Origin of the sequence: Pseudoalteromonas sp. SG45-1 (assembly GCF_014164135.1) — a bacterium.
In the GTDB taxonomy this organism is placed as follows: domain Bacteria; phylum Pseudomonadota; class Gammaproteobacteria; order Enterobacterales; family Alteromonadaceae; genus Pseudoalteromonas; species Pseudoalteromonas distincta.
In genome coordinates this window covers 373,443-488,785 of sequence record NZ_JACJEP010000001.1, presented here as the reverse complement: position 1 = coordinate 488,785, position 115,343 = coordinate 373,443, and the positions used below count along the sequence as shown (strand labels likewise).

The window sequence follows — 115,343 nt, the reverse complement described above, 5'->3', positions numbered from 1 at the left end:
ACAGCTATCATTTAAATTCCCTTGTAAGGAGTTAAACTGTTGATTATAGTCTGTGTTAAATACAATTACGCTTAAGCCAATGCCAACTAAGATCTATTCAAAAGCCAAAATACTTATAGTAGAGGAGCAGCCACTTGCTCAAAGCTATATGAAACAATCGTTAGAAAGGCTTGGCTTTCGGCAGTTGCGCTTTGCTGATCATGCAAACTCTGCAAAAGAGCAGTGTTTAAGTGAAGAATTTGATCTAATAGTTTGCTCATTCAACTTAAACAAACACCAAGATGGCTACCAGCTTTATGAAGAGCTACGTGTAAAGCAGCTCATAAAAAGTTCGACTGGCTTTATTTTTATCTCAGCAGAAACAAGTGGCTCACTCGTTCATAGTGTTCTTGAGCTGCAGCCAGATGACTTTTTAGTTAAGCCTTTTACAGTACAAGAGCTTAAAACACGCATTGAACGAATCTTAAAGCGTAAACACGACTTACAAACAGTGTATTCATTAATTGATGATGGTAACGATTCAAAAGCTATTAAATTTATTGATACCGCTCTGGATAAAAAAAATAATAATTACAGTCCTATCCTACTTCGCTTAAAAGGCGATGCCCTACTTCGCTTAAAGCGTGCTCAAGATGCAAAAGACTTTTTTAAGTCTGTTCTCGATATTCAAAAATTTGCTTGGGCAAAAGTAGGTTTAGTAGAGGCACTTATAGCGAATAACGAACATATTTTGGCGCAGCGAATGCTCAAGACAATGTTAGAGCGCCAAGAAACTCGTTTAGTAGCCCTTGATTTGTTGGGCAGATTAGAAATAAAGCTAAATCAGTTTGAACTAGCACAAAGCTTTTTAAGTCAAGCAGCAGACATTGCACCGCGAAACATCACACGCCAAAAATCGTTAAGTAATGTGTCGCTAATTAATCACGACTACGAAAAAAGCTATTTAACTCAAAAAGATATAGCCACCTTTGCAAAGCACTCAATACACGACCACCCCGATGTATATTTAAATGCAGCACGTGCCGGTATCGACTTTGCGTTAACGACTGATCAAACTGATCAAATTCAACGAATTTCTAGACAAACAAATCAGTACATTAATGATTTAAAAAAACAGTTTCCTAATAATGCAAATCAAGCTCAAATTGATGTACTTAATGCACGACTTCATTACTTAAAAGACGAGCATCAAAAAGCGAAAAAGCTAATTGAGCAGCTTGATGACGACGATACTCATATCCGATCGGTTGATGGAGCACTTGATAAAGCAAAAGCATTTCATGAACTGGGGTTTCATCAGAAGGCGCAAACCTTATTCACACAAATAATTAGCCACTGTGAAAGACACCCTGCAGTTAGCGACACAACTTACTTGCGTTATATTCAGCAGCAACAAAGTGAGCGACGCGATATTAAAATGGGTCCAAAAGAGCTTAATAACCATGCCGTTAATCAATTTAATAAAGGGCAGTTAAATACTGCGCTGGAAGCTTTTACGCAAGCATTTAGAGTAATGCCTCGCAATCAGAGTATTGCACTTAATTTATTACAGTGCCTATTTGATTCAACCAAGCAATCTGGCAGCTCATTTAATATGGATCTTGCTAGAAGATGCTACGCCCTTCTTGATAAAACTAAATTACAAGCAGATCAGACGCAGCGTTTAGATAAGATTTTACATATAGCAAAAGAAATGAATTTAGATATTCAAAGCGCTAGTAAATAAAATATTAGATCTTTTTCATTGCTGCGGCATTAACGCAATAACGTAAACCTGTTGGTAATGGGCCATCTGGAAAAATATGGCCTAAGTGCGAATCGCACACATTACAAACCACCTCTATGCGCTCCATACCATGACTTGTATCGTTTACATAACCAATCGCTTCAATTGTCGCAGGTTGCGTAAATGACGGCCAACCAGTGCCACTATCAAACTTTTCATCGGCATCAAACAATAGGTTATCACAGCAAATACACACATACTTGCCAGGTTCGAGTAATGTACAACTACCCGAGCTATCTGGGCGCTCTGTTCCTTTCTTACGTGTTACGTAATATTCATCTTCTGATAGTTGCATCCGCCACTGCTCGTCAGTTTTGACTACTTTTTTACTTGGGGTAGGATTGCCGTTGGTGGCAAAGTTAATAACATCATTCCACTTCAACATAATAGCCTCATTGAATAGTTGATTAACCGTACTTAATAAATTTATAAGAAGTACGGTCAATTATTACGTTATTTAATACACTAAAGATCAGCTAAAGAGTGTTGATCGTTTAAAACTAAAACTCGTTCAATTTTAAAGGTAATCTCCTCAGCTAAAGGTAATATTTTGTTTTTCTGAGTCGGTAAGTATTCGTTTAATAAAACTATCTAGCTCTGCTTTTTTTACAGGTAAACTAACACTCATTTGGCGCTCGTTATTACTGTAAATAATTAGCTCATCATCCTTTGTTGTTATGCGTTCAATACTCTCAATAACTAACCAATTTGGACCATGCTTTTTATCAAAAAATCCCATCAAACTAAAAAGTAGTAAATGTTGGGCATCTCGCTGAATAAAATCCTCTAGCCTATTTCTTGATTTAAATAAGGGCGTTAGCCTATAAACGCTTGAGCAAAAAACAAATACCCACAACCCAAATAGCGCTTTAAACCACATAGACTCTAAAAGCTCAGTGCTAATCATTAAAATAACAAGCACTAAGCCTATTAACGCTATAGCTATCGCTATTTTTTTATTTACAGCGTCCACAACTAATCCCTTTTAAGTCGCTTTTTTTCTTCTGATGCTTTTTCTGTCGGCTCAGGCCAATCATTAAAAAAAACGGTTAAATAACGGCTTTTCACCAAATACCACAATACCCATAAAACAATCATCATTTGTACTGCTAAAAATGATGAAAATCGATAATGGCTATGCGCGGCTTGAATACTTAACCATGTTAAATCAACAACAGCACATACAATAAGGGGCCAGCGCATATGCCGCCATATTTTTGCTAACTTATCGCTCGCACTGTGTGAATCTCGTGGTCTGCGTAAACAAAATAAAATAGTCGGTATTATTGCAATACTTCCAATTGCTATTGCGATAAAAAAATCATTTTTATTTTTAAAAAATAACGACATTAAATCCAGTTCAGGCCTGCGGCTTAAAGCCGCAATCACCCAAATAAAATAGCCACGTAAAAGCACCAGCAAACTTAAATGAAATGCTATAGGTGTACGGTAACTTCCGTACTTATCCCAGTATTCTGGCCCATATCGGCTCATTGTCGCTTTCCTAGCCATTATGCTTTTTAAGCAGCTCAATTAATTCATCTTCCGTGAGTATGTCGATACCTAAATCTTGCGCTTTAGTTAGTTTTGAACCTGCTTTTTCACCTGCGACTAACGCATCAGTTTTCGCTGATACGCTACCAGATACTTTAGCACCTAATTGCTGCAAGCGAGCTTTAGCATCATTGCGGTTAAGTGTATTAAGCGTGCCGGTAAGTACATATGTAAGTCCTGCGAGTGGTTGCTCTTCCTCAGAAGGCGCACTCAACGCTGGCCAGTTTACGCCTTGCTCTATAAGCGCATTAACAACTGCTAAATTATGCTCTTCATCAAAAAAGCCACGAACATGCGTTGCAACTATTTCGCCTACATCACTTACCTGCGTTAAACTATCAATGCTGGCATTTATTATATTTTCAAGGGTAAGGAAGTGATTAGCTAAATTTTGTGCTGTTGCCTCACCTGCTTCGCGAATACCTAATGAATATAAAAACTTAGCAAGCGTAGTGCCTTTCGCCTCTTCAAGGGCTGTTACTAAATTTTTGGCTGACTTAGGTCCCATTCGTTCAAGTGACTCAAAATGTCCTTGTTTTAAAACAAACAAATCAGCGGGTGTTTTTATAAGCTCTCTGTCTACCAGCTGATCAACAATTTTATCGCCAAGGCCGTCTATATCCAGCGCTTTGCGTGACGCAAAGTGTTTAATTGCTTGTTTGCGTTGTGCAGGACATACAAGCCCACCCGTACAACGAGCGACAGCTTCGCCTTCAACCTTTTCAACATGAGAGTCACAAATAGGACAAGTTACTGGAAATTCGATATCTCTGGCATCATCAGGGCGGCGCTCAAGTACAACTTGCGTTATTTGTGGGATTACATCTCCAGCACGGCGAATAATAACTGTATCACCTACTTTTACGCCTAAACGTGCAACTTCATGACTGTTATGAAGCGTTGCATTTGATACGGTAACGCCACCCACAAAAACAGGCTTCAAACGTGCAACCGGTGTAATGGCGCCAGTACGACCGACTTGAAAATCAACATCAAGTAGTTGGGTTATTTCCTCTTGCGCCGGAAATTTATACGCAATAGCCCAGCGGGGAGCTCGTGCCACAAAGCCTAAACGCTCTTGTAAGGCCTTTTGGTTTATTTTTATTACTACGCCATCAATTTCATATTTAAGCTCGCCACGGCGCGTTAAAATATCGCTGTAGTACTCAAGCGCGGCTTTAGGACCTTCAACTAATTTTGTTTCTGGGCACAGTGGCAACCCCCAGTCAGTTAACTTTTCTAATTGCTGATAGTGATCCTCAGGAATACTGCCATCAGCTACAAGCCCGGTACTATAGGCATAAAACATGAGTGGGCGTTTAGCTGTAATTTTAGAATCGAGTTGACGCAAACTCCCCGCGGCTGCATTACGCGGGTTAACAAATACTTTTTCACCGCGTTTTTGCGCTTCAGTATTTAATTTATCAAAGCCAGCGCTGTCCATAAATACTTCGCCGCGCACTTCAAGCTCTTTTGGGTAATCACCACGTAACTTAAGCGGTACATTACGAATGGTTTTAACATTTTGAGTAATGTTTTCACCGGTAAAACCATCACCTCGCGTAGCCGCTTGTACAAGCACACCATCACGATAAATAATTGATACGGCTAATCCATCAAGTTTTGGCTCACAACAAAAAGTAAGCTCATCAGTACTCATTAAGCGCTCTTTTATACGACGATTAAACGCAGTGAATTCTTCTTCACTAAACGCGTTATCAAGCGATAACATGGGTACTTGGTGCGCTACTTGCTCAAATTTACTCAGTGCGGCACCGCCTACTTTTTGTGTCGGAGAGTCGGCGGTTAAAAATTCAGGGTGCTGCATCTCTAGTGCGCTTAATTCGCGTAATAACCTATCGTATTCAGAATCAGGAATACTGGGGGTGTCGAGCACATAATAGTTATAGTTGTGTTGCTCTAATGTAGTACGAAGATGATTAATTTGCTCACTAATGCTGCTAGACATTTAAACCTCAATAAACATAAAAAAAGCCACTTTGACGATTCACCGTCCAGTGGCTTATAAAAATATAATGTATGCGTTATTTACGCTGAAAAAGAACGAACCTGTTCAACATATTGCCTGATGCGCTCTACTGTCATTTCATTTCGCTCAGCATCTAAAATTTGTGCACCAAATTCATCCGCTAACTTTTTAGCTGCGCTGTGCAACATATTAAATGCCGCTAGACCATCGCCGTCGCACGGTAACGTCATAAATAAGCTTACTCCAGCGGTACTAAATTGTTCCATATTATCAATATCAAACGTACCTGGGTTGTACATATTTACTAATCTAAATAAAACAGGGCCTTGGCCAGCAGGATCTAAGTGGCGATTAAAAAAGCCTTCCTCAGAATATTTAAAACCTAAAGTATTAACTGCTGGCAATAATTTACTACCCTGCATGCTAAGCTCTTCTGGCATTTGAATATGCACAATAACAAAGTCAGACATTTGAGCAGGCGCTTCTTCAGCACTTTGATCTTTTGTTTCAAGATCATCAACTATTTCTAAGTCATCTTCAATCGGTGTTTCTGGCACGCTTGTATCAATTTGCGGCTCATTTGCATCAAAGTTAAGCTCGCCAAATTGTGGCTCATCACGTTCGTCTTGCATTGGCTCTTTTGGCTCAGCCTCAGTACGAAACGGTTTAGATGAAGCTGGTGTGCTTTGTTGTAATGGCTCAACCCGTTCATTATCCGATACTTCTGGGCGGTCTTTTTTTCTAACTGACCACAATCCATGTATTAATAAACCACCAATGACAATTACACTGATAACGATTAAAACCCATCTTAATTGTTCGGCCATCCCCTCACCTTTTATTATTTGATATGCCTAAAACCTGTATATTAATGAAAAACTAATACACTTGTTATAAAAATTTATGCGTGTGCAAGTTGCACAGCTTGCTCTATATCTACAGCAACCATACGCGATACGCCAGGTTCTGCCATAGTAACACCTGTTAATCTACCTGCCATTTCCATCGCAATTTTATTATGACTAATATAAATAAACTGCACTGATTGTGACATTTCTTCAACCAAACGGCAAAAACGCAAAACGTTGGCATCATCTAGTGGTGCATCTACTTCGTCCAGCATACAGAAAGGAGCTGGATTGAGCCTGAATATAGAAAACACTAATGATAATGCGGTCAGCGCTTTTTCTCCACCACTTAACAAATGAATTGTTGAATTTTTCTTACCCGGTGGTCGTGCCATTATACTAACACCACTTTCGAGTAAATCGTCACTGGTTAATTCTAAATACGCACTACCACCACCAAAAACTTTAGGAAATAGCTCAGCAAAGTCTTCGTTAACTTGATCGAACGTCGCTTTAAAGCGTGTTTTGGTCTCACTATCAATTTTACGAATTGCACCTTCAAGGGTGCTTAACGCTTTTGTTAAATCATCTAATTGATTATCAAGATAATCACTACGTGCTTTGGCTAAATCAAACTCTTCTATTGCCGCCAAGTTTACTGCACCTAATTTATCTAACTGATTAGTAAATCCTGTTAACTGATTTTGTGCTGCACTTAAATTTAATGAATCTGGTAATTCATCAAGTATTGCTTTTAAGCTTTGTTTTAATTCTTCTAATGGCTCAAGCGCAACTTGCGCTTTTATTACTAAACTTTGTTCTTCAATTGTTAGCTTTTGGTGCTGCTCTTGCAAGCCCACCAGCTCACCTTGTGAATTTTTAAGGCTTATTTGCTTAGTGTTTAAGCTCTCTTTCGCCTGAGCTAATTCTTTTTGTAGCAATACTAATGCCTGCTCACCTTTTTGATGCTGTGCTAAGAGCTGCGTAATTTTATCGCTAAGTTCTTGCTCTGGTATTAGCAGCTCTTCTATTTCACTAAGTAGTTCTTGCGCACCTTCTGATGCACTAACGTGCTCTTGCTCTGCATGGCTCAATTTGGTTTGGCTTAACTGCCATTCACTGCGTGCCTTTTGCTCTGAGAGCGTTGCCTTATGTGCTTGTGTTTTATATTGCTCAAGCATGCTTAATGCTTCGCTATAACTTTTATTACTTTGTGAGCGCAAGCTATTTGCAGCGTCTATTTCATCCGCTAAGTTAAGTTGCTGCTCATTTAACACTTCAAATTGCGCTACTTGCTCATCAAGCACGGTATTTAATTGTAAAAGCGCAGTGGTGAATTGCTGTTTTTGTTGCTGTAGCTTTTCTAGTTGTAACTTAAATTGTGCTACTTGCTGTTTGAGCATATCGCTGCGCGTACTGGCTACCGCTATATTTTGCGCAAGCTCATGTATGGCTTCTTTTAGCTCGCTTTGCTCGTTAACTAACTTTATTTGCTCAGCTGTATGTACGTCACGCGTGTGTGTTACTTGTTGTAACTCGTCCTCGGTATTATTTAATTGCTGCGCTTTATCTTGCAATTGCTTATGCTTTAACAGTAATGAGTTTTCTGCATTACATTCGGCACTTACATGCCAGTTACGACCATATAAAGCACCGTTTTTATCCATAATGGCTGTATAAAAACTATCTTTTAGTATTTCTAAATCACCGCTTTCACTATAAGCAATACGTGCTAAATGCTCTGGATAAACACCGCTTGTTATATATGTAGCTAAGCTATTTGTTGGCATGCTTTTATCACTATTTGGCCACACACTGTTATCAGCTTGCTGCTCACTTACATTTAAATGCTCTAAAGATTTAAGTGCTTGCTCTATTAGAAGCTCAAAGCCTTCTTTAACACCTAGCTGATTAAACAAACCATTAGTACGTTCACTTTTCTCATCAAGCCCTAATGTACTTTTAAGCCCCGTTATACTGGCTTTTAACTCGTTTATTGTTTGAGTGAGCGTCGAATATTGTTTTTGTGAGTTATTAACAAGCTCATTTTGCACTTCAAGCTTAGCAGTGCACTTCGTATGTGCTGTTTGTTTAGCGGCAAGTTCTTGAGTTAAGGTTTGTGTTTGCTGTGTTTGCTGTATTAACTGCTGCTCTACATCACTACTTTGTAGCTCACTAAGCTGAACAGTTAACTGATCAATTTGCTCGTTAACGTGGCTTATTTGCTGCTGAGTTTGTTTAATGTGACTACTATGTAGTTGCACGTTATTATTAAGCTGTTGCTGTTGCTCACACAAAGCTTGCCAATGAGTATGGTGGCGCTGCTTAAGTGCTAATAATTCCTCAAGTTCATGCGTTAACCCACTAACTTGCTCTTCACATATTAAGGCGTTTTCATTTGCCTCTTGCAGGGCTTCATTAAGTTGCTCGCACACAATTTGCTGCTGCGATTTTACCTCAGCACTTTGAATTTGGCGTTGCTGTAATTTAATTAAACTTTGTTTAAGCGTTTGGGTTTGCTGCTTTACATTGATTTGTTGTTGCTCAGCGCGAGTAAGCTCGGTGTGTATTACATGTTGCTGATGCTGTGCATCGCTTAGTTTATCTTGCTGGGCTTGTACTTGCCCCTCTAGGCTTGCAAGTACATCGTCATGCCCTGAGTTAGCGGTTTTAAAAAACAAAATTTGATCATTAAGTTTTTTAATTTGGGCACTTTTTTCAAGTTGCTGCTGATGTAACTTTTGCCATTTTAAAACGGCAATTTGGCCTTTTAGCGTACGTTCTTGTACTTTTAATTCGCGGTATTTTTTTGCATCAACCGACTGCACAGCCAATTTATCGAGCTGACTTTGCAACTCTTTACGCACATCTAACAAACGTTCAAGATTTTCGCGAGTGCTCTTTATACGAGTTTGTGTTTCACGGCGGCGCTCTTTGTATTTAGAAACGCCAGCGGCTTCTTCTAAAAATACGCGCAGCTCTTGTGGTTTACTTTCTATTAAGCGCGAGATCATCCCTTGCTCAATAATTGCGTAACTACGTGGACCAAGACCGGTGCCTAAAAATATATCGGTAATATCACGCTTACGGCATTTACTGCCATTTAAAAAATACAGTGACTGTCCGTCGCGCGTTACTAAACGCTTAATAGCAATTTGGTTTCGATCGGCAAATGTGTTTGAAGGACTTCCTTTATCGTTATCAAAAACAAGTTCTACAGAGGCTTGTGATATGGCTTTTCGATTAGTTGAGCCATTAAAAATAACGTCGGTCATGGCGTCGCCACGCAGGTTTTTAGCAGAGCTTTCACCTAGCACCCATCGTACTGCATCAATAACGTTAGATTTGCCACAGCCATTGGGGCCAACAACACACGTCATTTGATCAGGAAATGGAATTTTAGTGGGCTCTACAAAGGATTTAAAGCCCGCTAATTTAATAGTGCTTAAGCGCATCTTATTGTTATTACCGATTATTATTGTTATTGATTACAAACAATTTAACTCATTAACAGTTAAATTGTTAAGCTTGTCGTTTAAAATTATCTAAAATAATACCGGTCGCCATTGCAACATTAAGCGATTCTGCACCACCAAAAGCGGGGATGGTGATTTTATTAGTTACTAATTTTGCACATGTCTCGCGTATTCCATGCGACTCACTGCCCATTAGTAAAACGCCTGAGCCCGTAAATTGGGTTTTATGCACGCTTTGCCCATCTAAAAAAGCACCGTAAACAGGTAAATTTAAAGACTGTAGGTAATCAGGTAAATCTATTTGGCTTACCGATACCCTTACAAATGAGCCCATCGTGGCGCTAATTGTTTTTGGGTTGTAAGCGTCTGCGCTGTCGGTGCTAGTTACTATTTGTTTAATACCGTACCAGTCTGCCACTCTTATTATTGTGCCTAAATTACCAGGGTCTGATACGCCATCAAGTGCGAGTATTAAGCCACTTGCTTGTGGTAAAGCTGCCTTTGGCATATCAACAATAGCAATGGCTGCATTATTGCTAACTAGCGTGCTGGCTTTGGTGAGGACTTCTTCATCAGCTTCAATAAAATTAGCGTGCTGATACTTACCTTGGTACGCATTTATAAATTCGTTTGTAGCAAAAATATTAACCACATTTAATGGGCTGTTTAATAACTCAAGTACGTTTTTCTCACCCTGTACAAGGTATTGATTATATTGCTTTCGGTACTTTTTTTGGCCAAGTTGGCGAATAAGTTTGAGTTGGTTTTTTGAAATCATAACAGCCCCATAAAATTATCCAGCAAGTATAACAGATTTCGCTATAACATCTGAACTCGAAAAGCAGCGAATGGGGCTAATTTATCTTACTCGCACTTCTTTCAAAGGTCAGATTAATGCGAATAAACATGCCTTTTATTGCTTCTAATTGATTTGAATCGTCAACCGTCTGAGCCAATTCTCCATAAAGATTATCTGACGCTTGCTTAAACTTATTATTAAATTTGCCCTTGGTTGCCAACATAAATGCATCGGCTAATGTACGCTGCCACTCATTTAAATACTTTAGCTTTGTATTACCAGCCAAATTTTCACAAATTGAGTTTAATCGAACCGACGCATGCCCTAAATTTAGAGCGGTTAGTGCAAGATCAGTAATTACGCGTGAGTGTGAACCTTGATCGTAATTAGTTAGGCGAATTAACCTATCGGCCATGCGGCGGTTATACCAAATACTTGGGGTTGGATGGTTATTTATTTCGAGTAAATCTTTATAAGTGGCCTTAAAAACACGATGAACAAGTAATTGCACACTCGGGCCTGTGAATAACTGAAAAATCCAAAATAAAATACTCACCCCCGCAAAAATTGCCATGGCAGAGCTAAGTGTGTAATCGATTGAAAACGCAAGGCTCATATCGGTACTGGGTCTTACCAAAATCGTAAATGGGATACAAAACCCCAAGCCATATGGCAATGTTTGTTGATCAGCTAGCAGCAGTAAACCCAGAAAATAAGGTCCTGCTAATACAAGTAGCAATATTTCTAATTGCCCACCACTTTGTGATAATAAATTGAGTGCGTAAAAAATAGTTACAATAGCAGCAACCACCACGCCTACCAATAAACGCTTTATTACCACCTGTAAAATAGCTAACGGTATTCTCGCCAACATTATCGAAAATATGACCGGTAAAATCATAATTAATAATGCAGCAGAAGAGCCTGTATTAATCCAAATAAATGCGCCGATAGAAAATACCAAAGCAGTTCTAAATCCAACAATAATGCCAGCTAATGGGTCGCGATATGTAAGCATACTGGGTGCATTTAATAATGTTTTATCACGCTCTTCTAACGCTCTGTATGCGCGTAGTAAAATTGTTAAGTCGGCTGCTACTTCTAAGCTCACATTGAGCATGTGAGATTCAAATGGCGAATCACACACCGTATTTGCTCTATAGTCGGTTAGCTCTTTACGCAGCGTTTTAACTTGTTCGGCGCAGTAATCAAAATCGTCAGACTCTTTAATTTGCGCAAATACGTGCTTAAGTTTACTTATTAATTTATCTAAAGTAGGTGTAATAAGGTCTTCGTGGTTTCGCTGTAGACGGCCAATTATTTGAATTAAGGCCAATAAAGAAAGTACTTTTTGCGACAACTGATTTGCAGCACGCGAGCGTCCTGGACCTTTTGGTCCTTCGTACCTTACTGCGCTGGAATCTTCGTTTATTGATCCCAATGTTGCCATAATGCCATCTATTTGCTGATGACGGTTTTCGTGCGAGCCCTTAGAATCAAGCTCAATAACTAAATAATGTAACGTTTGATTTATAACCGACCGCGCTTGTGTTTGCAGTAAATGTTTAACCTTTACAGGCCAAAATAGATGACTCACAAGCCCAGCACATACAGAACCTATTATTATTTCGCTTACTCGCGCTTGTGCAATATCAAATATACTTTGGCTGCTCACCATTGCCGGAGTAACCATGACTAAAAGTACAATAATAGCGGCTGTTACACCTGCCATAGCAAACGCATAAACAAAGTTTGCTTGGCGTACCATTGCCGATAACGCAGAGTTTACCCCCAACCATAATGCCAGTGCACCGAGCGCTAAATAAGGGTAAAGAATTAGCTGAGTTAAAAGCAATATGCCAAATAAACCACCCACTATGGTGCCTATTATTTGGCAAATTGCTTTTTCAATAACTAATCCGCTTTGCGGGCGTAATTGCAAAAATATAGCCGAGACTAGCGCCCAATAAGGCCTTTCAAGATTAAGCGACATAGCAATAGTCAGCGCCATCACCATGGCTATAACACCCTTAGTCGCAAAAATAATTGCCTGTTTTTTAGGAAAAAACAAATTTTGGAATACTACGCCCACTGTATTCCCCTTAGCGCGTAGCGAGATGTATAGTGGCGGTCATTCCTGCGCTAAGCTGTGTATTTTCGGGCAATGAATCTAACTTAATATCAACAGGAATACGTTGCGATAAACGTACCCAATTAAATGTTTGTTGCACTTGCGGTAAAAGTTGTCCGTTACTTTGTGTATTCGTATTTGCAATGGCTTTACCTACACTCACTACATGCCCTGTTAATTGCTTACCACCACTTAAAAGGGCTATTTTAGCTTTTTGATCAGGATAAATAAGCGGTATTTTACTCTCTTCAAAGTAACCCGTTACATAAAATGAATCTGACTGAACAATAGCAAAGACAGGCGTGCCTTGAGCTACATAGTTGCCTTGGCGTAAATTCAAATTAATTATTTGCCCTGATGCAGGCGCAACAATTTTAGTTCTATCAACATTTAACTGCGCAATTGTTTGCTCTGTCTTGGCTAGGTTATAATTTGCCTCAGCAATTTTAGTATTGATACGTGTTGATTCTAAAGTTTCTTCACTTATTGCCTGTTGAGTGTTTAGCTCAACACGTCTTTCGTATTTATGTTTAGCAAGTTCCCATGTATACAATGCGTTTTCTGTGTTTGCTTTACTTTTATCAAGCGCTGCTTGATAACGCTTTTTATCAACATTAAAAAGTACTTCGCCTTTTTGTACGTTTTGACCATCTTTAATATTTAAAGCAGTTACCCAACCCGACACGTCTGGAGCAACCGTGACAATATCGGCTCGAATACGCCCATCACGCGTCCAAGGAGTATGCATGTAGTCAGTCCATACCCAACGCCCAGCAAAAACCGCAGCTATAACAACCAAGATAGTAAAAGTAATACGCAGATATTTAATCATTCAATTTATCTTCCACTTAGTAATACCAACCCGCAATAATACTTGAGTAATTTGAGGGCTTAAACCTGACGCTAACTGTGTTAAAAATTTCTGATATAGAACAACTAAATAACGAAATTTTTGCCTTGTTATCGACACGGTTTTCTTGCCTCAAAATAGCTCAATTAATTAAACAGATTGGTATAAATAGACGGCGAGTGCCAAGTAACAAACAAATAATGACACTTCAAACCAAGCCACTTTCCAAATACGGTCATGCCAATCTAGTCGATGCAAAACAAAACGAGTCAACGCCGTTAAAATAAATGCTATTGGGAAGTAAACAATCAGCGGGCTAAACTCTAATCCCCCTAACACGACTGCTTGGAACATAATAAATATCCTAATGTTATTTAAAGCGGTGATAAAAGCTGTAAAACCTAAATAAATTTACATCCGCACTACTCTTACAATCTATTATTTTGGCATATAAATCAATTAGCTTAATTGTACGCAGGTGTGCTTAATACATAATTAATGCCATTACATTTAAGCAGCACTAAGTATGTATAGTAGCTAAATCGCATATTAATAAGCTAAAGACCCCAGTTACCAGCCAAATAAATAAACCAGCGAGGTTTATTTATAAAAAAGTATTAGAGTATTTAACTCAATATTTAAAACGCCTATTTATAGCTGTTTGCAGAAGGGTTGGATAATTATAAACATTGAATTTTGCACTAAAAATGGGTAAATTAACAAAAAAACAACATGGATATAATTTAATGGAATCAATACACCCTACCCCATCTAAAACAACCCCACCAATAAATGAACCTGCTGAACCAATTTTTAGCGGAAAAGTGCAATTTAGTGGTAAAGGTGGTGAGTTTTTTGGAATTTGGATTGTAAATATATTACTTAGCGTTATTACGCTTGGCATATATTCGGCGTGGGCTAAAGTACGTACGCATCGCTATTTTTACGGCCACACCCGTATAGATGGCCATAGTTTTGACTACCTAGCAACACCAATACAAATTTTAAAAGGTCGGATTTTAGCGGTTGTTGTATTTTTTATTTACACATTCTCAATTAGCTTTATGCCTATTTTAGGCCTATTTATTGCTCTTGGTTTTATCTTTTTAATGCCATGGATTATTAACCAAGGCTTACGTTTTAATCTGCGTATGACCCGCCATCGTAATGTTCGCTTTGCTTTTAAAGGCAGTTATGGCGAAGCCTTTGTTAACTTTATACTTTTACCTATTGCAAGCATATTTACGCTTTATTTATTAATGCCTTACGTTATAAAACGTATTGATAGTTATATCCATAGCAATATTAGTTATGGCGATAAACCACTTACTGTAAATCTTAAAGGCGAAACCTATTACCTAACAGCGCTTATTTGCTTTGTAGTGAGCTCTATCACCATGGTGGTATTTATGGGGATTTTAGGATTATTTGGCCTCAACTTAGTAGATATTGAAAACCAACAAAATTTAGAAAACTCTGCAGCGATGGTTATGCTTCCTATCTTTATGATGATTGCCTATGTGCTAATGATTGCCATTGTTTCTGCTGTATGGCACGCCGCTATTAGAAATCACATTTTTGATAACAGCCATTTTGAAGGCGTTGCTACATTTAAATCAGAGCTAAAACCAATTCCTTTCGCTGTTTTACTATTAACTAATATGTTGGCTATTGTATTTTCTTTAGGGCTTGCATACCCATGGACAAAAGTACGTACATCAAAAATGCTCGCTGATGTAACTAACGTCACTATTTATCCTGGTGCATTAAACCTAATCGATACCGCGCAAGAACAGCAATCATCATTTGCTGAAGAAGCTGCAAACGTATTTGATATTGACCTTTCTCTAACTTAAGAGCTCACCATGCATGTAAAGGGACATTTTTTCCCCATCGCATCGAGTAACTATCAAGTGTGTGTTGCCACTATTAGCGACACACACATTGAGGTTATCAACGATGAACACGTTATCGCTTGCCACGTAATCTCAAGTCTAACATTAAGTTCAGGGATGGCAGGACTTGCCGACGAATTAAACTTTGAAGATGGCAGTCGTTTTATCCCTCAAGATGTAAGTTACAGATGGCCATTTAAAGAAAATAACCATCACATAATGGAGCGCCTTGAAAAAAGTAAATGGGTAATTTTAGCCGCAGTCATATTTACACCACTTTTTATGTGGTTAGTACTTTATAAAGCGGTACCGGCCATTGCTGTTTATAGTGTTGATACCCTGCCACGTAATGTTGTGGAACAGATGGGGGAGCAAAGTTTTACACTAATTAAAAAGATTGCGCTTGACCCAAGTGAGCTGCCCGCAGAGCAGCAAACTAAAGTACAAGCACATTTTACAAGTATGCTTAATGCGTTATCGCTTGATCAATCGGTTTATAGGTTATCGTTTTATAAATCAGACAGCTTTGGTGCTAACGCGTTTGCACTACCCCATGGCCGTATCGTGGTAACCGATGATTTAGCAAATTTACTTGCCGATAAACCCAATGCACTAAAAGCGGTATTGCTACACGAAATGGGCCATGTAGTCCACCAGCATAGCGTACGTATTACAGCACAATCTGCCGCAAGTACGATTGTACTAGCAGTTGTATTTGGTGATTTAGAGGGAGTTGCAGAGGTTGCATTAGGTACGGGTGCATCGTTTGCTCAGCAAGGGTTTTCACGAGATATGGAACGCGAGGCAGATAGCTTTGCACTCACTCAATTAGAGTCACTTGGGTATTCGAGTAATGATTTTGCTGATGCAATAGAAGCGCTGCAAGAAAGCCATACCAGCGAAAACGAGCACCTCGAAAAAGTAAATAACTTATTAGAGTACTTATCTAGCCACCCAAGTGCACAAGAGCGTATTGACAATGCTAGGAAATAATCGCGGTTATATTCAACTTGCTCGCTACATAGTGAGTTTAAGTTGGATATACTAATTCAATTAACTATGGGGGCTATTTTAACGTTAAATAAATCATTTAGTAACTAGGCAAAAAACTTTGTGTTTAGTGGTTCTAAATAAAAGTTTTTTAACGACGTTAGTAATTGATTTAGATCGTTAAATTGTTCAAATAGTTATTTGGGTTAGTATCATTCACGGCTTTTTCCCAAAGCTTTATCACGTAGCACCACTTGAAAAATTAATGACTGGCAGTGCTGGTTTTTCAGCCGAAGTGTCTGATTTAATTACACGTTCGGCGGGTGTTGGCGAAATTATATTTGGCTTGTGTTTATTTGTGTTTTATAAACATAAGCATTTGGTAGCTTTAAATATATTGGCGCTTATGGGGCTTTTACTTGCTGTAGTTGTAATGCAGCCACAATTGCTTATTGAAGCATTTAACCCTGTAACTACTAACCTGCCGCTTATTGGGCTAAGCGTTATTTGGTTAAAAGAAATTGAGCAGTTGAATAATCGATACCTCTAAATAAAAAAGGGTAAGCAAATGCATACCCTTTTTTGTAGTACAAAATTTATAAAATTAGTACTTATTTTTATGCGTCCACAAATGCAGTAATTCGCTCGCAATGGTTGCTGCAGCAATTGCGGTAAGCTCACTTTGGTCGTACGAAGGTGATACTTCTACCACATCCATACCCACCATGTTTATGCCTTTTAGCGCACGCAGTACTTTAAGTACTTTATCTGACGTTAAACCACCACACACAGGAGTGCCTGTACCAGGCGCAAACGCAGGGTCTAAACAATCTATATCAAACGTTAAGTAAACAGGTAGGTCACCTACTCGCTCAAGTATTTGCGCTGCAATATCATTAGCATGTAAATCGTTGGCTTGCATTGCATCAATCACAGCAAACTCATGTTTACTTTGATCAAAGTCGGTACGGATACCTATTTGTATACTGTGCTCAACATCAATCAGCCCTTCCATTGGTGCATGATAAAACATAGTGCCGTGATCAAAACGCGAGCCATTGCTATAGGTATCGGTGTGCGCATCAAAATGCACTAACGCCATTTTGCCATGTATTTTTGCATGAGCACGTAATAGCGGGAGCGTTACAAAGTGATCGCCCCCTAAACCTAATAGTGTTTTACCTTGGCGAAGTATTTGATCAGCAGCCATTTCTAGTTGCGCAGTAAAATACTCAGGATCGCCAACAGGGTAAGTAAAGTCCCCTGCGTCTGCCACTTTTAAGCGCTCAAACAGCGGGAAAGTCCACGGGTATTTAGTGTCTTCCCATGCTAAATGAACCGATGCACGACGAATTGCATCAGGGCCTAAGCGCGCACCAGGGCGGCCCGAGGTCGCTAAATCAAATGGTAAGCCTAAAACCACTACGTCTGCATCAATTGCATTAATGTTTTGCACCATAGGACGGCGTAAAAACGTCATCCCATTTGAGTACAATGAGTGATCTGCGTGACCAAACAAAGTTGACATTGCTTATAACTCTTCTAAATAAGTGTAGCCATCAAGGCCGCTTTGCAACTCGTCTAAAACGCTTTGCTGTTCGTGTTTTTCAATTTTAGTGCTTACTAACTGCTCGTATGATTGCTGAAAACTTTCAACATCTAAATGTACATAGCGCATCATATCGGCAACAGTGTCACCTTGGTTTATCTCGGTAATACTTGCAACGCCTTGCTCATCCATATTAACAATTGCGCTGTGCGTATCACCAAACAAGTTATGCATATCACCTAAAATTTCTTGATAAGCACCCACTAAGAAAAAGCCCATTAAATAAGGTTTATCAGCACTAAACTCTGGCACTGGTAGTGTGCTTTCAATACCTTGTCCATCTACGTAATGCTCAAGTGCGCCATCTGAATCACAGGTTATATCAAGTAATACAGCACGTTTTTTTGGTGCTTCAGTTAAGCCACTTAATGGCAATACCGGAAACACTTGATCAATGCCCCATGCATCTGGAAGGGATTGAAATAACGAGAAGTTTACAAAAAACTTATCGGCTAAACGTACGTTTAACTCGTCAATAATCGGACGATGAAAACGGTTTTTATTATCCATGTGCTTGTTGAGTTCATAACAAATACGAATATTAATTTGCTCAGCCCATGCACGTTGCGATAAATCAAGTAACCCGAGTGCAAATTGGTTATGCGCTTCAGCTAAATCACCTTGGCTGTCGTGATAAATCTCAATTAATGCACGGTCATCCGTTAAATCAGTTAACTGTACAAACGATGCCCACATGTTTTTTAATAACAGGGGTGCATCTGCCGCTGGCGCTACTAACTCTTCTGGCGTGTAACTTTCAGTACCAATAACATTAGAAATAAGTACAGCATGATGCGCCGTAAGCGCACGACCCGACTCAGAAATAATAGTCGGCATTGGTTGCTCATATTGCTTACATGTATCACCAATGGTGTACACAATGTTATTCGCATATTCAGCTAAACTATAATTCATAGAGTTATGCGACTGACTACGCGTGCCGTCGTAATCAACAGCTAAACCACCGCCTACATCAAGACAATCAATTTCTGCGCCTAATTTACGTAGCTCACAGTAAAAACGCGCAGCTTCGCTTACACCTAAACGTACGTCACGAATGTTCGCCATTTGTGACCCTAAGTGAAAATGCACAAGCTGCAATAAATCAAGCTGGTTTGCGCCTTTTAAACGATTAACTACATGTAAAACTTGCGATGCAGATAAACCAAATTTTGATTTTTCTCCGCCACTCGCTTGCCACTTACCTTTACCTTGCGACGCTAAACGTACGCGAATACCAATGCGTGGTTTTACGTTAAGCTCTTTTGCTTGGCTAAGGACCATGTCTAGCTCAGAAAGCTTTTCAAGTACGATATACACTTTATGACCTAGCTTTTCGCCAATAAGTGCTAAACGTACGTATTCTTTATCTTTGTAGCCATTACATACAATAACAGCGCTGGTTTTTTCAGCCAGTGCTAGTACCGTTAGTAATTCAGGCTTGCTGCCGGCTTCTAAACCAAGTTGTTTTTTTTCTACTTGTGCTTGGCTTGCTACTATTTCTTCAACCACTTCACGTTGTTGGTTTACTTTTATTGGGTAAACTAATAGGTAGTCTTTAGGGTAACCATAGTTTTCAATCGCAGTATTAAATGCGCCGCATAAGCTGTGTACACGATGGTGTAAAATTTGCGGAAAACGAACTAAAGCAGGTAAGCTTAAACCTTTATCTTGTAGTTGCTTTGCGATATCAGTTAATGCAATGGTTTGCTCTGGGGCATGAGCCTTGGGCGCAACATACACATCACCTTGATCATTAATACCAAAAAAACCTTGGCTCCAATGACGAACATTGTAGCTCGTACGAGCTTGTTCTAGTGATGTTGTCTCTTTCATTTATCTTTCTCTTTTATTTAATTAATGCCGACTCGGCTAGTGCCGCGCATTAAAAGAAAAATAGAGATTCAAGTCCAACAAGTATTTTTACTCGTAACGAGTGATTTTTGATGTTAAAAAAATAACCAAACAACTATTGCCCGCTAGCATATATAAAACAGGACTTTGATGATTTTTAAAGATAAGAAAAGTTATAAAAAATGGCTGTTTTTAAATGTCTCATTATAAATTTTATTAGCAAAAATGAGTTAGCTCATTCAATAAAGTTCATCTTGAGTTACTTTGTTTATAAAATTTACTTTTGATGGATTAGAGCAAGGCGTTCTCAACACCTCAATTACTCACAGTTGAGGCTGCGTGTTGTGCCCAAGTAATACCCATGTATTCTACAAAGTGAATAAAAACTGCACGTCAAAAATGCTTAGCCTACATCCACCAGCACCAATAACCGCTCACAACTACTTATGAGTACTGTATAACTGACTCTTTATTTAATTATTATTGGCTTTTTATCTATCGCTGTCATATTTTCAACCGTAGCTAAACCATACCCACCAAATAGTAGAGGTGTAGTGTTTAAGTTCAACTTATAAGTGCATTGCATTGTAGATAATTTATGTGGGCTAACTTCCCAGAGTTTTTTATAGTCATTTGCACTTACATAAAATGCCGTATCATTATCAGCTAAAGTAACTACTTTATTTCTTAAAATAACAGTTTCAAAAAAGTGTCTAAAACATGTATTTTTATCAATAAAAACAAATACAATTTCACCTTCAATACATTTTTGCTGCTGGGATTTTGGTAGTCTATAAATTAAAAATGCAAAAAATAGGAGGCTAGCTGCTATAAATATAAAAATAATCACAAGGTATAATATATTCAATCTTTTATTCCATTAAAATATGAGTGCTGGTTTGGTATTACAATTTGCGATGTTTTAATAAGGGTAAGGTAGCCATTCCTGCCAATTAAAACTTTCGCTATACATTTCATCAACTATATCCATATACTCAGATTTTGTAGCTAGGAGGTACGCTTGCCTCTCTTTTGGGCTCATATAGGCAAGCCAATAAGGGAGATAACCTGGGTAGTCTACCCCAAACATATCTTCAAAAAATCGGCTTTCAGGAAGCTCAAGGATGATTTCATTATGAGTAAGCTTTGGCATGCATTTGAATTAAATAGACTTTGGGGCGAACATAATTATTGCCATACCTAGCAGTGCTACTAAACCACCGATAATATCCCACATAGTAAGCTTTACGCCATCTACAACCCATAACCATAATAGCGCAACGCAAATATATACGCCGCCATAAGCTGCATATACACGTCCGGCAGCAGTAGGGTGTAAAGAGAGCAACCATGCAAATAGTGCCAAACTTAAAGCCGCAGGAATTAAAAGTAAAATGCTTTTATCTTGTTTTAGCCAAAGGTAGGGCAAATAGCACCCCACTATTTCAGCTAAGGCTGTAATAATAAAAAGTGCGATTGTTTTTAATTCAAACATAATGCTCCGCGCAAAAATAACAAGCATAACAATCAATACAAATTGTTATGCTTAGTATTCGTTATGAATCTGCGTTTTTATTCGCTAAGCGCCATAGTGGCAAGTTTCATTGTGCTTTCAAACGACTTAGTGCCCGCTATAAATAAACCATTATGGCAAAACACTGCATCATCAATACCGGTTTCATCTACAAACGCTTGATCAGATAAACCAGACCATGCTTTAGGAAGCGGTTTTCTATCTTCAAACGAGCCAGGCTCAACGGGTACTGTTTGTAATATCCATTGCCCAGAATGTGATGGGTAAACCATGTATAGCGCCTCACTTGATAAAATATGCACTGTTTTTTTCCACGGTGTGTACTTTTCAAGCACGATTACTCTGGCATCGTCTGCATTTTCAATTGCTTTGGCGACAATCTCTTTTGCATTAACACTACCGTGAGCTGAGGCGATAAAACGAATGAGCATACGTGCTGCAAATTCAACGGCTTCATCAAAGCAGGTATCAAAGTTACTTTCTTCTTCCCATGTAGGGTTGAACATTGAAATTGTTTGGCTCAAGCTTATCCCTTTCGATACACCTTCAACATGACCACAATCAATGGCGTCAATAGTTGAAACTAAGCCTGAATCCACTCTATCAGCAACGGCCTGGTTATCATCACACAGTGCTAAGCCGTATTTTTTCCACACTAAACCAAATGATGAAAAAGGAATGCCATTTTCTCGCTCGCCTGCACCACCACGTTGATGATGATCAAAGCGATTAGTTTCAGGGTCGTATTCCCCACCTACATCTATTACGTAGTCGGCACTTTCTATAAGCGCTTTATCGCGTGTGCGTACCAATTTAAACGTTGGCAAAACATGTTTAAGTACCGCAATACTAAAAACGTCATCTGCATGAAAATTACCATTGTGGGTTACTACTGTTATTTCGCTCATTTGTTTATTGCTACTTTTAGAAAAGATAAAAATTCTCGCTTTGTAAGTTAGTCACTAATTATCGAGGCAGATTTTATACGAAGACAGGTGTTAAAAACAGTGAAGTATTTTTGCATCACTATAAAAGCTGCTTTTATAGTTACTAGTTTGAGTATGACTTTTATTACAAGATAATAATGAAGGCAGATATTTACGACACATTAAGCTTTAACATGTCGCAGCGTTAATGAACTTATTTACTAAGCCCTAATTCCATAAAAACACTTTGTGGATTATCTACATATGAGCCAAAACTGCTACAGCGTTTAAAGCCTAAATTTTCATATAAATTGATTGATTTTATTTGTTTTGGGCCTGTTTCTAAGCGTATTAACGGGATTTGTTTTTCGCCAGCTTGATGCAATAAAATCTGCATAATACGTCTTGATAGCCCTTTACCACGATGACTTGGTTTTACATATAAACGTCTTATTTCGCCGTAAGGCTGGGTATCAAATTTCTCTACAATCGCACCGCAGGCAATAATACCTTCTTCAGTTTTTAAACCAATAGCGTACACATTAGGTAAGGTTAATTCGTTTAACTCCAGAGACTGTGCGGTAGCAACAGGATATAAAGAGTTTATAAGCCGGTCTATATCATCAAATACATTTACCACGTCGGGATCATTCGGGTTCAAATCGACTAACTGCATAAAGCTTCCATTCATTGTTATAAGTTTATTAAGCTTTAAATAATATATTTAAGCGGTCATAGCTTAGCATTGTTTAATTAAAAAATCTTTACTCCTTATTTAGCATATGGCTTAGGACATTTCTCCAGCTAAAAGAGCAAAAGTGGCCTAGCAAGTGTGTAAATTTTGCTAAACTATTACTAATTAATAAATAGTAATGTTCAAGTATTATTGCGCATTAGTATTAGCGCTATGCCATTTTGAATAGCCTTCTTTATCCATCGGCCTTGCAATTAAGTAGCCTTGCATGGCGTCAATATTCATTTTTTTAAGTAAGTCATATTGTTCTGTTGTTTCTACGCCCTCAGCAACTACCTCTAAGTTTAAGCTTTTTCCTAGGCTGATAATTGTTTGCGCAATATTAAAGCCAACCGTGCTATCTAAAATTTTATCAATAAAGCTTTTATCTATTTTTAATTCTTTAACAGGAAACGCACTTAAGTACGCTAAGCAGGAGTAACCGGTTCCGAAATCATCAATCGAAAATAAAAAGCCAGCGGCAATGAGTTCTTTCATTTGCCTAATTGTATAATCTATATCGCTTGAGAGCATTGACTCAGTTATTTCTAACTTAATTTGCTGTGCCCGAATATCAAATTTATTGATAGTGCTAAACAGCTCTCCTTTTAAATTTGATGAATTAAACTGGCTTTGACTAATATTAATTGAAACACTAAACGAGTCGTCTATTATGTTATCTGCTTTAAGTTCGTTTATTAAAATACATATATCATGTAAAACAATATTTTGTAGTTTTTGAATAAGCCCGTATTGCTCTGCAATTGGTATAAATTCGTTTGCCGCTATTAACCCTTTTTGAGGATGGTTCCACCTAATGAGTGCTTCAGCACCAATAACATCACCATACGTATTTACCTGAGGCTGAAAATAAGCACAAAACTCATCAGATGCAATCGCCCTGACTATATCGGTTTCTAGTTCAGTTTGTTTTTCAAGCAGTGTTTGTAAGGCTGGATCGTAAAAGCTACTGCTATTCCCCCCTTTATTTTTAGAACGATACATAGCCGTGTCTGCAAATTTTAATATATTGCCTGCCTGCGCATTTACGCTATCAATTAGACAAATACCTATGCTGCAGCTTACTTGAAATGCAAGGTTGCCCACTTCAAATTTATCATGAAAAGCTCTTTGAATCTCTTTGGCTACTATTTTGCACTCGATGCTCGCCTGCTGTGTATTTTCTCCAACGTGTTTTAGTAAAATAATAAACTCATCGCCACCCGCTCTGGCCAACGTATCAGAGCCTTTTATTATTGCGCTTAACCTTTTTGATAATTCCACAAGTACTTCATCACCCGCACTGTGCCCAAGTGAATCATTAATACGCTTAAAATTATCTAGGTCTAAAAATAATAACGCCCCTATATTTTTATCACGCTTAACACTCTCCACACACATGCTTAATTTGTCGCTAAGCATTCTTCTATTTGGAAGATTCGTTAATGGGTCGTAAAAAGCAAGCTTATGTACTTCTTGTTCGGCCTTTTTCTTTATTGAAATATCTCTGGCCATCCATACTACGTGCCTTTTTGTAGGACTATTGGGGTGGTAATGATCTAATGCAGCAGCCCTGCCTTCAAAAACTATATTCCCCTTTGGTACAGCTAATTCATATTCAAAAATTTGCGTCTCGTTAGTCGAGAGTGTTTTTTTAATAACGTCCATTATCATTTGTGCATCGTCTTGGGAGAGCAGATCCTTAACACTTTGACCAATAAGGTCCTTGCTTGAATCAAGCAGTAACTCATTAGAGGTACCATACACATCGGTATAAATTCCCTCTTCACTTAAAATAAGAATGAGATCAGGCATTACCTTAGTGAAGGCTTTAAACTTTTCATTACTTTGCTGTAAATTCGCGAGCAGCTGTTTTGCTTTGTTAAATTCGTTACTTTTTTCAAGAGCGATACTAGAAAAGTGTACAAAAAAATCGATTAACTCTAAGTCTTGCTTTGATGGTGATTTAGGAGTGCTGTGATAGATAGCAAAGGTGCCTAATAAATCGGCTTGAGTTGAAAAAATAGGCGTTGACCAACATGACTTAAGACCAAACTTTAGTGCTAAGTCTTTAAAGTCCTCCCACAGCGGTGAAGTTTCGATATTTTCAACAATAGTGCGCGATTTCGAAAATGCAGTAGTACCACATGAGCCCACTTTTGGCCCTATATAGACTCCATTAAGCAAACTACAGTACTCTGGATGAATATTAGGAGCTGCGCAATGAAAAAGCTGCTGGCCTTTAACTGATAAGATTGAACACCTAGCGGATTCATCATCAATAATCTGCTCGATTGATGAACAAATTTCAGTAAGCACCTCAGTTAAAGGTACCCCTAATGCAATTTTAGATAAAATGCCTTGCTGGTGAGATAATAACTTTTTTAACCTATCCGTACCCATTTTCCTTTACCCGTATTATTTATACACATTGAAACAACAAAAGCTTTAATCAAGCGCTTTTTTCTTACGCAGTAAAGTTCAGTATAGTCATGATTAGTAAGTTTTTTATTTTATTGGCAAAAAATAATCGGGCCTGTCTTAAATAATCATAGTTGCATATTACTGAACACCTATTGTTACTATATAAACAAAACCACAATATTAAAGCTAACACTTTGTTACTTAAAAGTACTGTTCAAAATTTTTAAGCTATTTATACTATAAGTAATGGTAAATATTTTTTGAGGTTACAGTGCAGATCACACAAGGTATGGAATACTTTTTTTCGGGGTTTAAATTAATTAGCCAAAAAGGGCTAAAGCGTTTTGTCCTTATTCCGCTATTAATTAATATTTTGCTGTTTGGTAGCTCGCTGTTTTTTTTAGTTGGCTGGTTAAGTGATAGTTTTAGCTACATAAACAACATGCTCCCCGAGTGGTTAAGCTGGTTAGAGTGGCTAATGTGGCCTATTGCCGTATTAGTTGTTTTGTTTAGCTATAGTATGCTCTTTACAGTTATCACTAATTTTATTGCAGCCCCTTTCAATGCGCTCTTGAGTGAAAAAGTTGAGCTTTACCTAACAGGTCAAAAAATTAACGATGACGGCTTTGCCGAACTAGTTAAAGATATACCTCGCATGCTTGCCCGTGAGTGGACAAAACTATGCTACTACCTTCCTCGCGCAATTGGCTTTTTTATATTGTTATGGGTTTTACCGGTCATTGGTCAAATACTATGGGTGTTATTTACTTGTTGGATGTACGCAGTTCAATACGAAGACTATGCGTTTGATAATCATAAAATTGACTTTAAGCAAATGAAAGACGATTTAAAATCTAAGCAAGGTTTGTCATACGGATTTGGTTTTGCTGTTATGTTGTTAACTGCTATCCCTTTTATAAACTTAATAGTTATGCCAGTCGCAGTGTGCGGTGCAACACGTTTATGGGTAGATAACTATCGTCCAAAATATCGCAGTTAATTAAAAGGTTGCTGACTTTTCAATATTCGAAGGACACCGCATTCTAGATTAAAAAGCACCTAAGGTGCTTTTTTTAATCTATTTTTAAAGCAATAAACTCAAGCGATGCACGCCTTGGTAATGCATCGCTTTGTTTATCTACTTCTTCAAATTTTTTAATCAAAATACTAAAGCGCTGATTATTAATATTAACGGCTGTAACTTCACCAATTTTTATACTGTAGTTTTGCTGCTGATCAAACAGCTTTAGTATTTGACCTTTTACACGCTCTACGTATAAATAAGGTGTTTGGTCTGGCATCTTTAAACGAATGACATTGATTTTACTTAGTTCATGTACCGCGACCCAATTCTGACTCTGCATTAACGTATTATAACGACTAATACCTTCAGGCTGATAAACAACATCTTGGCTTATAACGCATGTATTACAGTCCTTTACTGATTCAATTCGCCAGTCAACAGCTGTATTTTTATAATACAAATTATCATTTTTTAGTAACCACTCACGTGCATTGTTAGTATCGCTACACGCTATTAGTAAGCTAAAAAAACTACTCAAGATAATAAACTTAGTGCTTAGCATTGGCTTCATACTATTGCTCTTTAATTGCTTTTAACTCAGCAATAATTGCACTACTTGGCTGTGCTTCTTTTATATAACTGGGCAGCGTTTCAATATTAGTAGGCGAGCTTTGTAAATTATGCACCTTACTGTTATTTGTATTTGGCACGCCAAATCGATTACCTGCACTTTGCATATAAAACTGTAAATTAAGCATGCTCCACTCATCTACATCACTCAGTATTGATATTGTATTATCTTGGTTAGTATCAAAGCTGGTTAAGCTTTCGGTGTTAATTGCATTACAATTAAAATCAACTGGTAGTGAGCTATTTCTATTTAACCCCTGTATTTCAAGTATGGTGCTTTCATTTAAATCTGCTGAACTACCATTTGAATAATCAATAATAAAATCATCCGTAGAGCCTAAATGACTATTAGTATTTGGTGCAATATCGCAACTAGCATTGCCTGGGTAAAAACGCTCATAGTAGCGATCGCCTTCGTTATTACCTATTGTTGATAAACCCGCTAATTGATATAAATAGTTCATAGAGCTTAAATGATTAGGCTTAAAATTAACTTCTTCATCACCGCCATGGTACAAACCTAAGTTATGACCTAACTCATGAAATATTGTTGATGCTTGATAATTATAAGTTACATTGGTTGCTACTTGCGTATCAAGCGTTAAACCCCAGCCCCCCATAGTTACCATTAAATCATTACCGCTTATCTCAGCAATACCCGAACCACTAATACTACCGTCTTCGTTACCACTACTTGCCATTAATAAATAATGGAAAATGGGCCTGCGAGTTATATCGCTATATTCCATTTTATAAGCAAATAAATTAGGGCTACTTAAATCGTATTCAAACGGGGTATAGCTATTAAAAGGGACAAGATTTCCGCCACCTAAATCAAAGTTTTGCGGTGCTGTATTTGTATTTTGATCAAACAAATCACCTACGTCAAAGTGGACTGTATAGCCTTTTTCTGCAAAAACAGTGGCTACTTTTTCAAGTGCGATTCGATGTGGAGTAATACCTACATCAGTGCTGTCCATATAATCAACTTCAATAAATATATCTTTTTGTGAGGTACGCGCCCCCCACTCATAAAGTGGTAAACCCGCGAATGTTGTACCCTGTTGCTCAGCGCAATCAGGAATACCATCCTCATCATCATCTATTGTGCAATTTATATTGTTTGGCCCAGCGGGTGTGTTAAACACAGAATAACTCCAATCAGTACTTTGATTAGTGTCTGTCGCATTAAGCTCGCGCTTTAAGCTGCCTCCTTGCTCGGAGATGATTTGCTCTGCGTTACCACCTTGCCATTGTGATGGCGTTACTGGTTCTTGTACTGAGTTACCAAATTTTACAAAGTCGATTGTTTGTGTACCTGCACTATTAAGTAATTCTACAAAACCGTTTATGTACCAATAAGGTCTAATTTCATCACTAGCATTACCCACAAGCGCTATTTTAGGGTTGTTAACTGATGCACTGACTAAAAAATCATCTCCAAACTTGCTTTGTAAAATAAGGTACTCACCATTTTCAAGCTCTTTATTGGGCAGTGAAAAAGTTGTCTCTGCACTAGTCGAGCTATTAATCATATTAATACTGCGGGTTTTAAGCGAATAACTCTGTAAGTTTACATCAGCCCCTGTGCCGTTATAAATTTCAATCCAAGGTAAGTCGTTACTAAATTGCACAGAAGAAACTTCAGTTATTTTTATATCTTGGCTAGAGGTAGTAAAAGAAGTAGCGGTTTGCGTTTCAATGGCCGTATCATCAAAATTAGTTAAATCAGCTGTAACACGGACAATATATTGGGTATCTTCATTAAAGCTTGCGCTTACATTTACAGTATGAAAATAAGTACTTGTGTCACTAGTAGTACCCGACAAACTTTCAATATTTAAGGCCAAGCAAGTAGTAAAATTATCTGCCGACACTTGTACGCTTCCTGTACAAACACCACTACTAGAATTAACTGCTAAAGTGCTCGTTAGCATAATATCTGAAAATGTAATACTAACAGGGCTATCTACAAGAACTGGGTCATTATTACTTTGGGGTGTTACATTACTAATTGTAGCGGGCGTTGAATCAACCACCGTAATATTCAGGGTAAATTCGGTTGTGTCTTTTGAATCAGACGCAGTTAACGTATAGCTTTGTGAAGTAATACTGTTTGCAGGAGGCGTGTAGCTAAAAAGTAAGGCTTGTGCATCAATAACACTAATTTGTGCACCATTTAAATCATCACCAAAATCAATCTGAACCGTATCGTTATCAGCATCGCTAACTACTAAACTAAATTCTGTGGCTTGATTATATTGCACGCTAATACTTACATCATCTGCAGTTGGTGGATTGTTTGGTGCTAATACTACAACTGTTTTTTGAGCGCTATTTGTAGCGTTATCGTCATCGGTTACAGTAACCACAAATGTAACATTGGTATTTTGTGCAACAGTGGGCGCATTAAAACTAATGCTTGTTTGTGTTTGAGTAAGTTCAACTACAGGACCACTTATTTGCTGCCAAGTTATGCTATTAATACTACCATCGCTGTCTTGTGCATCTGCAACTAAGGTTACACTGTCACCTTTTTCAGCTTCTTCAGGGCCTGTAACAATGACTGTTGGCGCGCTATTTACTTGATTAATTAAAACCGTTTTACTCGCTTGAGCGCTTTTACCTGCATTGTCAGTTACGGTTACGCTAAAACCTAGTGTTGTATTTTCAGATACATTAGGGGCGGTAAAACTAAGGACTCCATCAGTTTGTGAAAACTCAACATTGTCCCCAGCAGACTGAATCCAATTAATATTACTTATAGTGCCATCTGTATCTTGAGCGTTAGCAACTAAACTAACTTGTGTGCTGGCAAGTGCACTACTTGGGCCTGTTATATTAACTGTAGGAGCATTATTTTGAGAGGTGATAGTGCCTGAAAAAACTTGTTGTGCAGTAGCACCTGAGTTGTCAGTAACTGTAACCGAAAAGCTAAAGGTCGTATCGGTTGTTACACTAGGTGCAGTGGCTGTAAGCGTGTTACCGTTAGAGGTAAACGTAAACTCAGGCCCGCTAAGTTGTTGCCATTGATAGCTGGCAATTTGTCCGTCGCTATCACTTGCAAGCGCTGTAATAGTAAATGATTGATTAGAAGTAATAACGTTACTGCTAACCGAAAGCGTAACACTGGGCGCAGCGTTACCAGGGGCCGTAGTTGTATCACTACTTTCGCCTCCCCCGCCACAGCCTGTGATTAAAAGTGATAAAAAAAGTAAACTTAGCCATTTATTAATATTGTTTTTTACCACTTTTAGCCTCTACATATTAACTATACAAATTTTGTGGCACCTTAGTAACGTTTAAATGAACGGTTATTTCCTCACGATCATGATATAGATGTTTAGCTTGCAACTCGTAATTGATACCTTGTTTCTCAAGCTCTTTTCTGATCATCGAAAGACATTCATAAACACTATCAAAGCGTTTTTTCATAGGCAGCTTTAAGTTAAATATAAACTCTTTTGCGTATGCATTTACTGCCCAGTCAATCATTAGCGTAGTCACTTTGGTCGGTTTTTCCACCATATCGCACACTAACCAAGTAATATTTCTTTTTTCTGGGCGATATTTAAAACCGTCGGCTCTAAAATGTTTAACTTGCCCAGTTTGCATTAAATCGTCATTCATTGGGCCGTTATCAACCGCACTTACAAACATACCACGGCGTACAAGCTGATAAGTCCAACCACCTGGGCATGCACCTAAATCAACACTGCGCATACCAGCAGCTACGCGTGACTCGCGTTGTTGCTCAGGTATAAATACGTTAAATGCTTCATCGAGTTTTAACGTTGAGCGACTCGGTGCATCGCTTGGCATACGAAGGCGCAAAATACCCATGAAAAATGGAGAATTATTAAAGCTATACGAGTAACCAACATAAGCCGTATTGTTTGTTAAAAACATGACATGCATTACTGGGCGATTTGCTTTTGGCTCACGTAGTACAGTATTTTGTTTTTCGAGGGCTTTTTTAAGCGGTGTTGAGATTTTTTTACAGAACGTTAAAAGCTCTTTGCCTTCGTTTGTGTCTGGCGTTTCAACGCGCAGTTCTGAGCACAATGTAAAACCTTTAGCAGCTTCAACTACTGCGCTCACACGGTCCTCTACTGGCATGTTTTCAAGTAATGTGCCGGCAAACCATTGACGTGCAAACACCATGTTTTTAAAATCAACTTTTTTGATTATTTCATCGCTGTGATGCGCTTCAAAACATTCGTAAACAACATAACCTGTATTTGGTTTTGCTTTTACATACCCTGCAAAACCTTGCTCTGCAGCATGAAACGTTATTTCAGCAGCGGCATCGTTTTCAAAACCACTACGACAAAAAATCACAACACTAGACATATTAACCCTTAAACTCTTTAAAACTTAAATCGTGCAACTTGCACTAAAATAACAATCCAACCAATAATAAAGCACAACCCACCAAGCGGTGTTATAGGCCCAAGCCACTTCATTCCTGTTAGAGCGAGTAAATATAAACTACCACTAAAAAGTAGTGTGCCCATTATAAAAAAGCCACCAGCCCAACTCAGGTTTATGCCCCATTTAATTAAAATAGCCACTGCAATAAGTGCAAGTCCATATACCATTTGATACTCAGCAGCCGTTTTAAAAACGCCTAATGAATACTCCGATAAGCGGCTTTTTAAACCATGGGCAGCAAATGCACCTAACATCACCGAAAGCATACAAAAAATACTACCGGTCATTAAAAATAATTTAATCATCTAACCCCCTGCTCGAGTCTTAACGTATCTCAATTTGTTGCTTAATAAATTCAACAGCACTTAACGCTGCTGTTTCTCTATTTTGCAGTTCAGTTACGCCACTTTTTTTACGTGGTTTTAATGAGTGATCGCCATCACTCAGCCAAGTAAACAAAGGCTGCTTTGGCATTTTCATAGTAAGAAGTTCTTCACGTGTACCAAATGTATCTCGCTCGCCCTGTAATACTAAAAAAGGGCAAACAATATCAGCAAAATGATCGGTGCGTAATTTTTCTGGCTTACCCGGCGGATGAAATGGATAACCAAATGCTATAACACCTGAAAGGCTTTGCTCTGTACTACATGCAAGCATTGATGCCATGCGACCGCCCATCGATTTACCGCCTATAAACAACGGCAAATCTGGCTGCGCACTCGTTAGCACTTGTTCATAATAAATAAGTAGCTTTGGTGCTCGCTCAGGAGGCCTGCGTTTATTAGTTTTTTTAGCGATTTGCATATATTCAAAATCAAATAAACCAACATCAACACCCTGCTCGCTTATTAATTTTGCCATGTGCTGCATAAAGTCAGAATCGCTACCAGCACCTGCGCCATGTGCAAATATAAACTGTGCTATTGCAGGTTGCTCCGTGCTTTTAAACCATTCAATCATTATTAATACTCATGTTCTTGCTCATGCTCTACTAAGCTCAGCATCCACTCTTTAAACGAAACTATTTTACCAAGCTCTGTTTGCGACTCACGAAGCACTAAGTAATACGCATTTTTACTCTCTAGGCTATGATTAAACGGAATTACCAAACGCCCTGCGTCTATGTCGGGTTTAGCTAATACACTATTGCCAATTGCCACACCTTGTCCATGTACAGCTGCTTGTAACACCATAGAGGAGTGGCTAAATATAGGCCCTTGATTTACCTGAATGTTACGCACGCCTGCGGTTTTCATCCACGTTTTCCAGTTTTTACGTGTAGTGTCGTGTAATAGTGTGTGATGCGCTAAATCACTAGGTTGATCAAGCGGCTTTAACCCGCTTAATAACATAGGACTACAAAGTGGTACTAAATATTCGGTATGAAGCTTGTACGCTTGTACGCCATTCCAATGACCCCTTCCATAATAAATAGCAATATCTACGTCATCCGTGAGTGAGTTTTCATCTTGGTCTTGTGCTTTTATTCGCACATCTATCTCTGGATGTAACTCATTAAACAAACTCAAACGAGGCACTAACCACTGAATAGCAAAACTAGGGGTTAGGCTTACCGTTAGTGAGCCCTTAGCGCCACGAGCTAATAGCTTTTCAGTTGCATCAATAAGCTGAGTAAAAATCTCTTTAATATCTAAAAAATAGCCTTGGCCTTCTTCAGTTAACAATAAAGAGCGGTTTTTACGTAAAAACAACTTCAGCCCTAAATGCTCTTCAAGTGTTTTTATTTGATGACTTACTGCCGCCTGCGTTACATAAAGCTCTTCTGCAGCTTTTGTAAAACTTAAATGGCGTGCAGCCGCTTCAAAGGCTTTTAATGCGTTTAATGGAGGTACCCGTCTTGACATAATAACCAAGCTTAGAATTAGTTTTTCTTATGCGTGAGATTATATACATCATATAAGTTTGTGTATATTAAAGGCATAAAAAAAGCGACCTGAGTCGCTTTTTAATAAACATCATGCTTAATTATAAATCGCTTGCACTTGTATCAAGTGGAGCAAAACTTTTAATTAAATCATCAACCGCTTTCATTTGCGTTAAGTAGCCTTCTAACTTGCTAAGCGCTAGCGCACATGGGCCATCACATTTAGCTTCGTTAGGATTTGGATGCGCTTCGATAAATAAACCAGCAATACCCAATGCCATACCGCTGCGCGCAAGCTCTGCAGCTTGTGCACGACGACCATCAGCAGAGTCAGCTCGTCCACCAGGGCGTTGTAGCGCATGTGTTGCATCAAAAATAACAGGTGCCATTGCCTTCATGTCATCCATACCCAGCATATCAACCACAAGGTTGTTGTAACCAAAGCTAGAACCACGCTCACAAAGAGCTACGTTGTTATTACCAGCTTCATTAAATTTAGTAATGATATGACGCATTTCATGTGGCGCTAAAAACTGTGGTTTTTTCACATTAATAATTGCACCTGTTTTAGCCATCGCCACAACTAAATCTGTTTGACGCGCTAAAAAAGCAGGTAACTGAATTACATCAACAACTTCTGCAACAGGTGCAGCCTGATGCGGTTCATGTACGTCAGTAATTAGTGGAATTTTAAACGTGTTTTTAATTTCTTCGAATATTTTTAAACCTTCTTCCATACCTGGACCACGGTACGAATTGATTGAAGAGCGATTAGCTTTATCAAATGAGGCCTTAAATACATAAGGAATATTTAGTTTCGTCGTAACTTCTACGTAATGCTCTGCAACACGCATTGCTAAATCGCGAGATTCTAATACGTTAATACCACCAAACAATACAAACGGTTTGTTGTTTGCAAGTTCAATTTCATTAATTTTAATAATTTGGTCTTTCATTTAAATTCCTTAAGGTGCAACTGCTTGCATCATTAATCCACAAATATAAGCCATATAAGTACCCACACCGTAGCCTAGTACAGCTAACAAGACACCAACAGGCGCTAATGACGGATGAAACGCTGATGCTACAACAGGTGCTGACGCTGCGCCGCCCACATTAGCCTGAGAACCCACTGCCATATAAAATAACGGTGCTTTAATCAGTTTAGCCACAATTAACATAATGCTTGCATGCACTAACATCCAAATTGCACCCACTAAAAATAGCCCAGGGTTATTGAAAATAGCGGTTACATTCATGTGTAAGCCAATCGATGCAACCAAAATATATAAAAAGCTAGAAGCTACTTTTGAAGCGCCAAACGCTTCTATTTGCCTCACTTTAGTAAACGATAAGCCTATACCAATCGTTGTTGATATAACAATTAGCCAAAAGAATTTACTGTTTAAGCTGTATTCTTTTGCCCACTCATAAGTAGTGCCAAAGTATGGTCCTAAAAAGTCAGCGCAAAAGTGCGCTAAACCAGTTATACCAAATGCAATTGCAATCAGCGTCATGTAATCATTAAGAGTTGGAATGCGTGCATGTTCTGCATGATATTCTTCCACACGCTTTTTCAAGTCTTCAATTGCGCTTGTATCAGCACCCGTCGCTGCATCAATCTTTTTATGATTTGCTGCCATTAACAATAAAACAGCCATCCAAATATTAGCGACAATTACATCGACTGTAATCATTACAGAAAATATATCACCACCAACTTCAAACATTTCTTTCATTGATGCTTGGTTAGCACCGCCGCCAATCCAGCTACCTGCAACAGTTGTCATACCGCGCCATACGGCATCTGGGCCATGCCCACCAACAATACTTGGGTCAAATGCGCTCACCACTAAAATAGCTAATGGCCCACCAATAACAATGCCTAAAGTACCCACTAAAAACATAATAAGTGCTTTAGGGCCTAAGTTAATAATCGCTTTTAAATCAATACTAATGGTAAGTAGTATTAAACAGGCAGGTAGTAAGTAGCGCGAAGCCACATAATAAACATTAGATTTATTACCATCTACAATACCAAAGGTATTTAATAACGAAGGTAAAAAGTAACACAGCAATAAAGCAGGTACGTATTTATAAAATCGTTTTAAAGCTGGACGCTCACTGTTTGAGGTTTTAAAAATAAACCCCAAAATAATAGCAAGCAAACCAAGCACAACGGCATCATTTGTAATTAATGCGCTTTGAGTTTCAACCATAATTATTCCTATTCTTAATGGTGCGTTTTATTATTATCTTCTAGTTCTTCTATTTGGTGTTGAATAATCTCTATTGCAGGATCGTCCGGACACTCATCTACAAAAAACTGTAAATCATCACGTGCCATTTTAGGGCAACCGAGCTGATTTAATAAGTAACCTCTGTCGCGTCTCTCATACGGGTCGTCGCCTATTAACTCCATTAGCATCTCTACACAGGTTAAAGCATGACCAAATTTATTTTCGCTAATGAAAGACCATTTTTGCTGAGCTAAAAATAACTTATATACTTCGTCATCAAAAATCAGTTCTAGTGGCTCTTGCTCTTGACCATCATCTTCATCTGCGTTTTCAGGGATAATATACCAACTTTGTTGTCCACTGCTTGGCTCTATTATGTAGCCTTCTTCATCACTAATCGCCACATGTATACCAACATCACCTTGGGTAAGACTAAGGTTCGCGTCACAGTTAGCTTGTTGTAAAAAATGACAAAGTATAATTGCCAGTGTTGTAGGTGAACCACTGCGCATAGAAAGCGTATAGCTTAATGTATTTAATTTATATTCAGGCACTTTTAAACCTGATGCACTAAATAGCCAATCACTGTAAAACATATCTAATAATTTTTCGAGGCGATCGTGCTCATCACTCACTTTTAAACACAGCGCTGAAATTTGCTGTTCAAAGTCAGTTAAAGTTTCATAACATGGTGTTAAATCTATCTGAGGGTCCCACTTTGACTCTGCTTTAATACAGCGGTAAATCGCTGGAGGTGTAAATTCATCGTAAGCATCATCAAGATAAGATTCATCGTGTTCGTCAAACCCGAGGGTAGTCATTAATACTGCAACATTTTAGAAAACGAAGGCGTAGTTTACCTAACTTTAAAGCTATATACCAATATAGAGGTGTATTTGAATATTTTCTGAGAGGGAGTTGTATTTGAGCTTTACAAAACACTATAAAGCTCAAATAGTCAGGTATTACTTAAAGCAAAAAAGCTGATTTAGACGTCGCTAAATAACCTATCGCTAAAATAACAGCGGTATTAACTAAAACGTAAGCAACTTTAGCCGTCATTTTAGTTTGTCTGGCGCTTTTAGCCCCAATACCGATGTATATAACCACTAAAACTATTTTTTCTAATAACCAATATTGTTCAAACGGATTAATTTTAGCCATAAATATAAGCGTAAGTGCAGACACTAATAACAAAGTATCTATACTGTGACTACCAATCATTACTGCTTTATTTTTTGCTAATTTACCACTGCCCATTCGCGAAAAAGCGCGAACATAAAATAATATTACACTTAACATCGCAATTGCCATGTGCGAGTGCTTTACTGCTAAATAATCCATATGCCCCTGTACTTCTGTTTTATAAAAATTTAATCAGGAAAACGGCTAAGAACCGCCTCTAACTCATCAAGCTTTTCGTTAAATACTTCAACCATTTTTGGTTCAAAATGTGTGCCTTTTTCAGCATTAATTTCATCAACCACATTTTGTAATGTCCAAGGCTCTTTATAACACCGTTTATGGCGAAGTGCATCGTATACATCAGCAAGTGCGACTATGCGACCAAATACATTAATTGCGTTTCCGCTTAGACCTTGTGGGTAACCAGACCCATCCCATTTTTCATGATGCTCTTTTGCAATAATTGCACCTGTACTCACAATTTCATGGGGAGAGTCTTTTAAAATAGTATAGCCTTTATCAGTATGGGTTTTCATCACTTCCCATTCTTGAGGTTCTAACTTTGCTGGTTTGTTTAAAATCGCATCAGGAATACCCACTTTACCTACATCATGAAGAGGAGACGCCAACCTTACTAAATCTGCATCATGTTTAGATAAACCATAGCCCTCAGCTAAAATATGACAAATATGTGCTACACGTTTAACATGATTACCTGTCTCGGTTGAGCGCTGCTCTACTGCTTCACTTAACCTATAAACAAGCTCTTGTTGTGTCGCTTCTATTTCAGACTGAAGCTGCACATTTTCAAAGGCAAGTTGCACATTTTGAGAAAATATTTTGATTAAATGACGCTGAGTATCCGTTAAATCCTTTGGGACACCTGATATGAACAGCATTGAATTATGATTGTACTCACTACTGCAGTACGCAAATAAGTAATTATCTTTATAAATGATACTTTTATCATTAAGCGCCTGATGACACGCACTTAACTGCTCAGCTTGTAATACCTCATCAAGCTCTTTACCTTCACTTTTTTCAAAATCGCCAGTGCCAGAGCAAACTATTAGTTTTTTATTTTTTTCATGTTCTGGGTTTTGTGCAACTAAAGTGGTGGCATACATAGCTTGATCAGCAATACCCAATAAAGATGTTAATTGCTGCATAACGCCTTCAATAAAGTGCTCTATTGAATGCGCAGAAAAAATATCACGAGACGCTATAATTATTTTCTCAAGCCCTTCGCGTGATTGCTCAATCGAAATAATATCCCGATACGAGCGTAGGCTCGACATAATAACAGTAAATAATTTTTGAGCCGTTAGCTCCGTTTTCGATTTGTAATCGTTAATATCATAATTAATAATGACTTGACGTTCAGGTGCCTGGCCAGGTTGGCCTGTTCTTAAAATAATCCGTATATGATTATTTTTAGCTTCTTCACGAATAAACTTAGCAACCTGCAAACCAGCGTCGTCGGTTTCCATTACCACGTCAAGTAGCACAATAGCGGCATCTGGATGCTCTTTTATGAGCTCTTTCGCTTCAGCACCTGAGTAAGCACTAATAAACTCTAAGCGTTTATTTTGAAATTCAAAATCACTCAGTGCTAGTTTTGTAACAGCATGAACTTCAGGTTCATCATCAACGATTAATACTTTCCAGGTACCGTGTTCAATCTCATCGATTGTTTCTTCTGGTTCATCTGAAAATAAAAAATCACCCATCATAGTCGAAATTCCTTCATGGCATTATTTAACGCACTAGTAGGCAATTATTATTCTCTAGGGCCACAGTGCAAGTGTTACACGGTCATTGTTACCAAGGTCTTTCACTGTTTTAATATTAACAAACGCCATTTCTTCAAAAAAATGACGAACAGCTTCACCTTGCTCAAAACCGTGTTCTATTAAAAGATAGCCATTAGATGACAAATAGTCACGTGATTGTGTAATTATTTGTTTAATATCAGACATTCCGCAATCATCAGCCACTAATGCCGATAAAGGCTCAAAGCGCACATCACCCTGATTTAAATGTATATCACTACTTTCTATATAAGGAGGGTTAGTGACAATTAAATTGAATTTTTCGCCATGCAACTCACTAAACCAGTTACTTTGTTTAACATGTACATTATTAATCGCTAATCGCTGCTGGTTACGTGTAGCAAGTGCAACTGCATCGCTTACTCTATCTACTGCCGTAATTTGCCAATTAGGCATTTCACTACCCAGTGCCAACGCTATTGCACCAGTACCAGTGCCTAAATCAAGCACCTTTGCTGTAGCGGGTAGCGCTATTTCAAGTGCTTGCTCGACTAATGTTTCAGTATCTGGTCGAGGTATTAGGGTCGTTGCGTTAACTTCAAGCGATAAGCTCCAAAATTCACGCAGCCCAGTTATATGGGCTACGGGCTCACCTTTTAAACGTCTTTGGATAAATACATTAAACTGCGATTGTTGCTCATCACTAAGCGCATGTTCTGGCCAAGTAAAAAGGTAACTGCGAGGTTTTTGAAGTATATGAAGAAGTAAAACTTGTGCATCTAATTTAGCACTTTCGCTGCTAAGTGCTAATAAGTCAGCACCTGCAGCAATTGCTTGTTCAAGAGTGTGAGCCACAATTACTCGTCGCCCATGGCCGCAAGTAAGTCAGCTTGATGCTCTTGCATTAATGGGTCAATAATCGCACTTAAATCACCGGCTATCACTTCGTTTAAACGATAAAGTGTTAAGTTAATACGGTGATCGGTAATACGACCTTGCGGGTAGTTATAAGTACGAATACGCTCAGAACGATCGCCACTACCTACCAAGTCACGACGTTCAGAGGCTTCTGCCGCATGGCGTTTTTCATCTTCAGCTTGTTGCAGTCGAGCTGCAAGTACTGACATCGCTTTAGCGCGGTTTTTATGCTGCGAACGCTGATCCTGACACTCAACCACAACACCGGTAGGTATATGTGTAAGTCGAATAGCAGAATCAGTTTTATTTACGTGCTGACCACCTGCGCCTGATGCACGAAATGTATCAACTTTTAAATCTGCTGTATTAATTTGTATCGCTTCTGCTTCTGGTACTTCTGCCATAACCGCAACAGTACACGCTGAGGTATGAACACGACCTTGTGATTCAGTCTCTGGTACACGTTGTACGCGATGTACGCCTGATTCAAACTTTAATTGACCGTAAACGCCTTCGCCACTGATATTTGCAATAACTTCTTTGTAACCGCCATGCTCACCTTCATTGGTGCTTACAACTTCTACTTTCCATTTTTTATTTTCTGCGTAGCGGCTGTACATACGAAATAAGTCACCAGCAAAAATAGCCGCTTCATCGCCGCCCGTCCCTGCACGTACTTCAACAAACACGTTATTGTTATCTCGCGGATCTTTTGGCAACATTAATACTTGAATTTGATCTTCAATCACTAGTATTTGTGCTTTTGCTTCTTTATATTCTTCTTGCGCCATTTCACGCATTTCAGGGTCAGAATCTTTAAGCATTTCTTCTGCACTGGCTAAATCGTCTTGCGTTTCTTTATAGTTTAAAAACGTTTTTACAATCTCTTCAAGCTCAGAATACTCTTTTGAAAGCGCACGAAAACGGTTTTGATCACTAATGACCGACGGGTCGCTTAGCAGCGCTTGTACTTCTTCGTAACGCTCTACTAAGGTTTCTAATTTATTATAAACAGACTCTTTCATTTAACGGTTATTCCTGATCAATACCTAACATTTTTTTCAACTGGTTTAGCTGCGCCACTTCACCTTTTTTCGCTGCATCTTGTATTGCACGGGTAGGCGCGTGCATTAAGCGATTGGTTAATTTATTGGCGAGCTCTAATATAATTTTTTCTGCATCTTTACCTGTATTAAGCTGACTAACAGCACGCTCTACAAGTTCAGACTTAATTGTTTGTACATCGTTTCGATAATGGCGGATTAAATCTACCGAATCGAGTGAACGCATCCACATTGCAAATTCTTTGGTGCGTTCAGTAATAATTATTTGCGCTTGCTGTGCAGCTTGCTCGCGCGCTGCCATATTCTCGCTTACAATGGTTTGTAAGTCATCAACGGAATATAAATAGGCAGCATCTAGCTCCCCAACTTGGCTTTCTATATCACGCGGAACCGCTATATCTATAAATAGCATAGGTTTGTGACGTCGCTGCTTTAGCGCCTGCTCAACCACCCCTTTACCAATAATAGGCAAAGTGCTGGCTGTAGAACTAATCACTATATCGGCTTTATGCAAACGCTCAGGCAATTGCGCCAAAGCAATCACATCTGCCGACACTTCATCAGCTAAGTTACGAGCTCGCTCAATAGTTCTATTTGCAACAGTGATATTTTGAGGCTCATTTTGGTATAAATGTTTAGCAACCAATTCAATGGTTTCACCTGCGCCAATTAATAACACATTGGTCTTATCAAGCTTGCCATAAATATGCTTTGCCAAGTTAACTGCAGCAAACGCTACCGATACAGCACTTGCGCCAATATCGGTTTCAGTTCTAACTTGTTTCGCTACTGAAAATGTTTTTTGAAACAACCTATCAAACGTAACACCTACTGCATCGTGGTTTTTAGCACTAAAAAACGATTGTTTTATTTGCCCCAAAATTTGCGGTTCGCCCAACACCAAAGAATCCAACCCACACGCCACGCGCATTAAGTGATTAATAGCATCGTTATCTTCGTAGCAATAAGTGTTTTTGCTCAGTTCATGTTCATCCAAACCATGGAAACTGGCAAGCCAGCTCAACAGTGTTTGGGAATTTTGCTGAGCGAGGCTACAATAGATCTCGGTTCGATTGCAGGTAGACACAATAACCGCTTCATTAAAGTCGGCATGGCCACTTAATTGTTGCAACGCCTCTGAAATTTGCTCAGGCGAAAAAGCCACTTTTTCACGTAATTCTACGGATGCGGTTTTGTGATTTATACCTAGTGCTATTATGGTCATATTTGCCAAATATTGCTGAGCCCTACTTCAAAGGCGGTAATTTTACCAAAAATCAGCGGAATATGGAAAGTAAGGAACAACATTTGATTCGACAATATTTGATTTTATTCATGTTTTTTTTGTTTTTAGGTGGCTGTGCTCATCAAATTGATACAAAAACAACACTTTATGATGATTGGAAACCACGTTTAGCTGCTCAAAAAACTTGGCAAGTAGAAGGTAAACTTGCATTTATTAGCCCAGAAGAGCGTCAATCTGCAAACTTAAATTGGCAGCAAACAACAAATTCCAATAATTTAATACTGACTACTTTTATTGGTACTCGTATTTTGTCGCTTAAACAAACAGCTAACGGTGCTGAATTAGAGTTTGACGGTGAACAATACTTTGATACTAACGCTGCAGAGCTTTTAAAACGATTAACGGGTTTTACACTACCGGTTGATAATGCCGATAACTGGCTTAAAGGCACTATTGACGATGAAAGTTTAATTGTTGATGAGCTTGGGCGTGCAAAGCAAGTATTATGGTTTGATAATACAGGCAAAAAATGGCAAATAGATTATGGCGCCTATGTACAAAACGCAGGTTACTGGTTACCTACTAAACTGACGTTAAAGCACCAACAAATAAAAATTAAAATTCAACTATACGATTGGCAGTTTAAATAAGTATGAATAACAAAACCTCTTTTTCACTTATTGCTCCGGCAAAACTCAATTTATTTTTACATATTAATGCTCGCCGAGAAGATGGCTATCATGAACTTGAAACCTTATTTACTTTTTTAAATTTTGGTGATGAGCTGCATTTTGAGTTAACAACAGATGGGAGTATTTCTGTCGGTGGTGATACTAAAGACATCCCTCTAAATGATAATCTCATCTATAAAGCTGCTTTATTATTACAAACACACTGTAAAACCTCTTTGGGTGTAAAAATAAATTTAATTAAGCGCTTGCCGATGGGGGGCGGTGTTGGAGGAGGTTCATCTGACGCAGCGAGTACTTTATTAGCCCTAAATAAGTTATGGAAATTGGCACTAAATTTAGAAACACTAGCTCAACTAGGGCTCAAGTTAGGGGCAGATGTTCCAGTGTTCATACAAGGTCAAAGCGCCATAGCGCACGGTATTGGTGAAAAACTACACCACGTAACACTTGAACAAAAATGGTACTGCGTTGTACACCCTAACCAACATGTAAGTACCGCAAAAATATTTACACATCCAGATTTAAAACGCGACACACCAAAAATAATAGGCGACTGGAAACACCATACTTTGACCAACGATTGTGAGCCTTTAGTTAAAAAGCTTTGCCCCGAGGTTGAAAAAACCCTCCAGTGGTTGCTAAAATACGCACCGTCGAAGATGACCGGAACAGGTTCATGTTGTTTTGTCGAATTTGCTAGCCAAGTTCAAGCACAAGATGTACTTGAAAATCTCCCCCATACTTGGCAGGGTTTTGTGGCTTCAAGCGCAAATGTCTCACCTGCTCATACGGAGTTAACCGCCATATTCGATCAATGAAGTAACGTACAAGTAATCATAAGTTAACCCGCAGTGAAATTTATCATTGCCCGTTAGTCCAAATATTCAGTGCCTGAGGAACCCTACCGTGCCTGACATGAAGCTCTTCGCTGGTAACGCAACACCTGAGTTAGCTCAAAAAGTTGCAAAACGTTTATATATTGAATTAGGCGATGCTGTTGTTGGCCGTTTTAGCGACGGTGAGATCAGTGTTCAAATAAATGAAAATGTTCGTGGCTCGGACGTTTTTATCTTGCAATCAACCTGTGCCCCTACAAACGATAACCTGATGGAACTTATCGTTATGGTTGATGCTCTACGTCGTGCATCTGCAGGTCGTATTACTGCCGTCATTCCTTATTTTGGTTATGCGCGCCAAGACCGTCGTGTACGTTCTGCTCGTGTTCCAATTACCGCTAAAGTTGTTGCAGATTTCTTATCAAGTGTTGGTGTTGACCGTGTTCTTACGGTTGATTTACACGCTGAACAAATCCAAGGCTTCTTTGATGTACCTGTAGATAACGTATTTGGCAGCCCTGTATTACTTGAAGATATGAAAGAACGCGACTTTGAAGACGTCGTTGTTGTATCTCCAGATATTGGTGGTGTTGTACGTGCTCGTGCAATTGCAAAACTACTAAACGATACCGATTTAGCAATCATTGATAAACGTCGCCCTCAAGCAAATGTTTCTCAAGTAATGCACATTATTGGTGACGTTGAAGGTCGTGATTGTATTATCGTAGATGATATGATTGATACCGGTGGTACATTGTGTAAAGCCGCAGAAGCACTTAAAGAACATGGCGCTAAGCGTGTATTTGCATACGCAACACACCCTATCCTTTCAGGTAAAGCAGCCGAAAACTTACGTGACTCAATGATTGATGAAGTAATTGTAACTGACTCAATTCCGCTATCTGATGAGCTTAAAGCCCTTGATAAAGTTAAGGTACTTACGCTTGCTGACATGTTAGCAGAGACTATTCGTCGTATTAGTAACGAAGAATCTATCTCAGCGATGTTTGAACACTAAAATTAAACATTCCTGAATATAAAAGCGCCTTTTGGCGCTTTTTTTGTAAGCGATGTTTATTTTATCTGGGCGTGGTGGTATGATAGCGCGCCTTTTGGCTAGGGACCTTGGTCGCAAAGGCCCTACACATTTAAATAACTGGAGACATCATGTCTAACAAAACTTATACGTATAACGCTGAACTTCGCGTAGAAACTGGTACTGGTGCGAGCCGCCGCCTACGTCGCGAAGACAAAGTTCCTGCAATCCTTTACGGAGCTGATAAAGAAGCTTTATCTCTTACTTTTGCTCATAAAGATATGATCAAAGCTCAAGAAGACGAAGGTTTCTACACGCATATCCTTACGCTTAACGTTGATGGCGAAGCTGTTGAAGTAATCTTAAAAGATATCCAACGTCACCCATTCAAGCCTAAGCTTACTCACCTTGATTTCCAACGTGTAGATGCTACTCATAAATTTCAAACTAAAGTTCCTCTACACTTCATCGGTGAAGAGATTGTAACTAAAGCTGGCGCAACTGTTGTTCACCAGTTAACTGAAGTTGAAATTACGTGTCTTCCAAAAGCACTTCCAGAATTCATTGAAGTAGATGTTTCTAAGTTTGTTGTTGGCGATTCAGTTCACATCTCTGACCTAACTTTCCCTAAAGGCGTTAGCTCTGTAGATTTAGCTAAAGGCGAAGGCCATGATCAGTCTATCCTGACTATCAAAGCAAACAAAGCAGCTCCAGTTGAAGACGACGCTGCAGCAGCAGAATAATATTTAAGGTCTCGCAACCTTGAATTCTATTCAAATGCTTGTGGGCCTGGCTAATCCAGGCCCCGAATACGCAAACACACGCCACAATGCAGGTGCTTGGTTCATCGAGCAAATCGCTGCACGCTATAACTGCACTCTAAAACACGATCCTAAATATCACGGCCTTACAGGCAAAGTGATCATTCAAGGCCAAGAATTCAAATTATTGATCCCCACTACTTACATGAATTTAAGTGGTAAAGCGGTCAGTAGTTTAGCTAATTTTTTCAAAATCCCTGTCGAGGACATTTTAGTTGCCCATGACGAATTGGATTTAGACCCAGGCGTTGCCAAATTAAAAAAAGGTGGCGGGCATGGCGGTCATAATGGTTTAAAAGACATTATTGCAAAAATGGCAAATCAAAAAGACTTTATGCGCTTGCGCATTGGTGTAGGTCATCCGGGGCATCGTGAAATGGTAACTGGTTGGGTGCTTGGAAAAGCGGCCAAAGAAGACCAAGAAAAAATGGATGCTGCTGTTGATGAAGCAGTTCGTTGCATGGAAATACTTGCAAAAGATGGTGTGTTAAAAGCACAAAACAGACTACATTCGTTTAAACCCTAGTAACTTGGGTCCAAGTACACCGTTTAAACGAATTCTAAACAAGGTATCTTACTATGGGTTTTAAATGTGGCATCGTTGGCTTGCCTAACGTAGGTAAATCAACGCTTTTCAATGCACTAACTAAAGCGGGTATTGAAGCCGCTAACTTTCCTTTTTGTACCATTGAGCCTAATACAGGTGTGGTACCTGTGCCAGATCCTCGTCTAGACGAACTTGCTAAAATTGTTAATCCTCAACGAGTTCTTACCACTAGTATGGAATTTGTAGACATTGCTGGCTTGGTAAAGGGCGCATCTAAAGGTGAAGGCCTTGGTAACCAGTTTTTAGCTAACATTCGTGAAACCGATGCAATTGGCCACGTAGTTCGCTGTTTTGAAGATGAAAACATCATACACGTAGCAGGCACTATTGACCCTGCTGACGATATTGACGTAATCAACACTGAGTTAGTACTTGCTGATATGGATAGCGCTGAAAAAGCCCTTTTCCGTAACGCAAAAAAAGCAAAAGGTGGTGATAAAGACGCCAAAGAGCAAAATGCCGTACTTGAAAAAGTAAAAGTGCATCTTGATGAAGGCTTAACTTTACGCGCTTTAGCATTAACTAAAGAAGAAAAAGCAGCAATCAGCTCTATCAACTTCTTAACTATTAAACCAACTATGTATATTGCAAACGTTGCTGAAGATGGTTTTGAAAATAATCCATACCTTGACCGTGTACGCGCTATTGCTGCAGCAGAAGATGCGATTGTTGTTCCTGTATGTGCTGCTATCGAATCTGAGCTTTCAGAATTAGATGACGAAGACAAGCTTGAGTTTATGGCTGATCTTGGCTTAGAAGAGCCCGGCCTTAATCTTGTTATTCGTGGTGGTTATGAATTACTACAATTACAAACTTATTTCACTGCGGGTGTTAAAGAAGTGCGTGCATGGACAATCCCTGTAGGTGCAACAGCGCCACAAGCAGCGGGTAAAATCCATACCGACTTCGAGCGTGGCTTTATTCGTGCGCAAACGATTGCTTTTGACGACTTTGTTGCCTTTAAAGGTGAAAGCGGCGCAAAAGAAGCAGGTAAGATGCGTCAAGAAGGTAAAGAGTACATTGTTAAAGACGGCGATGTAATGAACTTCTTGTTCAACGTATAAGTCAAATGAAACCAAGTTAGTATTGGTAATAATTTTAAAGGCTCGTTTTTACGAGCCTTTTTTGTACCTCCAACGTTATAAACTTATAAAAGTGATTTAGCCCCAACCTAAATGCCTACATTTAATTTAAAAAAACACACTGCGCAGAAGATCAAACCTCAATAATAAGTACCTCTTAAACAAATTAATGTTAAGATTTAACCAGAGCGTAATAATTTGTCGAATAATCAAACAGCTTCAAACTATTGGTTTTTGCTTTTTTTATTTAGCGACAAATTTTGTATGTGAATTGCACTCAAAAAATCATCATTTTTATTAAAATTTAGCCGCTTAGCTTAATTTTCCTGCAAACAAACACAGTTAAGTGTTTTTTTGCAAAAAAGGTGTTGACGAATTTGGGTCATATCAGCATAATACGCCCCGCACTCAGCGATGAAGTGCTAACAAAAAAAAGATGGCTAAGTAGCTCAGCTGGTTAGAGCACATCACTCATAATGATGGGGTCACAGGTTCAAATCCCGTCTTAGCCACCATATTTTTTGTTGCTCAATGAAGAGTTTAAAATAACTACCTTGTGTGCGGGAGTGGCGGAATTGGTAGACGCGCTGGATTTAGGTTCCAGTATCTTAGGATGTGAGAGTTCAAGTCTCTCCTTCCGCACCATAATTCTTGATAAGAATTAAAACTATCAATTGTTATTGTTGGGATATCGCCAAGCGGTAAGGCACCAGGTTTTGATCCTGGCATTCCCAGGTTCAAATCCTGGTATCCCAGCCAACAATGGCTAAGTAGCTCAGCTGGTTAGAGCACATCACTCATAATGATGGGGTCACAGGTTCAAATCCCGTCTTAGCCACCATTTCTCTTTTTAGAAGTGGCTCTGCAAGAGTTAAATTGCACTCAATGAAGAGTCTAAAATAGCTACCTGTGTTTTATAACACAAACGATGCGGGAGTGGCGGAATTGGTAGACGCGCTGGATTTAGGTTCCAGTAACTTCGGTTGTGAGAGTTCAAGTCTCTCTTTCCGCACCATGTTCTTGATACGAACTAAAAATATCAATTAATTCTTTGTTGGGATATCGCCAAGCGGTAAGGCACCAGGTTTTGATCCTGGCATTCCCAGGTTCAAATCCTGGTATCCCAGCCAACTTCTTCTACCAAGGAAAGTTGGATAAAAGAATGACTCTTGCTTAGAGTTTAAATGAGCAAATTAGTGATGCGGGAGTGGCGGAATTGGTAGACGCGCTGGATTTAGGTTCCAGTATCTTAGGATGTGAGAGTTCAAGTCTCTCCTTCCGCACCATGTTCTGATAAGAACTAAAATTATAAAAGAATTCTTTGTTGGGATATCGCCAAGCGGTAAGGCACCAGGTTTTGATCCTGGCATTCCCAGGTTCAAATCCTGGTATCCCAGCCAACTTCTTCTACCAAGGAAAGTTGAATAAAAGAATTACTCTAGCTTAGAGGTTAAATGAACACATTAGTGATGCGGGAGTGGCGGAATTGGTAGACGCGCTGGATTTAGGTTCCAGTATCTTAGGATGTGAGAGTTCAAGTCTCTCCTTCCGCACCATGTTCTTATTAAGAACTAAAATTAATATCAAATTTATAGTTGGGATATCGCCAAGCGGTAAGGCACCAGGTTTTGATCCTGGCATTCCCAGGTTCAAATCCTGGTATCCCAGCCAATTTGACTTCCTTCTCTAAAACTTCTCAATATTCATTAAATTCAGCTTACTTTTTCTGTACTTAAATATACATTTATAAATTCGTCTATATTTATTGGTTTGCTATATAAATACCCTTGTAAATAATCACAGTTCATACTCAATAGCGCTTGCTCTACTTCTTTGGTTTCTATTCCTTCAGCTACTACATCGCAATTTAATCGGCTCGCCAAAAACAACGTAGATTCTACAATAGCGTAATCAGGCGGATTAATGAGCATGTCTTTGATAAACGATTGATCTATTTTTATCTGGTTTATGGGCAACTCCCTTAATAACGACAGTGACGAAAACCCCGTACCAAAATCATCAACACTAAATTTAAATCCACGCATACTTAACTGCTGCATCATTTTTCTTGCTGCGGGTATGTTTGTCATCATTGCCCCTTCTGTAATTTCAAATATTAGTGAATCACTTAAAGTCGGGTCAGTAGTAAGTAAGCTAATTATAAATTCGTAAAACTCGCTGCTTTCAATATCTTTCGTTGATAAGTTGACATGAATAGTACCGGTAAACCCAAACAGTTTAAGTTTTCTAATATGGTTAACTGCTTCTTGTACAACCCATTTCGATAAAACAAAAATAAGCCCTGTACGCTCAGCTACACTTATAAACTTTTCAGGACTAATAAAGCTACCATCAGCTTGCGGCCATCGGATCAGCGCTTCTAGGCCATGCAATTGAATATCTTTGGAGTTCATTATCGGTTGTAAATAAAGCTCGAACTCACCTTTGTGTAACGCGGCTTTAATTTTGACTGATAAATCAAAAAAGTCCTCAGCTCGTTTACCTATTTCAGATGAGTAATTTACTAAAGGTTGAAATGTCTTTTTTGCTTCATGCAGTGCCAAGTTGGCTTTTTTTAGTAACTGGTCGGGTAATCGGCTATCATCTGGGAAACGGCTTACGCCTATACTTAATTGTATTTTAACCATTTGCTCATGTGTACAAAACGGAGCTTTAACGGCTGAGTTTATAATATTTACACAGTGAGCCATGCTTTCATCAGTATCGGTATTCAGTAAAAACGCAAACTCATCCCCCCCTATTCGATATAACTTAGCAATGCCACATAGTTCTTTGCTTAACTTATTAGCAAAAGCAGCCAGTAGTTGATCACCACATTGATGACCAAACGCATCATTAATTTGTTTAAAATTATTTAAATCAATATAAAATAATGCAAATGAAGAAGGGTAATCGACTTGTTTACTCAAGGATTTAAAAAAGTTATTGCGGTTGGGTAAGGTTGTTAAGTTATCGTGCTCAGTTTGATATTTTTGATACTGCGTTGCTTGCTCTATTTTAAGGATGCTTTTCAAACTCAGTTTGACAACTAAGAAAACAAACCCTGCACCACCAAATAATATTGTGGCAACTGCATTTCTTATTATTGGTGCCGTATCGTAATTTGAAAAGTAATAAAGTATCCACCAATACCCTAAAATAAAACAGACAATAGCGCATAACAGTACACTCCACGCTCTTTGCGATGTTTTTTTACAAACTTTAAAGGTTGTTTTTAAGCTAGCAACTAGCAGTAGCGCACCTAAAATAATTATTACTGAAAAAAAATTATCCACACATAGGCTCTTTAAAATTATTAAATTGCGGTTTAGTGATATAACCCTAGTCAAATTAAAATTTTATTTAATATAACTGGGTCACTATTTGTCCACTTAAAAACAGACATAAAAAAAGGCTCATAAATGAGCCTTTTTAATCTCTACTTTAAATTTAGCCTAAATCACCGCTAATTGCGTATTTTAAAACCCAGTTTTTTATAGGGCCTGTATTATTAGCCATTTTTAAAAACTGGCTACGTGCCCATTTAAGTGGCGCAACTTGGTTAGAAAAGCCAAAGTAACAGGCATCCATCATGCTCATCATTAATAAATTAGCTTTACGGCGAGCTCGCTCGTATTCTTTAAGCGTTAACGGGCACCCTATATCCGCAGCATTATCTAAAACTTCAGCAAGTGCCACTACGTCCTGAAAACCTAAATTAACGCCCTGCCCTGCAAGCGGATTTATTGTATGTGCAGCGTCACCGACTAAAACTAAGCGCCCTTGTGAATAATTGTTAGCATGTTGGCGAGTAAGCGGAAATATTGCATGGGTTTGTACTTCAAAGTCTCCAGCAAGTTCAGGAAATTTATTAAGTATGTGCATTTTTAGCTCAGCTGGGTTTAGCCCTTTAAATGCTTGCAGTGTATTTGCATCGTCGTACCAAATTAAATTAGCGTATGGTGCATGCATTGGCAAAAATGCGAGTGGCCCACTTGGCGTAAACTGCTGCCATGTTTTTATTTGTTGCGGCGCATCGAGTTTAATTAATACCCCCATGCAATGCTGCTGATACTGCCAGCCGGTAATTCCTATATTAGCTTTAGCACGCAGCTGCGATTGTCCGCCATCGGCTGCAATCACTAAATCAGCGGTATAGGTTTGAGCTCCATACACAAGCGTAATTAAATCATCCGTTTGCTCTATTTTAGTAATAGGTGTGGCTTGCTCAATAACCTCAATTTTATAATGATCAAATTGCTGCCATAAACTTGCTTGAATTAAACTATTTTCAATTAAGTGACCTAAATGCGTGGTGTTTATATCGGCGCAGTCAAATAATAAATTATCACCACCGCGCTCAAATGCCTCTAATTGCTGATAAGGCGCTATGCGGTTTTGCCTTAAAAGCGGCATTGCTCCTAATTCATCAAGTAAATTTTCTGAAAAACGATTAATAGCCGACACTCTAATATCAACCTTATCACTACTAAGAATCTGTGATGGGTCTATTAGGTGTTTTTCGATTATGCGTACGCCAAAGCCCTGTTGAGCAAGCTTTATCGCCATAGCCGCGCCAACCATGCCACCGCCAACTACTATCACATTATTTTTAGTCATGTTTTTCATCATTTTATTATTACTTGAGTCTGTTTTGATTGTATCAAAATTAATTTGTTTTATACCAGAGGATATCCCTAACCGCTAATTAAACTCGCCTCGTATTGATTTGAGATCACAAACATGAAAACTATACTTGGATCTGGACAGGTATCCAGCTAAAATACGCCTCCTTTAAGTGAGCATGCTTGCTCCTTAATCCTGTTTCAAGCACATTTTTGTGCCACTATCGAATTGAACACGAGGCTATATTTCAATGAGCAAAAAGCTGCATATTAAAACCTGGGGTTGTCAGATGAACGAATACGACTCTCAGAAAATGGCTGAACTTTTAGATGCCACCAACGGCTACCAGCTAACTGAAGATGCAACAGATGCCGACGTAATCTTACTTAACACCTGTTCAATTCGTGAAAAAGCACAAGAAAAAGTATTTCACCAATTAGGTCGCTGGAAGTTATTAAAAGACGACAAGCCAGATTTAATCATTGGTGTAGGTGGTTGTGTTGCCTCACAAGAAGGTGACTCTATTCGCCAACGTGCACCATTTGTAGATGTTATTTTTGGTCCGCAAACGCTACACCGTTTACCAGAAATGATTAAACAAGTGCAAGGCGACAAAGGCTCATCGGTTGTTGATATTTCATTCCCAGAGATTGAAAAATTTGACCGCCTGCCAGAGCCAAAAGCAGATGGCCCATCTGCTTTCGTATCAATTATGGAAGGATGTTCTAAGTACTGTACTTTTTGTGTTGTACCTTATACTCGTGGTGAAGAAGTTAGTCGCCCAGTAGATGACGTACTACTTGAAGTTGCACAACTTGCAGAGCAAGGCGTACGTGAAGTAAATCTTTTAGGTCAAAACGTAAACGCATACCGCGGCGATACGCACGATGGCGAAATTTGTTACTTCTCTGATTTAATTCGTCTTATAGCAGCTATTGATGGTATTGACCGTATTCGTTACACCACATCGCACCCGGTAGAATTTACCCCAGATATAATCGACGTTTACGCCGATGTACCAGAGCTTGTAGATCACTTACATTTACCAGTACAAAGTGGTTCAGACCGTATATTAAACCTAATGAAACGTGGTCATACGGCAATTGAATACAAATCGACAATTCGTAAGTTACGTAAAATTCGTCCTAACTTAAGCATGTCGTCAGATTTCATTATTGGTTTTCCAGGCGAAAGCAAAGAAGACTTTGAAGCAACCATGAAGCTTATTAGCGACATAGGTTTTGATATGAGCTTTAGCTTTATTTACAGCGCACGCCCAGGTACGCCAGCGGCAGATTTGCCAGATGACGTAACAGAGCAAGAGAAAAAAGAGCGCTTATACTTACTACAAAACCGTATTACACAAATGGCGCAGCAAATTAGTCGTCAAATGTTCGATACAGAGCAACGTATACTTGTTGAAGGTCCTTCTAAGAAGAACCCTATGGAATTACGTGGCCGTACAGAAAACAACCGTGTAGTAAACTTTGTTGGCCCGCACACAGTGATCGGACAGTTTGTTGATGTACGTATTACCGAAGCACTACCTAACTCTTTACGTGGTGACTTAATTCGTACAGAATCAGAAATGAACTTACGACGTGAAGTCGCTCCTTCAGCTATTTTAACTAAAGCTGCAGCTGCAGAGCCAAAACCAGACACTGTTAACGAAATTGGCGTAGCTACTTTCGTTCCTTAGTCACACAATTAGCGCCAGTTAACGCTGGCGCAGTACTATAGGAAGCAATTTTGAGTAATCAGTTAAAAACATTAGAGATTTATTTAGAACCTGCCGATAACAAACGCCTTTCTTCTTTATGTGGCCCGTTTGACGAAAACATCAAACAAATTGAACGCCACCTGGCTGTTGAAATAATTCACCGTGACAACTTTTTTAAAGTAACCGGTAAACTACACAACTGCGCCGGCGCTGTAGAAATCTTAAAAAACCTTTATGTTGATACTCAGCCAGTTCGTGGTGTTTTAGGTGAAATAGAACCCGACGCCGTTCATTTAGCTATTACCGAATCAAAAGCCTTAGAGCAAGATGCATCCAGCAGCGCTTATGGCAAAGAAATGGTTATTAAAACCCGCCGTGGTGTTATTAAACCACGTAACGACAACCAAGGTGTTTATGTGGCTAATATTTTAAACCACGACATTACCTTTGGTATTGGCCCTGCAGGTACTGGTAAAACTTACCTTGCAGTTGCAGCCGCCGTCGACGCTCTTGAGCGCCAAGAAATACGCCGTATATTACTAACGCGCCCTGCTGTAGAAGCTGGCGAAAAGCTTGGCTTTTTACCTGGCGATTTAAGTCAAAAAATAGACCCATACCTGCGCCCTCTTTACGATGCTCTTTTTGAAATGCTAGGTTTTGAAAAAGTAGAAAAGCTCATCGAAAAAAATATCATCGAAGTCGCACCGCTTGCTTACATGCGCGGACGTACTTTAAACGATGCCTTTATTATTTTAGATGAAAGCCAAAATACCACCGCCGAGCAAATGAAAATGTTTTTAACCCGTATAGGGTTTAACTCAAAAGCGGTGATTACAGGCGATATTACACAGGTCGATTTACCTCGTGGCACACGCTCAGGCCTTCGCCATGCAATTGAAGTACTTGATGGCGTAAACGAAATTAGCTTTAACTACTTCAAAGCCCACGACGTAGTACGTCACCCTGTTGTAGCACGCATAGTTGAAGCCTACGAGCGTAACGACGAAAGCGAGCGACTTAAGCGCATTGAAAAGCAAAATGCAAAAGACGCACTCGCTGCTCTTCAACAGCCTACTACTAAAGAGTAATACTTTGACAACCGAACTTGATTTACAAATAGCCTGTGAGTTTGACAACCTCCCAAGCGAAGAACAATTTGCGCTATGGGCCGACAAAGCCCTTAGCCAATACCGTGATGAGTCCGAACTCAGTATCGTTATTAGCGACGAAGCGCAATCGCAACAACTTAATAACGACTATCGCGGTAAAAATAAACCGACCAACGTACTGTCGTTCGAATTTGAAGCACCACCAGGCATAGATATTCCCTTGGTTGGTGATTTAATTATTTGCCCAGCCATTGTATTAGCTGAAGCAATTGAGCAAGAGAAGTCATTTCATGACCACTTTGCTCACATGGTTATTCACGGATGCTTGCATTTGCTTGGATTTGACCATATAAAGAGTGAAGACGCTTTAGAGATGGAAAGCATCGAAAAGCAATTACTTGCAGAGCTAAACATAGCAGACCCATACCGGGACGATATTTAAATTAACGGAGCAATTAGACGCAATGAGCGACGGTAACTCGCAATCTAGCCAGGGTTCTTCTGGCAAAACGTGGTTGGGCAGAATAGCCCAAATGTTGCAAGGGGAACCCCAGAATAGAGAAGAGCTGGTCGAAGTTATTGCCGATGCGCAAGAACGAGACGTAATCGATCCAGAAACAAAAGAGATGATAGAAGGTGTGCTTGGCGTGTCTGAGCTTAAAGTGCGAGACATAATGGTTCCGCGCTCACAAATGATCACTCTTGAGATCGACAGCCCGCTTGAAGAACTAATTCCAATGATGGTTGACTCAACTCACTCACGTTTTCCAGTGGTGATTGAAGACAAAGATCATGTAGAAGGTTTTTTACTCGCTAAAGATTTATTGCCACTGATCTTAAATAAAGACGAGCATTTACCATCAATACGCGATTATTTACGCCCAGCAATGGTAGTACCTGAAAGCAAACGTGTTGATACATTGCTAAACGAATTCCGTCAGCAACGCTACCATATGGCTGTGGTTATTGACGAATACGGCGGCGTATCGGGCTTAGTAACGATTGAAGATATTCTTGAAATAATTGTTGGCGAAATCGAAGATGAGCACGACGAAGAAGAAGAACATCAAGATATTCGTCAACTTGCTAAACATGTCCACGTAGTGCAAGCACTCACTCCTGTAGATGACTTTAACGAGCATTTTAAAACAGGCTACAGCACAGACGAAGCCGACACTATTGGCGGAACTGTACTGCACGCATTTGGCCATATGCCAAGCCGTGGTGAAACGATTGACATAGAAGGTTACCAATTTAAAGTAACCAACGCCGACAATCGTCGTATTTTGCAACTGCAAGTCACCGTTCCTAAGGCTGATGATAACGACAGTGAAGAAACTGCTAACTAGACTTACCCTATTAGCAAAAGATAAAAAAGCATGGCTCGCACTCGTTGCGGGCCTTGTTTTAACTTTTGGCTATGCCCCTTTTGAAATTTGGCCCATCGTATTTATTAGCCTTGGCGCCATAATTTTTTGCATTAATCCCAATAATAACGGTAAAGCACACGCAAAAACCGCCGCTAAATATGGCTTTATATTTGGCCTAGGCTGGTTTGGTGCAGGTATAAGCTGGGTACATGTTTCTATTGCCACCTTTGGCGGTATGCCGCTTATAGCGTCGCTCTCGTTAATGGCTTTTTTGTGCGCCTACTTAGCATTATTTCCCGCACTTGCCTTTTGGGCAACTACACGCTTTGCTAGTGGCCCTAAAAGCTTTGGCGCATTACTAATTGCCTGCTTTGCAATTAGTGAGTATTTACGTGGCACCGTACTTACCGGTTTCCCGTGGTTAAGCTTTGGCTACACACAGACCGACGGACCTTTAAGGCTGCTCGCCCCTTATATTGGCGAGTTTGGCTTAACTCTTACCTGTGTCGCTATTGGCTTTGCACTATATAGACTTACCCAAAAAGATTTTAAAACCCCGGCGGTTACTGCGACAGCTGTTGCGCTTATTTTTACAGGTGCAAATACCACAGGCAGCATTCATTACACAGATAAAAACATGTCAGTATTGCTCGTGCAAGGCAACATACAGCAACATCTGCGCTTTGAGCCAAGTGAGTTTTGGACCACAATGAGCAAATACCAAGACCTGACCCGCCCACATTGGGATGCCGACTTAATAGTATGGCCCGAAGCCGCAGTGCCTGAAATAGAAATGCTTGCTGATTCCTACCTAGCCAATTTAGACAGTGCCGCCTCGTTTAATAAAACCGCCCTTGTAACCGGTATTGTTGACTACCAGCGAGACACCAAAAATATATTCAACACGCTTATCGTGGTTGGTAATAAAGAACGCGGCGACGAGCACGGGCATTATCATTACCTTGATAAAAACCGCTATCAAAAACACCAGCTGTTACCTATTGGCGAATTTGTACCGTTTCAAGATTTTTTGCGCCCTATTGCTCCGTTATTCGATTTACCTATGTCGTCGTTTACGCGTGGCGACAAAGTGCAAAACAACTTACGCGCCAATGGCTATAACTTACTCCCCGCTATTTGCTACGAAATTGTTTTTGCAGATTTAGTACGCGGTAATTACAAAAGCGACTCCGACCTACTCTTTACAGTAAGTAACGATGCCTGGTTTGGCGACTCTATTGGACCTTTGCAACATATGCAAATAGCCCGCATGCGCGCGCTCGAACTACAACGCCCTCTAGTACGTGTTACTAACAATGGTGTAAGCGCCGTATACGACCCAATAAGCCACACACAACAAACCATGCCTCAGTTTGAAGCTACCATATTGAAAGCCAACATTAAGCTTATAAAAGGCGACAGCGTGTACAGCCAATACGGCAATGTGTTTGTGTGGGGATTTGTGTTGTTGATAGGAGTTGTTGGGTTTGGGGTTAGGTTGAGAAAGTGAATTAAAATTAATAGCTGTCGGTGGACAGCTATTTAAAAAAGTGTTTATTGTTGGGTTTCGCTTCGCTCTACCCAACCTACGCAAATTTACTTTTTAATCTAGCCTATGCTAAAAATATAACGAGCTTTGTTCTATTTTTAATGCTTGGTGTTGCTCAATATCAGGTTTAAAAAGTTAAACTCGACTGTAATTTATAATTGGATTTTCACAGATAAACTCACCACCTTTAACGGCATACATCAGTACAATATTGAGATTGAGCCTAAATGCCGACCGACTTTAACTTTATCGGTATGCGACTTTATTTCACTTACTTGCGGGAGTTTAATTAAGTATCAAATTTAAATGAGGTTAGCATACAGCATAGTAACATTTTATCGTAACCCGACTATTGGCGTCCACGCTCCCAACTAAATAACTTTTTAGTCATAACTACTCGTTATGCTTTTTGCTTTCTATGGGGGTAGTTTACAGCAACTATCAAAACCACTTAAACTTTAGCTTTGCTGAGTGTACCCTGCTCACCTGTGGCCTCAGTAGATTACAATGAATATCAATATAGCTACTTTTATTTGGTTCTATAAAAATATCATCGCTTTTACCTAAACAATTACCAACAAACTTTCCGTTTTTATCGAATGTAGATGCTATAACACCACCTGCATATATGCTTTCATTGGTGATATTTTTTAACTCGGCAGTTATTCTTACTCGCCCATTTTCTTTAAAAATATCAGAAAGGGTAAGTTTATAATCACTATTTAAGTCGTCAGTGCCCTCCAATGCTTTATTTGATACCTGCTCTTTAAAGCCACTATCAACTTCTGCGGCTATTGTTAGCGCGTACACACTGATACCACCGAGTGTTGCTATTACAAACCCTATCCCCCAAAAAAAGCCCTTTATAGCCTCATTAAAATTATTACTCATTTAATTCCCTTTTAATTTTTCACTACTAAATTTCGTTAACAATATACCCAAAATTACTCCTTTCACTAACCTAGTATATAAATTAAGACTTATTTTTGTAATAAGCTTTTTAAACCATAGTACCAACTAAGCGCTGCCACCGTGCCATGAGTTTCTTCTTCAAAGTAACGTTGATTTATATATAAACTGTTACTCGGGTGCGCTTTTAGTTTTTTAGCAAGCTCTAAGCCCCATTTATAATTAGCCTCTCCAATTTCACCAAAAGCTGCATTATTAGCAAAAGTAAAATATACATTGCCTTTAAGCTGCTTATTTATAAGCTGTTGCTCGTCAAAATAACGATTGAGATAATTATTATCCCAAAGGTAGGTTGCATCAATAATTAAGTAATCAGTAAATAAAGAGTGATTGGTAAGTAAAACATAACTTGCGAACAAGCCGCCGAAAGATTCCCCAATTAATACCTGCTTATTTGATGTACGGTAATTTTTATTAATGAAGGGAATAAGTTCTTTTTCAAAAAAAGCGGTGTAGTTTGCGGCATTGCCAATGTTTTCAAATTTTTCGAGTAGCTTGCCGTTAAAAGTCCAATCGACATTGGTAGGGGTAAAGTCGCGCTCTCTTATCGCATTTTTACTATTAGGAACAGCGACAATAATTGCTTGTTGAATTTGTTTTTCTAGCCGCTCAGTACTGAGTGCTTCAACAAGCCCCGCTAAGGCTTTTAAATGGGTTGGGTCGCCATCAAGCAAGTAAATAACAGGATATACTAGTTCGAGGTTTTGCTTGTAGCTTGGCGGTAAATAAACACTATAACTGCGCTGCTCACCTAAAATAATAGACTTAAGCTGATGTGTTTCTGCTAACACAATATTTTCTGACGCATACGAAGCTGTAATAAAATACAGATAACTAAACGCCATTAATAAAGCTTTCATAACCATCCTTGTAATTAATAAGAGCAAACTTAACTTTTTACAGTCTCTTCTACCGTTTCCACATTTACAACCTGATTCAAGTTACCTTTAATAACCACCGTCGCTGATATTTTATCTTGAATGGCTTGCCTGTTTGGGTCCCAATATATCTGTAAAAAGCCCAATAAGCCCGTTGCAAAGCCTGCACCGTAGCCGCCGTAGCGACCAAAACAATCTAATAAACCTAATGGCTCACCGCTTAAGGCAACCACACGAATATTACATACCTTTTTACCCGGTGTTTGGCCGCGCCAAAGTAGCGAGAACAACGTAAAGTAAACAGCAGCCCAGCCAAAACCTAAGCCTAAGTCTTGAATAATACCCTTGCTCCACTGCAAAATACTGTTTGTGGTTGTTTGTGCAGGTTTTTCTTCTATTAACTGTGCAGGCTTTATTTCTTTATTTTCACTGAGTACTAATAGTTGTAAAAGTACGGTAGCAAGTTGTGGGCTTTGTAGGTCGTCCATTTCTGCTAATTTGGGAACTTGCCCAATTAAATTATCAAACGCGTTTTGTTGGCAAGGTTGCTCACAGCTTTCATCAGCTGTTTGCGCTAAATAAGTATTTACCCGTTGTTTTTCTGTGGCGGTAAGCTGTATTTCATCTTGTATTTTTACGCCCTGAACAGCTAAACCTTGATTAGTGTTATCGTCTTCTAGGTAATCAATGCCAATTGAAAGCACAGTAAGTGCGCTTACAAATAAAATACTTGCTGCCGTTATTTTTAAGATTCTTCGCCACACATTCGACATTTTTGGAAGGTATTGCTGTGCCGTACCTTTATAAAAAGCCATTGCAGCAACAAACGCTATTAAAGCAGCGCTAAGCTTGGCCGCTAAAAATATCAGTGCAACATCAATAATAATCGCTAGTGCACGCTGAATAGGTGTAGCTAAAGGCAAGCCCAGTAAAGCGCTGTCAATTTTAAAAGCGTAGGGTGTAATAACTTCTCGGGTTTCAGAATTTGATAATTCTAATTGTTCTATTTCTGTGGCTTTCATTTATTTTCTTGTTATTAAAATAGGTAACCCGGTTAACTTACGCGTTTTTTATTTTTTGCTCAAGGTAAAGCTATTAGAATCAATGCACAAAAAAAGGGCTACATAAAATGCAGCCCTTCATGTTTTTACTCAATGTTAATTACTTACTAGCAATTATACCGTTGGATAATCGGTGTAGCCTTGTTCTGCGCCACCAAACAAAGTGTCGGGGTTGTGGCTGTTAAGTGGCTTGCCTTGCTTTAAGCGTGCTGGTAAGTCTGGGTTTGATACAAACGGGCGACCAAAGCCAATCATGTCGGCCCAGCCTTCGCTAAGTGCTTTGTCTGCGCGCTCTTTGGTGTACTTGCCTGCGTAAATTAATACTCCACTGTAGGTTTTGCGAATCGATTTTTTAAATTCGACACTCATTAAAGGTGCGTCATCCCAATCGGCTTCGGCTATATGCATGTAACCTACACCGGCTTTATTTAGTGCCTCAGAAACCGCTAAGTAAGTTTCCTTAGGGTTTTCGTCTACAGTGCCATTAAGAGTTGTTAACGGGGCAAGTCTTACGCCTACTTTGCTGCTACCAATTTCGTCGCTAACAGCATGTACCACTTCAATTAAAAAGCGTATACGGTTTTGCACACTGCCACCATATTCATCGGTGCGAGCATTTGACTCTGAGTCTAAAAATTGATTAATAAGGTAACCATTTGCAGCATGAAGCTCTATGCCATCAAACCCTGCATTAACTGCATTTTTAGCTGCTTGGCGAAATTCACCTATGACATGCGTAATATCTTGTTTGCTCATTTCGCGTGGGAGTTGGGTGTCTACAAACCCCGGTGCGCCGTTTGTATCTACAAATACTTTTACGTCTTTTGCGGCAATGGCCGATGCAGAAATAGGCTGCACGCCACCAGTGTTGTCACTGTGGGTAACACGGCCAACATGCCAAAGCTGAGCAAACATCACGCCACCAGCGCTATGTACTGCGTTTGTTACTTTACTCCAGCCTGCAACTTGCTCATTTGAATAAATACCCGGAGTCCAAGCGTAACCTTTACCAAGCTCACTAATTTGTGTTCCTTCGCTTACAATTAGTCCGGCACTTGCGCGCTGTGCGTAATATGTTGCCATTAAGTCGTTAGCTATATCGCCAGGCTGCGTTGAACGCGAGCGAGTCATTGGGGGCATAACAATACGGTTTTTTAATGTTTTACCTGCAAGTTCTATTGGTTCAAAAAGTAATGTCATAATGCCTCCTAAGTTTGATTGCGCTCATAATAACGTAACCAAGCACATGCAAAAACAACAAAAACTGCAAAATAGTTTTGTTGTATCTGCAATAAAGCCACAAAGTAAAACACATTAACTTTAGGTGAACTAAATGTATTTTATTGACTCTTAACAGCACTATTAAGTTGAGGGTTTGATGTGAATAAAGGGAATGCATGGCCGTGGGTTATCTCGTTGTGTATACACGCTATTGTGTTGTACTTTTTGTTTTCGCAATCTATTAAAGTTGCGCCGCCAAAGGAGGAAAAAACACAATAATACAGGCCTATGTTACGATTAATTTAGCAAGCCTACCTAAGCTAAGCTCAGTTGTTACAACAACCAATGCGCCTGATATAAAACCTGTAAACACTAAAACTGATGCACCAAATTCAGCGACCTCTAACACTACACCTATAAAAAAAGATTCTACAAAAGCCAAAGTAAGGGTAACTAAAAAAACGCAAGCCAAAACCATCACGTTACCAAAGGCACAAACAGAGCTTAAAAAAGACCCTGTAAAACCTGTTGAACCCCTGGTAGCCGCGCCTTCAGAGCCTACAACAAAAGCTTCTCAAACATTTAAAAAGCTAAATCCATACGCGCCGCTATTTGGCTCTCCTGTAAATAATATGACTCATAAAAAAATGGTCTCCTTTGGTGAAGATAAAAGCTCTGAAAATGAAGAGATAAACAATAAGCCCACAATTAAAACACCAGTAAAATCTGATAATTCAGAAGTTATTAACCAAAATACAACAGGCACACGACGATTAGAAAAATTTAACGGTAAATGCTATTTAATTGATACTTCAACCGTATTTGGTAGTAATGGCATGCCTCAAGGTAGCGGTAAACCCTGTCCTGAGGATAAAACTGATAAAGAAATTATGTTTGAAAAAATCATGAAAAAATGGAGCCGTAAAAATAATTAACTTTAAATAAGTGAACAAATAATATGTTTATCCGTATTGATAAGCTTAAAGTAATTAGGAGTAAGCCATGATCACCAAACAACTATCCTCACTTTTCGTATTTAATTTATTAGTTGTAAGTGCACAAGCTAATGCAAACCAGCGCTGGTACGTTGTTAACGACTCAGTAATGGGCGGTGTATCTAATAGCCAAGTAACACAAACTCAAGAAAGTTTGCTTTTTACAGGCAATGTTTCGCTTGATAATAACGGCGGTTTTGCATCAATACGTACAGAGCTAAGTACACAAAGCCAAAATACTAAAGCTATAGCGCTGCGTGTTAAAGGTGATGGACAAATCTATCAGCTTAGGCTCAGAACTACCAATTACCTTGATGGCGCAGCGTACACTCACTCATTTAAAACAGTAAAAAATGAATGGGTAGATATAAACTTTGCTCCGAGTGATTTTACTTTAACGTATCGCGGCCGCGTGCTTGAGCAACAACCGATTATTGATTTTGACGATATAAAACAGCTAGGCTTTATGATTGCAGGTAAGCAAGAAGGTAAGTTTAAACTTGAAGTGGGTAAAATTGAGTTTAAAAGCTAATCAAGCAGCAAGCTTTGGCATTGAGCGGTGTAATCATGAGCGCGAATGGTTGCGCTACTTTCGGTGTACTATTTAGCCCTTCTAGCAAAAAGCCCCACTTTATTAAAGTAGGGCTTATACCAATTTATTAAACTAACTCATTGCTTACTTAGTGCTTTGGTTATCTTGTGAGAGCGCAATAAGTGCAAGCGCCGCATTTAGACGAGTATTTAAATTATTATAAATAGTCATTCCAAACACACCGATAATACAAACTATTAAACCCATTTGTAGGTTAACGCTCATCTCTAGTAAAAAAACAGCTGCAACTAGTAAGCATAGCGCTAATGCATAAATAATAGATTGAAAGGTAAAGTTAATATCACCTTTGGCTATTTTAAGTAATTCATCTTTATTCATAATTTACTTCCTTGTTATTTAATCCCTAAGACTCAATTGCCAGTAACTCTACTTCAAAAATAAGTACTGAGGCAGGAGGAATACTCCCTACACGTTTTTCGCCGTAGGCAAGTTGGTGCGGTACATAAAAAATGTATTTATCGCCTGGGCTCATCAGTTGTAAGCCCTCAGTCCAGCCTTTAATCACTTGGTGCAAGCCAAAACTAATCGGTGTTTTACGCTCTACTGAGCTGTCAAACACCGTGCCGTCGATTAGTGTGCCGTGGTAATGCACGTTAACCATACTTGTTGGGCTTGGTGTGTTTTCACTCTCACCTTTGTGTACTATTTTGTACTGCAAGCCAGAAGCTGTTTCTACTACACCTTCTACTTTTGCGTTAGCGGCTAAGTAATCGGCCCCTATTTGTGCATTTATGCCTGCTTGTTGTTTTGCTTTTTTACTATTTTGAAATATTAAAAAACAAAAAATGGCGATAACCACCGCCAAAATTATATTGATCATTATTAACCTTTTTCGTTATCTAGTTCTTCGTCTTTTTCGTCATCGTTATCGCCATTAACTATGTCGGCAATTTCTTTAAGGCGAGCAAGCGCAATTCCGTTTACTGAGTTTTCTGGATACTGGTCATCAATAATATCGCCAGCTTCTATATCCATTAACAGGTTAAGCGCTTGGTCTACGGTTTCAACTGCGTAAATATTAAATTTACCCGCTTCAACTGCATTAAGTATTTCATCATCAAGCACTAAGTTAACTTGGTTTGATTTAGGAATGATAACGCCTTGCGAACCTGTTAAGCCACGCATTTTACACAGTTTGAAAAAGCCTTCTATTTTTTCGTTTACGCCACCAATAGCCTGTACATCACCATGTTGGTTAATAGAGCCTGTCAGTGCAATTGATTGGCTAATAGGTAGGCTTGTAATAGACGAAATAAGCGCACACAACTCTGCCAAAGATGCACTATCGCCATCTATATAACCGTAGCTTTGCTCAATAGCGATATTAGCGCTAAGCGTTAAGCTAAAGTGCTGCGCGTATTTATTACCTAAATAACCGGTAAGTAGCATTACACCTTTTGAGTGAATTGCTTTACCAAGCTCGGCTTCACGTTCAACATCTATTACGCCATCGGCGCCAGCATAAACCGTTGCCGTGATACGCGCAGGGGTACCAAAAGAAGTATCGCCAATGTGTAATACGGTTAAGCCATTTACTTTACCAATGGCTTGGCCGTCGGTTGCAATAAGTGTGTGACCTTCTTTTATATCGCTTAGCATGTTTTCACTAATTTGGCCGGTACGGTATTGCTTACCTTCAATGGCTTCATCAATATGATGCGCATCTACAACAGTTAATTTATCTTGTTTTGCGTAGTAACTTGCCTCTGCAACTAATTCGAGTACATCAGCAAAGCGCGCAGAAAGCTTATTGTGATGCTCTGCTTGGCGGTAGCTAAACTTAAGTAAACGCACCATAGCTGCTTGTGTGGTAGTGCACTTTAATGTTTGCTCGCAGTACTCGGTAACTTTAGTTATAAATTGGTACTGTAATTTATCGCTACTTGGTAAGTAGTAATCAAAGTCAGCTAATACTCTAAATAACTCTGCAAACTCTTCATCGTATTCACCTATGGTGTAATACAGTTCGCGCGAGCCTAATAAAATAATTTTTACATCAAGCGGTATAAGCTGCGGGCGAAGTGTAAAACTACTACCTACTGAGCTATCTTGATACGGTAAGTCGTTTTTAATTTGATGCGTTTTAAGCGAAAGTTTTAAACCATCCCATACTTGAGGGTTAGCCATTACCTTTTCAGCATCCATAATTAAATAACCGCCATTAGCACGGTGCAATGCTCCCGGCTGAATAGAGCGATAACTGGTAATTAAAGACCCTTGCGATGTGGAATACTCAATTTTACCAAATATATTACCAAATGTTGGATTGGGCTCGTACACCACGGGTGCTGCATCGTCTTCTTTAAACTCAACTAAAATATTAGGTGCAAAAAAGTCGGTAAGCATGCCTTTACGATCAAAGTCTTCTTTGCTTTCTTCGCTTTCGTCTTCGTCATCGAGCCACTCAAGTACCGCGTCTATAATTTCAACGCGTATATCTTTTAAATAACGCAGTACACCAATATGAGTTGCATATTTATGTTCTAAGTCTTTTAAAAGCGGTTTTGTGGCCTGCTCTGCAGTCGACTTTTTAAGATTACGCTGTTTTTCTTTTGATTCGCGCTTCCAGCGTGGCAGCTCAATTAACGCTTCTATTAATGCATCTTCTAGCTTTTCAATTTTTTCAAAAAACTCTTCGCGTAACGTTTCTTCAAGTTCGCCAAATTCGCTATCGCTTAATTGTTTACCATCTACAAGCGGTGCAAACCCAACTGAATTTTTTTCTTCGACTAATGCAACACTTTGCTCAAATGCCGCAATTTCTACTGCAGTAATAGCGCTGTCGTAGGCATCGTTAAATTCACGGTCGATTGATTTTTTTTTGCGTTGGTATCCTGGGTTATCAAATGCAGCAGGAAATGTGTCGAGTACTTCATCTAAAAATGAATCTATGTCGTCACTAAGTTGCTTGCTTTGACCTGCATGCATAAACAGCGCGATAGGCTCTCTGTGATCATCGTAATTATTTACGTATAACCATTCGTTTGGTGTTGGGCGGTCTTTTGCGTGTTGCTTAAGTTTATCTTTAACAAGCGTAAAGCGCCCATGGGCAGCCTCGCCCATTACATAAACGTTGTAACCAGGTAGTTCCATCCCTAAAGAGAAATCTAAGGCACTTTGGGCGCGTTGTTGGCCTATAAATGTTAGTTGCTCGGGGTATGGATTGCTCATACACGTATGTACGTGATTAGTAGAAATACTCGGTGCGAGCTTTGAAACAGATAGTGGCAGCAATTTTTTCGTCATTCTAACTTCTTTTTTTACCAACATATTCGCTGGCCTTTGGGCGTATTAAGTGGCCCGCAGCCACTTAATAATTATATTTAAGGGTGCAGCGCCTTACGACTAAAATAGATTCCATCACATTCAATACACGGTGTAATTTGTGTCGCGTGATAAACATCGTAACTATGGGTGCAATTCTTACATACTAATGTGCCCATGGCTATCCATTCGCCTGCGTGATACACACCATTGTGCTTAAAATCTTGACTAAGAGATTGCCACTCAAGCTGAGTTTTATCTTCTATGTGCGAAAGCTCAAACCATAAGGACTCTTTAAGCTCTTGCCATGCAAGCGAATTATAGTGCGATTCGTTTTCTTGGACATGTTCTATATCGCGCTGTAAATAACTTTTATATAAAGCGTATCTTTCTTGCCCTAAATCTTTAAGTGCCTGCTCAGATTCAACAAATCGAGTAACTGCGTCTTTTACTTCATGATCTTTTACATCTTTTAGCCATTTGGTTAAATCGCCAAGCCATGCTTTATAATCTGCCATTTTTTACTCCTTCAAAATTGCTGTTAAATCACCCTATAACTTAGATAAGTATAGGTTAACCTGAACTGAAGGTTAGAATTTATCAAAACCGCGTTTTTGACGCTGTGAATAGCACTTTATTTGGGGTATCCTAATGGCAATTTTTTATTAGTTTGCAAGAAGTCTGGAACCATAGATGCAAGAGCAATATAACCCGCAAGATATAGAGTCAAAAGTACAAAGCTACTGGGAAGAAAACCAGGTATTTAAAGTCACTGAAGATGAGAGCAAAGAAAAGTATTATTGCCTTTCTATGTTTCCTTATCCGAGTGGTCGACTGCATATGGGTCATGTACGTAACTACACCATTGGTGATGTTGTTTCTCGTTTCCAGCGCCTGCAAGGCAAAAACGTAATGCAACCTATGGGTTGGGATGCGTTTGGTTTACCTGCAGAAAACGCTGCTATTAAAAACAAAACAGCACCTGCTAAGTGGACATACGAAAATATTGACTACATGCGTACACAGCTTAAGCAATTAGGTTTTGGTTATGACTGGGATCGCGAAATTGCGACGTGTCATCCAGAATACTACAAGTGGGAGCAGTGGTTTTTCACTAAGCTTTACGAAAAAGGCTTAGTGTATAAAAAAATGTCGACGGTTAACTGGGATCCAGTGGATCAAACAGTATTAGCTAACGAGCAAGTTATTGACGGTCGCGGTTGGCGTTCAGGCGCTGTGGTTGAGCAAAAAGAGATTCCACAGTGGTTTATTAAAATTACCGACTACGCACAAGAACTACTTGACGATTTAGACAAGTTGGAAGATTGGCCAGAGCAAGTTAAAACAATGCAGCGTAACTGGATTGGCCGCTCTGAAGGGTGTGATATTGAATTTAAACGCACCGATAACGACGAAACTTTTACTGTATACACAACTCGTCCAGACACCTTTATGGGTGTTACGTATGTTGCTGTTGCTGGTGGTCACCCTATTGCACAAGAAGCCGCTAAAAATAGCGATGCTGTTGCAATGTTTGTTGAAGAATGCAAAAACACCAAAATTGCCGAAGCAGACATGGCAACAATGGAGAAAAAAGGCATAGCAACAGGCTTTTACGCAACTCACCCATTAACGGGCGAGCAAGTACCAATTTGGGTCGCTAACTTTGTATTAATGCATTACGGCTCAGGCGCTGTTATGGCGGTACCTGCACACGACCAACGCGATTTTGAATTTGCAACGGCTTACGGCCTAGATATTAAACAAGTAATTGCACCGGTTGAAGGCTCAGGTCTTGAAGTAAACCTTGAGCAAGAAGCATTTACCGATAAAGGCGTACTTGTAAATTCAGGTGAATTTGATGGTCTTGATTTTGACGCCGCGTTTAAAGCCATTGCCGACAAGCTTGAAGCACTCGGTGTTGGGGAGCGCAAAGTAAACTTCCGTCTACGTGACTGGGGTGTTAGCCGTCAGCGTTATTGGGGTTCTCCAATCCCAATGCTTAGCGACGAAGAAGGCAAAGAACTTGCAGCAACAGAAGATATGCTACCAGTTCGCTTACCAGAAGATGTGGTAATGAATGGTGTAACGTCACCTCTTAAAGCAGACCCTGAATGGGCTAAAACAACAGTAAATGGCGCACCTGCGTTTCACGAAACTGACACGTTTGACACCTTTATGGAATCATCTTGGTACTACGCACGCTACTGTAGCCCACGCTACGACGAAGGCATGCTAGATCCAGCGGCTGCTAACTATTGGTTACCAGTAAACCAATACATTGGTGGTATTGAGCACGCTATTTTACACTTATTGTACTCGCGATTTTTCCATAAATTATTACGTGACTTTGGTTTAGTAAATTCAGACGAACCGTTCGACCGCTTACTTTGTCAAGGTATGGTGCTTGCTGAAACATTTTATCGTAAAGATGAAAAAGGCGGCGATGTATGGATTTCGCCAAGCGATGTAAATACCGAAACCGACGACAAAGGCCGCGTAACTAAAGCATGGCATAAAGAAGACGGTGAGCCGGTATTCTCATCAGGCATGAGTAAAATGTCGAAGTCTAAAAACAACGGTATAGACCCACAACAAGTAATTGCCCAATACGGTGCAGATACAGTACGTTTATTTATGATGTTTACAGCACCACCAGAGCAAACGCTTGAATGGTCAGACTCAGGTGTTGAAGGCGCACATCGCTTCTTAAAACGTGTATGGAAATACGCAGTAGACGTTAAAACAGTAGGTTACCAAGCACTTGATAAATCAGCGCTCACTAACCCGCAAAAAGTATTACGTCGCGACTTACACAAAGCAATTGCTAAAGTGACTGATGATGTTGAACGTCGTCAAACCTTTAACACCGCTATTGCAGCCATTATGGAGCTTTCTAATAAGTTATTAAAAGCACCACTGAGCGACAAACAAGATGTAGCGATTGCTAACGAAGCACTTGAAGCATTAGTTATTATGCTTGCACCTATTACTCCGCATTTATCACATGAGCTTTGGAAAGAGCTTGGTAAAGAAGGCGAGATTTTAGATGCGCAGTGGCCAAAAGTTGACGAGTCGGCTCTTGTTGAAGATGAAAAACTAATCATCGTACAAGTAAACGGCAAGCTTCGCGCTAAGTTAACAGTGGCAGCTGATGCCACTCAAGAGCAAGTAGAAGCCCTTGCGTTTGCAGAATCTAACGTAACTAAATTTACGGATGGCGCAACTATTCGTAAAATTATTTACGTTCCAGGTAAACTACTTAACGTGGTAGCTAACTAATATGGCTGCATTTAACGCCATTAAAAATGGACTAGCCTTAGTGCTAGTCTGTTTTTTGTTATCAAGCTGTGGCTTTCATTTAAAAAAAGCCTCTAGCTTGCCTGATAACTTAAAACAGCTAACACTTGTAGGCGATGATGAAAAATCGACTTTATTTTCTGAGCTTAAAAAAGAGCTTAAAGCGAGTAACGTAGAGCTAGTATCGTCAGCTAAAGATAAAGCCCAATTGTATTTACGCAAAGAAAGTATTGAACGCCAAACTCTTTCGCTGTTTCAAAATGGTCAGGTTGCTGAATACGAACTTGCTTATGGCGTGTCGTATGTAGTTAAACTCCCTGGCGAAAAAGCGATAGAAAAACGTTTTGAGCTTTACCGTAATTACCAAGACGATCCGGATCATGCATTAGCAAAAGCAAAAGAGCTTGAGCTACTCATTAGCGAGATTCGTGAGCAAGCCAGTCGTCGTATTGTTAGAGAGCTGTCGCAACTATAATGCGCTGCTATGCTAATCAACTACCGAGTGAATTAAATAAAGGGCTAAAGCCCTTTTATTTAGTATTTGGTGAAGAGCCTTTTCAAGAAGCGCAGTGCGTACAACAAATTCGCGACTGTGCTAAGCAACAAGGTTTTGATGAAGTAATTAAGTTTACTTTAATGCAAGGATTCGATTGGCAAGAAATCATAGCCCAGTATCATAGCATGTCGCTGTTTAGCGCCCGCACTATTATTGAGCTTGATTTAAACCAACAAAAGCCAGGCGTTATTGGCAGCAATACCTTTAAAAAAGTAGTTGAGCTGGTTAATCCCGATACTATTTTAATTGTTAAAGGCGCTAAAGCCAGTCAAGAAGTACAACGTGGTGCGTGGTTTAAAGCCCTTGATAAACTAGGCGTGTTCGTACCTTGCTACCCACTTACGGGCTCTCACGTAAAACGATGGCTTGATGAGCAATGCCAACGTTTATCACTTAATATGCAAAGCGACGCCAAAGTAAGCTTAATAAATGCCACTGAAGGCAACTTATTAGCCTGTTTTCAGGAGCTTGAAAAGCTCTCGCTACTACACGGCAATGCATTAATTACTCAGCAACTAGTTATGCAAGGGCTGTTAAATCAAGCCAAGTTTGATATTTTTGATTTAAGCGATGCACTATTAAATGGCCACGCTAAACAAGCTATAAAAGTACTAAACAAACTTGCCAGCGATAACACCGAAGTGGTGAGTATTTTGTGGGCTATAACCAAAGAGCTTAATACACTTATAAGTGTGCAACTTGGTTTATTAAATGGCGAACCCATAGCAAATTTATTTAAACAAAAAGCAATTTGGAAAAACCAACAAGGTCCAGTTCAAAACGCAATTAACCGTTTAAATATGCACACACTGGAACAAATAAACAGTGATGTTGCGTTGTTTGATGCCAGTTACAAGCAAGGTAATTTAATTGCACCTTACCAAGCGCTTGCTCATATTTGTATTAAATTTTGCCAGCCGCTCAACATTCCTATGCCGTGCCACGCGGTTAATTAATAAATAATGGGTGTTAAATGATCGCAATTTTTGGTGGCACTTTCGACCCCGTCCATTTAGGCCATCTAAATATGGCGCAGCAATGCGTTAATGCGTTTAATTTAGATACGCTTTATTTTATGCCCTGTGCACTCCCTGCACATAAAGCAGCTCCGGGAATTAGTACGCAGCACCGTATTAATATGCTAAACGCAGCTATTGCACCTTATCCTCATTTTGAACTCGATTTAAGAGAGCTTAACCGAGCTGGTCCATCGTATTCGCTACTTAGTTTGCAAGAACTTCGTAAAGAGCACCCCACTACACCTATTTTATTTTTAATTGGTATGGACTCGTTTAACAATCTCGATAAGTGGTTTGAGTGGAAGGCAATAACACAGCTTTGCCATATTGTGGTGTACCAGCGCCCAGCTCAACATTGCACTGTAAAAGGTGAGCTCAAAAGCTATATGCAACACGCAAATGCTGGCGAAGTAGCGGCACTTAAACACTCACTTGCAGGTAAACTTTATTTTTTACCGGGCGAAATGCTCGATGCGGCCTCAAGTACAATTCGCAAGCAGCTAAAAAAAAGTAATAAAAAGAATGAACTATTGCCCGATGCAGTGAGTCATTACATAGAAGTGCATCAGCTCTATCAAATTGATGCTTAAAAACTCCTAGCGTGTTAAAATGCGCGCCATTAAATTTTTAAATTGAGACAAAACCTTGGATTCAAAACAACTACTCGCCTTTGCTATGGACAAAATTGACGATATGAAAGCGCGTGACATCGTTCATATTGACGTAACTGAAACATCAGATATTACAGATTACATGGTAATTTGTTCTGGTACTTCTAAACGCCACGTACAGTCAATTGCCGATCACTTAGCAAAAGAAGCGCGTCATGCAGATTCAGAGCCACTAGGTTATGAAGGTGAAGGCGACGGCGAATGGGCACTGGTTGATTTAGGTGATGTGGTTGTACACGTGATGCAAAACGAAGCACGTAGCTATTACGATCTAGAAAAACTGTGGGGCTAAACGCTCACTCATTTTAGACAATGCTTGGAAGTAATACGTGAAAATACAAATGATTGCTGTTGGTACTAAAATGCCAGCATGGGTAGAAACGGGATTTGCAGAATATCAGCGCCGTTTCCCTAAGGATATGGCGCTAGAGTTAATCGAAATTCCAGCCGGTAAACGTGGTAAAAATGCAGATATAAAGCGTATTTTACACATTGAAGGTGAAAAAACATTAGCGGCTATTCCAAAAGGCAATCGTATTGTAACGTTAGAGGTAACAGGGAAAGCACTCGATACTCACCAACTTGCTAAAAATATGGAAAAATGGCAACTCGATGGCCGCGATGTAAGTTTACTTATTGGCGGACCTGAAGGACTTGCTCCAGAGTGTATTGCAGCGTCTGAGCAAAAATGGTCGTTATCTAATTTAACATTGCCGCATCCTTTGGTGCGTATAATTGTTGCAGAGAGCCTTTACCGAGGCTGGAGCTTAAATAACAACCATCCTTATCATCGCGAGTAACCCCTTGCCATGCTAAAACATAGACCCACTATTCGTGACCACTCCGCAGAAGCAAACTTATTTGCTAGGCGAGCATTCGTGGGTTTTGTTTTTGTATTAGGATTAGTCGCAGTATTGCTTTCTAATCTTTATACTATTCAGGTCGAAGATCACCAAGACTACCAAACCCGCTCCAACGATAATCGTATTAAAGTTATTCCTATTGCACCCAACCGTGGTTTAATTTACGACCGTAACGGTGTGCTACTTGCTGAAAACAAACCTGTTTACAACCTTGAGGTCATCCCCGAAGAGGTAGACGACCTTGACGAATCGCTTGATCAAATAAGTAAAATAATTGCGATTACAGAGCAAGACAAACAAGACTTTTTAAAAGATATAAGACACACCCGTCGTTTTAAATCACAAGTATTAAAAGCCCGCTTAGACGAAACCGAAGTGGCGAAGTTTTCGGTTAATCAACATAAATTCCCTGGTTTTAGCATTGAGGCACGCCTTGCACGCTACTACCCATTTGGTGACACACTAACGCATGCGCTCGGTTATGTTGCCAAGCTTAATAGAAAAGAGCTAAACCAATTAGAACAAGAAGACCGTGCAACCAATTACCGCGCCACACATGATATTGGCAAACTCGGCATAGAAAAATATTACGAAGAAACACTGCACGGTAAAGTAGGCTCACAACGGGTAGAAGTTAATAACCGTGGCCGTGTAATACGCACCCTGAGCATGACCCAACCGCAACCTGGTAGCGACCTAGTACTTACTTTAGACGTGGGCTTGCAACAAATAGCACAACATGCGCTTAAAGATATGCGTGGCGCTGTTGTAGTTATGGACGCCAAAGATGGCGGCGTGCTGGCACTTTATTCAAACCCAAGTTACGATCCAAACTTATTTGTACACGGCATTAGCAGCAAAAATTATAAAGCGCTGCTTAACCAAGACCGACCATTAATAAACCGTACTACGCAAGGTCGTTATGCGCCGGCCTCTACTGTAAAGCCTTTAATGGCAGTATTAGCGCTTGAAGAAAATATAGTAAATGAGTCAACATCAATGTGGGATCCTGGCTTTTTTCAAATTCCAAATGTTGAACATAAATGGCGAGATTGGAAACGTTGGGGCCATGGTCATGTAGATGTATATAAAGCGATTGAAGAGTCGTGTGATACCTATTTTTACGATGCGGCTTATCGATTAGGCATTACTAAAATAAGCGATTTTATGGCCCGTTTTGGCTACGGTGATTTGTCAGGTATTGATATTCACGAAGAAACTACTGCTATTCTACCTTCAAAAGAATGGAAAGAAGGACGCTTTAAAGAGTCTTGGTGGCGCGGTGATACTATTTCGGTAGGCATTGGCCAAGGTTACTGGACTGCCACACCTATTCAAATTGCAAATGCAACTAACATATTAGTTAATCGTGGTATTAATCATCCCCCTCATTTGGTGCAAGTAATAAAAAAAGATAACGACATAACGCAAATTAACAACGAAGAAAAACCCCCTGTTATTTTAAAAGATCCGCGCCATTGGCAGGTATCGTTAGATGCAATGCATAATACAGTACAAAAAATATCAGGCACAGCCCACAAAGCATTTAAAGGGACTAACTACGACTCGGCTGGTAAAACCGGTACCGCGCAAGTAGTTAGTATTGCCCAAGGTGAGCGTTACGATGCAGAATCTCTTAAAGAACGCCAACGCGATAATACAATTTATGTAGGCTTTGCACCTTATAGCGATCCTAAAATTGTGGTTTCTGTTGTATTAGAAAACAACCACGGCGGCATTCAAATAGCTCGCCAACTTATGGATTACTACTTTGCAGCCAACCCTGTTAATCTTGCAAGGAACGAGACACCATGACCGCTTTGCACGATAAACGCTCTATTTGGATGCGTATGCACCTCGACCTACCGCTGCTTACTGCACTACTTATAATGATGGCTGGCAGCATAATGGTTGTTTACAGCGCAAGCGGGCAAGAGTCTTCTATGATGATTAGGCACATGACCCGCATGGGCGGTGCGATTTTTGCTATGATTGTTTTAGCCCAGTTTTCGCCTGCCACGTTAAAGCGGTTAGTGATCCCACTTTATTGTGTTGGGTTATTAATGCTAGTCGGTGTACTTTTATTTGGAGTAAGCTCAAAAGGCGCGCAGCGTTGGCTCAATTTAGGGGTGACACGGTTTCAACCTGCAGAATTAATGAAGTTGGCAGTCCCGATGATGGTAGCTTGGTATATAGGTAGAAACCACTTACCACCTCGCCCGCTACACTTAATTATTGGTTTTATGATTGTAATGCTCCCTACATTATTAATTAAAGAACAACCCGATTTAGGTACCGCTATACTTATTGCAAGCTCAGGTATATTTGTATTATTTTTGTCTGGTTTGAGTTGGCGTTTAATAGGCTTTTTAAGCTCGATTGTAGCGCTTGCTGCATGGCCATTTTGGCACTACGGTATGCACGATTATCAAAAACAACGTGTACTCACCTTTTTAGATCCTGAGAGCGATCCGCTTGGTTCGGGTTATCATATTATTCAATCGAAAATTGCTATTGGATCAGGCGGCATAGAAGGTAAAGGCTGGTTGCTTGGTACACAATCGCAATTAGAGTTTTTGCCAGAGCGCCACACCGACTTTATATTTTCGGTTTTAAGCGAAGAATTTGGCTTATTCGGCGTATGTGTTTTACTTAGCCTGTACTTATTTATTATTGGTCGTGGTTTATACATTGCTGTTAATGCACAAGATGCATTTGGTAAATTGCTCGCAGGCGCACTCACCCTCACCTTTTTTGTATATGTATTCGTAAACATAGGCATGGTATCGGGTTTATTACCTGTTGTAGGCGTACCTTTACCACTGATTAGTTATGGTGGTACATCGATGGTGACGTTAATGGCAGGATTTGGCATTATTATGTCAATCGCGACAGATAAAAGGATGCTTTTAAAATAATGCGACACACGAATCAGTTTATATTTACTACATTATTAATTTTACTTTTAAGTGCTTGTAGTAGTGGGCCAAGTAGCCGTTATAGTATGCGTCATGATGCAGCGCCATTAAGAGCTCCAACTACACTTGAGATGCAAGACGCTATAGTTACCGAAACCACTAAAAGTGCTAGCGCTAGCCGCCCATACACAGTGCTTGGTAAAAGCTATTCGCCCATGCTTGATGAGACGGGTTATAGTGAGGAAGGCATTGCCTCTTGGTATGGTCGTAAATTTCATGGTTATCACACCTCAAATGGTGAAACGTATGATATGTTTGCCATGACCGCAGCGCATAAAACGCTGCCACTACCTAGCTTTGTTAAAGTAACCAATACAGCAAATGGTAAATCGGTAATCGTACGCGTGAACGACCGTGGCCCATTTCATGACGATAGAATAATTGATCTTTCGTACGCAGCCGCTTATAAGCTTGGCTACTACACCCATGGTACAGCAAAGGTTAAGCTAGAGGCCGTTACGCTTGCGGGCGCAACTGCGCGTCAAACCTATATTCAGGTAGCTGCAGGTAGTACACTTGCTAATATTGAAGCACTTGCCAGCACATTGCGAGAGCAATACAAATTACCAACAAATATTGTGCAAAAAGACGATATTTACAGACTGCATTTAGGGCCAATAAAAGACACCCCTCATGCAGACGAAGTATTAAAAAAATTAAAACAAAATCAATTTCAAAACGCGTTCTTGCTTTACACTCAGTAAGACTAATACCCAAACCAGCCCAAGATGCTCGCATCTCGGGGTAGTTTGGGTATAAAATGGCGTAACGCGAATCTTTAACTTTAACCATTAATGAGTATGATGAAATCTATTAAACATAAAATCCTCAAAGGTGTATGCGGCCTAGTTTGTACAGCCGCCGTATTCTCAGCCAGCGCCCAAATTATTCCGGCACCACCTCAAGTTAATGCGAAAGGTTATTTTTTAGTCGACTTTACAACTGGTAAAGTTATTGCTGAAGGTGAAGCCGATACACAGCTAGCACCTGCAAGTTTAACTAAAATGATGACCAGTTATGTAATTGGTACTGAAATTAAAGCAGGTAATATTGCCACTACCGATATGGTAACGGTAAGCGAAAAAGCATGGGCTAAAAACTTTCCAGAATCTTCAAAGATGTTTATTGAAGTAGGTAAACAAATTAGTGTTGATGAGCTTAACCACGGTATTATTATTCAATCAGGTAATGATGCATGTGTAGCAATGGCTGAGCATATTGCTGGAAGCGAAAGCGCATTTGCTGATTTAATGAATGCCCATGCTGCTAAATTAGGTATGAGCAACAGTCACTTTATCAACAGCCACGGCCTTGATACTGACGAGCACTTCACAACTCCACGCGATATGGCGACACTTGGTGCTGCTCTTATTCGTGATGTGCCAGATGAATATGCACTTTATAAGCAAAAGTCATTTACTTATAACGGCATTAAGCAATATAACCGTAACTCATTATTATGGGATGAAAGCTTAGATGTTGACGGCATTAAAACAGGGCATACATCAGAAGCTGGTTACAGCCTAGTTACCTCCGCTACTAAAAACGATATGCGTTTAATTGCTGTTGTTATGGGTACCTCAAGCGAACGAGCTCGTAAAGTAGAAAGTAAAAAGCTACTTAACTATGGTTTTCGTTTTTATGAAACAATTACTCCGTACAAAGCAGGCGATAGCTTTGCAGAACAACGTATTTGGATGGGTAACAAAGAGAACGTATCTTTAGGTATTTTAGAAGATACACCAATTACTATCCCACGTGGTCAGCATAAAAACCTTAAAGCTAACTTTGAGCTAGATAATACGCTTGAAGCACCACTTGCTAAAGGTACTAAAGTAGGTACGTTATTCTTACAACTAGAGGGCGAAGATATTGCTCAATACCCACTAGTTACACTTGAAGAAGTGGAAGAAGGCAGCTTCTTTAGCAAAATTTATGATTACTTACGCTTACAGATCATGCAGTAATTTATATCTCCCCTATTAACTAGGTAACTAATTTAAACGTCTCCACTGTGAGGCGTTTTTTTTTGCTTGAAAAATGTTAGAATGCGCCCCATATAAGCAAGACTGCTAATTGCCTATCTGTATTAAGCTTCAAGCTTGCATAGAGTCCACACTTTTGTATGAGGAGTCACCGTCGTGGTTCAACCTGTTAAAGATACTAAATTTGATGAGTACCTAGAGTACCCTTGCCCATTTACATTCAGAATAATGGGTTTAGCTAACGTAAACTTAACTGATCAAATTTTAGCTAAGTTACAACCAATAGCACCTGGCGATTACGCCCCTAAAGTAAAACCAAGCAGCAAAGGTAATTACGAGTCAGTAAGCCTTGTAGCAACAGTTACTAGTGGCAAACACATTGAAGAAATTTACAACGTGATCAGCAATATTGATGACGTACGCCACATGCTTTAATCCATAGTTGAGATTTGTTGTGAACGAAAACACTTTGATCGTACGCCAACTGGGTCGTCAGCGTTATATGCCAATTTGGCAAAAAATGCAGGACTTTACCGACACCCGTGATGAAAATACGCCAGATGAAATTTGGCTTGTAGAGCACGAGAGTGTATTCACCCAAGGTCAGGCTGGTAAGGACGAACACTTACTAGCTCCTGGCGACATTGAGGTGATTAAAGTTGACCGTGGCGGGCAAGTAACTTACCACGGCCCAGGCCAGCAAATGATGTATGTATTATTTAATCTACGTCGTTTAAAGATTGGTGTACGTGAACTGGTTACGTGGCTTGAAGAGTGCATTATTGAATCACTCGCCGAGTATGGTATTGAAGCTTATGCTAAAGCTGATGCACCAGGTGTATACGTTAATGACAGTAAAATTGCATCCCTTGGTTTAAGGGTTCGTCGTGGTTGCTCGTTTCATGGCTTAGCATTAAATGTTAACATGGACCTAAGTCCATTTTTACGCATTAACCCATGTGGTTATGCGGGCATGAATATGGTGCAAACTAAAGAATTAGATGGTCCTCAAAACCTAGAAAGTGCGGGTGAAGGATTGGTGAAACACATGATCAAGAAGCTTAATGCAACACAGGTTAAGCATACTGAAGGGTTTGAAAACGAATGAATAAACCAGTCAAAATGGAACCAGGTGTAAAACTACGCGACGCAGAAAAAATGGCGTTGATCCCAGTAAAAGTTTTACCTACAGAAAAAACTGAAATGTTGCGTAAGCCAGAATGGTTAAAAATTCGCTTACCTAAATCAACCGATCGTATTGACGGTATTAAAAAAGCGCTACGTAAGCATGGCTTACACTCGGTATGTGAAGAAGCTTCGTGCCCTAACCTATCTGAATGTTTTAACCACGGTACAGCTACCTTTATGATTTTAGGTGCTATTTGTACTCGTCGTTGCCCATTTTGTGATGTTGCTCACGGTCGCCCATTAAAACCTGATGCCACTGAACCTGAAAAGCTAGCACTTACTATTAAAGATATGAAGCTAAGCTACGTTGTAATCACTTCAGTTGACCGTGATGATTTACGTGATGGTGGTGCACAGCATTTTGCCGATTGTATTCGCGAGATTCGTAAACATAATCCAACTATTACTATCGAAATTTTAGTACCTGATTTTCGTGGCCGAATGGACCGCGCACTAGAGATACTAATCGAGACGCCACCAGATGTGTTTAACCACAATCTTGAAACTGCGCCACGTTTATACAAACTAGCTCGTCCAGGTGCTGACTATAAATGGTCTTTAGAATTACTTCGTCGCTTTAAAGAAGCTCACCCAGAAGTAAAAACTAAATCAGGCTTAATGGTTGGTTTAGGTGAAGAAATTAGCGAAATTGAAGAAGTACTTCGCGATTTACGTGCTCACAACGTTGACATGCTAACTGTAGGCCAGTACCTACAACCTTCTAAGCATCACTTACCGGTTAAGCGCTACGTGCCACCAGTAGAGTTTGACGGCTTAAAAGCGTATGCAGACGAAATTGGCTTTACTCACGCGGCTTCTGGCCCGTTTGTACGTTCAAGCTACCATGCTGATCAACAAGCAGCGGGTAAAGAAGTGAAATAATCACTTTTATCAAAAAATTAAAAAAGCCGTTAATGATGCATAATTATTAACGGCTTTTTCATGCTAATTGATAAAATAGCTTACTGCGCTATCTTACCTTTTGTAATAGAAAAATCAGCAAACCTAACACGTTCTTCATCAGCGCGAAGGCTGTCGGTTTCAACAATCGAGCGGTAAATTCCCCACTTAGGACGAGCAAAATCAGCATCACTAAAGCCGCGCCACATATCTATGTTTTGCTCGCTTATATTAAATATCTCTGCATTATCGCTTAAGCGCGTTAACGTCATATCAAACTTACCGTTTTCACTAAATGTAGCTTGTACAAATACCTTGACCCATTCATCTGTAATGAGTGACCAGTCGGTTTCAATGAGGTTTTTATCAAGCCCTGTGCTGTTACCGTTTTCATCAAAGCCTGCACTATATCGCACTTGCAGTTGATTGCCTGTACTGTTTTTTTGTGCTCCTGAGAGTGTGATAATAGGCTGGTCGTCATTACCATTAGTATTATCGTTGCTGTCATTTCGAGCTTTTATTTGAAAAAAATGGCTAAACTTACTCGTAAGCTCAAGCTCGCTGCTTACTTTAAATTTCCAGCTATATTGAAATGTCTCCCCCTCAAACGCCAGTTTTTCTTGTGGTGATTTATCGTAGGTTTTTATTTCGTTACGTTGTCTATCACTTGCACCTTTGTCTTTATCTTGGTCATCATCTCGGTGGGCTAAAAATACAAAATGGTTGCCAATTATCGTATCGGTATCTTCGATAATATGGACAACACTTTCATGATTGCCAGCATATAAGTCTGGAGATTCAATTGACCCTTCGCCGAATGCATTTTCAATAAGTGTATATGCGTCAAGTCCCGAATCTACACCATCTGATTGTAATAACACGTTCGAGATGTTCTCAAAGCCATCAGGTTGAGCTATTGGTGCACCTACAATTGTTATGATAATTTGGGCGCTAGTACCATCTACAGAGTTTACTGTTATTGTATCTTGTAGTGTTTCACCTTCACTTAAAGATGTTATTGAAGTATTTAAATCATCAAGTGTGTATGACCAATCTCCACCAGCATTTAAGCTAAAAAAACCATAGCTTGTAGCGCTATTTTCTTGTGCTATAAAAGCAGCCTCGCCGAGTTGTTGATCAGTAATAGTTAATGAACCTGTTATTGCATCATTACTATTACTAATAACTTCGCCTCGGCTATTGCCACCAATTATTGCAGGAGTTTGTAAAGTAATCGCTTCATTATTTTGCACCGTAGGATCAGAGCCTGAGCTGCCACAACCAGTAACTAAACAAGATAGAAGTATAGCTGTAACTGTATTACAGGGTTTAAGGGTATATTTAGACATGAGTAGTTCTGCGGTTAATAGTAAGTTAATTAAATATGAATTTACCAATTTATTGTACAAATAACCACAACTCAATTACCAATTAACATTACCAATTTACTGATATTTTAAATTTAATTATAAAATATATTATTTTCATAGTGATACAAAAAATTATTTCTATAGAGTGTTTAATTATATTTGTTTTAAAATAAAATTAGGTTAAACCTGAGTTACTTGAGATAATTAATACTGACATAATTATTTAGGTTCATTATGAAACTATTAGTTCGTAACTTGTCTCGTGCTACCACTGAGCATGAGCTTCGTACTTTATTTGCAGAGCACGGTAAAGTGACTACTTGTAACTTGGTACTTGATAAAGAAACTGGCCAATCTAAAGGTTTTGCCTTTGTAGAAATGCCAAACGACATAGAAAGTAAAAGCGCAATTACTGCACTTAACCAATCTACTGTTGATAAAAGTAAGATCCGCGTAAAACTTGCAGACGCATAAAGCTAACTGCAACCTATGCAAAAAAACCAGCTAATGCTGGTTTTTTGCTTTTAGTGCCCAGTATTATAAAAGAAGCAGACAGCACAAAAAATGTCTCCTGCTCAGCTAATATTGCAGCAGCAAAAAATGCAATGCCACTAGCTATAAATAAATACCCACTTTTTTACATTGGCCCATTATGTGCTCCTTTAGGTTGTTCGTTATTTATACACTTTATAAAATCAATCTGCAATTGAATGAAAAGTTCTCTATAAAAATTCGACATCGCTGCGGTGCTTCCTTTATATTGAAAGCCTAATTAAATAACAATATGAAGACTATGGCATCTACTCTTTTAAAAAGCGCTAGCCTAAGCTTGCTAGTTGCACTCTTTGGCTGCTCAGAGCCTGCAAGCGAACAAACTCCATTAGAAAATACAGCAGGTGTAAGCCTTAGCAATATTAAACAGCATATTAAAACGCTAGCCTCTGATGACTTTGAAGGCCGAGGCCCGCTTACTCATGGTGAAGTAAAAACCGTAGGCTACTTAAGCGAGCAATATAAAGCGCTGGGTTTAACCGGTGCTTATAAAGGTAAATACTTACAGCCTGTAAAAATGGCAATGGTGACAGCTAATCAGGATATGCAGTTAAAGGTAGGTGATTTAAGCTTTGAATCAGGTAAAGACTTTACCGCACGTACCGAGCAACTTCAGCCATTAATTGATGTACGCAATTCTGACGTTGTATTTGTTGGCTATGGTATTAATGCACCAGAATATAACTGGAATGACTATAAAAATATCGATGTAACTGGTAAAACTGTGGTTGTGCTAGTTAACGATCCAGGCTTTGCTACTCAAAACGACGCCCTTTTTACTGGTAATGCAATGACCTACTACGGTCGTTGGACTTATAAATATGAAGAAGCCGCTCGCCAAGGTGCAAAGGCTGTATTTATTGTTCATGAAACAGCACCTGCGGCATATCCTTGGGGCGTAGTTGAAAGTTCAAACACCGGCACTAAATACACGTTAATGGATAACAATTTAAACGCGTCTAAATTACCGGTTATGGGCTGGCTAACACTTGATGCGACTGAGAAAATGTTTAACGCCGCAAAGCTTAACTACCAAGATTTAAAACAAGCAGCATTAAATAATGACTTTAAAGCGACGCCACTTAACTTAAAAGCAAACCTTGCCTTTAAAAACGAAGTATCACATGCCAAATCGCATAACGTAGTTGCACAAATTACAGGTAGCGAATCACCTGACGAATACGTTGTTATTAGCGCTCACTGGGACCACTTTGGTACTAAACAAACTGATACTGGCCCTAAGATTTATAATGGCGCAGTAGATAACGCTTCAGGCACTGCAGCCACGCTTGAAATAGCACGTATAATGAGCGAAATGAACAAGCAAAAACCATTTAAACGCTCAATTATTTTTGCTAACTTTACAGCAGAAGAAACGGGGTTAATTGGTTCTGAAGAATTTGCATCGGGTGCGGTTGTACCTACAAAACAAATGGTCGGTCTATTAAATATTGATGGCATGAACGTGCTTGATGGTACTGACTACATCTTACAATACGGTAAAGATTTATCGACAATGGAAAGCTATTTAGCAAAGGCTGCAAAATCACAAGGCCGCGTTGTTAAAATGGATCCTCGTCCGCAAAATGGCTTATTTTTTAGATCTGATCATTTCTCACTTTCTAAGCAAGGCGTGCCTAGTTTATTATTTATGAGTCTGGGTGATACCGATCCTGAGTACATTGCGCATAAATACCATAAAGAAGCAGACGACTACTCAGCTGATTGGTCGTTAGGTGGCGTTAAGCAAGATATAGATCTTATTGTTGATATAGCCACTCAACTTGCAAACAATGGCGATTGGCCAAAGTGGACGAGCGAGTCTGACTTTAAAGCCAAACGCGCACAAGATAAGCAATAAATAGCTATTAAATAGTTATGTAATATAAAAATCCTCCTACTTGGAGGATTTTTGTTTTAAACGAGCGCGCATTAATAGCGTTTCGGCCTTTGCCCCTAAATAAACATAAATAGCCAGTGCAATTAAAAGCCCTACCACTGCCAGCATCATCGCTATGGCAGGCATTAAATATTCCGATTGCCCCAGCGCCGCTTTAAACATAGTTAACAGCGCCTCAATTGATATAGCAATCAACACAGTAGAGATAAACCGTGTAATAGTGCGCCGCGTAGACGAGTGCCTAAAAATATCCTTATGCATAAGGATTTCTTCTTCGAGTATTGTTTTACCTAAATCGAATACTGCTAATGCTAGGGTGATGTAAATAATGATACTAAAGGGTTCAAGTGGGTCTGATGAGGTATCTACATGAGTTAATAGCGCGTATATATCACTAAAAACGATATTTAGTAAAAATAATACTAAGCAAAATAAGCACGCCACAATAATACCGTAACCCGCTTTGAAGTAAGGCGACATATTAGCGCGCGCAGTATCACCCATTACAAACTCAATAAGCTGCGTTAAGCTCACATCAACAACCAAATAATGTTGATTATTAATTGGTTTTTTTAGCTCTTTAATCGCCGATATACATAAATGGTTAGTCGCTATAGAAATATAGGGATCAGTAAAGCACACTTTATCACTTGCTTTAGCGTTCAAAAAATAGGGTCGCTCACTTAAATCTTGTTGATTACCACTTTCACCTAATTTTTTGCTATATGCGCGTTTAAAGCAGACATTATTACCTTGCTGCAAACCTTCTGCATTCAAACAATATTGTAATTCTAAAAATGGGTACTGCTTAATCAGATAGCGGGTATCACGCACTTTAGTTAATCCGTCCTCAATACTCATTAAAATAGATTCAAGTAAACTGTGTATTACATGCTCATATTCGTGGTAGCGCTCAACACTACTGATATAACTCATCCGCGCCATTTTAAATACTCATTAACCTAAGTTATAAATAGAGTTGCAAGTTTAAAACCAACAATAAAATAACTTAATAATCAGTAGCTTGACACTATTCAAACTCAACTTTTGCACTACTTTGGTGACTAAATAGTAATATATTAAATTAAATGCACAAAAAAGCAGCTAAGTATTAATTACTTAGCTGCTTTGTGAGTATGACTGGTAAGGTTCTACATAGAGCTTATTACTGAACCTTCGAAAACTCTTCTTTAGATAACTCGCCATTTCCATCTGTATCTAATTGATCAAAAAGCTGTACTAGTTGCGAGTTTACTTGGGCTTCTGTTTTGCTAATTACGCCGTCGCCATCAGCATCAAAAGAATCAAAATCTACCGCAGCAAACGCCGCTGAAGAAGAAGCTAGGGCTACAAGAGCTAAAGTTTTGTGTAATGTTTTCATAATCGTTTCCTTAGGCTTTGAGCCTGATTAGGGGTAAGAAGTCCTTTTCAAAGATCCTTTAGGAGTAAAGTGTCTATAAATTAATATTCAAAAAAATCATTTTCTGTCGGACCACCGCTACTTTGAACATTCAGCTCGTCAAATTGCTCTATCACTTGCGCCGATTCTTCAGAGCGACTAATTGAAGCGTTGTCGTCTGCGTCGAGTGTTTCAAAGTCTGTGTTTGCAAATACTACTGACGAAGAAACAATAGCCATAAGTACAAATGTTGATTGTAGCTTTTTCATAATTTAATCCTTCAAAAGTATGCGGTGTCCTAAATAAATTTGCTCTATAGTGCTCTCTAGTCACTTCCTGGTTATTCTTTTTAGTAGGCTCCCTTGCCTACTTAGGTTGTCTTTGGCAACTCAGAATTAAGATAACATTACAGAGCATTAACTGCTTAAGGCTTTAATTTTAGGCCTTAGAAAACTCATCTTCAGATAGCTCACCATCTTGGTTAGTATCGAGTTCTTCAAATTTGCTTAAAAGCTCAGCATCTACTGAAGCTTCGGCTTGGCTGATTGCGCCATTACCATCTACGTCTAGCGTATCAAAATCTGTTGCTGCAAAAGCCGCTGATGAAGAAGCTAGCGCCATTAGTACTAATGTTGATTGAAATGTTTTCATAATAGTATTCCTTCATTGGGTTGTTGCGATTAAGGCCTTTGGCTTTCATCACGTTTTGCTTAATACACTCTAGGTATTACAACTTCGGTGCCACTTTTTATTTATTGTTTAAAAACAATGATTTAAATGATATAAAACGAGAAAAGCTTAATTTGGGGAGGTGTTATTGTTGCTATTTAGCAACAGCCATTTAACTAAAAAAAATAAACATATAAAAATCAATTGGTTAAATTTAATTAAAAAGACACACTTTGGCTAAAAAGCCAATAAGGGGGCGTTTAGGTTAGCCTTCAAAATAAACTGAATATGAACATGGAAATTACATAGGATTTATTTGCGGCTATTAAATAATTAATATATTTTTAATCAGTAAGTTATATTGTTTTTGAAATTTATTATAAAAATTTTGAAAGGATATTTTGAAATTAATTGTTTTGTTGCCAAATGGCGAATTTATCTAGGAAGGTTTCAATGCTAAAGCTAAGTTGTAGCATTCAACTCATAATTTAATGCGCTGTAAAATGTAGGTTTGCTTAAATTAAGCAAACCTACATCGTGTGCCAGCTATTGGAGTGAGGTAAATTATATAGATTTAAACTACTTCCACCCTTGCAGCCACTTTTGGTTATCCTTTAAATCTCGCCAACTAATTGGATATTGATTTTTTGACATAACAGCCTCAGTAATACATTCAATTACATTGCCGTCTTCATCAAATTCCACCTCAACAATAATGAAGTGTTTTTCTTTATTTATAGCAGGTGTTGCGGTCCATTTACTATTCAATAATTTTTTAGGGTTTAGTTTATTCATTTAATGTAACCACTCCTACTCATAGCTTATATAAGGCAACTATACGACCCCAACACCTACTTAGTTCAGACTACTCTGCAACTAGCTTGCCTTTGTACATTTGCATTTGGCAATGAAAGTCATACTCACCGGCTTCAAGCGCAGGTAGTTTAACCGTATTGCCATCACCCATTGCCAGCGTTTTACTTATATCAAGCTGTGGAAATACCACTGTTTCGGCGCACGGCGCGCTGTCTTTTCTATCAAAGGTAAGTACAACCTCTTTGTTGGCTGCCACTTTAATGTGTCTTGGCTTATAAACACCGTTATCAACGACTATCGTTACTTTGTTGTCATCACTTTGTGTTTGCTCTGGTTTGTATAGCCAAAACCAATAAATAATTGCAGCTATTAACAGTGCACCACCTATATTAATCATCAACATAATGTACTCCTTAGCTTAAATTACGATTTATTTGGTTTGAAAAAACGTAAGCGATTAGCGTTACTTACCACTGTAAGCGATGAAAGTGCCATAGCTGCACCTGCAACAACAGGGTTAAGTAGTATTCCAAAAAATGGATACAACACGCCGGCTGCAATCGGAATACCCGCCACGTTATAAATAAAGGCACCAAATAGGTTTTGTTTAATATTTGAAATAGTTGCATTACTCACTGCAATTGCATCAGCAAGGCCATGTAACGAACCACGCATTAAGGTAATGTCTGCACTTTCTATTGCAACATCGGTACCTGTACCAATTGCAAATCCTACGTCAGCTTGTGCAAGTGCGGGAGCATCGTTAATACCATCACCTGTCATACCCACTATTTCACCATTTGCTTGGCGCTTTGTTACTTCGTTTACTTTATCATCGGGCATTACTTCTGCAATAAAGTCATCAATACCAACTTGTTTAGCAACGGCTTGTGCAGTGGCTTTGTTGTCACCTGTTAGCATAACTAGGTGGATACCTTTATCTTGCAGGCGTTTAATAGCTTCAACTGAATCCTCTTTAATTGGATCTGCTACTGCAATAATAGCGTGGAGCTTATTATTACTTGCAAAATACATGGGCGTTTTAGCATCACTGGCAAGTGTTTGAGCTTGCTCGGTTGCATCATCAACGGCCACGTTGTATCTATCCATTAGCGCTTTATTGCCAAACAACAATGTTTGCCCGTCAACACTGCCAGTGACACCTTTACCTGTAATTGCATCAAAGTCGGCTACTTTACTTAAAGCTAAGCCCTGCTTTTTAGCGTGTGCCGTAATTGCTTGGGCTAGAGGATGCTCTGAGCTACTTTCAAGGCTTGCAACAAGTTGCATTACTGTATTTTCATTACTGTTATTAAAGGTAACTACATCGGTAACTTGCGGTGTGCCTTGAGTAATAGTGCCTGTTTTATCTAAAATCATGGTGGTGATTTTAGATGTTGTTTGCAGCGACTCACCATTTCGAATTAATATTCCTGACTCTGCAGCTTTACCAATACCCACCATAACCGACATAGGGGTTGCGAGTCCTAGCGCACAAGGACAAGCAATAATAAGTACAGTGGTAACCGCAACAACGGCATAAGCAATTGATGGCTCAGGTCCGAAGTTTAACCATGCAAGGCCTGCAAGCACCGCAATAATCATGACTGTTGGTACAAATATTCCTGATATAACATCAGCTAAGCGCCCTATTGATGGCTTTGAGTTTTGTGCACGCTTTACCATATTGATAATATTGGCAAGTGTGGTTTCGCTACCAATGTGCGTGGCTTTAAATAATAAAGTGCCACTTTTATTAATACTTCCGGCAACGACTTTATCGCCCGTTTTTTTGCGGACGGCCATTGGCTCACCAGTAAGCATTGACTCATCAACCGTACTGCTGCCTTCAATAACATCGCCATCCACAGGGATTTTTTCACCCGGGCGTACGCGTACTTCATCATTTTTTACAACATCACTAATGTCGATGTCTTGCTCTTGACCATCACGAATTACGCGTGCAGTTTTTGGTTGCAGGCCAATTAAGCGTTTAATTGCTTGTGAGGTGCGCCCACGTGCTTTTACTTCAAAAGCGAGCCCTAAACTAATTAAACCGATGATCATCGATGATGCTTCAAAATATACGTGTCTTGCGACTTGTGGTAATAAGTTTGGTGCTATTACCACAAACATTGAATACAACCACGCAGTACCTGTACCAAGCGCTATTAATGTATCCATATTGGCAGCATGGTTTTTGAATGCCTGCCATGCACCGTTGTAAAATTGTTTACCTGATATAGCCATAACCACAAGCGTGACTATACCCACTAAAAACCAGGCTATTCGTTGTGTGTCGGTGGTCACACTCATATCAAAAATAAGCCCGTATATCATTAACGGTGCACCGACCCCTAACGCTAATATCATATTACGCATTAGCTTTTTGTAATGTGCCTCATCCGATTTTGCTTTTTCATCAAGTGCATCTTGATCAGACTCGTTACTCATTGGCTTAGCTGAATAACCAATGTTTTCGACTGCTTTAATAAGCGTGCTTTCGCGGGCTTTACCTTCTACACGTACTGTACGCTGTGCAAAGTTCATTTCTACATTTTGCGCACCTTGCACGCTATTAAGGGCTTTTTCAATTTTAGCCACACAACTGCCGCAATTAGCGCCTTCAATAATAAAGTTTTGCGCGGTGTCTTTTGTATTAGTCGTCATTACGCTGCTCCTTATTTGCAGAATCGTTTATTGGATCAACAAAAGATTCTATTAAACTACATACGTCACTGGCATTTGCACCATCGGCTGATGTATCCCATTGCTCAAGGGCTGCATGCATTCTGTTTCGTAGCTTTAATGTTTCTTGAAATAGTGCTTCGGTTTCTTCTAGGCGTTTAGTAATGAGTTTACGCGTTAACGGACAAGGACAATTCCCCTGCTCTGACTCGCCTATAATGTGTTGAATATCTTTGAGAGAAAAACCAAGTTGACGAGAGCTAATAATAAACTTTAAACGCTGTTGGTCTTGCTTTGTATATTCTTGATAGCCATTTCCTTCACTGCGTATTGGATGAAGTAACCCAATTCGTGTGTAATGACGAACAGTATCGGCAGTCACGCCCATTAACTTGGCAAGTTGTTTAACATACATAATTTAGCTCCGTCGTGTTGCACCTAGCTTTATAATAAACCTAGGTGCAACACATAGGTCAATGGCTATTTTAAAAGTAACAAAATAATACTAATTGGCTTAATTAAGTGCTCTATTTAAGACAATAAATCGAGTGGATAACAGAGCAAAGGTTTCGTTATTTAGTTGTTATTATTAATTGCCCCTGCATCCATGCAGTCGTATCTCAAAAATGTTTAACGCAGTTAGCGCCGTACTTAATCCCTCAAATTGATTATGTATTGTTGCTCATTGGTATAGTGACACAAACATAATTAACTTAAGCTGATATTGGCCGTGTATTATCTGAAGGGGATGTAATTTAGCAGAGAAGCGCCTAAGTAAGGCGCGTATTAATCTAAGAGCGTGTTGATCATTGGTGATTTAATTTATGCAGACTGTTTGGTCTTTAGGCAAGGCAGAGCCTATGTTGTGTGGTTATCCCCCATAAACAGGCGATAACGCAGCATAAATACCAAACATGCGCTGCCCTAGTTTGATTCGCTACGGCTTTGCTCTAATTCGTCGCTTAGTTGCTGCGCCAAAGTTTGTATTTTAGGCATAGCATCTTTCATTAAGCTTTGTGACATTTGCATAGACTCTTGCATTACAACAGGCATTTTTTCGAGTATTTTTTGCCCTGTATCTGTTTTATAAAATGCTAACATATCGGCAATTTCTTGCTCACTAAAATGCTTGTCGTATACATTGACCATCATTGGCTGCATTTTAGCCCAACTCATCTCAGTTTTTAATACCGTCGTCATGTCGCCGTAGTACTTATCAAAAATTGCTTGCTCAGAAGGCTTAACACCCATTTGGTCTGACATGCCTTTCATCATACCTTCAACCTGGCCGTACATAGAATCAACCATTGAATCTAAATTCATTACACTAATGAGTTCATCTATTTTTTGCTGCTTAGTATTTTGTTCAGCATATAAACTACTAGAAAAAATCAGTAATGATAAAAGTAGTACTTTACCCATAATAATATCCTTTCATATAAATAATGGATTTATAGTCACATGAATAGTTTGTATTGTAAAGGGTACAAGCAATCATTAAAAAGGCCGAATAAAATGAATTTATTCGGCCTTTTATAAATTACTTTTTGCGTTAGTCGTCTTCTACATTATCTAGGCCTTTAGTGCCTTCTTTGGCTTTTAGCTTATGATGAATAGCTGACTTTATTAGCATGTAACCACTAATCGGTGCTGTAATTAGTAAAAATATAGTAATGAGTATTTCTTTAACACTTAGGCCATGCTCTGAACTTGCAAAATAAACCATAGCCGCAATTAACATACTCGCCATGCCTAACGTGGTTGCTTTAGTTGGTCCATGCAAACGCATAAAAAAGTCAGGTAGTTTAATTAAACCTATTGAGCCAATTAAAATAAACGTACCACCAAATAACAATAATATTGATACAACCCATTCGCTGATCATGTTTTCACCTTATTCAATTATATCGCCACGTAGTAAATACTTACACACTGCAACCGTACTTATAAAGCCGAGCATGGCAATGAGCAGTGCAGCTTCAAAATAAAGCCCTGTATCCATACTAATGCTGTATAAAATAATCAGTGCGATGACGTTAATGTACATAGTATCGAGCGCTAAAACACGGTCAGGCACTGACGGACCGATGATCAATCGCCATAAATTAAGCAATAATGATAAGCCAATCATCGAAAAAACAATGAGTAATACAGTATCTAACATTGAAATATCTCCTTTAGTGGAGCTTCGTAGCGTTGTTTTATTTGTTTGATAAGTGCTTCTTCATCTTTAAGATCAAGCACATGTATCAGTAAGTAGCGTTGCGTTGGCTCTTCACCTTCAGGTAACGACTCAGCAATTGGATAAACCTCTGCACTCACAGTACCAGGTGTAAGCGATACACAACTAGCCAATATAGTAATTGGCATGTCGTGTGTTAAATCTATAGGAACTTTTATAAAGGCCGGACGCAATTTTTTTGATGGTCCAAGTATAAGTAAAGCCACTTGTAAATTTGCAACAACAATATCGTATAGCACTATAAGTAACTGCTTAAGCGCCAAGCCTGGCTTTAAAATCAGTGGCTGAGGGTCTCGAAACGAAAAACTCAATATAGGGATAAGTATCGCAAAAATAGTCGCTAATACTAAGTGCCCTACCGATACGCTATTGTTTAACAATAACCAAACCATAAACAAAAATAAGCTACGAAATGGCGTTGGTAACCAACGAAAACGGGCTTGTAATCTCATCACATGCCTCCTTTAAGTACAGCATTAATACCGCCGCTTAGATCATGTAACTGAGTAGCAGCATTTAGCATATATTCACTTATTGGTCCGCCCAAAATAACGAGCAATGGCGAACATGCAAGTAAAGCTATAATTACAGTTACCTGCAACGGGTGTGCACTTGCACAATCGGCATTTTCGCTACTTTTGCTTCTATGCTCCCAGAACAAAGTTGTGCCAGCGCGCGAAAGCGCAACTAACAACGCAAAACTTGTTACTAAATATACTGGCCAAAATAGTAAAGCTTGCTCACTGTTTAATGTCGCTTTAAGTATCCAAATTTTACCTACAAAGCCTGACAGTGGTGGCATACCAACTACCGTTAAAGACGCAATAATAAAGCACACACCTAATAAAAATGGCTGTTTTACAGAGCGACCTGCTACTAGTCTATCGCCAACTTTACCGCGCTGGATTGAAACTAAGTCTGCTAGTAAAAATAGTGCGGCACTAACAAGTGTTGAATGCACTAAATAATATAAAAGTGCAGCAGTGGCATTTACATTTTGCAATGCTATTAGCGCAACCAGCGTACCTACCGATACTAATACTAAGTTAGAGGTGAGTTTACGTAAGTCTTGTGCTGCCATCACACCAATTGCACCTACTATAATGGTCGCAATTGCTAAGCCCCAAAGCCAAGGCTGCGCCATGTGTTCAAGCGCTCCGGCTTGTTCACCAAATATCACCGTATAAACACGAAGCATAGCGTAAACGCCTACTTTAGTCATAATCGCAAACAATGCAGCAACCACAGGTTTAGCACTTGCGTAAGTATTTGGAAGCCATAAATGCAGAGGTAATAGTGCGCCTTTTAAAGCAAATACTATTAATAGCAGTAAGCCGCCTGCTTTTGCTAGATATACATCATCACCTGTAAGTAGTGATACCTTTTGCGTCATGTCTGCAATATTAAGCGTACCAAGCACACCGTACAAAATACCCAAACCAATTAAAAATACGCTTGAGCCAACTAAATTCAATATTACATATTGCAATGCCGCGCGAGTATTTTGTTTATCACCTGCGTGCATTAACAATGCATAAGATGCAATCAGTAGCACTTCAAAAAATACAAATAGGTTAAATAAATCGCCAGTTAAAAACGCGCCATTTACACCTAATATCAAAAAGTGAACAAGTGGGTGATAAAAGCTGCCTTTTTCATCATCGCCAGCACTACCATATAAAATAGCGCCCAAACCTAAAAATGAAGTTAACGTAACCAATAAGGTAGACAACATATCGGCTACTAAGACTATTCCAAATGGTGCAGACCAATTACCAATAGCGTAAACGTTAATACCTGTATTATTAACATGTACAAGTAAAAGCACACTAATGGCAAAAGTAGCTATTGCCATTACAATTGAAACTAAGCGGCGAATTTTAACGCTTTTACCACATGGTGGCAGCAATAAAATAACAGCCGTCAGCATAGGTAATAAAATAGGGAGCGAAGCTAAATGTTGGATCATTTTTGCTCCTTATTATCTGCAGAGGTGTTGGGCACATAACCATCAACATGGTCGCTACCTAAATCGGCGCGTCCACGTATTGCCAAAATAACCACGAATGCGGTCATCGCAAAACCAATAACAATAGCTGTAAGCACTAAAGCTTGAGGTAGAGGATCGGCGTATTCTGTACCAGTACCAAGCACTACCGCTTTATTAATAGTAAGACGACCTGCTGAAAACAAAAATAAGTTAACAGCATATGAAATCATAGTAAGCCCAAGTACTACAGGGAACGTACGAGCTCTTAGCAGTAAAAACACACCGCAACTGACCAATACTCCAACGCAAGATGCGTACAATAATTCCATTAAATATTTACCTCTTTTTTCTGGGTATCTGCCGTCATATTACCTAAGCTTGCCAAAATCATTAGCGTAGCGCCTACAACCGTTAAGTAAACACCTAGGTCAAATGCAATCGCGCTGGCAAGCTCTGTTTTACCGACAAACGGAATATCAAAGTAGTCAAACCAAGTTGTTAAAAATGGCTTATCAAAGAACCAGCTACCCACACCAGTGAACAGTGAAATACCAATGCCTGAAGCTATGATTTTACGATAATTAACATCAAAACGTCCGTTTATCCATGCTGTACCATGCGCCATGTATTGCAAAATAAACGCGATTGACGTTACCAGTCCAGCAATAAAGCCACCGCCAGGTAAGTTATGTCCGCGTAAGAAAATATATGCAGAAACCAATAACGCAAGCGGTAATAAACTTTGTGAAATACTCGCCAGTAAGATTGGATGGCGCTCTCGTGCCCATGGGCGCCCTTCGCTGTCACTTGCTGGCATAAATAATGGGATTCGAGAAAGTACTTTAAATATACCTAACGCGGCAATGCCTAATACGGTAATTTCACCAAGCGTATCAAAGCCCCTAAAGTCGACTAAAATAACGTTAACTACATTAGTACCACCGCCACCAATTTTAGCGTTAGCAATAAAGAAGTCTGAGATTGAATCTAATGGACGTGTAAGTAACGCATAACAGATACTCGCTATAACTACACCTAAAGTAGAGGCAATTCCTAAATCTCGAAGTACACGTAATGAACTTGATTCTTTTGGCGTATGCTGGGGCAAGAAAAACAATGCCAGCATAAGTAAAATAATAGTAACAACCTCAACAGTTAACTGTGTAAGCGCTAAATCTGGAGCAGAAAAACGTGTGAACACAACCGATACCATTAACCCTACGATTGAGAGCATTAACAACGATACCATTCGAGAGCGATGCCAAATAACGGTAGCAAGAGCACCAATAATCAATAAGCCCGCACCAATTGCATTGTGCACATCAACAGGGGTAAGTGGCATGCTGCCAGCAAGTTGTTGCATTTCAAATAATGGCCAACCGGCACACAGTAAGACTACCGCTAACATAATTACTAGGTAGCGCTGCAGCGATCCATTTTCGATACTGCTTACCTTTGACTGACACCAGGCAACAACACTTAAAATTACACGTTCAAACGTTTTTTTAGCATTTAAAGGTGGTAATGATGCTTGAAACTGAAATAGATATTTACGATTAATATAAATAAATAAACCGCCAGCAATCGCCATTGCACTCATTAGTAGAGGCAAGTTAAACCCGTGCCAAATAGCCAATTCGTAAACTGGCATTTCTTTTCCAAGTACAGCTAAAGAGGCCGCAGACAAAATGCCATCAATTGTAAAGTGTGGGAACATACCCACTAGCAAACAAATCACAACTAATATTTCTATTGGTACACGCATATAACGTGGCGGTTCGTGCGGCGTGCGAGGTAAATCAATTGGTTCACCATTAAAGAACACGTCATGAATAAAGCGAGCGGAGTACGCAACAGCTAATGCACCTGCAACCGTTGCCAGTACTGGGATTAACCACGACATAGAACCAAGCACTTGCTGATGCAGCGTTTCTGCAAAAAACATCTCTTTAGACAAGAAACCATTAAGCAATGGAACCCCTGCCATTGCAGCCGCCGCGACCATTGCAAGCGTTGCAGTGTATGGTAAGTATCGCCACATACCATTTAATTTACGCATATCGCGCGTGCCTGTTTCATGATCGATAATACCAACGGCCATAAATAACGACGCTTTAAACGTTGCATGGTTAATTATATGAAATATAGCAGCAACAGTCGCAAGCTCAGTATCAAGCCCGAGTAATAGCGTTATTAAACCCAAATGGCTTATTGTTGAGTAGGCTAACAATCCTTTTAAATCGTGTTTGAATAATGCTATATAAGCACCAAACAACAGCGTAGCTAAACCTGTTAACCCAACAAGCAGGAACCACGTATCGGTGCCAGCTAAAGCCGGATGAAAACGTGCTAATAAAAATATACCGGCTTTTACCATGGTTGCAGAATGTAAATACGCGCTCACTGGCGTAGGCGCTGCCATTGCATGAGGAAGCCAAAAATGAAATGGAAATTGTGCCGATTTTGTAAACGCACCCAATAGCACCAATACTAATGCTACTTCGTATAAATCGTGAGATTGAATTATCGCTTTACTCGCTAGGATAACATCTAGGTCATAACTACCAACAATATCACCTAATAGCATTAAGCCTGCAAGTAACGCTAAGCCGCCCGCGCCTGTTACAGCAAGAGCCATACGAGCACCCTTTCGCGCTTCAGACTTATGCCACCAAAAACTAATTAATAAAAATGAGCTGATGCTCGTTAATTCCCAAAACAACCACAGCTGAATAACATTGTTAGACATAACAATGCCAAGCATTGCGGTCATAAACAGCATTAAATAACTATATAACTTAGCCATTGAGTCGTTGGCACTGAGGTAGTAACGCGTGTAGAGGATAACGAGCAAGCCTATGCCTAAAATCATAAACATAAACAATAAACTGAGGCCGTCTAACCGCAGAGATAGGTCGAGCCCTATTGACGGGATCCAAGCGAAAGAGTAACGAATGGTTTCGCCCGCTAAAACTGCAGGTGCATGGTATAAAGTTATTCCCAAAGCCGTTAAAGGCGCAAGAGCCGTTAAACTAGTGCTTAAATTGCGGGATAACTTACCTGTGCATGCAGAAATAACACTGCCAATTAAGGATAACAAGGGTATCCAGAGCAAAGTCATAATGTAGGGCCTTTTATAATCATAAGTTTATCAGGGCATCTCTTTTTAATACTAAGGGATGCTTTTACTGCCTGTTTTTAAACGACATTAATGACTATAGTTATACTGAAAAACACTGATTTTGTCTATAAAAAGCGGTTCTGTATGGGTGTTTTTTAAACATGTACTAACAATTTATTAAGCCTACAAAAACAATTAATTAATACTGATAATTGTTAATTTAATATGGCCTTATTTGCAAATGTAAGCGCGCTGGAGTGGCGATAAGAATTACCATTGGTCATATCTAAATGCTTCAACCAAATCCCCCTATACTGCGCCGAGAGCCCTAACTGCTGATATTGCATAATAGACCAATTTTCACTAGGTTTATATGCAACACCACCTATCTGGCAACCCTTTGCTTTATGCCAGCCTATTGGGGGCGACTCATCATGAGAGATAAATAAATTAGGTGCCACAAAACCCGTTTTTGCACACAACCATGCTTGTTTAGCTTTAGGTAGCGCATATTCATCTTCAAAACCGTTAAAATGCATCAACTCATGCAAAAACACACTGTATTTTGCTTTTGAGTTTATTAGCATTGTTCCTTTAGTAACATTAGCCGTTCCATCTTTTGGCATCATTACTATAAAATTAAAATTGTTAGGAAGCTGGTTATTGAGTTTAGCTGATTGCCAGTCACACTTTGCTATTTGATTAGTGCTACTTTTACACTCAAGCATACCTGCAACGTAAACTGGTTTTGAAAAGCAAAAAATATTTTCACGGGGCTCTGGCTGTTTATTATAAGCATTAATAAACTCGGTAAGTTTATATAAGCCACTACGATGATCGCTCATAGTCAGCACGTTAAACATACATTGATTATTAGGTTTACTTATATTTATTAAAGATGAAAAACCGAGAGCGTGGATAAACTCACTAGATACTTTACTCTGTGGTGTTTTTAACTGAAGCTTTAGATGATTTAGCACATCCCCTGCTGGTAATTTGTTTTTACTAGCGAGTAACTTTAAATCGCTCCAACGTGAGTGCTCAAGTAACTTTGTTGCTAATATTTTACGCTCTGGGATTGTTAAGTCATTTATAGCGGAGAGCCAAAATTGTTTTGCAGTATCGCTCTGACTGTTTTTAATAAGCTTAAGAGAATACATATATTGGGCTGAAGAAATTTTACTGCGGGCGAGTATAGCTAAAGAAGTATTTGGTAACTGCTCTAAGTGATCAGAAAAATAACCAGGTGATTTCCAATAACTTTGTAGCACATTAGCTTTTGCGTTTAAAACATGCCAAAAGCCAATAGCGCCTAGGTGATTACTCGAGCCTGTAATTAACAAACAACATAGTAATACACCTATTAATTTAAAACGCTTAACTTGCGTCAACACCTTGCATCAACTCAAGCTCTAAACGCGCATATTTGTACTCAATAAACTCGTGTACATTAGTTGCTAGCGCAAGCCTAAAGTAGTCTGATGCTAAATACAGTTCACCTGCTGCTTGATGCATTTTAGCTAAATAAAAATAAGCTTCGCATAAACGCTGCGCATATTCTTGCTCAGTTCTAACACCATCACTAATGCCAGATAAAAATGCATGTTCACTCATATCCCCCGTATAAAGAGAAATTAACTGGTACGCCCATTGTGATTCATCAAGCGCAGTGGCATTTTGTTTAAGTGCATCAAGCGCAACGGCTTTATCCTCTTGTGCTTGTGCTAAATAAACCCATAAAACTCGGTACGGATCTTTTGGAGAGCGAGCTAAAAATTCATTAAAATCATTTTTAGCAAGGCCTGCTCTGTCGCCGTAATACAGTGCGATACCACGATTTAAATAGGCGTATTCATGCTCTTCATCAAGTTCTAGGGCAGAATCGAAAAACTCATAGGCTTTTTCATACTGCTGCATAAGCGTATGTTGAATACCTAAAAAATTATACACTTCAGCTAAATCAGGCTTAAGCTTTACTGCGCGATTAAAATCAATACGCGAAAGAGTTGTCATACCTAGACTATCAAAAAGTACACCACGGTCGTAATAAAGCTTAGCTTGTTGTTCTTCGCTTAAGTCGGCTCTATTTAATAGCTCTGAGTAGCGTGCAATAGCAATTTCACTTCTAAAGTCAGAAGCTAAAGGTGCAGTAAATGGCACATTAACAATCGGGGTTGGTTCTGATTCTGTTGTAGTTTGGCAAGCGCTTAAAGACAAAATAGCAAAAGATGCCAAAGCTAAATGTTTGAGTATCATTAAAATCCTTAATACCAAGATATATCGCGATTAATATAAGACAGACCTTGTCCAATAAGGTTTCATTAAAGCATAAAAAAAGGGGCTAAACAGCCCCTTTTTTACTATCTAGCTAATATAACTAGATTAATAAGTTAGCAATTACGCGTCAGTTGGCGCGTCAGCTGCAGGTGCTGCTGATTCCATTGCTTCTTTAATACTTAGACGTACACGGCCTTGGCGATCTACTTCTAGTACTTTAACTTTAACTTCTTGACCTTCAGAAAGGTGATCAGCCACGTTATTAACGCGCTCAGTACTAATTTGAGAAATATGTACTAGACCATCTTTGCCAGGAAGAATGTTTACAAACGCACCGAAGTCTACGATACGTACAACTTTACCTTCGTAGATAGTACCTACTTCAAGTTCAGCTGTTAATTGCTCAATACGGCTAATTGCATTAGCTGCACTTTCGCCATCTGTAGCGGCAATTTTAATTGTACCGTCGTCACCGATTTCAATCGTGGTACCAGTTTCTTCAGTAAGCTGACGAATAGTTGCGCCACCTTTACCAATAACTTCAGCGATTTTCTTCTGTGGGATTTTCATTGTGTATATGCGAGGAGCAAACATTGATAGCTCTTCAGAAGGAGCAGAAATCGCTTCATCCATCACTTCTAAGATATGTAAACGTGCAGCTTTTGCTTGTTTAAGCGCAATTTGCATGATTTCTTGAGTGATACCTTCGATTTTGATATCCATTTGAAGTGCAGTAATACCTGCAGCAGTACCGGCAACTTTAAAGTCCATGTCACCTAAGTGATCTTCATCACCTAAAATGTCAGAAAGAACAACGAATTTATCGTCTTCTTTAACTAGACCCATCGCAATACCGGCAACAGATGCTTTAATTGGTACACCCGCGTTCATAAGTGCTAGAGAAGTACCACAAACAGACGCCATTGAAGAAGAACCGTTTGATTCAGTAATTTCAGATACTACACGGATTGAGTAAGGGAACTCAGTAAGTGTAGGCATTACAGCTGAAATACCACGCTTAGCAAGGTTACCATGGCCGATTTCACGACGCTTAGGAGAACCAACAAAACCAGTTTCACCTACACAGAATGGAGGGAAGTTGTAGTTAAGCATAAAGTGGTTTTTATGAGTACCAGTTAAATCGTCGATTAACTGTGAATCACGTTCTGTACCAAGTGTCGCTGTTACTAACGCTTGAGTTTCACCACGTGTAAAGATAGCAGAACCGTGAGTACGCGGTAATACGCCAGTCATTACATCTAGTGCACGAATCATATCTGGTTCACGACCATCGATACGTTTTTCGCCAGCAGCGATACGGCCACGAACGATTTTCTTCTCAAGTGAACCGAAGATTTTACCAACTTCTTGCTTGTCTAAAGACTCGCCTTCAGCAAGTTCAGCTGTTAATACTGCAACAACTTCGTCCTTCGCTTCGCCAAGTGCTTCTTTACGCGCTACTTTATCAGTGATTAAGTAAGCTGCGCCTACTTTATCAGCAGCAATTGCTGCTACTTTATCTTCTAGTGCAACGTTTTTAGCTGGTGCAGTCCAATCCCAAGTAGGCTTGCCTGCTTCTGCTTTAAATTCTTCGATTGCAGTGATGATCGCTTGAGATTGCTCATGACCATATACAACAGCGCCAAGCATTACGTCTTCTGCAAGTACGTTAGCTTCTGATTCAACCATAAGTACCGCTTTATCAGTACCGGCTACTACTAAATCAAGTTGGCTTTCTTCAAGCTCTTTCAATGTAGGGTTAAGTACGTATTCGCCGTTGATGTAACCAACGCGAGATGCACCAATTGGACCACTGAACGGGATACCTGAGATAGCAAGTGCTGCTGAAGTACCAATCATTGCAACCATATCAGGTTGGATTTCAGGGTTAACAGAAACAACAGTCGCAATAACTTGTACTTCGTTTACAAAACCGCTTGGGAAAAGTGGACGAATTGGACGGTCAATAAGACGTGCAATAAGAGTTTCGCCATCGTTAGGACGACCTTCACGCTTTAAGAAACCACCTGGGATACGACCAGCAGCGTACATACGCTCTTGGTAGTTAACTGTTAGTGGGAAAAAGTCTTGACCAGGTTGTGCTTCACGCTTACCAACAACAGTTACTAAAACTGAAGTGTCGCCAATGCTTGCAAGTACAGCGCCGTCTGCTTGACGAGCGATTGCACCAGTTTCTAGAGTCACTGTATGTTGACCTAGTTTGAATTCTTTAATAATTGCTTGCACTTAAAATATTCCTTAAATGTATTCTAATAAGTTGTCATCAAAGTACCAATTACAGTACATAATTGTATTCAGTTGGAAATCAATTAAGTACTACAATTGGCAATGATGTGAATAAGCGTAGATAAACCTTTTTATCTACGCGCATAGTATATACCAAAGCTACTTCAAAATGCGAGTCTAGGGTGTGTTGATCTTTGCGGATTGAAATTTGTTCATCCTAGGGGCGATTTAATCACGGCGCGAGATTTGTAACCTAGTGGGCTAAGTAAAAATCGAGCAACAAAGAGTTAATCGCCCCTAGGATGAACCCGCAGGGCAGCGCATGTTTGGCATTTATGCTGCGTTATCGCCTATTTATGGAGAATAACCACACTACATAGGCGCTGCCTTGCCTAAAGACCAAACATACAGCTGCAAAATTAATCACGAAAGGTCAACACACACTAGCTACTAGATTTAAGCTGGGCTAATGAGTGGGTAAATACAATGATGCTTGATAAGCTATGAAATAGGAGTTTTACAATATAATTCAATAAGTTTATAAATTTGTTTTATTTTCAAACACAAATTTTAGGCACAAAAAAAGGAGCTAAAAAGCTCCCATTTCTATAATCTAGTTCTTAACGACGTAGGCCAAGTTCTTTGATTAGTGCAGTATAACTAGTGATATCTTTACCTTTAAGGTAATCAAGTAGTTTACGGCGAGTGCTTACTTTACGAAGCAGACCACGGCGTGAGTGGAAGTCATGCTTGTGATCAGCAAAGTGACCTTGAAGCTTGTTGATATCATAAGTAAGTAATGCTACTTGTACTTCTGATGAACCTGTATCGCCTTCTGCACGTGCAAATTTAGCAATGATATCGATTTTTTCTTGATTGCTTAGTGACATAGTAACTCCAAAAATTAAATTTAAAAGGTGTCTTAGCCGATCACTAATTCAGCCAAAACGATTAAGCCGGCGTATTCTACCAACTGTGGGAATAACTACAAGTTAATTATTCCCATCTACAACTAATAAGCCACTGCTGGGCACACTAATTGCTTATTCAGGCTTTACGTAATCATCTTGCTGGCTAGCAAGACCACGTTTAACCTTTAAATGGCCACTTGAGTTGCACTCGCCAGTACCAATAAACACACCATCCGCAACAACTTTAATTGCCCCCTCAGGTAAAGCTTCAGGTAACTCGACTGCTTGCCCATGACTAAATACTTTGCCCTGCTCTTTCGAAATTTCAATAACAGGTAAATCAGTTAAAGCAGTGTCTATAGGTAATAACAACGCGTCTAAATAAGTAGAAGGCGCAAGCTCTTCTGCTTTCGCTTTAGCAAGCAACGCTTCAATTTCATCAAGCGAAACCATTTTATCTGCCGGATACTGACCAACAGCAGTTCTGTGAAGCATTATAACGTGTGCGCCACACCCTAGGTTTTCGCCCAAATCATCAACGATTGTACGAATATACGTCCCTTTTGATACATGAGCCGTCATTTGTAATACGTTGTTTTGTTCATCAAATTCGTCAAACGATAAGCTAAACACATTTATTTTTCTGCATTTACGAGGGACTTCAATACCCTCTCGTGCGTACTTATATAATGGTCTACCTTGATACTTAAGTGCTGAGTACATTGATGGATATTGATCTGACTCTCCAACAAAAGCTGCAATTTCTTTTGTTAACTGCTCACGCGTCACATTCACATCTTTCGTGCTTACGATTTCACCGTCTGAATCTGATGTTGTTGTACGCTCACCCAGTTGTGCACGCACAACATACGTTTTATCAGTATCTAATAAAAACTGCGTAAACTTAGTCGCCTCACCAAAACAAATTGGTAGCATACCTGTAGCAAGCGGGTCTAAAGCACCAGTGTGGCCAGCTTTTTGTGCAAAATAAACACCTTTTGCTTGCTGCAGTGCTTTATTTGATGAAATGCCTTGCGGTTTGTTTAACAACAAAATACCGTCAACTGCACGGCCTTTACTGCGCTTTGCCATCTGTATCAGTGCCTTCTTCGCTATCTGTATCTTCTACGTGCTTAGTACTTTGTTCACTATCTGAAATATCAGCATCAACACTTTCTACATCTTCATCGACATGCTTTGCGTTATCTTCGCGGATAATAGAATCCACTAAATTAGAAATACGCATACCTTCCATCAGTGAATTATCAACTACAAACTTTAACTCAGGCATTATACGAGCACGAATACGCTTACCAAGTAACGAGCGAATATAACCCGTTGCTTCATTAAGTACTTTAGCGCTTTGCTTAGCTGCATCTTCATCTTGTGTGTTAAACACAGTGATGAAAATTTTGGCATAAGATAAATCACGCGATACTTCTACCGCTGACACTGTCACCATACCTAAGCGTGGATCTTTAATTTCGCGTTGTAAAATTACAGCAATTTCTTTTTGGATTTGCTGTGCAACACGATCAGTGCGAGAAAATTCTCTCATTGCATTTGTCCTAAAATCATAACTTATTGAAATTTAATAATAAGCTAATTAAATAATGGATACACAAATGGGGGCTAAGCCCCCATTTATTAGTTTAGCGAGCTAACAATTAAAGAGTACGTTGTACTTCAACTGTTTCAAATACTTCGATTTGGTCACCAACACGTACGTCATTGTAGTTCTTAACGCCGATACCACATTCCATGCCGTTACGAACATCAGCAACATCGTCTTTAAAGCGACGAAGTGACTCAAGTTCACCTTCATAGATAACCACGTTTTCACGTAGTACACGGATTGGAGCGCTACGTTTAATAACACCTTCAGTAACCATACAACCAGCAATTGCGCCAATTTTTGGAGACTTGAATACGTCACGAACTTGCGCAAGACCAATGATTTCTTGTTTAAACTCAGGTGCAAGCATGCCTGACATTGCTTGCTTAACTTCTTCGATTAAGGCATAAATTACGCTGTAATAACGAAGGTCTAAGTTTTCAGTATCAATCACTTTACGAGCAGAAGCATCAGCACGAACGTTAAAGCCAACTACAATTGCGTTAGACGCTGCAGCTAGTGTCGCATCAGTCTCAGTAATACCACCAACACCAGAACCTACAATCTTCACTTTTACTTCATCAGTAGAAAGTTTAGTTAGTGAATCAGAGATTGCTTCGATAGAACCTTGAACGTCTGCTTTAAGTACCACGTTAACTTCAGAAACATCACCTTCAGTCATGTTAGTAAACATGTTTTCAAGCTTAGCTTTTTGTTGACGTGCTAGTTTAACATCGCGGAACTTACCTTGACGGTATAAAGCAACTTCACGCGCTTTACGCTCATCTTTAACTACAGTTGCTTCGTCGCCCGCAGCTGGAATACCAGAAAGACCTAAAATTTCCACTGGAATCGATGGACCTGCCGACTTGATGTCTTTACCGTTTTCATCGCGCATTGCACGAACACGGCCATACTCAAGACCACATAATACAATGTCACCTTGGTTTAGCGTACCAGATTGAACAAGTACTGATGCAACTGGACCACGGCCTTTATCAAGACGAGATTCAATAACAACACCTGCAGCCATACCTTCGGTAGGGGCAGAAAGCTCTAAAAGCTCAGATTGCATAAGTACGGCTTCAAGAAGGTCATCAATACCTAGACCAGTTTTAGCTGAGATATGAACGTACTGCGTATCGCCGCCCCATTCTTCAGGGATAACGTCTAGCTGAGCTAGTTCGTTTTTAACGCGATCTGGATCTGCGCCTTCTTTATCCATTTTGTTTACAGCAATGATTAAAGGAACGCCAGCTGCACGTGCGTGCTGTACCGCTTCTTTAGTTTGTGGCATAACACCATCATCTGCTGCAACCACTAAGATTACGATATCTGTCGCTTTAGCACCACGAGCACGCATTGATGTAAATGCAGCATGTCCTGGAGTATCTAAGAAGGTAATCATATTGCCATTTACATCAACATGGTATGCACCAATATGCTGTGTAATACCACCGGCTTCGCCAGAAGCAACCTTCGCAGAACGAATGTAATCTAGAGTCGATGTTTTACCATGGTCAACGTGACCCATTACAGTTACTACTGGAGCACGAGGCTCTGACTTACCATCTTCATGGCGGTCGTTAAGTACTGTTTGCTCTAATTCGTTTTCTTTAACAATGATAACCTTGTGACCCATTTCTTCTGCAACTAGTTGTGCAGCTTCTTGGTCGATCACTTGGTTAATAGTAACCATGTCACCCATTTTCATCATTGTTTTAACAACTTCAGCGCCTTTAACAGCCATGCGTGATGCAAGCTCAGCTACTGTAATTGTTTCGCTAATACGCACTTCATTTTTAACATCAACAGTTGGTTTTTGGAAACCATGCTGCAGCGATGCTGGTGCTTTTAATTTAGACTTGTTACGGCCTCTTGACGCTGCAAATTTATCTTTTGCTGGCGCTTTTTTCTTTTTCTTAGCACGGCGAGTGCCTTGCTCATCACGAGCATCGGCAACATCTTCTGCTTCACGTGCATAAGTTGAAGTCGTAAGATGGTGATCCGCTGTTTCTTCGCGTTTCTTACGTTCTTCCTCTTCTTTCTTCCAGCGTGCTGAATTCTCTTCAGCTAGCTTTCTTGCCTCTTCTGCTTGACGTTTCGCTTCTTCTTCAGCTTTCTTCAATGCGGCCTCTTCTGCTTCTTTTTGCAGACGCTCAGCTTCTATGCGATCTTTCTCAGACTTAGCACTTTGCTCTGGGGTCATCTGCTTTTGTTTCGCTTTACGCTCTGCATCAGCTTTGCGTTTAGCTTCTTCTTTAGCTTTACGGTCAGCTTCTTCTTTCGCTTTACGTTCTGCCTCTTGTTTCGCTTTTAATTCTGCGGCTTCTTGTTCAGCTTTTTGTTGCTGTTCAAGACGGGCTTTTTCTTCAGCGGCTAAGCGTGCTTGCTCTTGTTCTTGCTCCATTGCGCTTTTCTTCACGTAGGTACGTGTTTTACGAACTTCAACTTGAACATCTTTAGCTTTACCCGTAGAACCAGTCACACTTAATGTGCTTTTGCTCTTACGTTGTAAAGTCATACGCGCTGGGCCATCTGAACCTGTACCACCATGATGCTTGCTTAAATGATCAAGTAACGTTGCTTTTTCAGCTTCTGTTACGTTATCAGTTGCTTGCTTAGTGATACCTGCTTGTGAAAACTGCTGTAGCAATTTATCAACAGTTGTACCTATATCGCCGGCTAGTTTTTCAACATTTACTTCTGCCATAGTGTGTAATACCTCCGTTAATAAATTACTCGTCTGCAAACCAACAAATGTTTCGTGCAGCCATAATCAGTTCACCCGCTTTTTCAGATGAAAGTTCTGTGATATCAACTAATTCGTCAATACCTTGCTCTGCCAAGTCTTCAAGTGTAACAACACCTTTGCTTGCCATAACAAATGCTAAGTGACGCTCTAAGCCTTCAAGCGCAAGTAAGTCTTCAGCTGGCTCTGCGCCATCTAAGCTTTCTTCCGTTTTAAGTGCTTTAGTTGTCAATGCATCTTTTGCGCGTGAACGCAATAAATCTACAGTCTCTTCATCAAGACCATCAATTTCTAAAAATTCAGACGCAGGTACATACGCCACTTCTTCAAGTGTCGAGAAACCTTCGTTAATAAGTAATGATGCAAACTCATCATCTATATCTAAATTTTCAGTGAATAAGTTAAGTAACTTATCAGATTCAGCTTCATTTTTGGTACGCATGTCTTCAACAGTCATTACGTTTAGTTCCCAGCCAGTTAATTGGCTTGCTAAACGAACATTCTGACCATTACGACCAATTGCTTGTGCTAGGTTATCGGCTTCTACAGCGATATCCATTGAGTGAGTGTCTTCATCCATTACGATTGAAGCAACTTCTGCTGGCGCCATTGCATTGATAACAAATTGTGCTGGGTTGTCATCGTAAAGTACGATATCAACACGTTCACCACCAAGCTCAGACGATACAGCTTGAACTCGTGCGCCACGCATACCAACACATGCACCAATTGGATCAATGCGTTTGTCGTTAGATTTAACAGCAATTTTAGCGCGTGAACCCGGATCACGTGCAGCTGCACGTAACTCAATCATCTCTTCGCCAATTTCTGGCACCTCAATGCGGAATAATTCCATTAGCATTTCAGGTTTAGAGCGCGTTACAAATAATTGTGCACCGCGTGCTTCAGGTTTAACTTCATATAAAAGACCACGGATTCGATCACCCGGGCGGAAGTTTTCACGTGGCAACATGTCATCACGGTAAATTACCGCTTCTGCGTTGTTACCTAAATCAAGTACGATTGCATCGCGAGTTGCTTTTTTAACAACACCCGTTACCAGCTCGCCTTCTTGATCTTTATATGCTTCAACAACTAAAGCGCGCTCAGCTTCACGTACTTTTTGTACGATAACTTGCTTAGCCATTTGTGTTGTAATACGGTCAAATTTGATTGAGTCGATTTGCTCTTCAACATAATCACCCATTTGCAAATCAGGTTCTTCAACCTGTGCTGCTTCTAGAGTGATTTCGCTGTATGGGTTCTCTAAAGAACCATCTTCTAATACAGCGGCAATTTGCCAGCGACGGAACGTATCGTAATCACCGGTTTTACGGTCAATTGCTACACGTACTTCAATTTCGCCATCGTGTTTTTTCTTTGTCGCTGTCGCTAGAGCGAACTCTAGAGCTTCAAAAATCTTTTCTTTTGGAACCGCTTTCTCATTGGAAACGGCTTCAGCAACCAATAATATCTCTTTTGCCATGGGTAATGCCTCGCTTGCCCTATTCCTTCGCACTCGAATTTAAAACTTCGCGATTAAATTCGCACGTTCGATGTTACTAAGCATGATCAGATGCTCTGCACCATCGCTAGATAGTGTGATCATATCGCTGCTAACTGCTACTAAGTCGCCTTTAAAATTACGACGACCATCCTGTGGAAGTTTAGTACGCACGCGTACTTCCTCTCCTTGCGCCTGCTCGTAGTGATCTTGTTTGAATAATAGACGATCAACACCAGGAGACGATACTTCCAAATCATATTCATTTGTAATTGGGTCTTCGACGTCTAAAATCGCACTAATTTGGCGACTGGCATCCGCACAGTTATCAACTGAGATCCCATCCTCATGAGCAATATATACTCTTAAGGTAGAATGGCGACCCGCTTGTACAAATTCAAGACCATGCAACTCAAAGCCTAACATTTCTACCGCAGGCGTTAACATGGTTACTAAATCTTGTTCAAGTTTTGTCACGAAAATCCTCCATACAAACAAAAAAAGGGCTTATAGCCCTAAAATACTGAGTTTAAATTTTAATTTGATAGCAATTGCCACAAATCGTAAGGTGCAGATACAACAACGCCCCGAACCAAGCGGGGCGTCACACCAATAAAGCATAAAACTGTGTGGCCGAGGGCCAAGCTTGGTTGCGAGTCAGTAAACTGACCTAATTAAACTACATAGCCTAAAACGCAAAACGCGCATTACTTAGAATGCGCGATATAAATTAGTAAGGTAATACCTACTAGTAGAATTGGTTGCGGGAGCCGGATTTGAACCGACGACCTTCGGGTTATGAGCCCGACGAGCTACCAGACTGCTCCATCCCGCGCCAATAGATATCAAACCTTAAATTTAATATCGCTGTTAGCTGTTATACAACACGCTAAACAATGGCCGCTATTATAAGGATGTACAGGATAATTAGCAACTATAATACGCAATTAGTTTATAAAATTTGCAATTCGTCAAGATGCTAATTTAATGTATATGTAAGTAACATAAGTAATCAGCCAACTTTATAAAATTCCCATACTTGAGTCATAAAATGTAGTAGCTTATTATTTCAGGATAAAAATCAGATAAACTGAAGTTTAATAACTCTTAAAATACGTTTTAAAGGCTCACTAATTACCAGAAAGTAAATAGATATAACAAAAAGCCATACTTTCACACTAAAAAAACGTGCAGAATTTGAACTGCCCGCTATAATCAACTTTATTCCTACTTGATAATAATAGTTATTACTCACTGCAACGAGATAAAAATGAATCAACAACAATCAGCATTATTAAATAACTTAACAATTATTAAGCCTAACTTTCATGCGTTTACGGCTAAGTTTCATAGTAAATTAGCCCAATCTAGTATTGAGATGAATTACCCGACGGCCTTACAGTTTAACGAAAAGAGCTTTACCCTCTTTTGCGTGTTAGAACGAATTGTTAAACATTTAGATAAACCAGCATCGGTAGCTCCTTTTTTAGCTCACCATTTAATGTATCTAAAAAAAAGCCGCGCTTCACACAGTGACATTGCCCTTTTATCTAACGCTTTTTACGAAACCCTTGAAGAGCACCTTGGTAAGCATTTTACTACTGAGAGTCAACTCGCTTGGAAAAAAGCGCTTAGGTACTTTGAAAGCTTTGCAAGCAATGTTCTTTTCAACGTTACCAACGTGGTTTCGTTACAACAAAGAATACAGCAAAAGCAAAGTAATAAAATTTAGATATTCAATTTGGGGGAGACTTAATTTACTTAATCTCCCCTTAATTATGCTCATTTTAACACCATGGTCAAAAACGCCTTGATATGCGGTTAAACTTTTTTGCCCTATTGCTAACAGCACACTGTATTGTGTTATTTAACGCTTCTATTCGTTTTACTAATCCATTATTCAACTCAAGAAACAACTAATCCCCAGCATTAAAAACAGCAAACTATTGTCGTTATGCACTTAATTACTCCTATTTGCTTGTTATAAAATATTAAAACGATCGTTTAATTAACTATGTCCGTATAAAAAAATTTGGCTTTACTATGACCTATCATAAAACACTTAGATTAATATTAGGCGATCAGCTAAACCCATCTCATTCATGGTATAAACAAAAAGACGACGACACGCTTTATCTCATCGCAGAATTAAAACAAGAAACCGACTACGTTAAGCACCACATTCAAAAACTATGTGCTTTTTTTAATGCTATAGAAAACTTTGCGACGGCATTAAAAACGGCTGGTTTTAATGTTTTGCATTTAACACTTGACGATACCGCTGACGACAAAGATTTAATTGAATTACTCAAGCGAATTGCTGATAAATACCAATGCGGAACTATTGAATATCAATACCCTGATGAGTTTAGGCTTAAGTCTCAATTAGCTAAGTTTAAAAGTGATGGCTCATTTGATGTAATTGCCACAGATACTGAACATTTTTTATTACCGTTCACCGAAATAAAAACACGCTTTACAAAAAACAAGCATGTGACAATGGAGCACTTCTATCGTGCTATGCGTAAGCAGTTTAATATATTAGTTGATGATACTAAGCCAACCGGTGGCAAATGGAATTTTGACAGTAATAATCGTAATAAATTTTCCAAAGCTGACTTAGCGTGTATACCAAAACCTAAGCTATTCAATAATAATGTCAAGAGCATCATTTCTCGCTTAAATAAGCACAAGATCGTTTACTTTGGCGAAATAGCCGATCAGAAACTAGAGTGGCCAACAACGCGTAAACAAGCTATTGAATCTCTAGAATACTTTTGCGAGCATTTACTTAGTTGCTTTGGTCACTTTCAAGATGCGATGACAGATCAAAGTAAAAATAATACCAGCTTGTACCATAGCCGATTATCGTTTGCCCTAAACGCAAAAATACTCCACCCGTTATATGTAATCAAACGTGTAATAAGAGAATACGAACAAAGACCAAGTGAAATATCCCTCTCGCAAGTAGAGGGCTTTACTAGGCAAATATTAGGTTGGAGAGAATATGTACGTGCCATTTATTGGATTAACATGCCCGACTACGCTGTTAAAAATCAATTACAAGCCAAAAACACACTACCATCTTATTTTTGGAACAGCTCAACAAAAATGAATTGCCTAAGCCACTCATTAAAACAAAGCCTTGAAACCGCTTATGCCCACCATATTCAACGCCTAATGGTTATTGGAAACTTTTGCATGCTTACAGGAATAAACCCTGATCACGTAGATAACTGGTACCTAGGTGTTTATATCGATGCCATAGAGTGGGTAGAGATGCCCAACACCCGAGGAATGAGCCAGTTTGCCGATGATGGAATAATTGCGACTAAACCTTATGCTGCAAGCGGTAACTACATTAATAAGATGAGCGATTACTGCAAAAGCTGTCAGTACGATGTTAAACAAAAAGTAGGTGATAAAGCTTGCCCGCTAAATAGCCTGTACTGGCATTTCATGAATAAACACAGAGACAGGCTAGAAAAGAACCCACGTATTGGTATGGTATATAAAAACTGGGATAAACAAGAAAAAACACTCCAAGAACAAACGCTGCAACAAGCAACCTACTACCTCAATAATTTAGAAGCGCTGTAAACAAAAAAGCCGCCTCGAATGAGGCGGCTAAGTAATCAGGGGAATATATACTTTAGAAGATTATTTACCTTCTATTAGATTGCTATTACCAATTTCAATTTTACGTGGTTTTAGCGCTTCAGGGATTTCACGTTCTAAGTCAATACTTAGTAAGCCATTGGCTAAATCTGCGCCAAGTACTTGTACATGATCTCCTAACTGAAATTTACGTTCAAAGTTACGCTCAGCAATACCTTGATGAATAAATTTACGCTCTGCGTTTTCATCTTTATTTGCTTTAGTACCTGTAACTTTTAATGTGTTATTTTCTGACTCAATGGTTAATTCGTTATCGCTAAAACCGGCAACGGCCATAGTGATTCTGTATTTGTCTTTATCGAGTGCTTCTATGTTGTAAGGAGGAAAACTTGGCTGCTTATCTGTATTAGCTGCCGCATCCATAAGTGATGCTAAATGTTCGAAGCCGATAAATGAACGATAAAGTGGTGATAAGTCTACTGTACGCATAATAATATCCTCATATTTAAGCGATATTTTGCATGTGCTCTTCTATTGAACAAGCTCAAGCAAAGTTTAATTAATAGTATAAATTTCAATTGTTTAAGTTTAATTTAGGACCCATCAGGCGTCCTACTTAGCTATATATGGACGGTAAAATTGTTTTCAAGAGATTAATTTTAAAAAATTAAAAATAAATAAAAAAAGGCACTAAAAAGTGCCTTTTGAAACCATAAAAATAAATGTTATTTAATAAATGTGCCTCGGATTGGGTAGTCGTTTTCTCTAGAAAACTTAATTCCACCTAGCAGTTGCTCTAAATCAGGACGAACAAATGGGCTGTTTGATATATCGACCATTTGAAGCTGATTTTTTTCATTAAGTACAAAAATGCCTGGCTCAGCAAATGGATGATCAGTTTCTGCATCACTGCGAGGCTCGCTGATATGTAGCCCTAAATCGGTCATTTGTTCGATTGTTAAACCATAGTAAATTGGGAAGTTAATATCTATTTTTTCAAGATGTTTATTAAGCTGCTCATGGCTATCACCACTTACTGCAACAACTTCAACACCAGCATCTTTAAAGTCTTTATGAACTTTAGCAAGCTCGTTAAGTTGCGCAGTACATTTAGGGCAGTGCTGGCCTCGATAAACAACAATCATTTTCCAAGGAGAGTCACTTACTCTATCAACTAAATCTACCTTATTCTCATCAACATCACTCACTACTAGTGATGGCATAATATCCGCAGGTTTTAAACTAGTGTTACTCATTGCGATCTCCTTTTACTGTTTCAGATTAAAAATTAATTTGCTCTTACCCATAGAGCTTAGGGTAACTTTTATTAATTCAACCTGAAAAGTGTAATTAAAAATCGATTATGACTTTAAGACCATCCCTTTATTTTTCTATAAATGGTAGATGCACTAACCCCTAGATAAGCAGCAGCAAGAGGAATATTGTCTTCACAGCTTTTAATTGCATTTTCAATCGCCCTTTTTTCAACTTGCCACAAAGGTTCTATATCGTGAACAGACATAGGCGATAGTTGAACACTCTGCTCGTTTGTATTGTGAACTGACTTAGCGGATATCGAATGCTTAACAGCGCCTAATCCAAATGAGCTTGGTAGCATGTCTTTTTCAATTACATCGCCATCATTAATAACGACGGTGTTTTCAATTACATTTTGTAGTTCGCGAATATTTCCTGGCCAATCGTAATTACAAAAAAGCGCCTTAACTTCATCAGAAAAACCAGTGAAATGCTTTGCATTACTATCGCTTTTTTGTTTCAAAATATACTCAGCAAGCAGTAATATATCGCCTCCGCGTTCTCTTAAAGGGGGGAGCTTTACGGGTATAACATTTAAACGGTAATATAAATCTTCTCTAAAGCGCCCTTCTGCAACCTCTATGATTGGGTTTCTGTTTGTTGCACAGACTAAACGAACATCGCTGTGTAATACTTCACTACTACCAACCTTACTAAAAATGCCTGTTTGTAAAAAGCGTAATAACTTTGCTTGTAAGTTAAGTTCCATTTCACATAATTCATCTAAAAATAAGGTACCGCCGTTGGCCACTTCAACAGCCCCTTTTCGATCGCTCAATGCCCCACTAAACGCACCTTTAACATGACCAAAAAACTCTGATTCAAATAGCTCAGCAGGTATAGCTGCACAGTTTATGGCAATAAATGGTCCTGTATTTCTCGGGCTTGTATCATGAAGGGTTTGTGCGCAAACTTCTTTACCGGTTCCACTTTCACCTGTGATAAATACACACGCTTTACTTCTAGCTGCACTATCAAGTAATCTAAAAACGGTTTTCATTGCCAGTGATTCACCAACAAAATCTTGATTTTTATCCCTGTTTTTAACCAATGGTTGAACTTTAACTTGCTCTTTTGGCGTCAACGCACTTTCTACTGAGCTAATGAGTCGTTGACTTGTGAAAGGTTTTTCTAAAAAATCAAAACCGCCTAAACGCATTGCTTCCACTGCAATATCAATAGAGCTGTTTGAGGTGATCATGACTACATTAGCAGGATTTTTCTGCTTATTTACAAATTGTAATACCTCAAGCCCACTTATATCTGGCAAGCATACGTCTTGTACTATGACCGCTGGCATTTTTTCTTTAATACCGACTAAAGCAGAGTACCCATCTGTAAAGTGTTTGCATTGGAAACCAGCCTGCTCAAGCTGACTTGCATATAAAGCACCACTGGCAATGCTATCTTCAACAATATAAACAAGACCTTTATCAATTATATCTGACACAGCTTTCTCCTAGATAGCTATACTATTACTCATTATTTGATACGCATCTCGGGTTTTATCCAAGTTGTGTTTAATAACAAGCGCTGCGTGCAAGTTTTCTTGTGTAGTTGACGGTGGCGAATCGTGTAATTGTGTTGCTAACGCAGCTAAAGCAGATGCACCATATAAAGCTGCTGAATTTTTTAAGACATGCATTACTTCTTTAATTCTTATAGTATCTTCACTACTAATTGCCGTATCTAATTGGTTAGCCATAGTAACTAATTCATCAATAAATAATTTAATTAAACGAGCTAACACGGTTGTCCCAACATCCTTTTCGAGTTGAGTTAATACATTTAGCTCGGTAATACTTTTATCGACAAACTGCTCTGATATGGGCATAGATAACCTTTGTGTAAGTTAAAACTTCGTACACTAATAATATGTAAGAGTTGTAGTTTAAGAGTAATTTGTTTTTTGCATTTTGCAAATCAAAATGAATATAAACATTTACAAAGCCCAAGTATCAATACTTTTAGTTAACGTTTGCGGCTTATCTAGCAGGTACCCCTGAGCTATATCGCAACCAAGTTGTTCTAATATTTGTAATTGCTCATTCTCTTCAATACCTTCTGCTACCGTTTGTAAACCCAATCGTTGAGCCATCGCAATAATTGCGCTACATAACGTAAAGTCTTCATTATTAGTTGCAATACCACTTACAAAACTGCGATCAATTTTTAAACCATCAATATCAAATTGACGAAGTAAACCTAAAGAGGCATACCCAGTGCCAAAATCATCAATCCACACCTTTACGCCTTCTTTATGGAAGTTTTCAAACGCCTTAGCTATTTTATCAGGACTATGAATGAGCGCTGTTTCCGTTAATTCGACTTTAATAGCCTGTGGTGGTATTTGGTGCTTTTCTAGCAAAGACATTACTTTTGCAAACACATCACCATCTAAGATTTGTACCGGTGAAATATTTAATGAAACAGCAATATCTGTCATACCAAACTGCCGCATATGTTTTAAATCAGACAAACATTGCTCAAAAATCCAGTCACCTAATTCTAAAATCATTCCCGATTGCTCTACATGAGGGATAAACTCATCAGGGCCAACAATGCCAAAGCGCGGTGATTGGCACCTTACTAGCGACTCAAAGCCGACCAGCTTTCCAGATCCCAATGATACAAGCGGTTGATAAACCA

The 115,343-nt window shown here is 39.3% G+C and carries 108 protein-coding genes and 11 tRNA genes (1 of these 119 only partly in view); 45 read left to right on the top strand and 74 right to left on the bottom strand.

The annotated features are described in order from the left end of the window. Positions 1 to 79 precede the first annotated feature (79 nt). Complete coding sequence (locus H5117_RS02225) at positions 80 to 1,726, top strand: tetratricopeptide repeat-containing response regulator (RefSeq protein ID WP_033020645.1); 1,647 nt, start codon at positions 80 to 82, stop codon at positions 1,724 to 1,726. Between the two features lie 4 nt (positions 1,727 to 1,730). Here the strand turns inward: H5117_RS02225 and msrB are convergent, their stop codons facing one another. From msrB to H5117_RS02175, 10 genes are all read right to left on the bottom strand, one after another. Beyond that, entirely contained in the window at positions 1,731 to 2,171 is a 441-nt protein-coding gene (gene msrB, locus H5117_RS02220) for a peptide-methionine (R)-S-oxide reductase MsrB (RefSeq protein ID WP_024605441.1), read from the bottom strand. 147 nt (positions 2,172 to 2,318) lie between these two features. Further along, positions 2,319 to 2,759: a hypothetical protein gene (locus H5117_RS02215; protein WP_182736047.1), complete on the bottom strand. Its 441-nt coding sequence runs from the start codon at positions 2,757 to 2,759 to the stop codon at positions 2,319 to 2,321. A gap of 2 nt (positions 2,760 to 2,761) precedes the next feature. Then, on the bottom strand, positions 2,762 to 3,280 hold the full coding sequence (locus H5117_RS02210; protein WP_024605439.1) for a DUF2919 domain-containing protein: 519 nt from the start codon (positions 3,278 to 3,280) through the stop codon (positions 2,762 to 2,764). 10 nt (positions 3,281 to 3,290) lie between these two features. Beyond that, positions 3,291 to 5,309 carry an NAD-dependent DNA ligase LigA gene (gene ligA, locus H5117_RS02205; RefSeq protein WP_182736046.1) on the bottom strand — a complete coding sequence of 673 codons (2,019 nt, stop codon included), beginning with the start codon at positions 5,307 to 5,309 and terminating at the stop codon, positions 3,291 to 3,293. An 80-nt stretch (positions 5,310 to 5,389) separates the two neighbouring features. Continuing rightward, on the bottom strand, positions 5,390 to 6,157 hold the full coding sequence (gene zipA, locus H5117_RS02200) for a cell division protein ZipA (RefSeq protein ID WP_149594589.1): 768 nt from the start codon (positions 6,155 to 6,157) through the stop codon (positions 5,390 to 5,392). A gap of 74 nt (positions 6,158 to 6,231) precedes the next feature. Continuing rightward, on the bottom strand, positions 6,232 to 9,633 hold the full coding sequence (locus tag H5117_RS02195; RefSeq protein ID WP_182736045.1) for a chromosome segregation SMC family protein: 3,402 nt from the start codon (positions 9,631 to 9,633) through the stop codon (positions 6,232 to 6,234). A 67-nt stretch (positions 9,634 to 9,700) separates the two neighbouring features. Next, on the bottom strand, positions 9,701 to 10,432 hold the full coding sequence (locus H5117_RS02190) for an RNA methyltransferase (RefSeq protein ID WP_024605436.1): 732 nt from the start codon (positions 10,430 to 10,432) through the stop codon (positions 9,701 to 9,703). Positions 10,433 to 10,508: 76 nt separating this feature from the next. Further along, a complete protein-coding gene (locus tag H5117_RS02185) occupies positions 10,509 to 12,545 on the bottom strand; it encodes an FUSC family protein (protein ID WP_182692630.1) in 2,037 nt (678 codons plus the stop codon). Between the two features lie 10 nt (positions 12,546 to 12,555). Next, on the bottom strand, positions 12,556 to 13,416 hold the full coding sequence (locus H5117_RS02180) for an HlyD family secretion protein (RefSeq protein ID WP_138489375.1): 861 nt from the start codon (positions 13,414 to 13,416) through the stop codon (positions 12,556 to 12,558). Between the two features lie 168 nt (positions 13,417 to 13,584). Further along, positions 13,585 to 13,788, bottom strand: coding sequence for a DUF1656 domain-containing protein (locus H5117_RS02175; RefSeq protein ID WP_002958577.1), 204 nt, complete (start codon positions 13,786 to 13,788; stop codon positions 13,585 to 13,587). 392 nt (positions 13,789 to 14,180) lie between these two features. On the opposite strand from H5117_RS02175, the gene H5117_RS02170 reads away from it, so the two are divergent. The 3 genes from H5117_RS02170 to H5117_RS02160 all read left to right on the top strand — a co-directional run bounded on the left by H5117_RS02170 (position 14,181) and on the right by H5117_RS02160 (position 16,869). Next, positions 14,181 to 15,290: a YjgN family protein gene (locus H5117_RS02170; protein ID WP_182715640.1), complete on the top strand. Its 1,110-nt coding sequence runs from the start codon at positions 14,181 to 14,183 to the stop codon at positions 15,288 to 15,290. 9 nt (positions 15,291 to 15,299) lie between these two features. Continuing rightward, complete coding sequence (locus H5117_RS02165; protein ID WP_182736044.1) at positions 15,300 to 16,322, top strand: M48 family metallopeptidase; 1,023 nt, start codon at positions 15,300 to 15,302, stop codon at positions 16,320 to 16,322. A 181-nt stretch (positions 16,323 to 16,503) separates the two neighbouring features. Then, entirely contained in the window at positions 16,504 to 16,869 is a 366-nt protein-coding gene (locus tag H5117_RS02160; RefSeq protein ID WP_029752867.1) for a DoxX-like family protein, read from the top strand. Between the two features lie 54 nt (positions 16,870 to 16,923). Here the strand turns inward: H5117_RS02160 and speB are convergent, their stop codons facing one another. From speB to H5117_RS02120, 8 genes are all read right to left on the bottom strand, one after another. Further along, entirely contained in the window at positions 16,924 to 17,847 is a 924-nt protein-coding gene (speB, locus tag H5117_RS02155; protein WP_024597470.1) for an agmatinase, read from the bottom strand. A gap of 3 nt (positions 17,848 to 17,850) precedes the next feature. Beyond that, positions 17,851 to 19,764, bottom strand: a complete 1,914-nt coding sequence (speA, locus tag H5117_RS02150) for a biosynthetic arginine decarboxylase (protein ID WP_002958572.1) — start codon at positions 19,762 to 19,764, stop codon at positions 17,851 to 17,853. 487 nt (positions 19,765 to 20,251) lie between these two features. Continuing rightward, entirely contained in the window at positions 20,252 to 20,650 is a 399-nt protein-coding gene (locus H5117_RS02145; RefSeq protein ID WP_182736043.1) for a hypothetical protein, read from the bottom strand. Positions 20,651 to 20,704: 54 nt separating this feature from the next. After that, a complete protein-coding gene (locus H5117_RS02140; protein ID WP_182736042.1) occupies positions 20,705 to 20,935 on the bottom strand; it encodes a hypothetical protein in 231 nt (76 codons plus the stop codon). Positions 20,936 to 20,944: 9 nt separating this feature from the next. Then, positions 20,945 to 21,277, bottom strand: coding sequence for a YnfA family protein (locus H5117_RS02135; RefSeq protein ID WP_096794091.1), 333 nt, complete (start codon positions 21,275 to 21,277; stop codon positions 20,945 to 20,947). Positions 21,278 to 21,354: 77 nt separating this feature from the next. Next, positions 21,355 to 22,224: an MYG1 family protein gene (locus H5117_RS02130; protein ID WP_039489375.1), complete on the bottom strand. Its 870-nt coding sequence runs from the start codon at positions 22,222 to 22,224 to the stop codon at positions 21,355 to 21,357. Positions 22,225 to 22,456: 232 nt separating this feature from the next. Next, positions 22,457 to 22,918 carry a GNAT family N-acetyltransferase gene (locus H5117_RS02125; protein WP_002958569.1) on the bottom strand — a complete coding sequence of 154 codons (462 nt, stop codon included), beginning with the start codon at positions 22,916 to 22,918 and terminating at the stop codon, positions 22,457 to 22,459. Positions 22,919 to 23,125: 207 nt separating this feature from the next. Then, positions 23,126 to 25,378 carry an EAL domain-containing protein gene (locus H5117_RS02120; protein ID WP_182736041.1) on the bottom strand — a complete coding sequence of 751 codons (2,253 nt, stop codon included), beginning with the start codon at positions 25,376 to 25,378 and terminating at the stop codon, positions 23,126 to 23,128. A 310-nt stretch (positions 25,379 to 25,688) separates the two neighbouring features. Between H5117_RS02120 and cysZ the strand changes: the two genes are divergently transcribed. Then, entirely contained in the window at positions 25,689 to 26,399 is a 711-nt protein-coding gene (cysZ, locus tag H5117_RS02115; RefSeq protein ID WP_182671383.1) for a sulfate transporter CysZ, read from the top strand. A 73-nt stretch (positions 26,400 to 26,472) separates the two neighbouring features. On the opposite strand, the gene H5117_RS02110 is transcribed toward cysZ, so the two are convergent. From H5117_RS02110 to hemA, 14 genes are all read right to left on the bottom strand, one after another. Continuing rightward, a complete protein-coding gene (locus tag H5117_RS02110) occupies positions 26,473 to 26,994 on the bottom strand; it encodes a hypothetical protein (RefSeq protein ID WP_024605426.1) in 522 nt (173 codons plus the stop codon). A gap of 1 nt (position 26,995) precedes the next feature. Continuing rightward, positions 26,996 to 30,304 carry a PKD domain-containing protein gene (locus H5117_RS02105; protein WP_182736040.1) on the bottom strand — a complete coding sequence of 1,103 codons (3,309 nt, stop codon included), beginning with the start codon at positions 30,302 to 30,304 and terminating at the stop codon, positions 26,996 to 26,998. Between the two features lie 16 nt (positions 30,305 to 30,320). Beyond that, positions 30,321 to 31,406 carry a 23S rRNA (cytidine(2498)-2'-O)-methyltransferase RlmM gene (gene rlmM, locus H5117_RS02100; protein WP_182736039.1) on the bottom strand — a complete coding sequence of 362 codons (1,086 nt, stop codon included), beginning with the start codon at positions 31,404 to 31,406 and terminating at the stop codon, positions 30,321 to 30,323. 17 nt (positions 31,407 to 31,423) lie between these two features. Next, on the bottom strand, positions 31,424 to 31,792 hold the full coding sequence (locus H5117_RS02095) for a DUF423 domain-containing protein (RefSeq protein WP_182736038.1): 369 nt from the start codon (positions 31,790 to 31,792) through the stop codon (positions 31,424 to 31,426). A 19-nt stretch (positions 31,793 to 31,811) separates the two neighbouring features. After that, positions 31,812 to 32,447, bottom strand: coding sequence for an alpha/beta family hydrolase (locus H5117_RS02090; RefSeq protein ID WP_182695311.1), 636 nt, complete (start codon positions 32,445 to 32,447; stop codon positions 31,812 to 31,814). Between the two features lie 2 nt (positions 32,448 to 32,449). Beyond that, entirely contained in the window at positions 32,450 to 33,352 is a 903-nt protein-coding gene (locus H5117_RS02085; RefSeq protein ID WP_002958561.1) for a transcriptional regulator GcvA, read from the bottom strand. 121 nt (positions 33,353 to 33,473) lie between these two features. Beyond that, positions 33,474 to 34,328 (bottom strand): 3-deoxy-8-phosphooctulonate synthase, encoded by an 855-nt coding sequence (gene kdsA / locus H5117_RS02080; protein WP_002958560.1) that lies wholly within the window; start codon positions 34,326 to 34,328, stop codon positions 33,474 to 33,476. 9 nt (positions 34,329 to 34,337) lie between these two features. Then, entirely contained in the window at positions 34,338 to 35,591 is a 1,254-nt protein-coding gene (locus H5117_RS02075) for a DUF819 domain-containing protein (RefSeq protein WP_024595290.1), read from the bottom strand. Between the two features lie 14 nt (positions 35,592 to 35,605). Further along, positions 35,606 to 36,433, bottom strand: a complete 828-nt coding sequence (locus tag H5117_RS02070) for a tetratricopeptide repeat protein (RefSeq protein WP_182736037.1) — start codon at positions 36,431 to 36,433, stop codon at positions 35,606 to 35,608. 148 nt (positions 36,434 to 36,581) lie between these two features. Beyond that, the gene (locus H5117_RS02065) at positions 36,582 to 36,956 is read right to left on the bottom strand and encodes a SirB2 family protein (protein WP_007583965.1); all 375 of its coding nucleotides are present in this window, start codon (positions 36,954 to 36,956) and stop codon (positions 36,582 to 36,584) included. A 29-nt stretch (positions 36,957 to 36,985) separates the two neighbouring features. Then, the gene (locus H5117_RS02060) at positions 36,986 to 38,530 is read right to left on the bottom strand and encodes a response regulator (RefSeq protein WP_024595292.1); all 1,545 of its coding nucleotides are present in this window, start codon (positions 38,528 to 38,530) and stop codon (positions 36,986 to 36,988) included. Positions 38,531 to 38,584: 54 nt separating this feature from the next. Continuing rightward, positions 38,585 to 39,424 carry a peptide chain release factor N(5)-glutamine methyltransferase gene (prmC, locus tag H5117_RS02055; RefSeq protein ID WP_182736036.1) on the bottom strand — a complete coding sequence of 280 codons (840 nt, stop codon included), beginning with the start codon at positions 39,422 to 39,424 and terminating at the stop codon, positions 38,585 to 38,587. 2 nt (positions 39,425 to 39,426) lie between these two features. Further along, positions 39,427 to 40,512: a peptide chain release factor 1 gene (gene prfA / locus H5117_RS02050; RefSeq protein WP_182736035.1), complete on the bottom strand. Its 1,086-nt coding sequence runs from the start codon at positions 40,510 to 40,512 to the stop codon at positions 39,427 to 39,429. Positions 40,513 to 40,519: 7 nt separating this feature from the next. After that, positions 40,520 to 41,776: a glutamyl-tRNA reductase gene (hemA, locus tag H5117_RS02045; RefSeq protein ID WP_024594740.1), complete on the bottom strand. Its 1,257-nt coding sequence runs from the start codon at positions 41,774 to 41,776 to the stop codon at positions 40,520 to 40,522. Between the two features lie 83 nt (positions 41,777 to 41,859). On the opposite strand from hemA, the gene lolB reads away from it, so the two are divergent. From lolB to H5117_RS01965, 16 genes are all read left to right on the top strand, one after another. Next, entirely contained in the window at positions 41,860 to 42,447 is a 588-nt protein-coding gene (gene lolB, locus H5117_RS02040; protein WP_024594739.1) for a lipoprotein insertase outer membrane protein LolB, read from the top strand. A 2-nt stretch (positions 42,448 to 42,449) separates the two neighbouring features. Further along, positions 42,450 to 43,307 carry a 4-(cytidine 5'-diphospho)-2-C-methyl-D-erythritol kinase gene (ispE, locus tag H5117_RS02035; protein ID WP_154903382.1) on the top strand — a complete coding sequence of 286 codons (858 nt, stop codon included), beginning with the start codon at positions 42,450 to 42,452 and terminating at the stop codon, positions 43,305 to 43,307. Between the two features lie 88 nt (positions 43,308 to 43,395). Then, positions 43,396 to 44,343: a ribose-phosphate pyrophosphokinase gene (locus H5117_RS02030; RefSeq protein WP_002958550.1), complete on the top strand. Its 948-nt coding sequence runs from the start codon at positions 43,396 to 43,398 to the stop codon at positions 44,341 to 44,343. A gap of 149 nt (positions 44,344 to 44,492) precedes the next feature. Then, positions 44,493 to 45,104, top strand: coding sequence for a 50S ribosomal protein L25/general stress protein Ctc (locus H5117_RS02025; protein ID WP_002958549.1), 612 nt, complete (start codon positions 44,493 to 44,495; stop codon positions 45,102 to 45,104). A 19-nt stretch (positions 45,105 to 45,123) separates the two neighbouring features. After that, positions 45,124 to 45,708: an aminoacyl-tRNA hydrolase gene (gene pth, locus H5117_RS02020; RefSeq protein ID WP_002958548.1), complete on the top strand. Its 585-nt coding sequence runs from the start codon at positions 45,124 to 45,126 to the stop codon at positions 45,706 to 45,708. Positions 45,709 to 45,761: 53 nt separating this feature from the next. Then, positions 45,762 to 46,853: a redox-regulated ATPase YchF gene (ychF, locus tag H5117_RS02015; protein WP_002958547.1), complete on the top strand. Its 1,092-nt coding sequence runs from the start codon at positions 45,762 to 45,764 to the stop codon at positions 46,851 to 46,853. A gap of 456 nt (positions 46,854 to 47,309) precedes the next feature. Beyond that, a tRNA-Met gene (locus H5117_RS02010) sits at positions 47,310 to 47,386 on the top strand. A 45-nt stretch (positions 47,387 to 47,431) separates the two neighbouring features. Then, positions 47,432 to 47,516, top strand: a tRNA-Leu gene (locus H5117_RS02005). Between the two features lie 39 nt (positions 47,517 to 47,555). After that, positions 47,556 to 47,630 (top strand) — tRNA-Gln (locus H5117_RS02000). A 5-nt stretch (positions 47,631 to 47,635) separates the two neighbouring features. Then, a tRNA-Met gene (locus H5117_RS01995) sits at positions 47,636 to 47,712 on the top strand. A gap of 89 nt (positions 47,713 to 47,801) precedes the next feature. Further along, positions 47,802 to 47,886, top strand: a tRNA-Leu gene (locus H5117_RS01990). Between the two features lie 40 nt (positions 47,887 to 47,926). Further along, positions 47,927 to 48,001 (top strand) — tRNA-Gln (locus tag H5117_RS01985). Positions 48,002 to 48,072: 71 nt separating this feature from the next. Next, a tRNA-Leu gene (locus H5117_RS01980) sits at positions 48,073 to 48,157 on the top strand. A 39-nt stretch (positions 48,158 to 48,196) separates the two neighbouring features. Further along, positions 48,197 to 48,271 (top strand) — tRNA-Gln (locus H5117_RS01975). 71 nt (positions 48,272 to 48,342) lie between these two features. Then, positions 48,343 to 48,427 (top strand) — tRNA-Leu (locus tag H5117_RS01970). A gap of 40 nt (positions 48,428 to 48,467) precedes the next feature. Beyond that, positions 48,468 to 48,542 (top strand) — tRNA-Gln (locus H5117_RS01965). 41 nt (positions 48,543 to 48,583) lie between these two features. On the opposite strand, the gene H5117_RS01960 is transcribed toward H5117_RS01965, so the two are convergent. Continuing rightward, positions 48,584 to 50,167 carry a bifunctional diguanylate cyclase/phosphodiesterase gene (locus tag H5117_RS01960; RefSeq protein ID WP_002958546.1) on the bottom strand — a complete coding sequence of 528 codons (1,584 nt, stop codon included), beginning with the start codon at positions 50,165 to 50,167 and terminating at the stop codon, positions 48,584 to 48,586. A gap of 154 nt (positions 50,168 to 50,321) precedes the next feature. After that, a complete protein-coding gene (locus H5117_RS01955; RefSeq protein ID WP_259404210.1) occupies positions 50,322 to 51,491 on the bottom strand; it encodes an FAD-dependent monooxygenase in 1,170 nt (389 codons plus the stop codon). A gap of 256 nt (positions 51,492 to 51,747) precedes the next feature. Between H5117_RS01955 and miaB the strand changes: the two genes are divergently transcribed. From miaB to lnt, 5 genes are read left to right on the top strand one after another with little or no spacing between them, the layout of a single operon-like run. After that, on the top strand, positions 51,748 to 53,196 hold the full coding sequence (gene miaB / locus H5117_RS01950; protein ID WP_002958544.1) for a tRNA (N6-isopentenyl adenosine(37)-C2)-methylthiotransferase MiaB: 1,449 nt from the start codon (positions 51,748 to 51,750) through the stop codon (positions 53,194 to 53,196). Positions 53,197 to 53,246: 50 nt separating this feature from the next. Then, complete coding sequence (locus H5117_RS01945; RefSeq protein WP_002958543.1) at positions 53,247 to 54,305, top strand: PhoH family protein; 1,059 nt, start codon at positions 53,247 to 53,249, stop codon at positions 54,303 to 54,305. A 4-nt stretch (positions 54,306 to 54,309) separates the two neighbouring features. Further along, positions 54,310 to 54,768: an rRNA maturation RNase YbeY gene (ybeY, locus tag H5117_RS01940; RefSeq protein ID WP_024596412.1), complete on the top strand. Its 459-nt coding sequence runs from the start codon at positions 54,310 to 54,312 to the stop codon at positions 54,766 to 54,768. 22 nt (positions 54,769 to 54,790) lie between these two features. Next, a complete protein-coding gene (gene corC, locus H5117_RS01935) occupies positions 54,791 to 55,675 on the top strand; it encodes a CNNM family magnesium/cobalt transport protein CorC (RefSeq protein ID WP_002958541.1) in 885 nt (294 codons plus the stop codon). Continuing rightward, positions 55,656 to 57,206, top strand: a complete 1,551-nt coding sequence (gene lnt, locus H5117_RS01930) for an apolipoprotein N-acyltransferase (RefSeq protein ID WP_182736033.1) — start codon at positions 55,656 to 55,658, stop codon at positions 57,204 to 57,206. Before corC ends, lnt begins: the two co-directional genes overlap by 20 nt. Before the next feature lie 480 nt (positions 57,207 to 57,686). On the opposite strand, the gene H5117_RS01925 is transcribed toward lnt, so the two are convergent. The 5 genes from H5117_RS01925 to H5117_RS20595 all read right to left on the bottom strand — a co-directional run bounded on the left by H5117_RS01925 (position 57,687) and on the right by H5117_RS20595 (position 61,783). After that, positions 57,687 to 58,136: a hypothetical protein gene (locus H5117_RS01925; protein WP_039489341.1), complete on the bottom strand. Its 450-nt coding sequence runs from the start codon at positions 58,134 to 58,136 to the stop codon at positions 57,687 to 57,689. A gap of 89 nt (positions 58,137 to 58,225) precedes the next feature. Beyond that, the gene (locus H5117_RS01920) at positions 58,226 to 59,074 is read right to left on the bottom strand and encodes an alpha/beta hydrolase (RefSeq protein ID WP_182736032.1); all 849 of its coding nucleotides are present in this window, start codon (positions 59,072 to 59,074) and stop codon (positions 58,226 to 58,228) included. 29 nt (positions 59,075 to 59,103) lie between these two features. Beyond that, the gene (locus H5117_RS01915; protein ID WP_182736031.1) at positions 59,104 to 60,114 is read right to left on the bottom strand and encodes an RDD family protein; all 1,011 of its coding nucleotides are present in this window, start codon (positions 60,112 to 60,114) and stop codon (positions 59,104 to 59,106) included. A 153-nt stretch (positions 60,115 to 60,267) separates the two neighbouring features. Further along, complete coding sequence (locus tag H5117_RS01910; RefSeq protein WP_182736030.1) at positions 60,268 to 61,353, bottom strand: alkene reductase; 1,086 nt, start codon at positions 61,351 to 61,353, stop codon at positions 60,268 to 60,270. 307 nt (positions 61,354 to 61,660) lie between these two features. Further along, positions 61,661 to 61,783 (bottom strand): hypothetical protein, encoded by a 123-nt coding sequence (locus H5117_RS20595; protein WP_259404209.1) that lies wholly within the window; start codon positions 61,781 to 61,783, stop codon positions 61,661 to 61,663. A 223-nt stretch (positions 61,784 to 62,006) separates the two neighbouring features. Here H5117_RS20595 and H5117_RS20590 point away from each other — a divergent pair, with 223 nt between their 5' ends. Together H5117_RS20590 and H5117_RS01900 are read left to right on the top strand one after the other, a co-directional pair. Next, positions 62,007 to 62,309, top strand: coding sequence for a hypothetical protein (locus tag H5117_RS20590; protein ID WP_259404208.1), 303 nt, complete (start codon positions 62,007 to 62,009; stop codon positions 62,307 to 62,309). A 67-nt stretch (positions 62,310 to 62,376) separates the two neighbouring features. Then, positions 62,377 to 62,901 (top strand): CIA30 family protein, encoded by a 525-nt coding sequence (locus tag H5117_RS01900; RefSeq protein WP_182694060.1) that lies wholly within the window; start codon positions 62,377 to 62,379, stop codon positions 62,899 to 62,901. Between the two features lie 144 nt (positions 62,902 to 63,045). Here H5117_RS01900 and H5117_RS01895 read toward each other — a convergent pair whose 3' ends face one another. From H5117_RS01895 to H5117_RS01880, 4 genes are all read right to left on the bottom strand, one after another. Then, positions 63,046 to 63,300, bottom strand: a complete 255-nt coding sequence (locus H5117_RS01895; protein ID WP_002958531.1) for a hypothetical protein — start codon at positions 63,298 to 63,300, stop codon at positions 63,046 to 63,048. 25 nt (positions 63,301 to 63,325) lie between these two features. Beyond that, the gene (locus H5117_RS01890) at positions 63,326 to 63,802 is read right to left on the bottom strand and encodes an FKBP-type peptidyl-prolyl cis-trans isomerase (protein ID WP_024594701.1); all 477 of its coding nucleotides are present in this window, start codon (positions 63,800 to 63,802) and stop codon (positions 63,326 to 63,328) included. 2 nt (positions 63,803 to 63,804) lie between these two features. Then, positions 63,805 to 66,228 carry a Lon protease family protein gene (locus H5117_RS01885; RefSeq protein ID WP_024594702.1) on the bottom strand — a complete coding sequence of 808 codons (2,424 nt, stop codon included), beginning with the start codon at positions 66,226 to 66,228 and terminating at the stop codon, positions 63,805 to 63,807. Between the two features lie 77 nt (positions 66,229 to 66,305). Next, positions 66,306 to 66,764, bottom strand: coding sequence for a zinc ribbon-containing protein (locus H5117_RS01880; protein ID WP_002958528.1), 459 nt, complete (start codon positions 66,762 to 66,764; stop codon positions 66,306 to 66,308). A 175-nt stretch (positions 66,765 to 66,939) separates the two neighbouring features. On the opposite strand from H5117_RS01880, the gene leuS reads away from it, so the two are divergent. The 13 genes from leuS (at position 66,940) to lipA (ending at position 79,688) form a co-directional block, all read left to right on the top strand. Then, positions 66,940 to 69,528, top strand: a complete 2,589-nt coding sequence (gene leuS, locus H5117_RS01875) for a leucine--tRNA ligase (protein ID WP_182736029.1) — start codon at positions 66,940 to 66,942, stop codon at positions 69,526 to 69,528. A gap of 1 nt (position 69,529) precedes the next feature. Next, the gene (gene lptE, locus H5117_RS01870; protein WP_002958526.1) at positions 69,530 to 70,021 is read left to right on the top strand and encodes an LPS assembly lipoprotein LptE; all 492 of its coding nucleotides are present in this window, start codon (positions 69,530 to 69,532) and stop codon (positions 70,019 to 70,021) included. Then, a complete protein-coding gene (gene holA, locus H5117_RS01865) occupies positions 70,021 to 71,058 on the top strand; it encodes a DNA polymerase III subunit delta (RefSeq protein ID WP_182736028.1) in 1,038 nt (345 codons plus the stop codon). The genes lptE and holA overlap by 1 nt, the downstream gene beginning before the upstream one ends. A gap of 17 nt (positions 71,059 to 71,075) precedes the next feature. Further along, a complete protein-coding gene (gene nadD / locus H5117_RS01860) occupies positions 71,076 to 71,711 on the top strand; it encodes a nicotinate-nucleotide adenylyltransferase (RefSeq protein ID WP_024594705.1) in 636 nt (211 codons plus the stop codon). A gap of 55 nt (positions 71,712 to 71,766) precedes the next feature. Beyond that, positions 71,767 to 72,084, top strand: coding sequence for a ribosome silencing factor (rsfS, locus tag H5117_RS01855; protein WP_002958523.1), 318 nt, complete (start codon positions 71,767 to 71,769; stop codon positions 72,082 to 72,084). Positions 72,085 to 72,121: 37 nt separating this feature from the next. After that, positions 72,122 to 72,592, top strand: coding sequence for a 23S rRNA (pseudouridine(1915)-N(3))-methyltransferase RlmH (gene rlmH / locus H5117_RS01850; protein ID WP_002958522.1), 471 nt, complete (start codon positions 72,122 to 72,124; stop codon positions 72,590 to 72,592). Positions 72,593 to 72,601: 9 nt separating this feature from the next. Further along, positions 72,602 to 74,470: a penicillin-binding protein 2 gene (gene mrdA, locus H5117_RS01845; RefSeq protein WP_182736027.1), complete on the top strand. Its 1,869-nt coding sequence runs from the start codon at positions 72,602 to 72,604 to the stop codon at positions 74,468 to 74,470. Further along, complete coding sequence (gene rodA, locus H5117_RS01840) at positions 74,467 to 75,573, top strand: rod shape-determining protein RodA (RefSeq protein WP_182736026.1); 1,107 nt, start codon at positions 74,467 to 74,469, stop codon at positions 75,571 to 75,573. The genes mrdA and rodA overlap by 4 nt, the downstream gene beginning before the upstream one ends. After that, positions 75,573 to 76,337: a septal ring lytic transglycosylase RlpA family protein gene (locus H5117_RS01835; RefSeq protein ID WP_182695326.1), complete on the top strand. Its 765-nt coding sequence runs from the start codon at positions 75,573 to 75,575 to the stop codon at positions 76,335 to 76,337. The genes rodA and H5117_RS01835 overlap by 1 nt, the downstream gene beginning before the upstream one ends. Before the next feature lie 99 nt (positions 76,338 to 76,436). Next, the gene (locus H5117_RS01830; RefSeq protein ID WP_002958518.1) at positions 76,437 to 77,600 is read left to right on the top strand and encodes a serine hydrolase; all 1,164 of its coding nucleotides are present in this window, start codon (positions 76,437 to 76,439) and stop codon (positions 77,598 to 77,600) included. A gap of 174 nt (positions 77,601 to 77,774) precedes the next feature. Beyond that, entirely contained in the window at positions 77,775 to 78,053 is a 279-nt protein-coding gene (gene ybeD, locus H5117_RS01825) for a DUF493 family protein YbeD (RefSeq protein WP_002958517.1), read from the top strand. Positions 78,054 to 78,072: 19 nt separating this feature from the next. Beyond that, a complete protein-coding gene (lipB, locus tag H5117_RS01820) occupies positions 78,073 to 78,726 on the top strand; it encodes a lipoyl(octanoyl) transferase LipB (RefSeq protein WP_010554695.1) in 654 nt (217 codons plus the stop codon). Continuing rightward, the gene (gene lipA, locus H5117_RS01815) at positions 78,723 to 79,688 is read left to right on the top strand and encodes a lipoyl synthase (RefSeq protein ID WP_002958515.1); all 966 of its coding nucleotides are present in this window, start codon (positions 78,723 to 78,725) and stop codon (positions 79,686 to 79,688) included. Before lipB ends, lipA begins: the two co-directional genes overlap by 4 nt. An 80-nt stretch (positions 79,689 to 79,768) precedes the next feature. Here lipA and H5117_RS01810 read toward each other — a convergent pair whose 3' ends face one another. After that, entirely contained in the window at positions 79,769 to 81,055 is a 1,287-nt protein-coding gene (locus H5117_RS01810) for a VCBS domain-containing protein (RefSeq protein ID WP_182736025.1), read from the bottom strand. Positions 81,056 to 81,310: 255 nt separating this feature from the next. On the opposite strand from H5117_RS01810, the gene H5117_RS01805 reads away from it, so the two are divergent. Continuing rightward, complete coding sequence (locus tag H5117_RS01805) at positions 81,311 to 81,550, top strand: RNA-binding protein (RefSeq protein WP_002958513.1); 240 nt, start codon at positions 81,311 to 81,313, stop codon at positions 81,548 to 81,550. Positions 81,551 to 81,869: 319 nt separating this feature from the next. Further along, positions 81,870 to 83,489, top strand: a complete 1,620-nt coding sequence (locus H5117_RS01800; RefSeq protein ID WP_182736024.1) for a M28 family metallopeptidase — start codon at positions 81,870 to 81,872, stop codon at positions 83,487 to 83,489. 36 nt (positions 83,490 to 83,525) lie between these two features. Here the strand turns inward: H5117_RS01800 and H5117_RS01795 are convergent, their stop codons facing one another. From H5117_RS01795 to H5117_RS01675, 25 genes are all read right to left on the bottom strand, one after another. After that, positions 83,526 to 84,473, bottom strand: coding sequence for a PDC sensor domain-containing protein (locus H5117_RS01795; RefSeq protein ID WP_182736023.1), 948 nt, complete (start codon positions 84,471 to 84,473; stop codon positions 83,526 to 83,528). A gap of 220 nt (positions 84,474 to 84,693) precedes the next feature. Then, complete coding sequence (locus H5117_RS01790; RefSeq protein WP_182736022.1) at positions 84,694 to 84,909, bottom strand: EF-hand domain-containing protein; 216 nt, start codon at positions 84,907 to 84,909, stop codon at positions 84,694 to 84,696. Positions 84,910 to 84,989: 80 nt separating this feature from the next. After that, positions 84,990 to 85,196, bottom strand: a complete 207-nt coding sequence (locus tag H5117_RS01785) for a hypothetical protein (RefSeq protein WP_024591130.1) — start codon at positions 85,194 to 85,196, stop codon at positions 84,990 to 84,992. 169 nt (positions 85,197 to 85,365) lie between these two features. Beyond that, complete coding sequence (locus H5117_RS01780) at positions 85,366 to 85,578, bottom strand: calmodulin (protein WP_007585535.1); 213 nt, start codon at positions 85,576 to 85,578, stop codon at positions 85,366 to 85,368. Between the two features lie 597 nt (positions 85,579 to 86,175). Further along, positions 86,176 to 86,391, bottom strand: a complete 216-nt coding sequence (locus tag H5117_RS01775; RefSeq protein ID WP_002958506.1) for a TIGR02450 family Trp-rich protein — start codon at positions 86,389 to 86,391, stop codon at positions 86,176 to 86,178. A gap of 70 nt (positions 86,392 to 86,461) precedes the next feature. Then, the gene (locus H5117_RS01770; RefSeq protein WP_024596090.1) at positions 86,462 to 86,815 is read right to left on the bottom strand and encodes a cupredoxin domain-containing protein; all 354 of its coding nucleotides are present in this window, start codon (positions 86,813 to 86,815) and stop codon (positions 86,462 to 86,464) included. 20 nt (positions 86,816 to 86,835) lie between these two features. Next, entirely contained in the window at positions 86,836 to 89,082 is a 2,247-nt protein-coding gene (locus H5117_RS01765) for a heavy metal translocating P-type ATPase (protein ID WP_182736021.1), read from the bottom strand. Next, positions 89,072 to 89,515, bottom strand: a complete 444-nt coding sequence (locus tag H5117_RS01760; protein WP_182736020.1) for a MerR family transcriptional regulator — start codon at positions 89,513 to 89,515, stop codon at positions 89,072 to 89,074. The genes H5117_RS01765 and H5117_RS01760 overlap by 11 nt, the downstream gene beginning before the upstream one ends. 509 nt (positions 89,516 to 90,024) lie before the next feature. Continuing rightward, positions 90,025 to 90,522 carry a DUF2059 domain-containing protein gene (locus H5117_RS01755; RefSeq protein WP_024595964.1) on the bottom strand — a complete coding sequence of 166 codons (498 nt, stop codon included), beginning with the start codon at positions 90,520 to 90,522 and terminating at the stop codon, positions 90,025 to 90,027. 130 nt (positions 90,523 to 90,652) lie between these two features. Continuing rightward, a complete protein-coding gene (locus H5117_RS01750) occupies positions 90,653 to 90,985 on the bottom strand; it encodes a Na+/H+ antiporter subunit G (RefSeq protein WP_002958501.1) in 333 nt (110 codons plus the stop codon). A 9-nt stretch (positions 90,986 to 90,994) separates the two neighbouring features. Continuing rightward, positions 90,995 to 91,264, bottom strand: a complete 270-nt coding sequence (locus tag H5117_RS01745) for a K+/H+ antiporter subunit F (protein WP_007378493.1) — start codon at positions 91,262 to 91,264, stop codon at positions 90,995 to 90,997. Beyond that, positions 91,258 to 91,794 carry a Na+/H+ antiporter subunit E gene (locus H5117_RS01740; RefSeq protein ID WP_002958499.1) on the bottom strand — a complete coding sequence of 179 codons (537 nt, stop codon included), beginning with the start codon at positions 91,792 to 91,794 and terminating at the stop codon, positions 91,258 to 91,260. Before H5117_RS01740 ends, H5117_RS01745 begins: the two co-directional genes overlap by 7 nt. Beyond that, a complete protein-coding gene (locus H5117_RS01735; protein WP_024595965.1) occupies positions 91,794 to 93,311 on the bottom strand; it encodes a monovalent cation/H+ antiporter subunit D in 1,518 nt (505 codons plus the stop codon). Before H5117_RS01735 ends, H5117_RS01740 begins: the two co-directional genes overlap by 1 nt. Then, the gene (locus H5117_RS01730) at positions 93,308 to 93,661 is read right to left on the bottom strand and encodes a Na+/H+ antiporter subunit C (protein ID WP_010554685.1); all 354 of its coding nucleotides are present in this window, start codon (positions 93,659 to 93,661) and stop codon (positions 93,308 to 93,310) included. The genes H5117_RS01735 and H5117_RS01730 overlap by 4 nt, the downstream gene beginning before the upstream one ends. Beyond that, a complete protein-coding gene (locus H5117_RS01725) occupies positions 93,661 to 96,453 on the bottom strand; it encodes a monovalent cation/H+ antiporter subunit A (protein ID WP_024603510.1) in 2,793 nt (930 codons plus the stop codon). Before H5117_RS01725 ends, H5117_RS01730 begins: the two co-directional genes overlap by 1 nt. Before the next feature lie 215 nt (positions 96,454 to 96,668). Continuing rightward, positions 96,669 to 97,844, bottom strand: a complete 1,176-nt coding sequence (locus tag H5117_RS01720) for a hypothetical protein (protein WP_182736057.1) — start codon at positions 97,842 to 97,844, stop codon at positions 96,669 to 96,671. Continuing rightward, on the bottom strand, positions 97,831 to 98,709 hold the full coding sequence (gene nlpI / locus H5117_RS01715) for a lipoprotein NlpI (protein ID WP_002958493.1): 879 nt from the start codon (positions 98,707 to 98,709) through the stop codon (positions 97,831 to 97,833). The genes H5117_RS01720 and nlpI overlap by 14 nt, the downstream gene beginning before the upstream one ends. A gap of 141 nt (positions 98,710 to 98,850) precedes the next feature. Further along, a complete protein-coding gene (gene pnp / locus H5117_RS01710) occupies positions 98,851 to 100,977 on the bottom strand; it encodes a polyribonucleotide nucleotidyltransferase (protein WP_182736019.1) in 2,127 nt (708 codons plus the stop codon). Between the two features lie 620 nt (positions 100,978 to 101,597). Next, positions 101,598 to 101,867, bottom strand: a complete 270-nt coding sequence (gene rpsO, locus H5117_RS01705) for a 30S ribosomal protein S15 (RefSeq protein WP_002958490.1) — start codon at positions 101,865 to 101,867, stop codon at positions 101,598 to 101,600. Positions 101,868 to 102,020: 153 nt separating this feature from the next. Continuing rightward, positions 102,021 to 102,980 carry a tRNA pseudouridine(55) synthase TruB gene (gene truB / locus H5117_RS01700; RefSeq protein WP_182736018.1) on the bottom strand — a complete coding sequence of 320 codons (960 nt, stop codon included), beginning with the start codon at positions 102,978 to 102,980 and terminating at the stop codon, positions 102,021 to 102,023. Then, the gene (rbfA, locus tag H5117_RS01695; protein ID WP_002958487.1) at positions 102,964 to 103,446 is read right to left on the bottom strand and encodes a 30S ribosome-binding factor RbfA; all 483 of its coding nucleotides are present in this window, start codon (positions 103,444 to 103,446) and stop codon (positions 102,964 to 102,966) included. The genes truB and rbfA overlap by 17 nt, the downstream gene beginning before the upstream one ends. Positions 103,447 to 103,555: 109 nt before the next feature. After that, entirely contained in the window at positions 103,556 to 106,216 is a 2,661-nt protein-coding gene (gene infB, locus H5117_RS01690) for a translation initiation factor IF-2 (protein WP_002958484.1), read from the bottom strand. Between the two features lie 25 nt (positions 106,217 to 106,241). Continuing rightward, positions 106,242 to 107,741: a transcription termination factor NusA gene (gene nusA, locus H5117_RS01685; RefSeq protein WP_002958483.1), complete on the bottom strand. Its 1,500-nt coding sequence runs from the start codon at positions 107,739 to 107,741 to the stop codon at positions 106,242 to 106,244. A 39-nt stretch (positions 107,742 to 107,780) separates the two neighbouring features. Then, positions 107,781 to 108,236, bottom strand: coding sequence for a ribosome maturation factor RimP (rimP, locus tag H5117_RS01680; protein WP_002958482.1), 456 nt, complete (start codon positions 108,234 to 108,236; stop codon positions 107,781 to 107,783). A 281-nt stretch (positions 108,237 to 108,517) separates the two neighbouring features. Continuing rightward, positions 108,518 to 108,594: transfer RNA gene (locus H5117_RS01675), tRNA-Met, on the bottom strand. A gap of 435 nt (positions 108,595 to 109,029) precedes the next feature. Here H5117_RS01675 and H5117_RS01670 point away from each other — a divergent pair. Then, positions 109,030 to 109,491 (top strand): globin domain-containing protein, encoded by a 462-nt coding sequence (locus H5117_RS01670; RefSeq protein ID WP_182736017.1) that lies wholly within the window; start codon positions 109,030 to 109,032, stop codon positions 109,489 to 109,491. 311 nt (positions 109,492 to 109,802) lie between these two features. Continuing rightward, positions 109,803 to 111,359, top strand: a complete 1,557-nt coding sequence (locus tag H5117_RS01665) for a cryptochrome/photolyase family protein (RefSeq protein ID WP_182736016.1) — start codon at positions 109,803 to 109,805, stop codon at positions 111,357 to 111,359. A 60-nt stretch (positions 111,360 to 111,419) separates the two neighbouring features. Here the strand turns inward: H5117_RS01665 and H5117_RS01660 are convergent, their stop codons facing one another. The 5 genes from H5117_RS01660 to H5117_RS01640 form a co-directional block, all read right to left on the bottom strand. Further along, entirely contained in the window at positions 111,420 to 111,866 is a 447-nt protein-coding gene (locus tag H5117_RS01660) for an Hsp20 family protein (protein WP_182736015.1), read from the bottom strand. Positions 111,867 to 112,102: 236 nt separating this feature from the next. Then, a complete protein-coding gene (locus H5117_RS01655) occupies positions 112,103 to 112,633 on the bottom strand; it encodes a peroxiredoxin-like family protein (RefSeq protein ID WP_039489283.1) in 531 nt (176 codons plus the stop codon). Between the two features lie 113 nt (positions 112,634 to 112,746). After that, positions 112,747 to 114,144, bottom strand: coding sequence for a sigma-54 dependent transcriptional regulator (locus H5117_RS01650; protein ID WP_082007326.1), 1,398 nt, complete (start codon positions 114,142 to 114,144; stop codon positions 112,747 to 112,749). A gap of 9 nt (positions 114,145 to 114,153) precedes the next feature. Then, the gene (locus H5117_RS01645; protein ID WP_182736014.1) at positions 114,154 to 114,528 is read right to left on the bottom strand and encodes an Hpt domain-containing protein; all 375 of its coding nucleotides are present in this window, start codon (positions 114,526 to 114,528) and stop codon (positions 114,154 to 114,156) included. A 108-nt stretch (positions 114,529 to 114,636) separates the two neighbouring features. Further along, positions 114,637 to 115,343 carry the 3' portion of a bifunctional diguanylate cyclase/phosphodiesterase gene (locus H5117_RS01640; RefSeq protein WP_024595976.1) on the bottom strand. The gene runs 34 nt beyond the window's last position, so the window shows 707 of its 741 coding nt (coding positions 35–741); its start codon lies off the right edge, out of view — the gene reads right to left on this strand; its stop codon occupies positions 114,637 to 114,639.

Bases quoted from the DNA above. Each gene is read 5' to 3' on its own strand.
- H5117_RS02225 (WP_033020645.1), top strand. From the start codon at position 80: ATGCCAACTAAGATCTATTCAAAAGCCAAAATACTTATAGTAGAGGAG.
- msrB (WP_024605441.1), bottom strand. From the start codon at position 2,171: ATGTTGAAGTGGAATGATGTTATTAACTTTGCCACCAACGGCAATCCT.
- H5117_RS02210 (WP_024605439.1), bottom strand. From the start codon at position 3,280: ATGAGCCGATATGGGCCAGAATACTGGGATAAGTACGGAAGTTACCGT.
- ligA (WP_182736046.1), bottom strand. From the start codon at position 5,309: ATGTCTAGCAGCATTAGTGAGCAAATTAATCATCTTCGTACTACATTA.
- zipA (WP_149594589.1), bottom strand. From the start codon at position 6,157: ATGGCCGAACAATTAAGATGGGTTTTAATCGTTATCAGTGTAATTGTC.
- H5117_RS02195 (WP_182736045.1), bottom strand. From the start codon at position 9,633: ATGCGCTTAAGCACTATTAAATTAGCGGGCTTTAAATCCTTTGTAGAG.
- H5117_RS02190 (WP_024605436.1), bottom strand. From the start codon at position 10,432: ATGATTTCAAAAAACCAACTCAAACTTATTCGCCAACTTGGCCAAAAA.
- H5117_RS02180 (WP_138489375.1), bottom strand. From the start codon at position 13,416: ATGATTAAATATCTGCGTATTACTTTTACTATCTTGGTTGTTATAGCT.
- H5117_RS02175 (WP_002958577.1), bottom strand. From the start codon at position 13,788: ATGTTCCAAGCAGTCGTGTTAGGGGGATTAGAGTTTAGCCCGCTGATT.
- H5117_RS02170 (WP_182715640.1), top strand. From the start codon at position 14,181: ATGGAATCAATACACCCTACCCCATCTAAAACAACCCCACCAATAAAT.
- H5117_RS02165 (WP_182736044.1), top strand. From the start codon at position 15,300: ATGCATGTAAAGGGACATTTTTTCCCCATCGCATCGAGTAACTATCAA.
- speB (WP_024597470.1), bottom strand. From the start codon at position 17,847: ATGTCAACTTTGTTTGGTCACGCAGATCACTCATTGTACTCAAATGGG.
- speA (WP_002958572.1), bottom strand. From the start codon at position 19,764: ATGAAAGAGACAACATCACTAGAACAAGCTCGTACGAGCTACAATGTT.
- H5117_RS02140 (WP_182736042.1), bottom strand. From the start codon at position 20,935: ATGCCAAAGCTTACTCATAATGAAATCATCCTTGAGCTTCCTGAAAGC.
- H5117_RS02135 (WP_096794091.1), bottom strand. From the start codon at position 21,277: ATGTTTGAATTAAAAACAATCGCACTTTTTATTATTACAGCCTTAGCT.
- H5117_RS02130 (WP_039489375.1), bottom strand. From the start codon at position 22,224: ATGAGCGAAATAACAGTAGTAACCCACAATGGTAATTTTCATGCAGAT.
- H5117_RS02125 (WP_002958569.1), bottom strand. From the start codon at position 22,918: ATGCAGTTAGTCGATTTGAACCCGAATGATCCCGACGTGGTAAATGTA.
- H5117_RS02120 (WP_182736041.1), bottom strand. From the start codon at position 25,378: ATGGGTACGGATAGGTTAAAAAAGTTATTATCTCACCAGCAAGGCATT.
- cysZ (WP_182671383.1), top strand. From the start codon at position 25,689: ATGGAATACTTTTTTTCGGGGTTTAAATTAATTAGCCAAAAAGGGCTA.
- H5117_RS02110 (WP_024605426.1), bottom strand. From the start codon at position 26,994: ATGAAGCCAATGCTAAGCACTAAGTTTATTATCTTGAGTAGTTTTTTT.
- rlmM (WP_182736039.1), bottom strand. From the start codon at position 31,406: ATGTCTAGTGTTGTGATTTTTTGTCGTAGTGGTTTTGAAAACGATGCC.
- H5117_RS02095 (WP_182736038.1), bottom strand. From the start codon at position 31,792: ATGATTAAATTATTTTTAATGACCGGTAGTATTTTTTGTATGCTTTCG.
- H5117_RS02090 (WP_182695311.1), bottom strand. From the start codon at position 32,447: ATGATTGAATGGTTTAAAAGCACGGAGCAACCTGCAATAGCACAGTTT.
- H5117_RS02085 (WP_002958561.1), bottom strand. From the start codon at position 33,352: ATGTCAAGACGGGTACCTCCATTAAACGCATTAAAAGCCTTTGAAGCG.
- kdsA (WP_002958560.1), bottom strand. From the start codon at position 34,328: ATGAAAGACCAAATTATTAAAATTAATGAAATTGAACTTGCAAACAAC.
- H5117_RS02075 (WP_024595290.1), bottom strand. From the start codon at position 35,591: ATGGTTGAAACTCAAAGCGCATTAATTACAAATGATGCCGTTGTGCTT.
- H5117_RS02070 (WP_182736037.1), bottom strand. From the start codon at position 36,433: ATGACTACCCTCGGGTTTGACGAACACGATGAATCTTATCTTGATGAT.
- H5117_RS02065 (WP_007583965.1), bottom strand. From the start codon at position 36,956: ATGGATTATTTAGCAGTAAAGCACTCGCACATGGCAATTGCGATGTTA.
- H5117_RS02060 (WP_024595292.1), bottom strand. From the start codon at position 38,530: ATGATGGGTGATTTTTTATTTTCAGATGAACCAGAAGAAACAATCGAT.
- prfA (WP_182736035.1), bottom strand. From the start codon at position 40,512: ATGAAAGAGTCTGTTTATAATAAATTAGAAACCTTAGTAGAGCGTTAC.
- hemA (WP_024594740.1), bottom strand. From the start codon at position 41,776: ATGACCATAATAGCACTAGGTATAAATCACAAAACCGCATCCGTAGAA.
- ispE (WP_154903382.1), top strand. From the start codon at position 42,450: ATGAATAACAAAACCTCTTTTTCACTTATTGCTCCGGCAAAACTCAAT.
- H5117_RS02025 (WP_002958549.1), top strand. From the start codon at position 44,493: ATGTCTAACAAAACTTATACGTATAACGCTGAACTTCGCGTAGAAACT.
- ychF (WP_002958547.1), top strand. From the start codon at position 45,762: ATGGGTTTTAAATGTGGCATCGTTGGCTTGCCTAACGTAGGTAAATCA.
- H5117_RS01955 (WP_259404210.1), bottom strand. From the start codon at position 51,491: ATGACTAAAAATAATGTGATAGTAGTTGGCGGTGGCATGGTTGGCGCG.
- miaB (WP_002958544.1), top strand. From the start codon at position 51,748: ATGAGCAAAAAGCTGCATATTAAAACCTGGGGTTGTCAGATGAACGAA.
- corC (WP_002958541.1), top strand. From the start codon at position 54,791: ATGAGCGACGGTAACTCGCAATCTAGCCAGGGTTCTTCTGGCAAAACG.
- H5117_RS01925 (WP_039489341.1), bottom strand. From the start codon at position 58,136: ATGAGTAATAATTTTAATGAGGCTATAAAGGGCTTTTTTTGGGGGATA.
- H5117_RS01920 (WP_182736032.1), bottom strand. From the start codon at position 59,074: ATGAAAGCTTTATTAATGGCGTTTAGTTATCTGTATTTTATTACAGCT.
- H5117_RS01915 (WP_182736031.1), bottom strand. From the start codon at position 60,114: ATGAAAGCCACAGAAATAGAACAATTAGAATTATCAAATTCTGAAACC.
- H5117_RS01910 (WP_182736030.1), bottom strand. From the start codon at position 61,353: ATGACATTACTTTTTGAACCAATAGAACTTGCAGGTAAAACATTAAAA.
- H5117_RS20590 (WP_259404208.1), top strand. From the start codon at position 62,007: ATGACTCATAAAAAAATGGTCTCCTTTGGTGAAGATAAAAGCTCTGAA.
- H5117_RS01900 (WP_182694060.1), top strand. From the start codon at position 62,377: ATGATCACCAAACAACTATCCTCACTTTTCGTATTTAATTTATTAGTT.
- H5117_RS01895 (WP_002958531.1), bottom strand. From the start codon at position 63,300: ATGAATAAAGATGAATTACTTAAAATAGCCAAAGGTGATATTAACTTT.
- H5117_RS01890 (WP_024594701.1), bottom strand. From the start codon at position 63,802: ATGATCAATATAATTTTGGCGGTGGTTATCGCCATTTTTTGTTTTTTA.
- H5117_RS01885 (WP_024594702.1), bottom strand. From the start codon at position 66,228: ATGACGAAAAAATTGCTGCCACTATCTGTTTCAAAGCTCGCACCGAGT.
- H5117_RS01880 (WP_002958528.1), bottom strand. From the start codon at position 66,764: ATGGCAGATTATAAAGCATGGCTTGGCGATTTAACCAAATGGCTAAAA.
- leuS (WP_182736029.1), top strand. From the start codon at position 66,940: ATGCAAGAGCAATATAACCCGCAAGATATAGAGTCAAAAGTACAAAGC.
- lptE (WP_002958526.1), top strand. From the start codon at position 69,530: ATGGCTGCATTTAACGCCATTAAAAATGGACTAGCCTTAGTGCTAGTC.
- holA (WP_182736028.1), top strand. From the start codon at position 70,021: ATGCGCTGCTATGCTAATCAACTACCGAGTGAATTAAATAAAGGGCTA.
- nadD (WP_024594705.1), top strand. From the start codon at position 71,076: ATGATCGCAATTTTTGGTGGCACTTTCGACCCCGTCCATTTAGGCCAT.
- mrdA (WP_182736027.1), top strand. From the start codon at position 72,602: ATGCTAAAACATAGACCCACTATTCGTGACCACTCCGCAGAAGCAAAC.
- rodA (WP_182736026.1), top strand. From the start codon at position 74,467: ATGACCGCTTTGCACGATAAACGCTCTATTTGGATGCGTATGCACCTC.
- H5117_RS01835 (WP_182695326.1), top strand. From the start codon at position 75,573: ATGCGACACACGAATCAGTTTATATTTACTACATTATTAATTTTACTT.
- H5117_RS01830 (WP_002958518.1), top strand. From the start codon at position 76,437: ATGAAATCTATTAAACATAAAATCCTCAAAGGTGTATGCGGCCTAGTT.
- lipA (WP_002958515.1), top strand. From the start codon at position 78,723: ATGAATAAACCAGTCAAAATGGAACCAGGTGTAAAACTACGCGACGCA.
- H5117_RS01810 (WP_182736025.1), bottom strand. From the start codon at position 81,055: ATGTCTAAATATACCCTTAAACCCTGTAATACAGTTACAGCTATACTT.
- H5117_RS01805 (WP_002958513.1), top strand. From the start codon at position 81,311: ATGAAACTATTAGTTCGTAACTTGTCTCGTGCTACCACTGAGCATGAG.
- H5117_RS01800 (WP_182736024.1), top strand. From the start codon at position 81,870: ATGGCATCTACTCTTTTAAAAAGCGCTAGCCTAAGCTTGCTAGTTGCA.
- H5117_RS01795 (WP_182736023.1), bottom strand. From the start codon at position 84,473: ATGGCGCGGATGAGTTATATCAGTAGTGTTGAGCGCTACCACGAATAT.
- H5117_RS01790 (WP_182736022.1), bottom strand. From the start codon at position 84,909: ATGAAAACATTACACAAAACTTTAGCTCTTGTAGCCCTAGCTTCTTCT.
- H5117_RS01785 (WP_024591130.1), bottom strand. From the start codon at position 85,196: ATGAAAAAGCTACAATCAACATTTGTACTTATGGCTATTGTTTCTTCG.
- H5117_RS01780 (WP_007585535.1), bottom strand. From the start codon at position 85,578: ATGAAAACATTTCAATCAACATTAGTACTAATGGCGCTAGCTTCTTCA.
- H5117_RS01775 (WP_002958506.1), bottom strand. From the start codon at position 86,391: ATGAATAAACTAAACCCTAAAAAATTATTGAATAGTAAATGGACCGCA.
- H5117_RS01770 (WP_024596090.1), bottom strand. From the start codon at position 86,815: ATGTTGATGATTAATATAGGTGGTGCACTGTTAATAGCTGCAATTATT.
- H5117_RS01765 (WP_182736021.1), bottom strand. From the start codon at position 89,082: ATGACGACTAATACAAAAGACACCGCGCAAAACTTTATTATTGAAGGC.
- H5117_RS01760 (WP_182736020.1), bottom strand. From the start codon at position 89,515: ATGTATGTTAAACAACTTGCCAAGTTAATGGGCGTGACTGCCGATACT.
- H5117_RS01755 (WP_024595964.1), bottom strand. From the start codon at position 90,522: ATGGGTAAAGTACTACTTTTATCATTACTGATTTTTTCTAGTAGTTTA.
- H5117_RS01750 (WP_002958501.1), bottom strand. From the start codon at position 90,985: ATGATCAGCGAATGGGTTGTATCAATATTATTGTTATTTGGTGGTACG.
- H5117_RS01745 (WP_007378493.1), bottom strand. From the start codon at position 91,264: ATGTTAGATACTGTATTACTCATTGTTTTTTCGATGATTGGCTTATCA.
- H5117_RS01740 (WP_002958499.1), bottom strand. From the start codon at position 91,794: ATGAGATTACAAGCCCGTTTTCGTTGGTTACCAACGCCATTTCGTAGC.
- H5117_RS01735 (WP_024595965.1), bottom strand. From the start codon at position 93,311: ATGATCCAACATTTAGCTTCGCTCCCTATTTTATTACCTATGCTGACG.
- H5117_RS01730 (WP_010554685.1), bottom strand. From the start codon at position 93,661: ATGGAATTATTGTACGCATCTTGCGTTGGAGTATTGGTCAGTTGCGGT.
- H5117_RS01725 (WP_024603510.1), bottom strand. From the start codon at position 96,453: ATGACTTTGCTCTGGATACCCTTGTTATCCTTAATTGGCAGTGTTATT.
- nlpI (WP_002958493.1), bottom strand. From the start codon at position 98,709: ATGATACTCAAACATTTAGCTTTGGCATCTTTTGCTATTTTGTCTTTA.
- rpsO (WP_002958490.1), bottom strand. From the start codon at position 101,867: ATGTCACTAAGCAATCAAGAAAAAATCGATATCATTGCTAAATTTGCA.
- truB (WP_182736018.1), bottom strand. From the start codon at position 102,980: ATGGCAAAGCGCAGTAAAGGCCGTGCAGTTGACGGTATTTTGTTGTTA.
- rbfA (WP_002958487.1), bottom strand. From the start codon at position 103,446: ATGAGAGAATTTTCTCGCACTGATCGTGTTGCACAGCAAATCCAAAAA.
- infB (WP_002958484.1), bottom strand. From the start codon at position 106,216: ATGGCAGAAGTAAATGTTGAAAAACTAGCCGGCGATATAGGTACAACT.
- nusA (WP_002958483.1), bottom strand. From the start codon at position 107,741: ATGGCAAAAGAGATATTATTGGTTGCTGAAGCCGTTTCCAATGAGAAA.
- H5117_RS01670 (WP_182736017.1), top strand. From the start codon at position 109,030: ATGAATCAACAACAATCAGCATTATTAAATAACTTAACAATTATTAAG.
- H5117_RS01665 (WP_182736016.1), top strand. From the start codon at position 109,803: ATGACCTATCATAAAACACTTAGATTAATATTAGGCGATCAGCTAAAC.
- H5117_RS01660 (WP_182736015.1), bottom strand. From the start codon at position 111,866: ATGCGTACAGTAGACTTATCACCACTTTATCGTTCATTTATCGGCTTC.
- H5117_RS01655 (WP_039489283.1), bottom strand. From the start codon at position 112,633: ATGAGTAACACTAGTTTAAAACCTGCGGATATTATGCCATCACTAGTA.
- H5117_RS01645 (WP_182736014.1), bottom strand. From the start codon at position 114,528: ATGCCCATATCAGAGCAGTTTGTCGATAAAAGTATTACCGAGCTAAAT.